89 protein-coding genes, 1 tRNA gene and 4 pseudogenes (1 of these 94 cut by a window edge) are annotated in these 113,821 nt (G+C 60.5%); 34 read left to right on the forward strand and 60 right to left on the reverse strand.

All coding sequences use genetic code 11. The features are described 5' to 3' along the window. The 4 genes from AACY50_RS03415 to AACY50_RS03430 all read right to left on the reverse strand — a co-directional run. Nucleotides 1-1,243, reverse strand: the 5' portion of a protein-coding gene (locus AACY50_RS03415; RefSeq protein ID WP_339495480.1) for a glycoside hydrolase. The gene continues 1,010 nt to the left of window position 1, outside the view; the window shows 1,243 of its 2,253 coding nt (coding positions 1-1,243); the start codon lies at nucleotides 1,241-1,243; its stop codon lies beyond the left edge, outside the window. A gap of 89 nt (nucleotides 1,244-1,332) precedes the next feature. Then, nucleotides 1,333-4,398 (reverse strand): efflux RND transporter permease subunit, encoded by a 3,066-nt coding sequence (locus AACY50_RS03420; RefSeq protein ID WP_339538141.1) that lies wholly within the window; start codon nucleotides 4,396-4,398, stop codon nucleotides 1,333-1,335. Further along, a complete protein-coding gene (locus AACY50_RS03425; protein ID WP_339463951.1) occupies nucleotides 4,395-5,459 on the reverse strand; it encodes an efflux RND transporter periplasmic adaptor subunit in 1,065 nt (354 codons plus the stop codon). Before AACY50_RS03425 ends, AACY50_RS03420 begins: the two co-directional genes overlap by 4 nt. Next, nucleotides 5,456-6,559, reverse strand: coding sequence for an efflux RND transporter periplasmic adaptor subunit (locus tag AACY50_RS03430; protein WP_339431589.1), 1,104 nt, complete (start codon nucleotides 6,557-6,559; stop codon nucleotides 5,456-5,458). The genes AACY50_RS03425 and AACY50_RS03430 overlap by 4 nt, the downstream gene beginning before the upstream one ends. A gap of 153 nt (nucleotides 6,560-6,712) precedes the next feature. On the opposite strand from AACY50_RS03430, the gene AACY50_RS03435 reads away from it, so the two are divergent. Continuing rightward, a complete protein-coding gene (locus AACY50_RS03435) occupies nucleotides 6,713-7,873 on the forward strand; it encodes an AAA family ATPase (RefSeq protein ID WP_339538142.1) in 1,161 nt (386 codons plus the stop codon). A 395-nt stretch (nucleotides 7,874-8,268) separates the two neighbouring features. On the opposite strand, the gene AACY50_RS03440 is transcribed toward AACY50_RS03435, so the two are convergent. The 4 genes from AACY50_RS03440 to AACY50_RS03455 form a co-directional block, all read right to left on the reverse strand. Beyond that, nucleotides 8,269-9,066: a MetQ/NlpA family ABC transporter substrate-binding protein gene (locus AACY50_RS03440; RefSeq protein ID WP_339431591.1), complete on the reverse strand. Its 798-nt coding sequence runs from the start codon at nucleotides 9,064-9,066 to the stop codon at nucleotides 8,269-8,271. 168 nt (nucleotides 9,067-9,234) lie between these two features. After that, the gene (locus AACY50_RS03445) at nucleotides 9,235-10,167 is read right to left on the reverse strand and encodes a sigma 54-interacting transcriptional regulator (protein ID WP_339431592.1); all 933 of its coding nucleotides are present in this window, start codon (nucleotides 10,165-10,167) and stop codon (nucleotides 9,235-9,237) included. 56 nt (nucleotides 10,168-10,223) lie between these two features. Further along, complete coding sequence (locus tag AACY50_RS03450) at nucleotides 10,224-10,805, reverse strand: alpha/beta hydrolase (protein WP_339538143.1); 582 nt, start codon at nucleotides 10,803-10,805, stop codon at nucleotides 10,224-10,226. Nucleotides 10,806-11,544: 739 nt separating this feature from the next. Beyond that, the gene (locus AACY50_RS03455; protein WP_339431594.1) at nucleotides 11,545-12,615 is read right to left on the reverse strand and encodes a fatty acid desaturase; all 1,071 of its coding nucleotides are present in this window, start codon (nucleotides 12,613-12,615) and stop codon (nucleotides 11,545-11,547) included. A gap of 100 nt (nucleotides 12,616-12,715) precedes the next feature. On the opposite strand from AACY50_RS03455, the gene AACY50_RS03460 reads away from it, so the two are divergent. Then, nucleotides 12,716-13,720 carry an AraC family transcriptional regulator gene (locus tag AACY50_RS03460; protein WP_339431595.1) on the forward strand — a complete coding sequence of 335 codons (1,005 nt, stop codon included), beginning with the start codon at nucleotides 12,716-12,718 and terminating at the stop codon, nucleotides 13,718-13,720. A gap of 57 nt (nucleotides 13,721-13,777) precedes the next feature. Here AACY50_RS03460 and AACY50_RS03465 read toward each other — a convergent pair whose 3' ends face one another. Further along, a complete protein-coding gene (locus AACY50_RS03465) occupies nucleotides 13,778-15,163 on the reverse strand; it encodes a heavy metal sensor histidine kinase (RefSeq protein ID WP_339431596.1) in 1,386 nt (461 codons plus the stop codon). Next, complete coding sequence (locus AACY50_RS03470) at nucleotides 15,153-15,833, reverse strand: heavy metal response regulator transcription factor (RefSeq protein WP_339431597.1); 681 nt, start codon at nucleotides 15,831-15,833, stop codon at nucleotides 15,153-15,155. The genes AACY50_RS03465 and AACY50_RS03470 overlap by 11 nt, the downstream gene beginning before the upstream one ends. Nucleotides 15,834-15,969: 136 nt before the next feature. Between AACY50_RS03470 and AACY50_RS03475 the strand changes: the two genes are divergently transcribed. Then, a complete protein-coding gene (locus AACY50_RS03475) occupies nucleotides 15,970-16,455 on the forward strand; it encodes a GlcG/HbpS family heme-binding protein (RefSeq protein ID WP_339431598.1) in 486 nt (161 codons plus the stop codon). Nucleotides 16,456-16,466: 11 nt separating this feature from the next. Further along, on the forward strand, nucleotides 16,467-16,877 hold the full coding sequence (gene uraH / locus AACY50_RS03480) for a hydroxyisourate hydrolase (protein WP_339431599.1): 411 nt from the start codon (nucleotides 16,467-16,469) through the stop codon (nucleotides 16,875-16,877). Nucleotides 16,878-16,920: 43 nt separating this feature from the next. On the opposite strand, the gene AACY50_RS03485 is transcribed toward uraH, so the two are convergent. After that, on the reverse strand, nucleotides 16,921-17,598 hold the full coding sequence (locus AACY50_RS03485) for a Crp/Fnr family transcriptional regulator (RefSeq protein WP_339538144.1): 678 nt from the start codon (nucleotides 17,596-17,598) through the stop codon (nucleotides 16,921-16,923). Between the two features lie 82 nt (nucleotides 17,599-17,680). Here AACY50_RS03485 and AACY50_RS03490 point away from each other — a divergent pair, with 82 nt between their 5' ends. Beyond that, complete coding sequence (locus AACY50_RS03490) at nucleotides 17,681-18,205, forward strand: Mpo1 family 2-hydroxy fatty acid dioxygenase (protein WP_339431601.1); 525 nt, start codon at nucleotides 17,681-17,683, stop codon at nucleotides 18,203-18,205. A 95-nt stretch (nucleotides 18,206-18,300) separates the two neighbouring features. Here the strand turns inward: AACY50_RS03490 and AACY50_RS03495 are convergent, their stop codons facing one another. The 6 genes from AACY50_RS03495 to dibA form a co-directional block, all read right to left on the reverse strand. Beyond that, nucleotides 18,301-19,290 carry a sulfate/molybdate ABC transporter ATP-binding protein gene (locus tag AACY50_RS03495; protein WP_339431602.1) on the reverse strand — a complete coding sequence of 330 codons (990 nt, stop codon included), beginning with the start codon at nucleotides 19,288-19,290 and terminating at the stop codon, nucleotides 18,301-18,303. Between the two features lie 3 nt (nucleotides 19,291-19,293). Further along, the gene (gene cysW / locus AACY50_RS03500) at nucleotides 19,294-20,166 is read right to left on the reverse strand and encodes a sulfate ABC transporter permease subunit CysW (RefSeq protein WP_339431603.1); all 873 of its coding nucleotides are present in this window, start codon (nucleotides 20,164-20,166) and stop codon (nucleotides 19,294-19,296) included. A 12-nt stretch (nucleotides 20,167-20,178) separates the two neighbouring features. After that, nucleotides 20,179-20,997, reverse strand: coding sequence for a sulfate ABC transporter permease subunit CysT (gene cysT, locus AACY50_RS03505; protein WP_221730987.1), 819 nt, complete (start codon nucleotides 20,995-20,997; stop codon nucleotides 20,179-20,181). A gap of 64 nt (nucleotides 20,998-21,061) precedes the next feature. After that, nucleotides 21,062-22,075: a sulfate ABC transporter substrate-binding protein gene (locus AACY50_RS03510; RefSeq protein ID WP_339431604.1), complete on the reverse strand. Its 1,014-nt coding sequence runs from the start codon at nucleotides 22,073-22,075 to the stop codon at nucleotides 21,062-21,064. A gap of 75 nt (nucleotides 22,076-22,150) precedes the next feature. Continuing rightward, the gene (gene oscA / locus AACY50_RS03515; protein WP_041477433.1) at nucleotides 22,151-22,333 is read right to left on the reverse strand and encodes a sulfur starvation response protein OscA; all 183 of its coding nucleotides are present in this window, start codon (nucleotides 22,331-22,333) and stop codon (nucleotides 22,151-22,153) included. Between the two features lie 163 nt (nucleotides 22,334-22,496). Then, nucleotides 22,497-24,416: a phosphodiesterase DibA gene (gene dibA, locus AACY50_RS03520; RefSeq protein ID WP_339431605.1), complete on the reverse strand. Its 1,920-nt coding sequence runs from the start codon at nucleotides 24,414-24,416 to the stop codon at nucleotides 22,497-22,499. 146 nt (nucleotides 24,417-24,562) lie between these two features. Between dibA and desA the strand changes: the two genes are divergently transcribed. After that, nucleotides 24,563-25,747, forward strand: a complete 1,185-nt coding sequence (desA, locus tag AACY50_RS03525; RefSeq protein ID WP_339538145.1) for a delta-9 fatty acid desaturase DesA — start codon at nucleotides 24,563-24,565, stop codon at nucleotides 25,745-25,747. A gap of 144 nt (nucleotides 25,748-25,891) precedes the next feature. Beyond that, on the forward strand, nucleotides 25,892-26,881 hold the full coding sequence (locus AACY50_RS03530; protein ID WP_339463943.1) for a GGDEF domain-containing protein: 990 nt from the start codon (nucleotides 25,892-25,894) through the stop codon (nucleotides 26,879-26,881). 36 nt (nucleotides 26,882-26,917) lie between these two features. Here the strand turns inward: AACY50_RS03530 and AACY50_RS03535 are convergent, their stop codons facing one another. From AACY50_RS03535 to gabD, 3 genes are all read right to left on the reverse strand, one after another. Then, a complete protein-coding gene (locus AACY50_RS03535) occupies nucleotides 26,918-28,129 on the reverse strand; it encodes a response regulator (RefSeq protein WP_221730982.1) in 1,212 nt (403 codons plus the stop codon). 141 nt (nucleotides 28,130-28,270) lie between these two features. Further along, nucleotides 28,271-29,548, reverse strand: a complete 1,278-nt coding sequence (gene gabT, locus AACY50_RS03540; protein WP_339431609.1) for a 4-aminobutyrate--2-oxoglutarate transaminase — start codon at nucleotides 29,546-29,548, stop codon at nucleotides 28,271-28,273. Between the two features lie 185 nt (nucleotides 29,549-29,733). Next, on the reverse strand, nucleotides 29,734-31,176 hold the full coding sequence (gene gabD / locus AACY50_RS03545) for an NADP-dependent succinate-semialdehyde dehydrogenase (RefSeq protein WP_339431610.1): 1,443 nt from the start codon (nucleotides 31,174-31,176) through the stop codon (nucleotides 29,734-29,736). Nucleotides 31,177-31,618: 442 nt separating this feature from the next. Between gabD and AACY50_RS03550 the strand changes: the two genes are divergently transcribed. Next, a tRNA-Arg gene (locus AACY50_RS03550) sits at nucleotides 31,619-31,695 on the forward strand. Between the two features lie 205 nt (nucleotides 31,696-31,900). Here the strand turns inward: AACY50_RS03550 and AACY50_RS03555 are convergent. The 7 genes from AACY50_RS03555 to AACY50_RS03585 form a co-directional block, all read right to left on the reverse strand. Then, nucleotides 31,901-32,173, reverse strand: a complete 273-nt coding sequence (locus tag AACY50_RS03555; RefSeq protein ID WP_339431611.1) for a hypothetical protein — start codon at nucleotides 32,171-32,173, stop codon at nucleotides 31,901-31,903. 20 nt (nucleotides 32,174-32,193) lie between these two features. Beyond that, entirely contained in the window at nucleotides 32,194-32,769 is a 576-nt protein-coding gene (locus AACY50_RS03560; protein ID WP_339431612.1) for a hypothetical protein, read from the reverse strand. Continuing rightward, on the reverse strand, nucleotides 32,766-33,347 hold the full coding sequence (locus AACY50_RS03565; protein WP_401158969.1) for an RNA polymerase sigma factor: 582 nt from the start codon (nucleotides 33,345-33,347) through the stop codon (nucleotides 32,766-32,768). The genes AACY50_RS03560 and AACY50_RS03565 overlap by 4 nt, the downstream gene beginning before the upstream one ends. 29 nt (nucleotides 33,348-33,376) lie before the next feature. Then, complete coding sequence (locus AACY50_RS03570) at nucleotides 33,377-35,056, reverse strand: vWA domain-containing protein (RefSeq protein ID WP_339538146.1); 1,680 nt, start codon at nucleotides 35,054-35,056, stop codon at nucleotides 33,377-33,379. A gap of 129 nt (nucleotides 35,057-35,185) precedes the next feature. After that, a complete protein-coding gene (locus tag AACY50_RS03575; protein WP_445261465.1) occupies nucleotides 35,186-36,544 on the reverse strand; it encodes an OprD family outer membrane porin in 1,359 nt (452 codons plus the stop codon). 76 nt (nucleotides 36,545-36,620) lie between these two features. Continuing rightward, entirely contained in the window at nucleotides 36,621-38,015 is a 1,395-nt protein-coding gene (locus AACY50_RS03580; RefSeq protein WP_221730975.1) for an amidase, read from the reverse strand. Between the two features lie 51 nt (nucleotides 38,016-38,066). Beyond that, nucleotides 38,067-39,380, reverse strand: a complete 1,314-nt coding sequence (locus tag AACY50_RS03585) for an MFS transporter (protein ID WP_339538147.1) — start codon at nucleotides 39,378-39,380, stop codon at nucleotides 38,067-38,069. A 238-nt stretch (nucleotides 39,381-39,618) separates the two neighbouring features. Between AACY50_RS03585 and AACY50_RS03590 the strand changes: the two genes are divergently transcribed. The 9 genes from AACY50_RS03590 (at nucleotide 39,619) to panB (ending at nucleotide 49,505) form a co-directional block, all read left to right on the forward strand. After that, nucleotides 39,619-40,548, forward strand: coding sequence for an asparagine synthetase A (locus tag AACY50_RS03590; RefSeq protein WP_221730973.1), 930 nt, complete (start codon nucleotides 39,619-39,621; stop codon nucleotides 40,546-40,548). 65 nt (nucleotides 40,549-40,613) lie between these two features. Next, nucleotides 40,614-41,684 (forward strand): LLM class flavin-dependent oxidoreductase, encoded by a 1,071-nt coding sequence (locus AACY50_RS03595; protein WP_047299258.1) that lies wholly within the window; start codon nucleotides 40,614-40,616, stop codon nucleotides 41,682-41,684. Further along, complete coding sequence (locus AACY50_RS03600) at nucleotides 41,677-42,918, forward strand: MFS transporter (RefSeq protein WP_260455749.1); 1,242 nt, start codon at nucleotides 41,677-41,679, stop codon at nucleotides 42,916-42,918. Before AACY50_RS03595 ends, AACY50_RS03600 begins: the two co-directional genes overlap by 8 nt. Beyond that, nucleotides 42,915-43,370, forward strand: a complete 456-nt coding sequence (locus AACY50_RS03605) for a cobalamin B12-binding domain-containing protein (RefSeq protein ID WP_221730971.1) — start codon at nucleotides 42,915-42,917, stop codon at nucleotides 43,368-43,370. The genes AACY50_RS03600 and AACY50_RS03605 overlap by 4 nt, the downstream gene beginning before the upstream one ends. Nucleotides 43,371-43,414: 44 nt before the next feature. Continuing rightward, a complete protein-coding gene (locus AACY50_RS03610; protein ID WP_339431617.1) occupies nucleotides 43,415-44,653 on the forward strand; it encodes an ATP-grasp domain-containing protein in 1,239 nt (412 codons plus the stop codon). Next, nucleotides 44,650-46,146, forward strand: a complete 1,497-nt coding sequence (locus AACY50_RS03615; RefSeq protein WP_221730969.1) for a hypothetical protein — start codon at nucleotides 44,650-44,652, stop codon at nucleotides 46,144-46,146. The genes AACY50_RS03610 and AACY50_RS03615 overlap by 4 nt, the downstream gene beginning before the upstream one ends. 3 nt (nucleotides 46,147-46,149) lie before the next feature. Next, the gene (locus AACY50_RS03620) at nucleotides 46,150-47,409 is read left to right on the forward strand and encodes a methylaspartate mutase (protein ID WP_339507989.1); all 1,260 of its coding nucleotides are present in this window, start codon (nucleotides 46,150-46,152) and stop codon (nucleotides 47,407-47,409) included. Next, nucleotides 47,390-48,643: an ATP-grasp domain-containing protein gene (locus AACY50_RS03625; protein ID WP_339495761.1), complete on the forward strand. Its 1,254-nt coding sequence runs from the start codon at nucleotides 47,390-47,392 to the stop codon at nucleotides 48,641-48,643. Before AACY50_RS03620 ends, AACY50_RS03625 begins: the two co-directional genes overlap by 20 nt. A 43-nt stretch (nucleotides 48,644-48,686) precedes the next feature. Continuing rightward, nucleotides 48,687-49,505 (forward strand): 3-methyl-2-oxobutanoate hydroxymethyltransferase, encoded by an 819-nt coding sequence (gene panB / locus AACY50_RS03630; RefSeq protein ID WP_339431620.1) that lies wholly within the window; start codon nucleotides 48,687-48,689, stop codon nucleotides 49,503-49,505. On the opposite strand, the gene AACY50_RS03635 is transcribed toward panB, so the two are convergent. From AACY50_RS03635 to AACY50_RS03705, 15 genes and pseudogenes are all read right to left on the reverse strand, one after another. Further along, nucleotides 49,490-50,911, reverse strand: coding sequence for an aminotransferase-like domain-containing protein (locus AACY50_RS03635; protein ID WP_339538148.1), 1,422 nt, complete (start codon nucleotides 50,909-50,911; stop codon nucleotides 49,490-49,492). The two genes, panB and AACY50_RS03635, sit on opposite strands and share 16 nt — an antisense overlap. A gap of 319 nt (nucleotides 50,912-51,230) precedes the next feature. Next, nucleotides 51,231-51,791 carry a YbhB/YbcL family Raf kinase inhibitor-like protein gene (locus tag AACY50_RS03640; RefSeq protein ID WP_339431622.1) on the reverse strand — a complete coding sequence of 187 codons (561 nt, stop codon included), beginning with the start codon at nucleotides 51,789-51,791 and terminating at the stop codon, nucleotides 51,231-51,233. 161 nt (nucleotides 51,792-51,952) lie between these two features. Further along, on the reverse strand, nucleotides 51,953-52,480 hold the full coding sequence (gene pgaD, locus AACY50_RS03645) for a poly-beta-1,6-N-acetyl-D-glucosamine biosynthesis protein PgaD (RefSeq protein WP_339538149.1): 528 nt from the start codon (nucleotides 52,478-52,480) through the stop codon (nucleotides 51,953-51,955). Beyond that, complete coding sequence (gene pgaC, locus AACY50_RS03650; protein WP_339431624.1) at nucleotides 52,477-53,832, reverse strand: poly-beta-1,6-N-acetyl-D-glucosamine synthase; 1,356 nt, start codon at nucleotides 53,830-53,832, stop codon at nucleotides 52,477-52,479. The genes pgaD and pgaC overlap by 4 nt, the downstream gene beginning before the upstream one ends. A gap of 1 nt (nucleotide 53,833) precedes the next feature. After that, nucleotides 53,834-55,831, reverse strand: coding sequence for a poly-beta-1,6-N-acetyl-D-glucosamine N-deacetylase PgaB (gene pgaB, locus AACY50_RS03655; protein ID WP_339538150.1), 1,998 nt, complete (start codon nucleotides 55,829-55,831; stop codon nucleotides 53,834-53,836). Between the two features lie 12 nt (nucleotides 55,832-55,843). After that, complete coding sequence (gene pgaA / locus AACY50_RS03660) at nucleotides 55,844-58,324, reverse strand: poly-beta-1,6 N-acetyl-D-glucosamine export porin PgaA (RefSeq protein WP_339538151.1); 2,481 nt, start codon at nucleotides 58,322-58,324, stop codon at nucleotides 55,844-55,846. A gap of 257 nt (nucleotides 58,325-58,581) precedes the next feature. Continuing rightward, nucleotides 58,582-60,087 (reverse strand): YdgA family protein, encoded by a 1,506-nt coding sequence (locus tag AACY50_RS03665; RefSeq protein ID WP_339463933.1) that lies wholly within the window; start codon nucleotides 60,085-60,087, stop codon nucleotides 58,582-58,584. Nucleotides 60,088-60,389: 302 nt separating this feature from the next. Then, on the reverse strand, nucleotides 60,390-61,025 hold the full coding sequence (locus AACY50_RS03670) for an NADH:ubiquinone oxidoreductase subunit N (protein ID WP_221730958.1): 636 nt from the start codon (nucleotides 61,023-61,025) through the stop codon (nucleotides 60,390-60,392). A gap of 93 nt (nucleotides 61,026-61,118) precedes the next feature. Further along, on the reverse strand, nucleotides 61,119-62,561 hold the full coding sequence (locus tag AACY50_RS03675; protein ID WP_339538153.1) for an efflux transporter outer membrane subunit: 1,443 nt from the start codon (nucleotides 62,559-62,561) through the stop codon (nucleotides 61,119-61,121). Next, on the reverse strand, nucleotides 62,558-63,445 hold the full coding sequence (locus AACY50_RS03680; RefSeq protein WP_339431629.1) for an HlyD family secretion protein: 888 nt from the start codon (nucleotides 63,443-63,445) through the stop codon (nucleotides 62,558-62,560). The genes AACY50_RS03675 and AACY50_RS03680 overlap by 4 nt, the downstream gene beginning before the upstream one ends. Further along, complete coding sequence (locus tag AACY50_RS03685; protein ID WP_027611129.1) at nucleotides 63,442-63,651, reverse strand: DUF1656 domain-containing protein; 210 nt, start codon at nucleotides 63,649-63,651, stop codon at nucleotides 63,442-63,444. The genes AACY50_RS03680 and AACY50_RS03685 overlap by 4 nt, the downstream gene beginning before the upstream one ends. Further along, nucleotides 63,648-65,711 carry an FUSC family protein gene (locus AACY50_RS03690; RefSeq protein ID WP_339538156.1) on the reverse strand — a complete coding sequence of 688 codons (2,064 nt, stop codon included), beginning with the start codon at nucleotides 65,709-65,711 and terminating at the stop codon, nucleotides 63,648-63,650. The genes AACY50_RS03685 and AACY50_RS03690 overlap by 4 nt, the downstream gene beginning before the upstream one ends. Then, a complete protein-coding gene (locus AACY50_RS03695) occupies nucleotides 65,708-66,136 on the reverse strand; it encodes a MarR family winged helix-turn-helix transcriptional regulator (protein ID WP_339431666.1) in 429 nt (142 codons plus the stop codon). Before AACY50_RS03695 ends, AACY50_RS03690 begins: the two co-directional genes overlap by 4 nt. A 143-nt stretch (nucleotides 66,137-66,279) precedes the next feature. Next, nucleotides 66,280-66,496, reverse strand: a pseudogene (locus AACY50_RS03700) (type II toxin-antitoxin system RelE family toxin); the annotation flags it as partial. Between the two features lie 97 nt (nucleotides 66,497-66,593). Further along, nucleotides 66,594-66,833, reverse strand: a complete 240-nt coding sequence (locus AACY50_RS03705) for a DUF2789 domain-containing protein (RefSeq protein WP_339431631.1) — start codon at nucleotides 66,831-66,833, stop codon at nucleotides 66,594-66,596. 318 nt (nucleotides 66,834-67,151) lie between these two features. Between AACY50_RS03705 and AACY50_RS03710 the strand changes: the two genes are divergently transcribed. Together AACY50_RS03710 and AACY50_RS03715 are read left to right on the forward strand one after the other, a co-directional pair. Then, on the forward strand, nucleotides 67,152-67,682 hold the full coding sequence (locus tag AACY50_RS03710; RefSeq protein WP_339431632.1) for an NfeD family protein: 531 nt from the start codon (nucleotides 67,152-67,154) through the stop codon (nucleotides 67,680-67,682). A 2-nt stretch (nucleotides 67,683-67,684) separates the two neighbouring features. Then, nucleotides 67,685-68,443 carry a slipin family protein gene (locus AACY50_RS03715; protein WP_339431633.1) on the forward strand — a complete coding sequence of 253 codons (759 nt, stop codon included), beginning with the start codon at nucleotides 67,685-67,687 and terminating at the stop codon, nucleotides 68,441-68,443. On the opposite strand, the gene AACY50_RS03720 is transcribed toward AACY50_RS03715, so the two are convergent. From AACY50_RS03720 to AACY50_RS03750, 7 genes are all read right to left on the reverse strand, one after another. Next, complete coding sequence (locus tag AACY50_RS03720) at nucleotides 68,409-69,383, reverse strand: sulfotransferase family protein (protein ID WP_339495766.1); 975 nt, start codon at nucleotides 69,381-69,383, stop codon at nucleotides 68,409-68,411. The genes AACY50_RS03715 and AACY50_RS03720 overlap by 35 nt on opposite strands. Then, nucleotides 69,371-70,156 (reverse strand): aspartyl/asparaginyl beta-hydroxylase domain-containing protein, encoded by a 786-nt coding sequence (locus AACY50_RS03725; protein WP_339495755.1) that lies wholly within the window; start codon nucleotides 70,154-70,156, stop codon nucleotides 69,371-69,373. Before AACY50_RS03725 ends, AACY50_RS03720 begins: the two co-directional genes overlap by 13 nt. After that, nucleotides 70,153-70,758: an adenylyl-sulfate kinase gene (gene cysC / locus AACY50_RS03730; RefSeq protein WP_339431635.1), complete on the reverse strand. Its 606-nt coding sequence runs from the start codon at nucleotides 70,756-70,758 to the stop codon at nucleotides 70,153-70,155. Before cysC ends, AACY50_RS03725 begins: the two co-directional genes overlap by 4 nt. Further along, nucleotides 70,742-72,259, reverse strand: a complete 1,518-nt coding sequence (locus AACY50_RS03735; RefSeq protein ID WP_339431636.1) for a TolC family protein — start codon at nucleotides 72,257-72,259, stop codon at nucleotides 70,742-70,744. The genes cysC and AACY50_RS03735 overlap by 17 nt, the downstream gene beginning before the upstream one ends. A gap of 48 nt (nucleotides 72,260-72,307) precedes the next feature. After that, a complete protein-coding gene (locus AACY50_RS03740; protein ID WP_339538157.1) occupies nucleotides 72,308-78,664 on the reverse strand; it encodes an Ig-like domain-containing protein in 6,357 nt (2,118 codons plus the stop codon). 55 nt (nucleotides 78,665-78,719) lie between these two features. After that, nucleotides 78,720-79,565, reverse strand: a complete 846-nt coding sequence (locus tag AACY50_RS03745; RefSeq protein ID WP_339431638.1) for a sulfotransferase family protein — start codon at nucleotides 79,563-79,565, stop codon at nucleotides 78,720-78,722. 150 nt (nucleotides 79,566-79,715) lie between these two features. Further along, on the reverse strand, nucleotides 79,716-81,296 hold the full coding sequence (locus tag AACY50_RS03750) for a glycosyltransferase family 39 protein (RefSeq protein ID WP_339538158.1): 1,581 nt from the start codon (nucleotides 81,294-81,296) through the stop codon (nucleotides 79,716-79,718). A gap of 239 nt (nucleotides 81,297-81,535) precedes the next feature. Between AACY50_RS03750 and AACY50_RS03755 the strand changes: the two genes are divergently transcribed. The 3 genes from AACY50_RS03755 (at nucleotide 81,536) to AACY50_RS03765 (ending at nucleotide 83,557) form a co-directional block, all read left to right on the forward strand. Continuing rightward, the gene (locus AACY50_RS03755) at nucleotides 81,536-82,123 is read left to right on the forward strand and encodes a phage tail protein (protein WP_339538159.1); all 588 of its coding nucleotides are present in this window, start codon (nucleotides 81,536-81,538) and stop codon (nucleotides 82,121-82,123) included. Between the two features lie 56 nt (nucleotides 82,124-82,179). Next, nucleotides 82,180-82,491, forward strand: a complete 312-nt coding sequence (locus tag AACY50_RS03760; protein WP_339538160.1) for a DUF6916 family protein — start codon at nucleotides 82,180-82,182, stop codon at nucleotides 82,489-82,491. 286 nt (nucleotides 82,492-82,777) lie between these two features. Then, a complete protein-coding gene (locus AACY50_RS03765; RefSeq protein WP_339538161.1) occupies nucleotides 82,778-83,557 on the forward strand; it encodes a hypothetical protein in 780 nt (259 codons plus the stop codon). An 87-nt stretch (nucleotides 83,558-83,644) separates the two neighbouring features. Here AACY50_RS03765 and AACY50_RS03770 read toward each other — a convergent pair whose 3' ends face one another. Both AACY50_RS03770 and AACY50_RS03775 read right to left on the reverse strand, forming a co-directional pair. Then, complete coding sequence (locus tag AACY50_RS03770) at nucleotides 83,645-84,847, reverse strand: acyltransferase family protein (RefSeq protein WP_339538163.1); 1,203 nt, start codon at nucleotides 84,845-84,847, stop codon at nucleotides 83,645-83,647. Between the two features lie 938 nt (nucleotides 84,848-85,785). Beyond that, nucleotides 85,786-86,715, reverse strand: a complete 930-nt coding sequence (locus AACY50_RS03775) for a LysR family transcriptional regulator (protein WP_339538164.1) — start codon at nucleotides 86,713-86,715, stop codon at nucleotides 85,786-85,788. A gap of 179 nt (nucleotides 86,716-86,894) precedes the next feature. Here AACY50_RS03775 and AACY50_RS03780 point away from each other — a divergent pair, with 179 nt between their 5' ends. From AACY50_RS03780 to AACY50_RS03820, 9 genes are all read left to right on the forward strand, one after another. Then, nucleotides 86,895-87,923 carry an alpha/beta hydrolase gene (locus AACY50_RS03780; protein WP_339431645.1) on the forward strand — a complete coding sequence of 343 codons (1,029 nt, stop codon included), beginning with the start codon at nucleotides 86,895-86,897 and terminating at the stop codon, nucleotides 87,921-87,923. Next, nucleotides 87,920-89,131 (forward strand): MFS transporter, encoded by a 1,212-nt coding sequence (locus AACY50_RS03785; protein ID WP_339431646.1) that lies wholly within the window; start codon nucleotides 87,920-87,922, stop codon nucleotides 89,129-89,131. The genes AACY50_RS03780 and AACY50_RS03785 overlap by 4 nt, the downstream gene beginning before the upstream one ends. 25 nt (nucleotides 89,132-89,156) lie before the next feature. Then, nucleotides 89,157-89,630, forward strand: a complete 474-nt coding sequence (locus tag AACY50_RS03790; RefSeq protein WP_339431647.1) for a cyclophilin-like fold protein — start codon at nucleotides 89,157-89,159, stop codon at nucleotides 89,628-89,630. Nucleotides 89,631-89,706: 76 nt separating this feature from the next. Then, nucleotides 89,707-90,204, forward strand: a complete 498-nt coding sequence (locus AACY50_RS03795) for a (R)-mandelonitrile lyase (protein ID WP_339538166.1) — start codon at nucleotides 89,707-89,709, stop codon at nucleotides 90,202-90,204. Then, nucleotides 90,182-90,946, forward strand: a complete 765-nt coding sequence (locus AACY50_RS03800) for a carboxymuconolactone decarboxylase family protein (RefSeq protein WP_339431668.1) — start codon at nucleotides 90,182-90,184, stop codon at nucleotides 90,944-90,946. Before AACY50_RS03795 ends, AACY50_RS03800 begins: the two co-directional genes overlap by 23 nt. A gap of 163 nt (nucleotides 90,947-91,109) precedes the next feature. Continuing rightward, the gene (locus tag AACY50_RS03805; protein ID WP_339463926.1) at nucleotides 91,110-91,592 is read left to right on the forward strand and encodes a (2Fe-2S)-binding protein; all 483 of its coding nucleotides are present in this window, start codon (nucleotides 91,110-91,112) and stop codon (nucleotides 91,590-91,592) included. Continuing rightward, nucleotides 91,592-93,838, forward strand: a complete 2,247-nt coding sequence (locus AACY50_RS03810) for a xanthine dehydrogenase family protein molybdopterin-binding subunit (protein WP_339496069.1) — start codon at nucleotides 91,592-91,594, stop codon at nucleotides 93,836-93,838. The genes AACY50_RS03805 and AACY50_RS03810 overlap by 1 nt, the downstream gene beginning before the upstream one ends. Before the next feature lie 14 nt (nucleotides 93,839-93,852). Further along, on the forward strand, nucleotides 93,853-95,199 hold the full coding sequence (locus AACY50_RS03815; RefSeq protein WP_339431651.1) for a c-type cytochrome: 1,347 nt from the start codon (nucleotides 93,853-93,855) through the stop codon (nucleotides 95,197-95,199). Between the two features lie 15 nt (nucleotides 95,200-95,214). Further along, nucleotides 95,215-96,234 carry an XdhC family protein gene (locus tag AACY50_RS03820; protein WP_339431652.1) on the forward strand — a complete coding sequence of 340 codons (1,020 nt, stop codon included), beginning with the start codon at nucleotides 95,215-95,217 and terminating at the stop codon, nucleotides 96,232-96,234. Between the two features lie 664 nt (nucleotides 96,235-96,898). Here the strand turns inward: AACY50_RS03820 and AACY50_RS28660 are convergent. The 5 genes and pseudogenes from AACY50_RS28660 to AACY50_RS03840 form a co-directional block, all read right to left on the reverse strand. Then, nucleotides 96,899-97,030, reverse strand: a pseudogene (locus tag AACY50_RS28660) (DUF6124 family protein); the annotation flags it as partial. Nucleotides 97,031-97,109: 79 nt separating this feature from the next. Continuing rightward, on the reverse strand, nucleotides 97,110-97,604 hold the full coding sequence (locus tag AACY50_RS03825) for a GNAT family N-acetyltransferase (RefSeq protein ID WP_339538167.1): 495 nt from the start codon (nucleotides 97,602-97,604) through the stop codon (nucleotides 97,110-97,112). Nucleotides 97,605-97,616: 12 nt separating this feature from the next. Then, nucleotides 97,617-99,713, reverse strand: coding sequence for a biotin/lipoyl-binding protein (locus AACY50_RS03830; RefSeq protein WP_339431655.1), 2,097 nt, complete (start codon nucleotides 99,711-99,713; stop codon nucleotides 97,617-97,619). After that, nucleotides 99,714-101,033, reverse strand: coding sequence for an efflux RND transporter periplasmic adaptor subunit (locus AACY50_RS03835; protein WP_339463921.1), 1,320 nt, complete (start codon nucleotides 101,031-101,033; stop codon nucleotides 99,714-99,716). Beyond that, nucleotides 101,030-101,809: an efflux RND transporter periplasmic adaptor subunit gene (locus AACY50_RS03840; RefSeq protein WP_339431657.1), complete on the reverse strand. Its 780-nt coding sequence runs from the start codon at nucleotides 101,807-101,809 to the stop codon at nucleotides 101,030-101,032. The genes AACY50_RS03835 and AACY50_RS03840 overlap by 4 nt, the downstream gene beginning before the upstream one ends. A gap of 222 nt (nucleotides 101,810-102,031) precedes the next feature. On the opposite strand from AACY50_RS03840, the pseudogene AACY50_RS03845 reads away from it, so the two are divergent. After that, nucleotides 102,032-102,330 (forward strand): annotated as a pseudogene (locus AACY50_RS03845) (type II toxin-antitoxin system RelE/ParE family toxin); the annotation flags it as partial. Beyond that, nucleotides 102,313-102,417 (forward strand): annotated as a pseudogene (locus tag AACY50_RS03850) (transcriptional regulator); the annotation flags it as partial. The pseudogenes AACY50_RS03845 and AACY50_RS03850, both read left to right, overlap by 18 nt. A gap of 104 nt (nucleotides 102,418-102,521) precedes the next feature. Here AACY50_RS03850 and AACY50_RS03855 read toward each other — a convergent pair. The 4 genes from AACY50_RS03855 to AACY50_RS03870 are packed head-to-tail and all read right to left on the reverse strand — an operon-like array spanning nucleotide 102,522 to nucleotide 108,367. Beyond that, nucleotides 102,522-103,418 (reverse strand): TolC family protein, encoded by an 897-nt coding sequence (locus AACY50_RS03855; protein ID WP_445261466.1) that lies wholly within the window; start codon nucleotides 103,416-103,418, stop codon nucleotides 102,522-102,524. Between the two features lie 48 nt (nucleotides 103,419-103,466). Next, nucleotides 103,467-104,834, reverse strand: coding sequence for an HlyD family type I secretion periplasmic adaptor subunit (locus AACY50_RS03860; protein WP_339431659.1), 1,368 nt, complete (start codon nucleotides 104,832-104,834; stop codon nucleotides 103,467-103,469). After that, nucleotides 104,824-106,980 carry a type I secretion system permease/ATPase gene (locus AACY50_RS03865; protein ID WP_339463920.1) on the reverse strand — a complete coding sequence of 719 codons (2,157 nt, stop codon included), beginning with the start codon at nucleotides 106,978-106,980 and terminating at the stop codon, nucleotides 104,824-104,826. The genes AACY50_RS03860 and AACY50_RS03865 overlap by 11 nt, the downstream gene beginning before the upstream one ends. Nucleotides 106,981-107,014: 34 nt before the next feature. Then, the gene (locus tag AACY50_RS03870) at nucleotides 107,015-108,367 is read right to left on the reverse strand and encodes a TolC family outer membrane protein (protein WP_339431661.1); all 1,353 of its coding nucleotides are present in this window, start codon (nucleotides 108,365-108,367) and stop codon (nucleotides 107,015-107,017) included. 359 nt (nucleotides 108,368-108,726) lie between these two features. Here AACY50_RS03870 and AACY50_RS03875 point away from each other — a divergent pair. Beyond that, the coding region (locus tag AACY50_RS03875) for a retention module-containing protein (protein WP_339538170.1) at nucleotides 108,727-113,821 on the forward strand (5,095 nt) is incomplete at its 3' end.

Here is a 113,821-nt window from a genome sequence, read left to right on the forward strand (position 1 = left end):
ACCCCGCCGCCACGCCAGCGCGAACCGCCTCAGGATGCCAGAGTCCACCCTCCCAGCCTTCGCCGAGCCCCAGCCACAGGCGTGTCAGCCCGGCACTCTGCAAGCCTTTGATGGTATCGAGCGACAAGGTACTGCCCCAACGCTTAGGATCGTCCGTCAAGGCGTCAACAAACTCAGTGGCCAACTGCGCACGCAGCGCAGCGTACCCGTCGACCAGCGCTTGCATGTCGGGCTGCGCGCGGGCCTGCCAGGTTTTGCGCGCCTGCGTGGCCAGCGCACGGTTGAGACCGCGCAACAGGACGGTTTGCGGGTAGCGGTTGACCACCGTTTGGGTGGCGAGCAGTTGCAATGCCTCACGATCCATCCCGGCGCGCAGCGCGCTGGCGAGCTCGCCCTGGCCGCGTAACTGGCCGAGCAGTGCCGGCCAGTCGCGCACATCCTTTGACCCCAGCAGATCATTGCCCCACAGGTAGACATGACTGGCACCCAACAACTTGCTGGCCTGCGGGGTTTTCTCAAGTTTGCTGTTCAGGGTTTCGTAGCGCCCGTTATCGATCAGCCATTGCCGGTAGCGCTTGGCCCCCGCCAACGGCTCGGCCGCGCCCAGGTACAGGCTGAAGGTCAGCGGCGTTGAAGGGGCGAGTGCAGTGAATTGGTGCCGCGCCGCCAACGCCAGCGTGTCGCCGTCAGCGCTGAACAGCAGTTGATTGTTGTAGGGGTTGGTCAGCAACCAGTTGAGGCTGAACCCATCATGCTCAACGCCCCACAGCGGCAGGCTCAGGTCCTGGGTCGTGTTGAATTCGCCCTGCCCCAGCAAAAACTGTCGCCACACCGGATCAGCCCGGGGCACGTAATGTCCTTCGGCCAGTGGCCAGATCAGGCCTTTGCCCATGGCGCTGCCGGGTTGGCGCAGGAACTCCAGTTCGGCGGGGTCGCGCGCGGTGATCGAGAAGGACAGGTCACGCTGATCGAGTTCTACGCTGAGCGACCAGGCGCCATCGTCCCATTGCCAATCGAGGCGATTGCCGCGTCTGACCAGTTGGCTGACCTTGTGCGCTTGCCCCCCCGATGATGCCTGCACGGTCGCGCTGTTGGCCGGGGTGACCCGTAACGCGAGCGTCGCGGGGTCGATCTGCACCTGCCACAGCGAGTTTTCCAACAGCGTTTCGGCCAGCGATGAGGGCGACAGGCACAGGCCGGCCATCAACAGCAGTTGGCGCAGCCAGCAAGCGACAGTCGACATCGGGTGTCCTCCTCCAAATGGAGGAGGGACGGTAACGCAATAAATCATGGTTGTAAGTCAGACCGTTCCCAAAGGTGTAACAGGCGCCCTCAACGGGCCGATGTTGAAGCGTCTTTCTTCGGCTCGCGAATCTTGTACCAGGCCACATACAGCGCCGGCAGGAACAGCAGCGTCAGCAGCGTCGCCACCACGATCCCGCCGATCATCGCGTACGCCATCGGCCCCCAGAACACTTCCCGGGCGATCGGGATCATGCCCATGCTCGCCGCCGCCGCAGTCAGCAGAATGGGCCGGCGTCGATGCTCGGTCGCCTCCACCACCGCATCCCACGGCGCATAGCCTTTGCTCTCGTACTCATCGATTTGCGTCACGAGGATCACCGAGTTACGGATGATGATGCCGATCAGCGCGAGAATCCCGAGGATCGCCACGAAGCCCATCGGCGTGCCGGTCGGCACCAGCGCCAGCACCACGCCGATCAGCCCAAGCGGCGCGACACTGGCCACCAGAAACATCTTCTGCACGCTGTGCAACTGGATCATCAGGAAAGTCGCCATCAGGAACAGCATCAGCGGCAGAACCTTGGCTATCGGCCCCTGAGCTTTGCCGCTTTCTTCGACCGTACCGCCGGTGGCGACCTTGTAGCCCACCGGCAGTTTGTCGGCGAAGGCATCAATCGACGGTTTGAGCAGTTTCACCAGATCGGTCGGCTGGATTTCGTCGCGCACCGACGCCTTGATGGTGATGGTCGGCAAGCGGTCGCGACGCCACACCAGCGGTTGTTCCAGCTCATAACGCACCGTGGCGAATGCCAGCAATGGAATCGACGCGCCGTTGGGCGTGACGATCTGCAGGTTCTGCAGGGTTTCTGGCGTGCCCCGCTCGGAGTCCACCGCACGACCGACGACGTTGATCAGGTAGATATCATCATCGACCTGGGTCAATGGCGAGCCGCTGACGATGCTGTTCATCACGTTCGCCACGTCTTCGGACGACAGCCCGAGTTGGCGGGCCTTGTCCTGGGCGATGTCGATGCGCAGGACTTTGCCCGGCTCGTTCCAGTCATAGATGATCTCGCCGATGTGCGCGTTCTTGTCCAGTTCGGTGGCCAGGTCGATGGCGTGCTTGCGCACCTGATCGATGTCTTTGCCGCTGACCCGGTACTGGATCGGACGCCCGACCGGCGGGCCCATTTCCAGTGCCTGGACATAACTGCCGATGCCGACGAAATCTTTGCGCAAGCGCTCACGCAAGCGTTGACTCAAGGCCTCGCGTGATTCGAAATTTTTGCTGACGATCACCAGTTGTGCGTAGTACGGGTTTTGCAATTGCTGATCGAGCGGCAGATAGAAGCGGATCGCACCCTGACCGATATAAGTGCTCCAGCGCACGATGTCCGGATCACCCTTGAGGGTTTCTTCCAGTTTGTCGACGACCTTGCGGGTCTCGTTGATCGAGGCGTTCTGCGGCAGGTTCAAGTCGACCAGAATTTCCGGTCGATCCGAGGAGGGAAAGAACTGGTTCTGCACAAACCGCATGCAGAACACCGACAGCGCGAACAACAGCACGGTGATGCCGATCGCCCACCAGCGGTTGCGCATGCACCACAGCAGACCACCGTTGAAGGCCCGCCCGATACGCCCGGGCTCGGCCTCATGGGGTTTCACATTGGCGCTGAGAATGTGGACACCGATGACCGGCGCAAACAACACCGCCACCCCCCACGACACCAGCATCGCCACCGCAATCACCGCAAACAGGGTGAAGGTGTATTCACCGGCCGAACTGGCGTTGAGACCGATCGGCACGAACCCGGCCACGGTCACCAGCGTACCGGTGAGCATCGGGAAAGCCGTCGAGGTATAGGCGAACGTGGCGGCCTGCTCCTTGGTCTCGCCCATCTCCAGGCGCGTGACCATCATCTCCACGGTGATCATCGCATCGTCCACCAGCAGGCCGAGGGCAATGATCAGTGCGCCAAGGGAGATCCGCTGCATGGTGATGCCGCTGTATTCCATGAACACAAACACCATCGCCAGCACCAGCGGAATCGAGCACGCCACCACCAGACCGGCGCGCACGCCGAGGCTGACGAAGCTCACGACCAAAACGATGATCACCGCTTCGAACAAAGCGCTGGTGAAACCGCCGACCGCCTCTTCCACCACCACGGCCTGATCGGACACGGTGTGAACGCCGACACCGACCGGCAAGTCTGCCGTGAGCTGATCGATGCGCTCGTGCAGGGCCTTGCCGAAGGCCTGAACGTTGCCGCCCTTCTGCATGGCAATGGCCAGCCCGATGGCCGGCTTGCCGTTGAAGCGGAACTCGGGCGTGGCCGGGTCGACGTAACCGCGACTGATGTCGGCGATGTCGGCCAGACGGTAGAAGCGGTCATTGAGCTTGAGATTCACCTCGGCCAGGTCTTTCTCCGAGGCGAACTGCCCCGAGGTCCGCACGGAAATCCGCTCCGGCCCGGCTTCGATCACCCCTGCCGGGGTCACCGCGTTTTGCGATTGCAGGCTTTGCACAACCTGACGCTGATCGATGCCCAGCGCCGCCAGTTTGCGCGTGGAGAAGTTCAGGTAGATCACTTCATCCTGCTGACCGACCATCTCGATCTTGCCCAGCCCCGGCACATCACGGATCTCCGCCCGGGCCTGTTCCACGTAGTCGCGCAACTGGCGCATCGTCAGGCCGTCGGTGGTAAACGCATACACCGAGCCGTAGACATCACCGAACTCATCGTTGAAACCAGGCCCTTGAATCCCTTTGGGAAACTGGCCGCGAATATCGTCGACTTTCTTGCGCACCTGGTACCAGATTTGCGGAATGTCCTTGGCACTGGTGGTGTCGCGCAGGTACACGTAGACCGTTGATTCACCCGGCCGCGTGTAGCTTTTCACGTAGTCGAGGGAGTCGAGTTCTTCGAGTTTTTTCTCGATGCGGTCGGTGACCTGCTTGAGGGTTTCCTCTTGGGTCGCGCCCGGCCATTTGGTCTGGATCACCATGGTCTTGATGGTGAACGAAGGGTCTTCTTCACGCCCCAGATTGAAGTACGAGAACACCCCCATGAGTAATCCGACGAACATCAGATACCAGACGAAAGACTGATGCTTGATGGCCCATTCGGAGAGGTTGAAAGAGCCTTTCATTGACTGTCCTCGTCAAGATTCACGGATTGTCCGGGTTTGAGGCTGTTGACGCCGGCGCTGACCACCTGCTCACCATTCTTCACACCGCCAGCCAGCACCACGGTGCCGTCGGTGCGACTGATCACGCGAACGTCGCGAGGGCTGACGGTTTTGCTTTGGGTGTCGATCACCCAGACGCGCGATTGGCCATCGACGTCCTGTATCGCCGTGGCGGGCAATTCGATGCGTGGTTTGATCGCCGAGCTGAGGGTCACGCTGATCGCCGTGCCGAGACGCAAACCGCTCGGGGTATCGGCCAGGGTCAAGCGTGCGCGGCGGGTGCGCGTAGCGCTTTGTGCCTGAGGCTCGATTTCGCGCAGGGTCGCTGTGGCGTTGATGCTCGGGTCGAGTTGCGCAGCGACCAGAAACACCACGTCGCGGGGGATCTGATCGACCAGGGTGTCGGGCAGGTCGATCACCGCTTCCTTGATATCGGGCTGCGCCAGGGTCACCACTTGCTGGCCGGCCGTCACCACTTGCCCGGCCTCGGCGTTCCACGCGGTGACCACGGCTTTGTGATCGGCGCGTAACTGGGTGTAGCCAAGTTGATCCTTGCTCTGATTGACCGCCGCCTGCGCCTGCTCCAGCGAAGCCTGGGTGGTTTTCAGATCCGTATTGGCGATGTCCAGTTGCGCTTGCGCACCGACCCCGCGATCAAACAGTGCTTGCTGACGCCTGGCGTTGGCCTGAGCGTTGATCAATTGCGCCCGGACCTGCGCCAGATCGCCCTGGGCTGAACGCAATTGGTTCTGCTGGTCGGAGGGGTCGAGGGTGGCGAGCAGCGTGCCCTTTTCAACCTCGGCGCCGACATCGACGTTACGGCTGGCGATGCGCCCGCCCACGCGAAAACCGGTGTTGCTCTCGTAACGCGCCTGAATGCTGCCGGCAAAACGCCCAAGGGTCTCCTCGTTCAGCGCTTGAACCCTGACCGACAGCACCGGACGCACCGGCTCCGGCGGCGGCTCGCTTTTCGAGCACGCGGCCAACAACACCGCCATGAACAACAGCCCCAGACGTTTCATGGCTGTGCTCCCGGTTGCAGATCCTTGTAAGTGTTTTCGGCAATCTCGACTTTGATGCCCGGATGCAACAACTGCCCACCGGCCACAATGACCTTCTCGCCGCCCTTGAGGCCGTCGCTGATGATGACTTTGCCGGTCAGGTATCGGCCGACCGTGACCGTGTGCAATTGCGCTTCACCTTGGTCGTCGACCATCCACACCGCCGGTTCACTGACTTTTTTCGTCAGCGCCGACCACGGCAGTTCCACCGCCGACGTGCCACTGCCCTTGGCAGTAGCGCTGACCACCGAACCGAGTTGCATGCCCGGCGGCAGGCTGTCGAGGGTCACTTTGACCTGCACCGTGCCGGACTGCGCCGACACCGCCGGCGTAATTTCGCGCACGGTGCCGGTGGTTTTGATCGCCGGGTTATCCAGCAGGCTGACCACGATCGAACGATCCGAAGGACGCTCGGCCAGTAGCGACTCGTACACGTTGAACACCGCATCACGAGCACCGTCGCGGGCCAGCGTGAAGATCGGCGCAGTCGCCTGAACCACCTGGCCGACTTCGGCCTGACGCTCGGTGATGATGCCCGGTGCATCGGCAATCAATGAGGTGTAGCTGAGTTGATCTTTGGCATTGGCCAATTGCGCCTGCGCGGCGCTCAACGCACTTTGGCTACTGCGCAATGCTGCCTGCGCGGAATCGTATTCGCTCTGGCTGGTGTAACCCTTGGGCAACAGTTTCTGCTGACGCACGAACGCGGCCGCGGTCTGCTTGACCCGCGCCTGTTCGGCGGTCACTTGCGCCTGGGCGGAGTCGACATTGGTCTGCAAATCCTTGGGATCGAGTTTGGCCAACACTTGTCTGGCGCTGACGCGGTCACCGACATCGACCATGCGCTGGATGATCTTGCCACCGACCCGGAACGACAACTCGGTCTGCACCCGCGCCTGCACGTCACCGGTCAGGGTCACGGCGGCGGCGTATTCGGCGGGTTTCACCACTTGCACAAAGACCCGTGGCAAGTAGTCCTCAGGCGCTTCTTTCTTGCCGCAAGCGGTCAACAACGTGAACAGGCCCAGCATGACTGCTGTTTTCAATCCGGGACTCGCCATGCAGACTCCTTCCTGTGTACGAACGTGCAAGTGACGATACGACTGTGAGCTTAGAACAGGGTTCCGCGTCTGTATGCCCGATCCCTATACTTCCTGCGGTCGTTCAAGGGGGCATTCCCACGCCGAGCGCCGGAACGATCAATGAGGAGCCCCATGCTCAAGACCCTCGCGGTGGCCAATTACCGCTCAATCAATAAATTGGTGATCCCGCTGGGCCGTCTGAACCTGATCACTGGCCCCAACGGCAGCGGCAAATCCAATCTCTATCGGGCCTTGCGCCTGTTGGCGGAGACCGCTCAGGGTGGCGTGGTCAACGCACTGGCCCGCGAAGGCGGACTGGACTCAACCTTCTGGGCCGGACCGGAAACCATCAGCCGGCGCATGCGCAACGGCGAAGTGGCGATCGAGCCGACGGTGCGCCAGGGCGTGAAGCGTCTGCGCCTGGGCTTTGCCGGGGAGGATTTCAGTTATTCGATTGCCCTCGGCTTGCCTGCACCAACCCACTCCTGTTTCTCGCTTGATCCAGAAATCAAAAAGGAATGCATCTGGGCCGGGCCACTGTATCGCCCGTCCAGCCTGCTGGTGGATCGCGACGGCCCGATGATCCGCGCCCGCGACGGCCGCCGCTGGGACGTGCTGGCGCAACACACACCGAACTTCGACAGCCTGTTCGATCAGGTCGGCAACTTGCGCAGCTCACCGGAAGTGTTCCAGATGCGCGAATTCATTCGGCGCTGGCGCTTTTATGACCACTTTCGCAGCGATGCCGACGCCCCGGCGCGCCAGCCACAACTGGGCACGCGCACGCCGGTGTTGCATCACGATGGCAGGGATCTGGCGGCGGCGTTGCAGACCATCGTCGAAATCGGTGATCCCGAAGCGCTGCGCACCGCCATCAGCGATGCGTTTCCCGGCGCACGGCTCGACATCGCTCCGTTGGCGGGAGGACGTTTCGCCATCGAGTTTTATCAGGAAGGGTTGTTGCGACCGCTGTCGGCGGCGGAGTTGTCGGACGGAACGTTGCGCTATCTGCTGCTGGTCGCGGCATTGCTGACACCGCGACCGCCGTCACTGATGGTGCTCAACGAACCGGAAACCAGCCTGCACCCGGATCTGTTACCGGCGTTGGCACGCTTGATTATCCGCGCCTCTGAGCAGTCTCAGGTATGGGTGGTGTCCCATGCGCGGCGGTTGATATCAGCGTTGCAGCAAGACCCGGAGTGCAACTGCATCGTGCTGGAAAAGACGCTGGGCCAGACCGGGATTGTCGGGCAGCGAGTGCTGGATGAGCCGGCGTGGAATTGGCCTGACTGATGCTGATCCCCACGCGAACGGTTTTACGTGTTGGCGGAGAACAAATAACAAGGCTATTTTTCCTTTTGCTGTAGGAAGGATCTTTTTTTCAAAAAAGGCCTCCAAGGACGAACAGCTTTTGGCCAGACTCCCCCGGCCCAACCATCACAAGGAAGAGAATATGGCTGACTTAAAAGTGCCGCAGCGCCTGGATCCGCAGGACATCGTGAAATTGCTGGTGGCGTTGCGAAGGGCATTGAAGGCCCAGGCGGTCTGAGATCACGGTCAACAGCAACCTCACCCAGCCCTCTCTCGGTGGGCGAGGAAACTGAGCACACACAAAAACGCCGATGACTATTTCCAGCCATCGGCGTTTTCATATCCAAACCCTGGAAAGGGTTTGCCGAATCGTCAAATCAGAACGCCGGCAGTACCGCGCCGTTGTACTTCTTCTCGATGAACGCTTTGACTTGCGGGCTGGTCAGGGCAGCGGCCAGTTTCTTGATGGCGTCGCTGTTCTTGTTGTCCTCACGGGCCACCAGGAAGTTCACGTAAGGCGAGTCGGCGCCTTCGATCACCAGGGCGTCCTTGGTCGGGTTCAACTTGGCTTCCAACGCGTAGTTGGTATTGATCATGTCCAGATCAACTTCGTTCAGAACGCGCGGCAGCATGGCCGACTCCAGTTCCTTGAACTTGAAGTTATGCGGGTTCTTGGCGATGTCTTTTGGGGTCGCCAGGGCGTTTTTCGGGTCTTTCAGTTCGATCAGGCCAGCCTTCTGCAGCAGGATCAGCGCACGGCCGCTGTTGCTGCCTTCGTTCGGGATGGCGATGGTCGCGCCGTCAGGCAGTTCAGCCAGGGTTTTGTATTTGCTCGAGTAGCCACCGAACGGTTCAACGTGAACACCTTGCACGGTTACCAGGTACTTGGACTTGTCGTCCTTGTATTTGCCGGCGTTGAAGCTGTCCAGATAAGGCTTGGTCTGGAAGTAGTTGGCGTCCAGGCGCTTCTCGCCCACTTGCACGTTCGGCTGCACGTAGTCGGTGAAGACTTTGATTTCCAGATCCACGCCTTCTTTGGCGAGGGTCGGTTTGATCAGCTCAAGAATTTCAGCGTGTGGGACCGGCGTCGCCGCCACCACCAGTTTCTCGCCGGCCTGGGCCAGGGAAGCCGTCAGCGCAGCCGCCAATGCGGTAAACAACAGAACCTTTTTCATGCAGTGTCCTTATCGAAAATCACGGTCGTCATCGACGACGGCATCTAATAGCGGTGCCAGTGAAGGGCTATCGCTGGCGTGAAGCGGACAATACCGGGATTTTTTATTCCCGGACAATAACGTTTATTCAGCTTCATATTCCATTTTGTTCATACAGAGTTACACGGCTCAAAGCCTCTCACTCAGGCTAATCAGCCACTCTTTCAATGCCTTGCGCTCGGCCACGCTGCCGCCAATGTCGATGTGCGTCACCAGCCGTTCGATCTGAAGCTGCGGCCCAGACGCCTCGGGCAGGTTCAGGTGCTGCGGCAAAATCTCGTCGCCGGTGCTCACCAGCAAGGCAAAGTGAATGACGTTTTCCAACTCGCGGGTGTTGCCCGGCCAATTGTGTTGCTCAAGTACATGCTGCGCCGCTGCGCTGATCAACGGCACCGGCAGACCCAGTCGCTGGCTATAAATGCCGAGAAAATATTCAGCCAGCGGCAGAATGTCGCCAATGCGTTCGCGCAGCGCCGGCAATGCCAACGGCCCCTCGCTGAGGTAGTGATAGAGCCGTTCGTGGAATTTCCCGGCGTCCACCGCTTGCGCCAGATCGATGCTGGTCGCGGCCACCAGACGCACATCCACCGAGCCTGACTGATGCGCACCGACGCGGGTGACTTCGTGGGTTTCCAGCGCGGCAAGCAATTTGATCTGGATCGGCAACGGCAAGTCGCCGATTTCATCGAGGTACAAGGTGCCGCCATTGGCCGAACCGAACCAGCCTGCGCGACTGCTGGCCGAACCGCTGTAACTGCCGGCAGCGTAGCCGAACAGTTCAGCATCGGCGTAGGTCGGGCTGATCGCGCCGCAATTGACCGATACGAACAAGCCGCTGCGATCACTGGCGCGGTGGATGTGCCGGGCAAGCAACTCCTTGCCCGTTCCGGTCTCACCGCGAATCAATACTGAAATCGAACGCGAAGCCAGTTGCTCCAACTCTTCTCGCAACTGCCGCGAGCGCGGATCGACGAACACCAACGCCTTGGCGCGAATGCTCAGGGGGCTTTTTTCCGCATCGGGAAAGGTCAGCAATGGCTGACCGAACGTTTCAACACTCATGGCTGACTCCCGCCCACAACCGCCAGGAGACGGGGGCGTTGCAAGAAACAGAAAAATCAGGCGCGACGTCGAGCGTTTTGTTCCATGCGGGTTTGCAGGCGATAGAGATAGGCAAAACCCTGTTCCCAACGCTGATGCCCGGATTTCACATTGATATGCCCGGCGCCAGCGAGAGTCCCCGCCTCGGCGCCCCAGTTACGCGCCAGTTCCAGCGCTCGTGGCGCACTGACGGCGGCGTCGTTGTCGGAGCTGACGACCTGGCTTGGGAACGGCAGCAGATCACTCGGAATCGGCGCGAAGTTACGCAGCGCCGGCGCGCAGGTCGCACGCTCGACATCGGCCGGGGCGACCAGCAACGCACCGCGCACCTGAAGCAGGTATTGCAGCGGCGCAGTGGCGGCCCAGTGGGCAACGGTGATGCAGCCCAGGCTGTGCGCGATGAGGATGACGGGCGTGCTGTCGGCAGCAATCGCCTCGGCCAGTGCGCCAACCCAGTCCTCGCGGCGCGGGGTCAGCCAGTCGGTCTGCTCCACCCGTGCGCTGTTGGGCAGGCTGTTCTGCCAGTGGGTCTGCCAATGATCTTCTGGCGATCCTTGCCAGCCCGGCACAATCAGGTAGCGAATTGATTCGTTGTGCATGGGGGCGTTCTCCTGCGTGTCTGTTGCTGACCGAGTATAGGGAGGGGATTTATATCCGCTAAGGAATAAGAAGCTATTTATTAATACCAATATCGAATATCAAATAAAAAACCGGTCGGCGCGAGCAAATAAAAAAGGGCCGCACCCTGCCAAGGAGACGGCCCCGGAAAATCAAAAATTCTTTTACCGCGCAGTGATCACCGATAAGTGAGTGATCCCCGTCCCGGGCGACTTCGCTGTCGCCCAAGTGCAGATGCCAGCCACATCATCATCTCCCCACCGTATAAACGTTTCGCGCGAATTTGGTTTCGGTTTTATGAATCTTGAATTTGATTGGTCCCTTGACCGAGCCGTTTTGGACGACATCTACATTATTGATTGACGCACTCTCCCCGCCAGCACGGATCTGCGGGCCACACTCAGAGTCGGTCTACACTCCAGTCAGCGTCATCGCCTTCATCGTTGAGCACCGTGATAAACCATGATGTTTGCACCTGCTCCGCAAAAAACCCGTACCGCAAACATACCACGACTTGTACAGTACGAAATCGATTCTAAAACCAACGTCGGTGCGCGCCTTCGAAGCCAGCAAAGGCAAGTAAACACTGATCTCTACCCACTTCAGGAGAGTCTCAACCTGTCGCGCCGCAGTACGATTGGGTGTAATCCGCACTCAAATCAGACCGATTTACAAGATCAGTCCCCTCTCCCTCTGGGAGAGGGTGGGTAACAGCAACTGTCAGGCCTCCACCGCCTCACCCGACACCACGACCTCATCCTTGCGAACAAACCGATTGGCCCGCCCGAACGTTCCGAAATCATTGAACCGCACGCCCATCTCACGCATCACTTTGTGCGCCACTGGCACGGTCATCTGGCGAATGTAGAACGGCTCCTTCACCACAAAATGGTGAATCCCGTGACTGCTGCCAAAGTTGAAGCAGAACGCCTGCAACGGCCACAACCACCATGGGTTCAACACCTGACATTGCTGCAGCACATTGCCCGGTTCGATATCCCCGTAGTAATGCATGTTCGAACTGATGAAGTGCAGGCAAAACGTGCGCAATACATTCGGGCCGATGATTACCACGGCGGCGATATCAATCACCTGCATCACGGACAACGTGGTCGCCGACCATTCAATCGGCGACCCCATCAGGTAGGCGATGCCATTGGCCGCATGAAAGCCGAGAAACACATACCAGGCGCCCCAATGCACCAGCGCCAGCGGCGCGTAGACCTTCAGCGTGCGTTTGAGGATGCTGAATTTATGCGCCCAGGTTTTCGCCCGCAGCAGGCGGATGATCGCCGACATCACGTTGTCGCCCACCATCAGCAACCGCGCAAAACCCCACGGCTCGCCATTGGTGATCGCCCGCTCTTCCATGTCGGTCTCAGTGCCGGAGACTTTGTGGTGATTGAGGTGCAGATGTCGGCGAATCCATGGGTTGATGGTGCTCGGCCGCGCCATCCACACCAGACCCATCATCACGTTGTGCGGTACGCGCTGTTTGCGGAAATACATGCTGTGGATCAGGTCGTGCTCAAGCTCATGGGTGAGCGAGGCAAAAAACGCATTGAGTAGCAGGCACACCCACCAGGCCATGTAGCCACTGATGTACAGCGCCGCCGAACCGATCATCCCGACCAGGGCAAAGGCCAGAATCCCCGCCCCAAGTGCATCCTGATGCTTGAGAATCGGGTAGCGCTCGCGCAGTTCCACGCCTTTGGCCAGCACCACTTGGCGAATATGCGCTGATCGCTGGGCTGCATTGTGTCGCTGGGGACTTGCAGAAGTACCGTCCATGCTTCCATCCTCTGGTCATTGATACTCGCATCCTGCCCTGTGCCGATTGCGAACGTGGTAGCCGTGCACGCCAACCTGTTGACCGGAAGCGCCAATCAGCATGAAGGAACCGACCTCCCTCGCCAGTTGGACCCGTGCCTTGCGCAAGCAACTCGATGCGCTGGGGCTGGACAGCGCTGACCTGTGCCAACAGGCCGGGCTTGATCCACAGTTGATGGACGACCCCAACGCGCGCTACCCACTGTCCGGCACCACAAGCCTGTGGGAGATCGCGGTGCAGGTCAGCGGTGATCCGGCGATTGGTTTGCGGGTGTCGCGGTTCGTCAGCCCGACCACCTTCCACGCGCTCGGTTATGCGCTGGTCGCCAGTGGCAGTTTGCGCGAGGTATTCGAACGCATCGTGCGCTATCACCCGGTGGTCAGCGATGCGCTGGAACTGGATCTGCGCCGCAGCGACGACCGCTATCTGTTCCGCCTGAAAGTCCCGCCAGGCAATCCCGCGCCGGCCTTCGAAGCCATCGACGCGTTTGCCGCCATCTATGTGCGCACCTGCCGCAATCGCCTGGGGCGTGACTATGCACCGCTGGCGGTGTACTTGCGCCGCCCGGAGCCGGCGGACGCACATCAATGGCACAAAGTCTTCCGCGCCCCCGTGCATTTCTCATCCGCCGAAGATCGCCTGGAGTTTGCCCTCGCCGACTTCGACAGCCACCTGGACGACGCCAACCCGGAACTGGCCGAACACAACGAAGCGGTACTCAAACGCACCATGGCCCAGCTTCAGCCGCTGACCTGGGAGCGCAAGGTGCGCGACGCCATCGAAGAACAACTGCCCGAAGGCGAGCCCGGCGCCGAACGCATCGCCCAGGCCTTGCACCTGAGCTTGCGCAGCCTGCAACGGCATCTGGCGGATGAGGGTTGCCGCTTCGATACGCTGCTCAACGAGAGCCGCGAGAATCTTGCACTGCAGCATTTGCGTGATCCGCAGTGTTCATTGAGCGAGATCAGCTACCTGCTCGGCTTCGCCGACACCAGCAGCTTCAGCCGCGCGTTCAAGCGCTGGACGGGGCTGACGCCGGGGCAGTTTCGGGATGGGTTGCGCTGAGCGATATTTTTATTGGATTCACTGGCCTCTTCGCGGGCAAGCCCGCGAAGGCGTCAGTCAGATCACCACAAAGCCCAGCTCAAACACCGTGCCCGTCGCATCACTACTGACCCGCACCTGGCCGCCATGCAATTGCATGATCGATTGCACAATCGCCAGCCCTAATCCGCCCGAATCACCCGGCTCGGCGCGGGCCGGGTCAACGCGGTAGAAGCGGTCGAACAGTTTGCCCAGATGCTCAGAGGCGATGGCCGGCCCCAGGTTGTGAACCTGTAACCAGCACCAGCCCGGCTCATCGCGACGGCGCAGGCTGATGACGGTGCCGGGATCGGCGTGGCGCACCGCATTGGCCAGCAGGTTGCCGAGGGCACGTTGCAGCAGTTGTTGATCGGCGTGCAGTTCGCCGTGCAATTGGTTTTCCAGCAGCAGGCGGCGGTCATCGGCCAAGGCTTCGAAGTATTCACACAGTTCGCTGCCGACGCCGTGCAGCTCCAGCGTACGCCGCTCGAGCGCTCGTTCGGCCTGTTCGGCCCGGGCGAGGAACATCAGGTTTTCGGCCATGCGTTTGAGCCGTTCGAACTCTTCCATGTTCGAGGCCAGCACGTCCTGATACTCCGATGCGCTGCGCGAGTGATTCAGCGCCTGACCGTTGCTCGCCAGCAATGTGTGCAGCGGTGTGCGGATCTCGTGGGCAAGATCGGCAGAAAACTGCGACAAGCGCTGCACGCTGTCCTCCAGACGCGCCAGCATGCCGTTGAGCGCCTGTACCGGCTCAAGCAGTTCGGCGGGCGTGCGGGCGACGGGCAAACGTTGATCGAGGCTGCGCAGATCAATGCCGCGTAACGCTTCGCTCAATTGCCGTAACGGTTGCAGGCCCCGGCGCAGCAACAGCAATCCCAAACCGAAGGCCAGCACGGCACCGAGGCCGACCGCCAGATACAAACACAAGCGATAGCTGGCGAGCATCTGTTCGCGCTCACTCAGCACTTTACCGGCGATCACCGTCAGCGACTCGCCGTTGGGCCCTTGCGCTTCGCCGGACAGCAGGGCCAGTTCGGCGCCGTCCGGTGCTTGCCAGGTCAGCACGTCGTGGCGTTGCGGGGTTTGCCCACGGGCGATGGCGTTGATCGGCGGCAAATCGCGGTGACGCGGGTTGATGGCGATCACGTTCGCACCATCGGCGCGGCGCACCAGCAAGAGGCTATCGAGATTGCCGAGCATGTTCTGGTACAGGCGCGGCCGTGCCTGCAAAGCGTCGAGGCTGTCACTGTCGGCAAGCAAGGCGCGCACTTGCTCCAGACGCCCGAGCAAGGCCAAGTCATCGCGGTAGGCGATTTGCGCGGCGAGCGAGCGGTAAAGGAACACGCCAATCGCGCTCAGCACCAACGCGCAGACCACGGCGAACGCCAGCGCCAGACGCCAGGCGATCGACCTAGAGCGCATCGTCAGGGGCTTCCAGTTGATAGCCAACCCCGCGCACGGTGTGGATCAGTTTCGGCATATACGGATCATCGACTTTCGCCCGCAGACGACGCACCGCGACTTCTACCATGTTGGTGTCGCTGTCGAAATTCAGGTTCCACACCTGCGAGGCGATCAGCGTGCGCGACAGCACTTCGCCCTGGCGACTGGCGAGCAGTTGCAGCAGGGCGAATTCTTTGTTGGTCAGGGCGATACGCTGGCCGCCCCGACTGACCCGTCGGCGCAGGACGTCGATCTCCAGATCGGCAATGCTGTAAGACTCGGCTTCGCGCATCGGCCCGCGTCGCAGCAGCGTGCGCACCCGCGCCAGCAGTTCGGCGAAAGCGAAGGGTTTGAGCAAGTAGTCGTCGGCGCCCAGTTCGAGGCCACGCACGCGGTCTTCAATGGCGTCCTTGGCGGTGAGGAACAACACCGGCGTGGCACCGCGCTGACGGATCAGTTGCAGCAATTGCCAGCCATTGAGGCCGGGCAGCATCACGTCCAGGATAATCAGGTCATATTCCTGCTGCTCAATGTAATAGCGCCCGTCGAGGCCATTGAGCGCCACGTCCACGGCAAATCCCGACTCGCCCAGGCCCTTGGCGAGGAAGTTCGCGGTTTTGGCTTCATCTTCTACGACCAGCAAACGCATGGCACACCTCGATTGATCAGGCACACAGGCTAGGCGCCTTCGGCGGTGTTGCCCATTACAAACTTGTAATCAGACTGACGAGGTTCTGACGAAGACGGGCGGATAAGGTGGCGACCTTCGCTTTCGGAGCCTGTCCATGACCCTCAAATACCTTGTAGCCAGCCTGGCCCTCGGCCTCAGCGGCAGCGTTTTCGCTGCCCCCGAACTGCCGCGTCACGCCGACCTCGACCTGAAAACCGCACGCCTGCTGGCCGATACGGCGCAGCGCAATTGCACCGGCACGGTGTCGGTCCTCGACCGTGGCGGCAACTTGTTGGTGACGATGCGCGGCGACGGCGTCGGCCCACACAACACTGCTGCCAGCCAGCGCAAGGCCTACACGGCGCTGTCGACCAAAACCCCAACCCGGCTGTTCGCTGAACGCGCTCGCAGCAACCCGCAAACCGCCAATCTCAATACCCTCGACGAACTGCTGCTACTGGGCGGCGGCATTGCGCTGTTCGCCGGTGATGAACTGGTCGGCGCCATGGGCGTGGCCGGTTCCGGCGGTGGCGAGCAAGACGAAACCTGTGCAATCCGCGCCGCCGACAAGGCCGGCCTGTCCATTACCCGCCCCCAATAAGGAGCTTCATCATGACCACTTTGCGCATGACGTTCGCCGCCCTCGGCCTCAGCGCGTTTTCCAGCCTGGCGTTGGCCGCTGGCAACCCACTGAGCGTCCACGTACTCAATCTGGAAAACGGCCTGCCCTCAGCGGGTGTCAACGTGACGCTGGAAAAACACGTCGGCCAGAACTGGCAACCATTGGCCGAAGGCACCACCAACGAACAGGGACGCATCGGCGAACTGTTCCCGGCCAAACAGCCTTTTGAGGCCGGTGAATACCGCGTGGTGTTCAAGACCGGCGATTATTTCAAGCAAACCAGACGCGAGACGTTTTTCCCGGAGATTCCGGTGATTTTCGAAGTGAAGCAGACGGACCAGCATTACCACATCCCACTGCTGCTGAGCCCTTACGGCTTCTCGACCTATCGCGGATCCTGAAATCAACACAGATCAAAAATGTGGGAGCGGGCTCGGTTGCCCGCTAGATCGCGGCGAGGGCGCGCAATCGCTTGGCGTCGAGGATCTCGATTTCGCCATACCCAAGGCCGATAATCCCCTGCCCCTGCAAGTCCTTGAGAATCTGGTTGGTGGTCTGCCGTGACAGCGACAGCATCGACGCCAACTGCTCCTGCGGCAGTTGCAGCACCCGGCGCGGCGCACCGAGTTCGCCGTAGCCCTCGGCGATCATCAGCAATCGATGCGCCAGTCGTGCCGGGGCCGGCAGCAGACTCAGCTGTTCGAGATTGATGAAAGCAAGACGCAGTTTATGGCTCATCAGCAGCGCCAGATGCCGCCAGTACACCGGCTGTTCGTCGAGGATTTTCAGCAGCGTGGCAGGCGGGATATTCAGCAGGGTGCACGGCCCGACCGCATAAGCATCGTGAGTGCGTGGCTGGCCATCGAACAGGCAGATTTCGCCGAACCAGTGCGGCGCTTCCACCAGACTCAGCAACGCCTCCTTGCCCTGCTCGCTGACCGCACCGATGCGCACGGCACCGTCGAGCACCGCGTACAAACCGCACGGTGGATCACCTCGCTGGAACAGCCGTTGCCCCGCCGCCAGCCGCCGCTCCCGGGCCACTGCCAGCAGACTATCCTGAAAGGACGCAGGCAGATGGCTGAACCACTGGCCGGTCAGCAGCCGTGAACGCATATCCATGAACACTCCTGATTGTCGCCTGCCTGACAGTACCAACGCTGAACCCTGGGCATGATGCGATCACCCTACAGGAGGAACAACAATGAAAAGCCTCGTCGATCACCTGAGTCAATACGCCGCCTACCACCGTGATCCGCGCAACATCGCCAGCCACTTTATCGGCATTCCGCTGATTGTGGTGGCCGTGGCTGTTTTGCTGTCGCGCCCCGAGTGGTCGGTGGGCGTGTTGTGGCTATCGCCAGCCGTGCTCGTGGCGCTGGCTTCGGCGTGGTTTTACCTGCGCCTGGAAGTGAAGCTCGGTTTTTTGATGACGGTGCTGATGGGCCTTTCGGTCTGGGCCGGGCACGTGCTGGCGCAGCAGAGCACCCTGGTCTGGCTGAGCAGCGGTTTGGCGATGTTTGTGATCGGCTGGGCGATCCAGTTTGTCGGCCATCACTACGAAGGCCGCAAACCGGCGTTTGTCGATGACATTTCGGGGCTGATTGTCGGGCCGCTGTTTGTGGTGGCCGAACTGGCGTTCATGCTCGGGATGCGCCATGAACTGAAAGAGCAGATCGAGGCGCGAGCGGGGGTGGTGCGGGTCAATCCGAATCGGGCGGCGGTGTAGACCGCTTTCGCGAGCAAGCCCGTTCCCACAATGGAATGCGTTCCCACTGCGGGAGCGGGCTTGCTCCGGGCGGCGATGCGACGAAGCTTTTGACGTTAGAGGCTGGCGATTTTCTGCCAGACCTTCGGCTTGAAGAACAGGGTTTCCCCTTTGGCCAGCCCCGTCAGGCTGTCGTGATCCTTCACCACTTCGGCTTCGATCAGATCCGTCTGCCCCTCAACCTTCAGCGTCACCCGCGTGGTCGCACCCAACGGCCGGATATCGCGGACTTCGGCGGCGTGATGATCCTCCAGCTCATGCCGTGACAGCGACACTTCATGGGGACGGAACAGCACATGATTGTCATCGCCCAAGTGCAGACGGTTCGAATCACCCAAGAAGTGATAAACGAAATCGCTGGCCGGGTTTTCGTAGACGTCGCCCGGTGAGCCGATCTGCTCGATCACGCCTTTGTTCATCACCACGATGCGGTCGGCGACTTCCATCGCTTCTTCCTGGTCGTGAGTCACGAACACCGAGGTCAGGTTGATGTCTTCGTGGAGCCGCGCGAGCCAGCGGCGCAGTTCTTTACGCACCTTGGCGTCAAGGGCGCCGAAGGGCTCATCCAGCAACAGCACTTTGGGCTCCACCGCCAACGCACGGGCCAGAGCAATGCGCTGACGCTGACCACCGGACAGTTGCTCGGGGTAACGATCCGCCAACCAATCCAGTTGCACCATGTTCAGCAGTTCATGAACTTTGGTCGCGATCTGGCTTTCGCTCGGGCGCTGGTTTTTCGGTTTCATGCGCAGGCCGAACGCGACGTTGTCGAACACCGTCATGTGGCGGAACAAGGCGTAATGCTGAAACACGAAACCGACGTTGCGATCCCGCACGTCGTGGCCGGAAACGTCTTCACCGTGAAAGACGATGTTGCCCTGATCCGGGGTTTCCAGACCGGCAATAATGCGCAGCAAGGTGGTTTTGCCACAGCCGGATGGGCCGAGCAGCGCCACCAGTTCACCGCTTTGAATGTCCAGGCTGATGTTGTCCAGCGCCTTGAACGCATTGAAATTCTTGCTGACGTTACGCACTTCGATCGACATGAATTATTCCTCCGCGGCGCTGGCGCGCAGGCGGTTGATACGGTTTTCGCTCCACTGCTTGGCCAGCAGGATGAAGAGCGCCAGGATCAGCAACAGGCTCGCCACAGCGAACGCAGCCACATGGTTGTATTCGTTGTAGAGAATCTCGACGTGCAGCGGCAAGGTGTTGGTCACCCCGCGAATGTGCCCGGAAACCACCGACACCGCACCGAACTCACCCATGGCCCGCGCCGTACACAACACCACGCCATAGATCAGGCCCCACTTGATGTTGGGCACCGTGACGTGCCAGAACATCTGCCAGCCATTGGCGCCGAGCAGACGCGCGGCTTCCTCTTCCTGCGTGCCTTGTTCCTGCATCAACGGAATCAGCTCACGGGCCACGAACGGCACGGTGACGAAAATCGTCGCCAGCACGATGCCCGGCAATGCAAAGACGATCTGAATGTCGTGATCCTGCAGCCACGGCCCGAACAGGCCTTGAGCGCCGAACATCAGCACGTAGACCAGACCGGCAATGACCGGCGACACCGAGAACGGCAGATCGATGAGCGTCACCAGTAGGCTTTTTCCACGGAACGCGTACTTGCTCACGCACCACGCCGCGCTGACGCCGAACACCAGGTTCAGCGGCACCGAAATCAGTACGGCGAACACGGTGAGCTTCAGTGCCGACAGTGCATCCGGTTCAAAGATCGCGGTGAAGAATGCGCCAAGGCCATTCTTCAAGCCTTGGGACACCACGATGAACAGCGGCAACAATAGAAACAGCGTGAAAACCAGCCAGCCGAGGCCGATCAGGATTCTGCGCGAAGTGGCACTGCCACGGCGCGCTGCGTTGGCCGAAGAGGCGGCGGCAATAGACGATTGGGACATGTTCGCGCCTCCTTATGGGGTTTCGATGCGCCGCTGCAGCAAGTTGATCAGCAGCAACAGGACAAAGGACACCACCAGCATCAAAACGCCGATGGCGGTGGCGCCGGTGTAATCGTACTGGTCGAGTTTGACCATGATCAGCAGCGGCAAAATCTCGGTTTTCATCGGCATGTTGCCGGCGATGAAAATCACCGAACCGTACTCGCCGACGCCACGGGCAAAAGCCAGGGCAAAACCGGTGAGCCAGGCGGGCAGCAGCGCCGGCACCAGAATGTAACGGAACACCTGCAACGGCTTCGCTCCCAGACACGCAGCAGCTTCTTCGACTTCACGGGGAATGTCGGCCAGCACCGGTTGCACCGTGCGCACCACGAACGGCAGGGTCACGAAGGTCAGCGCCAGGGTGATGCCCAGCGGGGTGTAGGCGATCTTGAAACCCAGGTCTGTGGCGAACTGCCCGACCAGACCGGTCGGCGCGTACAGCGCAGTCAAGGCGATACCCGCCACCGCCGTCGGCAGGGCGAATGGCAGATCGATCATCGCGTCGATGACCTTGCGCCCCGGGAAGGTGTAGCGCACCAGCACCCAGGCCAGCAGCGTGCCGATGATGCCGTTGATGATCGCGGCACACAGCGCGGTACCGAAGCTCAGCTTCAGGGCGGCCAGCACACGCGGCGCGGAGATGATCGTCCAGAACTGATCCCAGGTGAGTTGCGCGGCGTGGACGAACATCGCCGCCAGCGGGATGAGCACAATCAGGCTGAGGTACACCAAGGTGTAACCCAGCGTCAGCCCGAAGCCGGGTATGACGGGGGAGATACGACGCGACATAAGAGTCCTTGGTTAAAAAGCCTTCCGCTGAACGCATCAGGCTCGTGGTGTGGCTGAAGTCAGATTACTGCGCCTGATAAATCTGGTCGAACACGCCACCGTCGTTGAAGAATTTCGGCTGTGCGGCTTTCCAGCCGCCGAAGTCCTTGTCGATGGTCACCAGTTCCAGTGTCGGGAACTGCTGGGCATATCTGGCGGCGACAGCCTTGTCACGCGGACGGTAGAAGTTCTTCGCGGCGATTTCCTGGCCGGCCGGGCTGTACAGGTGTTTGAGATAGGCTTCGGCGATCTGCGCATTGCCCTTCTTCTCGGCGTTCTTGTCGACTACGGCCACGGGCGGTTCAGCGAGGATCGAGAGTGAAGGCACGACGATGTCGAACTTGTCCGTGCCGCCGTCTTCTTTCAGCGCCAGGAACGCTTCGTTTTCCCAGGCCAGCAACACATCACCCTGACCGTTGTTGACAAACGTAATGGTCGAGCCGCGAGCGCCGGTATCGAGAATCGGCACATGCTTGAACAGGGTCTGTACGTACTCCTTGGCTTTGGCTTCATCACCGCCATTGGCTTTCAGGCCGTAGGCCCAGGCGGCGAGGAAGTTCCAGCGCGCACCGCCGGAAGTTTTCGGGTTCGGAGTGATCACCGAGACGTCGTTCTTGACCAGATCACCCCAGTCCTTGATGCCTTTGGGATTGCCCTTGCGCACCAGGAACACGATGGTCGAGGTGTACGGCGTGCTCGCCTGCGGCAGGCGCTTGTGCCAGTCGGCCGGCAGGGTTTTGCCGAGTTTGGCGATTTCGTCGATGTCACCGGCCAGGGCCAGGGTCACGACGTCGGCACGCAGACCGTCGATCACCCCACGGGCCTGCTTGCCCGAGCCGCCGTGGGATTGCTGGATTCTCACCGTGTCGCCGGCATGTCCTTGCTGCCAGAACTGGATGAATTCGGCGTTGTAGTCCTGATACAGCTCACGCGTCGGGTCATACGACACGTTGAGCAGTTCGTAATCCTTGGCAACCGCGCAACCGGCAAACGCAGCACTGGCCACGGCGGCCAACGCGTAACGGCGAATCGACGACATGGTGAAAGCTCCTGGAATTCTGGGTGATGGCTTTTTCTTATGAATATCTGCAATCGAGTTGCCGGTCGGGATCTTTTAGCCCGGTTGCTTGCCCGGCTGCTGCAAGCGGAATTTCTCTTTGCGCTCGATCTGGACCACTTGCGCGTTGTGCACAGTGATCTCCACTGCGCCAAAGCGCAGGTCGCGCAGGGCACTCTGGATCTCACGCAAAATGGTGGCTTCGTCCTGACCGTCAACGCTACGCAGGGATGCGCTCATGGTGCTGCTCCTTTGAAGGGGATTGGCCTGGCAGCGGAGGGCACTGCGTTGGCGTGGGAGCAATATAAGAGAGGCACTGTTATTCTTAAAAATACTATTTAAGAATTTTTATATAACCGAAAAGAATTATCTATACGGACAAGGGGTTGCGATCTGTTGATCTTCAATCGATCAATGGCGCTCGCGACCAATCGATCTCCGGCGCCGGTACCGGCCGTCCAAACCAGTACCCCTGCCCCAGATTGCACTCCTGCTCCAACAGAAACGCCGCCTGCTCAACCTGTTCGATGCCCTCGGCATGCACCTGCATGCCCATGCTGCGGGCCAGCGCGATGATCACCCGGACAATCGCCACATCATGTTCGTCCCCGGGCAATCCGGCGACGAACCCCTGATCGATCTTGAGTTTCTGCACCGGCAAGCGCTTGAGCCGCAGCAGCGATGAATAGCCAGTGCCGAAATCATCAATGGCCAAACGAATGCCCAATTCGCGCAAGCGATGCATCTGCTCCAGCGCCACTTCCGGGTCGTCCATCACCGCACTTTCGGTGACCTCCAGTTCCAGATAGGCCGGATCCAGCCCAGTGTCGTGCAGCACCTGCGCCACCTGTTGATACAACTCGCGTCGAGCAAACAGCCGCGACGAGACATTCACCGCCACAAACGCCAGCAACACCCCGGCTTTCAGCCATTGGCACATTTGCCGGCAAGCCTGCTGCATGACCCACGCGTCGATCTCGGCGATCAACCCGGTGCGCTCGGCAATCGGGATGAATTCGGCCGGCGACACCAGGCCGCGCTGCGGATGCTGCCAACGCACCAAGGCTTCAACGCCGATCAGGCGCCCGGTTTTCAGGTCATGCACCGGTTGGTAGTAGACCCGCAGCTCCTGCTGCTCCAGCGCTCGGCGCAATTCGAAAGCGATTTCGACCCGTCGCTGGGCATGGGCCGTCAGCTCTTCGGTGTACAAGGCGTAACCGTTGCGCCCGTTGCTCTTGGCCTTGAACAGCGCAGCATCGGCATTGCGCAGCAGTTGTTCGGCGCTCAGCGCATCGCTGGGAAACAGGCTGATGCCGACACTGGCATTGATGAACAACTCATGACCTTCGATACAAAACGGCTCTTTGAGCGCGTCGAGAATGCGCCGGGCCAACGCCGCTGCCTGCACCAGTTGTGGACAACACTCGGCCAGCACCGCGAATTCATCGCCTCCGAGTCGCGCCAGAGTGATGCCGGGACCGAACAAGTCCTGCAACCGCGCAGCCACGGCCTTGAGCAGTCGATCACCGACGTTGTGACCGAGGCTGTCGTTGATCATCTTGAAGTGATCCAGATCGAGCATCAGCAGGGCGCAGCCGCGTTTTTGGAGCTGCGCCGAGGCCAGCGCCTGCTCGGCGCGGTCGCTGAACAGCAGGCGATTGGGCAGATCGGTCAGCGGATCGTGGTGAGCGAGGTGCTTGAGTTCATGCTCGGAGTGCTTGATCGCACTGATGTCGGAGAACACCGCCACATAGTGACTAAGGCGCCCCTGATCATCGTGTATGACGCGGATGGTTTGCCACTGAGGATAAATTTCGCCGCTTTTACGGCGGTTCCAGATCTCACCGCTCCACTCGCCCTGCGACGCCAGCGTGGCGAACATCGCCTGATAGAAACCCGGCGGATGATGGCCAGACTTGAACAGGCTTGGCTGCTGACCCAGAACTTCCTCGCCTTGGTAACCAGTGATCTCGATGAACGCACGATTGACGTGCACGATCAGCCCACGATGGTTGGTGACCAGTACGCCTTCACGCGTGCAATCGAACACAGCCGCCGCCTGCCGCAGGCGTTCGCGATCAGCATGCCGCTCGCGCAAACGCGCGCCAATCCCCAGAAACGCACACAAACGCGCCCGCGCCAGAAAGATCAGCCCGGCACTGAACGCCGCCAATACATAACCGTTGATCAGTTGCCAACGGGCAAGATCGACGGCGTTATCGAAGAAACTGTTTAATAAATAACCAGCCCCCTGCAGCCAGACGACTGCAACTACAAGATAGAGCAGCGCTGCACGCAAGGCATCGCGATAAGTGGCTGACATTCGGCCGTCCATGTCCCTACAAAAAGGTTGGGATTATAGGTCAAGAAACATCCAGCGACTCTTATCTGAAAGGGTGACTGGTTTTATCTGTGTGCTTGGTGATAATGCAACGGCTGTTTTTATCTTTATCGAGGGCCCTATAGCCTATGTGGTACGAAGGTTTTCTTGGTTTGTCGGCCTGGTCACTGGTCGCCGTCACCCTGCTCATGACCCATGTGACAATTGTCGCCGTCACGGTCTATCTGCACCGTTACTCCGCCCATCGCTCGCTGGAGCTGAATGCCGGGCTCAAACACTTTTTCCGCTTCTGGCTGTGGCTGACCACAGCGCAGAACACCCGCGAATGGACCGCCATCCACCGCAAACACCACGCCAAATGCGAAACCGAAGATGACCCGCACAGCCCGGTCATCAAAGGTCTGTCCACTGTGCTGCGCACCGGCGCCGAACTGTACCGCGCCGAAGCGCAAAACCCCGAGACCCTGCGCATCTACGGCAAAAACTGCCCCGAAGACTGGATCGAACGCAACGTCTACAGCCGCTATCCGCTGCTGGGCGTGGCCATCATGGGCGTCATCGACCTGCTGCTGTTCGGCACCATCGGCATCACCATCTGGGCGATCCAGATGATGTGGATCCCGGTGTGGGCTGCCGGCGTGATCAACGGCCTGGGCCATGCCGTCGGCTACCGCAACTTCGAATGCCGCGACGCGGCGACCAATCTGGTGCCGTGGGGGATCCTGATCGGCGGCGAAGAACTGCATAACAACCATCACACCTACCCCAACTCGGCCAAGCTGTCGGTGAAGAAGTGGGAGTTCGACCTCGGTTGGGCCTGGATCAAAGTCTTCAGCTTCCTGCGTCTGGCCAAGGTGCAACGTGTCGCGCCGATTGCTCACCGTGTCGAAGGCAAGGGCAACCTGGACATGGACACCGCCATGGCGATCCTCAACAACCGCTTCCAGATCATGGCCCAGTACCGCAAGCTGGTCATCGGCCCGCTGGTCAAGCAAGAGCTGGCCAAGGTCGATCATTCGGTGCGTCACCAGTTCCACCGCGCCAAGCGTCTGCTCTCGCGGGAAACCAGCCTGCTGGAAGATCGTCATCACCTGCGTATCCAGACCATGCTCGAGCACAGCCAGGCACTGAAGGTAATTTACGAAAAACGTCTGGCCCTGCAACAGATCTGGGTCAAGACCAGTGCAAATGGCCACGACATGCTCGCCGCCATCAAGGAATGGATTCACGAGGCCGAGGCCAGTGGCATACATTCCCTGCGCGAATTCGCCGACCAGTTGAAAACCTACTCGCTGCGCCCTGCAGCGGTCTGAGACCGTTGATCGGTGCGTCCGGACTCCCGGGCGCACCCATCGGAACTTAGCCCGCAATCCCCTATCTCAAAGACACTTCGCCACCCCGGCGGGCCGTACTGTGGTCGTTGTCGAATTCCGGCACGCCCTTTGAGATCTGTGCCGATGGTCAACAACAACCAAAAAGACTCATCCCTCCCGCAATGGCCCGAGGCCGCGCAAACCCTCATGGCGTTGATGCACGCCCAAGGCGAAGTCGCCCGGCTGAGCGAGCGCGAGCAACTGTTCAGCGCCCTGCTGGTCAGCGTCAATGCCGTGCTGTGGGCCTTCGACTGGGAAACCCGGCAGGTGCTGTACGTCAGCCCCGCCTATGAACGGATTTTCGGCCGCTGCGCCGGCCTCTTGCTCGCCGACTACAACCAGTGGCGCGACAGCATCTACCCCGACGATCTGGACTACGCCGAACGCAGCCTCGCCGACGTCCTGCACAAAGGCGCCGTGGAAGATCGCGAATACCGGATCATTGCCGCCGACGGCCAGGTACGCTGGATCAGCGATAAATGCTTCATCAATCGTCAGGACGAACCCGGACAACCGGTGGTGATTGTCGGTATCGCCGAGGACATCACCGATAAAAAGCAGATGGAAACCGAGTTGCAACGCCTGGCCACTACCGACGTGCTGACCCAAAGCAGCAATCGGCGCCACTTCTTCGAATGCGCCAATCGCGAATTCGAAGAGGCGCGCCTGCAAGGTTCACCACTGGCATTCCTGCTGCTGGATATCGATGACTTCAAAGTGATCAACGACAGCTACGGCCATCCCGAGGGTGACAATGTGCTGCAACGGATCGCCGAGTGCGGTCGCGGTTCGCTGCGACGCGCAGATCTGTTCGGGCGTATTGGTGGGGAAGAGTTTGCCGCCGTGTTCCCCGGCTGCGCGCCAGACATGGCGATGCAAGTGGCCGAACGGCTGCAACGAGAGATCCAACGCTTGAGTTTCAACCACAACGGCCAGACGTTCGGCATTACGGTGAGCCAGGGTCTGACCAGCCTCAAGGAGGGCGATGGCAGCCTCGACAGCCTGTTCGCCCGTGCGGATGCAGCGATGTACGAAGCCAAACGCCAGGGCAAAAACCGGATTATCTCTGCCTGACAACACAAAACAACTGTGGGTTTGTGAAAACTCCAGTTATTTGCGCATCCGCATCAATTCCGGCAGCCCGATCTTGAGCAACCGCGCCGTGCGGCTCTTCGCCAGTTCCTCAACACCTTCATGCTCCGTCAGGCGAGCCATCTGCGCTGCCATGTTCATCACCAGCGCCTCGCGGGAATACACCCCGCCGCCGAGCTGGTAGACCGAAGCAATCAGCTCACGCAACTCCAACGGCAAACGCCAGCGTGTACGCAACGCCGAACCATACGCCGCGCCAAACTCGGCCAGCGCGTCGCCGACTTCCTCACACTCATCCAGCTCCCCGCCGGCCTGCTTCCACTCCTGCAGACAGCGCAGCAACGCCAGATCGCCCAAACGATGCAACATGCCGGCGCAATAGCAGCGCTCCTGATCCAGATCGAGCAAGCGCGCCAGGGTGCGAGCGTACTCCGCGGTGTGCAGCGACAGGCCCCAGTAACGCTCGGCATAGTCCGCCAGACACGGATCGCTGAGCCTGGCGCTGCGCTTGAGCGCCAACCCCAGAATCAGGTTCATGCTTTGCCCAGTCCCCAGCCGATGCAGCGCCTGCGCCAACGTCTGCACCGGTGCACCGTGGTGCTGCGCCGCGCTGTTGGCTGCGGCGATCAATACGGCGGTGATCTGCGGGTCTATGCGGATTTCCTCTTCCAGCAGCTTCAGGTCCAGCCCATTGGGATTGAGGCTGCGTTTGACCGCCACCTGCACATCGGTCATCAGCGGGGCGCCGTCAGTCTGCTCGCGGCGCCGCTCAAGGAACACCGACAAGGTCATGCCCGGCGCGAGTGCCGGCACTTCGCAGAACACTTCCTCACCGGCATTGAGCAACAAACCTTGCAGACGCTCCGTCAGGCTTTCCATGTTCAGGGGTTTGGTCAGGTACGCCGTCGGCGCCAGCGGAAGGGCTTCGCGCACGCTCGCGCTGTCGTTGCGGCTGCTCATCAGAATGAACGGCAGCGGCGGATTGCGTTTGCGCTGGCGCACGCTGCGCAACACGCTCAAGCCATCGACACCGGGCAGCTCCCAATCGACGATGGCCAGGTCATAGGGCACTTCGCTGAGCAGCGAGAGGGCTTGCTGGCCGTCGGCACACAGATCCAGCCGCGCATCGCAGCGCACGTTGAGCAGCACTTGTTTGAGCAGATCACGAGACCATGGGTCGGCCTCGGCAATCAGCACTCGGGGTACGGCGGGTAAATCAACGGCAGTCATGCGCGCTCTCCCTTGCAATGCCTGAACCTTAGCCAATGCGAGCTATTCGATACAGCGCTAAACCTGATGATGTGATTCCACAGACGAAAAAAAACCCGCCGAAGCGGGTTTTTTGTCTATCCAGTCACACAGCGCCCGACCTTACAGCTCGGAGAAGCACTCTTCGATGATCGCCAGACCTTTGTCCAGTTGCTCATCCGGCGAGGTCAGCGGTACGAGTACGCGCAGAACGTTGCCGTAGGTGCCGCAGGACAACAGGATCAGGCCCTTGTCGCGAGCCTTGGCCACAACGGACGCCACAGCGGCAGCGTTCGGCTTGTGGCTGTCGCCGTTCTCGAACAGCTCGACGGCGATCATTGCGCCCAGGGCACGGACTTCGCCGATGACCGGGTACTTGGCCTGGATGGCTTTGAGGCCAGTGACCAGTCGCTCGCCGACAGCCTTGCAGCGATCCAACAGTTTTTCTTCTTCGAAAACTTCCATCACCGCCAGAGCCGCCGCGCAAGCGATCGGGCTACCGGCGTAAGTGCCGCCCAGGCCGCCTGGAGCGATGGCGTCCATGTATTCGGCCTTGCCGCACACACCGGCCAGCGGGAAGCCGCCAGCGATGGATTTGGCGAAAGTGGTCAGGTCGGCAGCAACGCCCATCTGCTCCATGGCGAAGAAGGTGCCGGTACGGCCAGCGCCGGTCTGCACTTCGTCAGCGATCAACAGAATGCCGTGCTGGTCGCACAGGGCGCGCAGACGCTTCATGAACTCCTTAGGCGCGACGTAGAAACCGCCTTCGCCCTGAACCGGCTCGATGATGATGGCAGCGATGTCACGCGGCTCAGCGTCGTTCTTGAAGATGCGCTCGATGGAAGCGATCGAATCGTCGATGCTCACGCCGTGCAGTTCGTTAGGGTACAGCGCGCGGAAGATGCCGCCAGGCATCAGGCCCATGCCGGCCGAGTAAGGCACGACTTTACCGGTCAGACCCAGGGTCATCATGGTGCGACCGTGGTAAGCGCCGGTGAAGGCGATCACGCCAGCGCGCCCAGTGGCGGCACGGGCGATTTTCACGGCGTTTTCCACCGCTTCGGAACCGGTGGTGACCAGCAGGGTTTTCTTGGCGAAATCACCTGGCACCTTGGCGTTGATTTTTTCGCACAGCTCAACGTACGGCTCGTAGGCCAGCACCTGGAAGCAGGTGTGGGTCAGCTTGTTCAGCTGTTCGGTCACGGCGGCGATGATTTTCGGGTGCACGTGGCCGGTGTTCAGTACAGCGATACCGCCGGCGAAGTCGATGAATTCACGACCTTCAACGTCAGTCACGGTAGCGTTCTTCGCGGATTCGGCGAAGATCGGGTGAATCTGGCCAACACCACGAGGTACGGCAGCGGTACGGCGGGCCATCAGTTCAGCGTTAGTCTTGCTCATTACAGTCCTCATTCGCCGCTCATCGGGCGGCGTGGTTCAAGGATTAAGCGGGAGGAAGCGACGGTGGCAGCATGCGATGATCGACTGCCACGGCGTTCCCGGCCGCAGAGAAAATTCCGGTTTGAAACGACGCAAAGGGACAGCGCTCTCGTGCCCTTTGCGTTTGCAGCAATCCCTTTCCCGGCTTAGATGCCCAGGCAGAGGTATTTGATTTCCAGGTAATCTTCGATGCCGTACTTGGAGCCTTCACGGCCCAGGCCCGACGCCTTGATGCCGCCGAATGGCGCGACTTCGTTGGAGATCAGCCCGGTGTTGACGCCGACCATGCCGTATTCCAGGGCTTCCGCCACACGGAACACACGGCCCAGGTCACGAGCGTAGAAGTAAGAGGCCAGACCGAACTCGGTGTCGTTGGACATCGCGATCACTTCGGCTTCGTCTTTGAAGCGGAACAGCGGCGCCAGCGGACCGAACGTTTCTTCCTTGGCGACCGCTGCGTCTTTCGGCACGTTGGTCAGGATGGTCGGCTCGAAGAAGTTGCCTTCCATCGGCTTGCCACCGGCCAGCACGGTGGCGCCTTTGGCCACGGCGTCAGCGATGTGTTCTTGCACCTTGGCCACGGCTTTTTCGTCGATCAGCGGGCCAGTGGTGGTCCCGTCTTCCAGACCGTTGCCGATCTTCAGTTTGGCCACGGCCACTTTCAGCTTCTCGGCGAAGGCGTCGTAGACCGAATCCTGAATGTACAGACGGTTGGCGCAGACGCAGGTCTGACCGTTGTTGCGGTACTTGGAAATGATCGCGCCTTCAACGGCCTTATCCAGGTCTGCGTCGTCGAACACGATGAACGGCGCGTTGCCGCCCAGTTCCAGCGAGACTTTCTTGATGTCCTTGGCACATTCGGCCATCAGTTGACGGCCGATTTCGGTCGAACCGGTGAAGGACAGCTTGCGCACGATCGGGTTGCTGGTCAGCTCGCTGCCGATGTCGCCGGCGCTGCCGGATACCACGCTGAACACGCCCGCAGGAATGCCGGCACGCTGGGCCAGTTCAGCCAGTGCGAATGCGGAGAAAGGGGTTTGCGAAGCAGGCTTGAGCACCATGGTGCAACCGGCAGCCAGCGCCGGGCCGGCCTTACGGGTGATCATCGCGGCCGGGAAGTTCCACGGGGTAATGGCTGCGGTCACGCCGATTGGCTGCTTGATCACGATCAGGCGTTTGTCCGGCTGGTGGCCCGGAATCACGTCGCCGTAGATGCGCTTGGCTTCTTCGGCGAACCACTCGATGAACGAAGCGGCGTAAACGATTTCGCCCTTGGCTTCAGCCAGCGGCTTGCCCTGCTCGAGGGTCATCAGGCGAGCGAGGTCGTCCTGGTTTTCGATCATCAGCTCGAACCAGCGACGCAGTTTGCCGGCACGCTCTTTGGCGGTCAGTGCACGCCAGGCCGGCAGCGCTTTATCAGCGGCTTCAATGGCACGGCGGGTTTCGGCAGCGCCCATCTTCGGCACGGTACCGAGAATTTCGCCGGTGGCCGGGTTGTTGACCTTGATTGTCTGACCGTTGTCCGCATCGACCCAAGCGCCATCAATGAAGGCTTGCTGGCGGAACAACTGGGTGTCTTTAAGCTGCATGTCGGCTTTCCTTAACAGCACCGCGGCCTGCGCGGAGCAAATTATGATTGTAGAAAGGCGCCTCGCAAGGCTGCCGTCAGGGAAATCAGTGACCGGGTGAGGCGCATCAATCGTGCACGACTCGAAACACCTGCGCTTCAACGCCCAGTCAACGAGCGTTTGAAATCTCAAACGGATCGTAGGAGCAAAGGGTTTAAAGGACAATAGGGCGTTCGAAAAAAAGAACAAAAACGGCGTGTTTGTGAAGTTTTTCAGATCAACGAGCAAAACGCCCCCGCCGCAGGAAAACCATAGAACACCCCCGTCAAAGCGCCAAGCGAGGGTTTTGCAGGACGTTACCGCTTTATGGAATACAGCGACTCCAGCCGACACGCGCACTGACAATACGCCCCAAAACCCAGCATGGACGCCCTGACCCGACCTAGGTATGATGTCGCCCGCTGCACCAGTAGCTCAGCTGGATAGAGTACTGCCCTCCGAAGGCAGGGGTCGTGGGTTCGAATCCCGCCTGGTGCACCATTGATTTAAACGAGAAAGCCCCGGACTGTAATGGTCCGGGGCTTTTTTATGGGCGTCGGCTTTTCGGGTGAATAATTCCAGCTTTTTGATCAATGAAGCCTCGGCCGGGCGGGCAGTTGTCAACTTAGAGTTGACAACTGCCTTCCAACGCAACGACCAAAAGCCATGAGTTGCTGGGTTTCACCGAGCATCCAAACTTCAACCATCACTCCGTCGTCCAATCAAACTCATCGTAATCCTCATCCTCTTCGTCTTCCTCCCCAACCTCCTCTTCAAAGACGTCCTCTTCCTCAAGCACATCCTCTTCCTGCTGGCTCAGCAGAAACTCCTTACGCGCTTCAGTAATCGCGCGGCGCATCTCTTCGCCCTTTTGCGGGCAGTTGAGGAGTTGGGCGATGCGGTCGATTTTTGGTGCCACGGTGTTCTCCAGCGATTCAGCTATGGCCCGATATTGCGCGTTTTTGCGGGGCAATGCCAAATGGCTGGGCGAACAGGCGATCAGTTCTGCTGGATTTGCTGGAGCCGGGCGTCGAGGTCGGCGTTCGGGTAGCGTTTGTGCAGTTGGTTGAACAGGGTGTCGGCGACTTTTGATTGGCCGGATTCGCGCAGGCGCAGGACTTCGCGCAGTTGTTCGTCGAGGCCGTTGGCGGGGGCGGCGGCGCGTTTGCTGAGTTTGGCTTCGTCGGCGCGGTTGGATTGGCTTTGCATAGGCGCGGCCATTTCCGCCATCGGTGCGGGGGCGGCCAGTGATTGCGCTTCGGGCGCTTGTTTACGGGCCATTGAGGCAGCAGGTTTGGCCGCCGGGGCGAAGTCGAATTGGGGTTGCGGTTCGGGGGCGCGTTGCACCAGTGACAGCATCAGGGCCACGCCGACGAGGCTGGCGAATGCGACTTGCCAGCGTGGTTTGCGGCAGGCGTCGAGCCAGCGTTGCCACAGGCCTGGCTTCGGTGCCGAGACTTCGCGGTGGGCAGCCTTGAGGATGAACGCGTCGAGGTGCGCGGGCGGCTCGGCATTGTGCTGTTCGCGAACATGTTTGATCACAGGATCTTCGGGTGTCTGGCGGGCGTCAGTCATGTCAGTACCTCCTCGGCCAGCAGCCGACGCAGTTTTTGCTGGGCGTAGCGCAAGCGGCTCTTGACGGTTTCCAGCGGTGTTTCGGTGAGGCTGGCGATTTGTGCCAGGTCGAGGTCGCCGTGGGCGCGCAGCAGGAACACTTCGCGCTGGTCGGCGGGCAGGTTTTGCAGAGCGGTTTCGAGGCGTTGGCTGTCGCGGCTGAGGCTCAACAGTTGCTCGGGATCGGTCGCCTCGTCACTGACAGCGTGGGTTTGCTCATCGTAACTGTCGTGCAGCGGTTGCTGGGCGCCGTGCTTGCGCCAGTGATCGATCAGGCGATTGCGGGCGATCTGGAACAGCCATGTACGAAAGGTCGCCCGTCCTTGTGGCTGACTGGCGCTGCGGATCAGGCTCAACCAGGTTTCCTGAAACACTTCGTCGGCCAGTTCGGGTTTGCCGCTCAAGCCGAGCAGGAACCGATACAAAGCTTGGCGATGGCGGGCGTACAAGATCTCGAACGCCGCGCCGTCGCCCTCGCGGTAGCGCGCCAGCAACGCTTCATCGCTGCTGGCGGTTGAGCTGTCTGGCGAAGCAAACAGCTGACCGATGAAGCCTTTGAGGCGACTCACTATTCAATCCGTCGCTCAGTGGGCTGCGCATTCGATGCGGTTGAAGTGCGCAGGCTCTGCGCCAGTTCGACCAATTGCACGAACTCGTTGCGCAGGCCGAAACGGTCATCGCCTCGCGCGCCACGGGCCAGCGCTTCGGTGTCCTTGAGGCTGAAATCGCCGGTGTAGCGACCGTCCTTGAGTTGCTGGGAAAACGCAGCAACCGCCGCCGCAAAGCGCAGGTCTTCGCTGGCCGGTGCAACCTGATTGGCAATCGGCCGCTCGATCAGCAGACTTTTCCCACCTTCGGGCTGTTGATATCGCACACGCAGCATCGCCAATTCTCCGTTCTTCTGCGCAACAACCGCACGCGATTGACCATAGCGCAGTGGCTCCAGCCAGCCCTTCTCGCCTGCCGGAACAATTTCATACAGCGCGGTCACCGTGTGTCCTGCGCCGATTTCGCCTGCATCGACTTTGTCATTGCTGAAATCCTCACGCTTGAGTGCACGGTTTTCGTAGCCGAGCAGGCGATATTCACTGACCTGCGCCGGGTTGAACTCCACCTGCAATTTGACGTTTTTCGCCACCACGGCAAGGGTCGAGGCGAGTTGATCGACCAATACTTTGCGTGCTTCGCGCAGGTTGTCGATGTAGGCGTAATTGCCATCGCCAGCGTCCGCCAGTTGTTCCATCAGGTGTTCATTGTAGTTATCCACACCGAAACCCAGGGTGGTCAGGGAAATTCCGGTTTTACGTTTATCCACAGCCATTTGTTTAAGGCTGTCGAAGTCGCTGACGCCGACGTTGAAATCACCGTCGGTGGCCAGCAGGATGCGGTTGATGCCTTTGGGGATGAACGCCTGTTGGGCCATTTGATAGGCCAGTTCGATGCCCGACGCGCCAGCGGTCGAGCCGCCGGGGGTCAATTGCTCGATGGCGTTACGAATCCTGGCTTTTTCCCGCCCGGAAGTGGGTTCAAGCACCACGCGGGCGTCGCCGGCATACACGACCAGCGACACCCTGTCCTGCTCGCGCAATTGATCGACCAGCAGTTTCAGTGTGCTTTTGACCATCGGCAGACCTTCGCGGCGATCCATCGAGCCGGACACGTCCACCAGAAACACCAGATTGGCCGGGGCCAGTTCTGCCACGGCGCGGTCGGAAGCCTTGATGCCGATGCGCAGCAAGCGAGTGTGCGGGTTCCATGGCGACGCCGCCAGTTCGGTGGTCACGCCAAACGGTGAGCCGTCACTGGGCAAGGCGTAGTCATAAGGGAAGTAATTGACCATTTCCTCCAGCCGCACCGCGCCTTCCGGCGGCAGGCGTCCCTGATTGAGCAAGCGACGGACATTGGCATAGGCGCCCGTGTCGACGTCGGCGCTGAAGGTCGAGACCGGGGTTTGGGCCACGCTGTGGATGGGGTTGTCGGCCAGCGTTTGATATTGCTCACGCGGCTCGTCGCGATAGCCTTGTGGATAACTTTCCCGCGCAGGCATCGCTGCGAAACTGGCAATCGGTGCAGGGCGAACACTGCGCTTGGCCTGCGCACTGTCGGCCAGCATCGCCTCCTGTTGAACCGATGTCTGGGCTGGCGCGGGGACAGCAACGGATTGCGGGTTGGAGGAAACACCGCAACCGGCGATGGACAACAGCACGCTGACCGCAGCAGGTCGCAGAAAAGGCAGGGAACGGGACATGGGGGCTGACCTCGGGATGAAATTGATCATTCATCCACTGAGACGGGCAGTCCGTTGCGTTCGGGTTAACGCCGTTGAAATATTTCTGCTGTGGATAACGCCGCAGACTACGCAGCGTTCTCGGCGCATTCAAAACAGGCTGAGCGGTACATTCGCCACCAGACGGAACTCGTCGTAACTGCCGTCGATCTGCCCGCCACTCGCGCGGTGGTTATAGACGATACTGCGCAGCGCCGTATTTTTCAGGGTGCCGGACTGCACCACGTAGGCGAGCATCAAGCCATTTTCGTTGTGCTTGGCACCGTCCAGCCCGCGCACGTTGTAGCCGGTGTTGCGTCCGTCGCGGTCGCCGCTGTAGTGGGTGCCATCGATGCCCCAGCCCTTGGCGTGCCACAGGCTGGCGGTCAGGCCCGGCACGCCGTAGCTGGCGAGGTCGAAGTCATAGCGCAGTTGCCAGGATTTTTCGTTCGGACCGTTGTAGTCCGAGTACAGCGAGTTAGCCATGTAGTTGCCCGTGGACTCCCACACGTAGTCGAAATATTCGTTGCCGAACACCTGCTGCCACGCCGTAGTCAGAGCGTGCGCGCCATGGGCGGCGGTGATTGCCAGGCTGTAGGCGTGGTTGTCGATGAAGCCCAGGTTTTGTTCACCCTGATCGCGTGTGCGGTAGTAGTTGAGGCTGGTTTTCAGCGCGAGGTTGGCGCGATCCCCCGTTACGTGAGTCGCGCCCAGATAGTATTGCTGCCACATGTCCTCGAACCGCGAGCCGTAAGCGCTCAATGTCAGACCGTAGGGCGCTTTGGCTGTCGCGCCGAGATAGCTGATACGTGAACCGCTGTAGGCGCGATTGCCGAAGGTGGTGGTCAGGCGTTCGCTGCCAGTGCCGGTACGCGGGATGGCGCGCTCGAAGCTGCCCGCTTGCAGCGCCAGCCAGTCGAGTTCGTTGCTGTTCAGGCCAATGCCCTGAAAGGTTGACGGCAAGGCACGGTTGTCCTTGTAGCGCAGGATCGGGTTTTCCGTGAGCATCCGCCCGGCCTTGAGTTCGGTGCTCGACACTCGCAGTTTCACGTCGCCGACACCCAGACGACTCCAGCTCGGGACCGCGTCGCCATCGCTGTCGACCAGCACCCGGTCACCGCCATTGGCCACCGCACCGTGCCCACGCTCAAGGGTCACTGCGCTGAACAGCGAGGCATCGACACCGAAGCCCACCCAACCTTCGGTGTAGCCCGAGATGTAATTGAGCATCGCGGTCTGCACCCAGGTGTCGCGCTGGCGTGTGGGCTGTGCGACGCCGGCCTTTTTGATCACCAGGTGGGTACTGCGCCGGGTGTGCTGGTTGGAATAGTAGTGGCGCAAATTCAGGTTGAGGTGGCTGCCATCAATCAGACCTATCGCCTGATCCTGCGCTGTGACGGGGTCACCGGCACAAGCGGGCTGGGCGATGAGCAGCATTGGCAGCAACGCCCGACGTACATGTGATTGCATGGAAAAAGGCCTTTAAAAAAGAGTGCACGCAGCCTAAGCGTCTGGCGCTTGAGCGGCCTACGGGCACGGCCAGGGATCAGTGGGGCGGCGCAGACGGCCAGTGTTTGATCGGGCCGCGCCAGCCTTCGTAAGCCTTGGCGCACTGCAACAACCATTGATCGGCAAACCGCGGTGCAACCATTTGCAGGCCGATCGGCATACCCGCTGATGTGAACCCGCAGTTGATCGACAAGGCCGGTTGCTCGCCCATATTCCATGGCAGCGTGAACACGATGTGTTCAAAAGGCTGGCGCGGGTCATTGCCGGGCGAGGGCCATTCAGCGGGAAAGCTGCTGACCTGATTGGTCGGCGACAACAGCAAGTCGACGTCGCCGAACAACTGCGCGCAGCGACGACGGATTTCAAAGGTCTGATTGAAACCTTCAACCGCATGCACCGCGCTCATCTCGGCCGCCGGTGCCGCCCAGTCCTGAATGTAGGGCAAGACGTTGTCGCGTTGCGCCGTGCTCAAGCTTTGCAGTTGCGACAGCTGGCGGGCGCGCCAGAAATCATCGAGGCCGTCGAGCAATTGTCGATCCATCAGCGACCCGATCAAGTGCACCTGCGCGCCATGCGCCTCGAACATTCGCGCGGCATCTCGCACCGCTTCACAGACTTCATGTTCAGGCTGGAAGCCGCAGCCGGGGTCGAGCATCAGCCCGATGCGTAGACCCTGCATCGACGGTGTTTGCAGGTTCCAGTCCAGCGCTTGCGCCGGCAGGCTGGTGGCGTCGCGCGCATCCGGTAACGCCAGATAACGCATCATCAGCGCGCAATCATCCACGGTGCGGGTCATCGGCCCCGCGCAACGGCCGGTGTAATACGGATCAATCGGGATCCGTCCAAGCGTTGGCTTGAACCCCACCAACCCACACCAGCCGGCCGGCAAGCGTACCGAGCCGCCGATGTCGGTGCCGACATGCAGCGGACCATAACCCGCCGCCGCCGCAGCCGCCGCGCCGGAACTCGAGCCGCCGGGGTTTTGCGTGGTGTCCCACGGGTTGCGCGTGATGCCATGGAAACTCGACAACCCCGACGACAGCATGCCGAAATCCGGCACCGTGGTTTTGCCCAGAATGATCGCCCCGGCTTCACGCAAACGCGCGGCCGGCGGCGCGTCGGCAGTCGCCGCGATCAACGTCGTGGCGCGCGAACCTTGGGGGATGCAATCGCCCTCAGTGGCGATCAATTCCTTGAGTGTCACCGGGATGCCGTCGAGCATGCCGCGTGGGGTTCCACGACTCCAGCGTTCAGTCGACGCGCGCGCCTGATCGAGTACGCGCTGCGGATCGAACGCGTACAGCGCATTGATGCTCGGTTCCCAGCGCTCGATGTGCGCCAGCAGGTGATCGTAGTAGTCCAGCGGCGACAACTTACCGCTGGCAAACAAGGCCAGCAGTTGTGCCGCCGACAAGTCATGTAAATCAGTCATCCAATAGCCGTCCGTGCAAAACCATAGTGCGCAGGCTGCAAAATGTCTGCCTTAGCGCTCGGCAACCAGCGTCTGACTGGTTTGAGCCGTATCGCGCCCACCGAAATATGCGGCGCAGGCAACGCCCACCGCGCCCATCACCAGGCTGTACGCCACGCACACCCACGGGCTCCACGGCATCAGCCCGATCAACAACAGCGGTGTGGTGCTCGCCCACAGTGCATAGGCAATGTTGTAGGTAAACGAAATGCCCGAGACGCGGATGTGTGCGGGAAACAGGCTAACCATCACCGACGGCACTGCGCCGACCACACCACACCCCAATCCCGCCAGCGCATACGCCAGCCCCAGCCACGCACCGCCACTGATCAGGCAGCCATAAAGCAGGGCCACGCCGACCGGCAGCAGCACGCTGTACAACATGACCGCGCGCCAGGCGCCGAGCCGGTCGACGATCAACCCGGCCAGCACACAACCGATATTCAGGAAGACAATACCGAGGCTGCTCAGGGCGAATGTATGGCTGGGGCTCATGCCGAAGCTTTTTTGCATGACCGTCGGGGTGATCACCACCAGCACCACCACTGCCGACGTCAGCACGCAGGTCAGAATCATCGCCGGCAACAACATGTGCCGATGCTCGCGCATCACGGTGCGCAACGGCAGTTCGGCGTCAGCCTCACGGCGCGCCTGCAAAGCCATGAACACCGGCGTCTCGCTCAGCCAGCGACGCAGCCAGACACCGATCACGCCGAACAGTCCGCCGAGCAGAAACGGAAAGCGCCACGCGTAATCGAGAATTTCGGCAGGGGTGAATATTTGCGCCAGCAGGGTCGCGGTCAGCGCTCCGAGCAAATAGCCAAAGGTCAGTCCGGCTTGCAGGAAACCCAGCGCATAACCGCGATGACCGGCCGGCGCGTGCTCGGCGACGAACACCCAGGCACTCGGCACTTCCCCACCGACTGCGGCGCCTTGCAACACACGCAGCAGCAACAGCAGCAACGGTGCGAAGTAACCAATCTGAGCGTAGGTCGGCATGATGCCAATCAGCAGGCAGGGCAACGCCATCATCAAGATGCTCAGGCTGAACACGCGCTTGCGCCCCAGCTGATCGGCGAAGTGCGCCATCAGAATTCCGCCGAGCGGTCGTGCCAGATAGCCAGTGACAAAAATGCCGAAGCTTTGCAGCAATCTCAGCCACTGCGGCATTTCTGGCGGAAAGAACAGCTGACTGAGGGTCAGCGCGAAAAACACGAAGATAATGAAGTCGTAGATTTCCAGTGCACCACCCAGGGCTGCGAGGCCCAGGGTCTTGTAGTCAGACCTGGAAAACCGATGGGATCGCGAACCGGTCAGGGCAGTCATGGGCAAACTCTGAATAGACAGATAGAGAAAACGACGCCTGCCAACAAGGGCCCGAACGAACGGCCCCCCAGGTGCGCCAACTGATCAATTTCAACAGCGCGACATCGTCCACGCAAAAGGTCATGTAAACAACCAAACCGAGGCTCTGTGTTGCTTTTTAGCCGAAATCTGTACATTGAGTTTTCTTCCGATTAAACAATAATCAGGCCTCCCTAACTCCCTGAATATCTGGCCAATCATGGAAGAAATTACAAGTAACTTCGCCGATTTCGCTAATCCTGACATAGAATCCATTGCCATCGTCCGAGGACGTGTCCTACAGGCGCTACAACAGTATTTGCTTGAGCGTGACTTCAAACAGTTGATGCCGATTCTGATGTCGCCCATCACAGATCCGCTGAATCACGCGGTGTATCCCGCTGAACTTCAATATGAAGAACGGCGCCTGAAACTGACCGCCAGCATGATCTTCCACAAGCAGTTGGCATTGACCGCCAAAGGCCACGACAAGATCTTTATCGTGGCGCCGAACATCCGCCTGGAAAAGGCCGAGATCAAGGATTCGGAAAACCATTTGCTGGAGTTCTCGCAGTTCGATTTCGAGATCCGCGACGGTGACATGCATCAGGTCATGGCCCTTATTGAAGGCCTGATAAAGCATGTGTTCGCCGAGGTCACTCAGCACTGCGCCGCCGAACTGTCCCAACTCGGCCGCCAACTGCCGCATTTCGCCACAGCGTTCCCGATCTACAGCTCCGACGCGTTGCGCGCCGAACATGGCGACGACTTCGAGAAGATCATGTCGGCCAAAGCGCACACGCCGTTTTTCGTCACCAACTACCGTCGCGAGTTCTACGATCGCGAAACACCGGGCAAGCGCGGCACGTACAACAACTATGACCTGATCTATCCCGATGGCTATGGCGAAGCCCTGTCCGGCGCGGAGCGTGAGTTCGAATACGAGCAGATCGTCTACCGCATGAACGAGCTGTCGATGGACCTGCAGCCGTTCGCCAACTACCTGGAAGTCGCCCGGCGCGGCTTGCTGCACCCGAGCGCCGGTGGCGGTCTGGGCATCGAGCGTCTGCTCAAGTTCATCTGTGGCAAGCGACGCATCCGCGATGTAGCGCTGTTCGACCGCACGGTCGGTACCCGCTTCCTGTTCTGATCCGGACCTGACTCTCACAGCCTGCTCCGCTGCCGCGGCGGCAGGCTTGGCCATGGAGAAACATAATGTCTGCACTGCGTATTCACTGGTGCTCACCGCTCGATAGCGGTCAGCAAAAGGCCTCGGAAAAATACGACACCGGCGCCCTCGACTTCGCCGGGATCGTCGATTTCGCCAAGGAAGCCGATGAGCTGGGCATCGACTCGCTGTTGATGGGCATCAGCTACCACATGCCCGATCCGCTGCCGATGATTGGCGCGCTGGTGCGTGAGACCGATCGCGTCAAATTCATTCTGGCTTACCGTCCGGGGCTGGTGCCGCCGACCCTGTTCACGCAGATCGTCAACACCGTGTCGTGGATGTCGGACAAGCGTATCTCGCTGAATCTGGTCGCCGGCATTTCCCCGGACGAACAAGCCTATTACGGCGACTTCGTGGCGCACGACGGACGCTATGAGCGCACCGGCGAATTCCTCGACATCCTCAATCGGTTCTGGAGCGGCGAATCACCGCTGACCTACCACGGCAAGCACTACCGCATCGAAAAAGCCCAGCTCGGGTTGCCGTTCAAGGATGCCGAGCGTCCGCGTATTTATCTCAGCGGCGCCTCGGACGTTGCCCAGCAGATCGCCATCCAGCACAGCGATTGCTGGCTGCGTTACGGCGATACACCGCAAGGAATTGCCGAGGCCGCCCGCACGGTTTTGCAGTCCGGTTGCTCGGTGGGAATTCGCATGCACGTACTCGCCCGCGAAACCCGCGCCGAAGCGCTGGCGGCGGTCGAGAGCATGATGGAAAACCCGGACGAACAGCATCGCGAATGGGTGCGTGAGTTCGTCGGACGCTGCGATTCGGAAGCGGTGAAAACCTCGTTCCGCCTTGCCGACAAAGCTGAACACGACTGGCTGTCGCCGATGCTCTGGTCGGGTGCCGTGGCCTATCGTGGCGGTCCGGCATTGTGCGTGGTCGGCAGCTATCAGGAAGTCGCCGAATACTTGTTCGAGTACAAAAAAGTCGGCGTCAGCGAGTTCATTTTCTCTGGCTGGCCAACCCGCGACGAAATGCGCCGTTTCTGCAAATACGTGCTGCCTTATCTGCGCGAGCTGGAAACCGTTTGGGACCGCGAGCATGCATGACATCAACGACGCTGCACGCAATAGCGCGATTCGTTGGTTCGGTGCCGGGTTGCTGTGTGCCTTGCTGGCGGAGCAGACCGTGCTGTTTGCCGTGCCGTTGATGATTTTCCAGCTCACTGGCAACGTGCGCTATTCCGGCGTGGCGTTTGCGCTGGAGTGGCTGCCGGCACTGATTGCCTATCCGTTCGCCGGGTTGCTGGCTGACCGGTTTGGTGGGCGCCTGCTGTTTCGCGGCGCCAATACTGCGCGGGGACTGAGCCTCGCCGTGACACTGGGGATCTGCTGGTATCAGCCGCAATGGATGATCTGGGCGTTGATCGGCAACGGCATCGTATTGTCGGTGCTAATGGCGCCGGTGCGCATGGCGGTTGAAAAAAGCGTGCCGCTGATCGCCGGCCCTGAACGCCTCGCTCACTGTCAGTCGCTGGTGCAGAACATGGAGCTGCTGGCCATGGCGCTGGGCCCGGCACTCGCCGCCGGGTTGGCGATGTATGCCGACAAGCGCTGGCTGCTGGGGCTGGCGGCAGTCGCACTGTGTGCTGCGGCGCTGTTCTGGACAGGTTTGCCGACGGCGCGCTCCGTCAGTCGCCCGACCAGCGTGTTCAAGGATCTCGCGCTCGGCTGGCGCCTGTTGCTTGGCAACCCGCCAGTGCTGTCGCTGGCCGGGCTGAATTTCAGCATCAATCTGGCATTCGCTGCCGTGCTCAGCGCCAACGCGTTCGTCATCAGCGGCGTGTTCAGCGCCGCCGACGGCGTGTTTGGTCTGATGAATGCAGGGGCCGGCGCGCTGGGTCTGTTGAACTTCATTCTGGTGCCGCGACTGTTGGCGCGCATGTCGATTTATCGACTCGGTGCACTGGGTTTTGCCTTGCTGTGCCTGGGCCTGATCTGCATGGGCGTGGCCAGCGGTGTGTTGCTGTATGCCCTGAGTTTCCTGCTGGCAATGGCCGGATGCGCACTGTTCAACGTGTTCAACCGTACGCAGCGGATCAAGGCGATCGAGAGCGCTCATCTGGGCAAAGTCATGGGGCCGTTTTATCTGGTCAACCTGCTCTCTTATCCCCTGGGTGGTTTGCTCACCGCCAGCGTCGGCCACGTCTACGGCGTGCAGGTGCTGATTCTGGTGCTGGCACTCGTGCTGACCGTGCCCGGCACGCTGCTGTTCATTTTAACCACCCGGCGCTTTCGCCTCGCCCTCGAAGGTCCATCGCTCGCCATGGAGGCATCCCAATGAAAACTCGGCCTCACTGCCTGCTCGCCACCGTCGAGTCTGACTCGCACATGTGGAATCTGGTGTACCTGCAACTGTGGCTGGGGGAGCACGGCTTGAACGTGAAGAACCTCGGCAGTTGCACGCCGATGGACACAGTGCTCAGTGCATTGCAACAGCGCCGCACGCAGTTGCTGGTGGTCAGCAGCGTGAATGGCCACGGTTACTCCCAGGGTCTGGAGCTGATCCGCAAGGTGCGCCAACTGCACCCGCAACTGGCCTGCGTGATCGGCGGCAAGCTGACCACTTCCGAAAATGAAACCCTGGCAGTCCGGCAAGCCTTGATCGATGCCGGTTACAACCAGGTGTTCGTCGGCCCCGACGCTATCGACACCTTCAGCCGCTATCTGGGCTCGCTGCACGCGCAGCCCGACGCTGACTCCGTACTCGCCGACAGTGTGACGTCCTGGGGCTGACCCTCCGGCCACGACTGACTTCACTCATTCATAGGATTACCACGATGCACATCGTAATCGTCAACCGCTGGCCGCGCTTTCGTGATGGGCGCCGCTGGGACAACGAACTGACTCGCTACGAAGATTTCTTCGACCATCAACAACACCGGATCAGCTACGTGGTCGATGCACTCGGCGCCGACGGCGTACTCGCTCCGGCGCAGCATATCGCTCATCAGGTGCAGGTCGCTGACGTCAACCAATACGAGCAACTGCTCGGCGCGGTGCAGGAAGTCATCGAACGCGTCGGCCCCGTCGATCAGTTGATTGCCCTGTCCGAGTTCACCCTGGAAATCGCCGCGCGCGTGCGCCAGACCCTGAACATTCCCGGACACGGCCCGGATGAAGTGGCGGTTTACCGCGACAAGGCACGCATGAAGGAAATCCTGCAAAACCATGGCCTGCCGGTGCCGCCGTTTGCGCGTTGCGAGTCGGTGCAACAGGCCGTGGATTTTGCCCGGGAAATCGGTTTCCCGCTGATCGTAAAACCAGTGGACGGCGCCGCGAGCATGGGCGTGGAGAAGGTCGAAAACGAGATTGAACTGCGCACGCTGCTCAATAGCATCGACCTGTCGCGCTATGAGATCGAAGGCTTCATGCACGGCCAGACCTACCACATCGACGGCTTCGTCGATGTCGACGGCAGCGTGCCGTTTCAGGTGGTGTCGCGTTACATCAACAGTTGCCTGGATTTCGCCAAGGCGCAGCCACTGGGCTCGGTGATCGTCCAGGCATCGGCCCTGCGTACGCGCATCGAGGCTTTCAGCCAACAGATCATGCGTGCCCTCGATCTGCGCTGCACGGCGTTCCACCTGGAAATTTTCGTCGAACCGGACGACTCGCTGGTGTTCCTCGAAATCGGTGCGCGGGTCGGCGGCAGCGAAGTCCCGCACCTGATCAACAAAGTGTTCGGAGTCAATCTCTACGAGCATTGGCTGCGCCGCCTCGCCGGCGATCAAGTGCCGGTGCCCGCCGTCAGCCACGACCCGAGCGGCGGCTGGCTGGTGATCCCGAAACCCGCTGCCCTGCCGTGCCGGGTAGTGCAAGCCGATTCGTTGCGCGAAACCGTGCCCAGTCTGTGGCGCGAGTTGCTGCCCGAGCCGGGGCAGATTCTCGAGTCCGGCGGCAGCTACGACGCCCTGCACAGCGGACGCTTCATTTTTGTCGGCGGTAGCGAAGTGGCCACTGAAAACGATATCCGCCACACCACTCAGGCATTCCAATTCCAGGCGGAACCACTATGAACGCCCCCACTTCCCAAGCCTTGAACGACGAACCGCTGCTGGGTCAGATCAACCACTATTTGCGCGCCGACGAACGTCGCGCAGTGGCTGTCCTCGGCGAGCGTCTGATTGACGCTGCGGGCGGTCTCGACGGGCTGACCGGCTACAAATTGATGGTCGCTTACGGCGGCGGTAAAGACAGTTCTTACACCGTGGCCATGCTGCGCGCCACCCAGTTACAGCTGTCAATCCTGCATGGCCGTACCTTTCAGTTGCGCATCGCCAACATGCGCCATGCCGGCGTGCCGGATGCGGTGATGGCCAACATTGATCGGGTCTACCGCGCGCTGCACCTGTTCGATGATCCGCGAGTAGAAATGCTGGTGGTCGATCACCGCCAGATTCGCCCGTTCGAACGGCATCTGCCGTTCCCCGACGATGTACAGGCGATGAACCGTTTCGACGTGCTGATGAACGGCCACCGCACCGCTGGCGACGGTCGCCCGACCTTCTGCAACAGCTGCAACCTCGCCGTGGCGGATTTCTATGGTCGCGCCGCGTGGTGGCAGGGCGGCGTCGATGCAGTGGTCACCGGTGATTCGCGCAAAGAGCAGAAGCACTATTTCACCTGGATCATGCGTCTGGCGCAGCGTCTCGGGCTGGATGTCGAAGAATGCCGCCGGCAGGGCTTTCGCGGGTTGCTGCAAGCACTGGATGGCGTGGCCCAGCGATATTTCATCGAACTGTTCGGCGAAGGCTTCGATCAGCATCGCGAGGAACGACGCGTTGCCTGCGGTGACGACAACGCCGATCCAGCGTTCATCAGCATTTATGATCTGGTCAGCTACAAGGTCGAGGATCATTGGGAGCTGATTACCGAATTCCTCGATTTTCGCTTCGAAGAGCTGGCATTCAGCTTCACCGAATCCGATTGCGCCAACCCGATGTTGATGGCGCACTTTCGCGGGCTGAAGGCCGAGTACGTGCAGGGTCGCAGCTACAACCAGGGGATTGCCGAATACCTGGAGCTGGCGCAGGCGCTCATGCGCAAGAAAGAAATGCCCCAGCGCCTGATCGATCTGGCCATGTCGGCCTATGTCGATGCGCCGGGCATGCAGGCGCGCCGCACGCTCGCCGAGCGCTTCGCCGAGCAGGCGTTCGGTCTCAATGAAATGCAATTGGTGTGTATGCAGTTTGCGCCGTTCGTTGATCGTGGCCGCGAGTTCTCCAGCTTCGTCGGGCTATGCCATCCGCAGCGTCTGGCCGATCTCGACAACCTGCACCGAGTGCTCGCAGGCGAGCACGACGAGCCGGCCCTCTGTCAGTGGCTGAGCGAGGTCAGTGGCCTGCCGCTGCCGGCGTTGCGCAGTCTGTACGCCCATCAACGCATCGATTTCGACAGCGACGTCACGCTGATCGCACGGGTGCGCGCTGGTGATCCGCACAAGGGACGCATTAGTCGCTACGACCCGGCGACCGGTGAAACCGTGGTTGAACTGGTCTCGGGACGCTAAAGCATGACGGCGTTCAACGGCGGCCATTTTCAACAGTTCATCGAGCGCGCCCGCGTCCGAAATGAGCTGGTGGTGCAACCGCGCATGGGTTTTGGCGCACTCAGCCAGATGCGTGCGGGGCTGGCGAGCGTCGCCGCCCTGCCCTGCGCGGCCATCGGCACCATCACGCTCGACAGCTACACCCGGGTCGGCGATTACCAGAGTGCGTTGCAATGTCTGAACAGTTCGGCGCCGATGAACGGGTTCCCGATCATCAGCCATCCGATCGAAGCGGTACGCGGCATGCTCGCCGGACTGTACAGCGCAGAGTTTCCGATCCAGATCCGCCACGGCACGGCCAAACCGCAGAATGTGTTCCAGCGTCTGGCGGCATTGGGTCTGGACGCAACAGAGGGCGGCCCGGTGTCGTACTGCATGCCCTACAGCCGCCTGCCGTTGGCCGAGGCGGTCAGTGCTTGGGCGCAAAGCTGTCAGGTGCTGGCCGGCGCAACCGAACATGCGCATATCGAGAGTTTCGGCGGCTGCCTGTTGGGGCAGTTGTGCCCGCCCTCGCTGCTGATCGCCATGACCTTGCTGGAGGCCCTGTTTTTCCGTCAGCACGGGGTGCGCGGCGTCTCGTTGAGCTACGCCCAAGGCACTTCGATGGAACAGGATTTCGGCGCGTTGCAGGCATTGCGCGAATTGGCCGCCCAGTATCTCGACGGCGATCACTGGCATGTGGTGGTGTATTCGTACATGGGCGTGTTCCCGACCTCCCGCCACGGCGCACGGCGTTTGATTTGCGACAGTGCGCGGCTGACCAAGGCTGCCGGTTGCGAGCGGTTGATCGTCAAGACCGTCGCAGAATCGCGGCAAATTCCCTCGGTCGAGGACAACCTTGATGCCTTGTGCATGGCCGCCGAAGTCGCTGCTGGCGAACTCCCGACGGTAGACGCGGGCAGCGCCGCCTATTACCAGCAAACGCTGTTCGAAGCGCGGCGACTGGTGGAGACCGTGCTCAATCTGCACGCTGACATCGGCGTGGCGCTGGTGCAGGCCTTCGCGCGCGGCTTGCTCGACATTCCCTACTGCCTGCACCCGGACAACCCGGGCCGCGCCACCACCCGTATCGACGACCAGGGCGCGTTGCGCTGGGGCAACACCGGCCGTTTGCCGTTGCCTCGCAGCAGTGGCTGGTCGGTCGACGGCCCCGGTATCAGCTCGTCCGAGCTGTTTCAGATGTTGCATTACACGGTGAACCGTTATGACCAACCCTTGCATTGATTCCAGCGCGGCGCCGTTGATTCTGGTCGACGCTTACTCGACCGGAGCCCTGCTGGCCCGCTCACTGGCCGGACAGCGGCCTCTGCTCCATGTGCGTTCACGCGCACACATGCCGGCCGCATTTGCCGCGAGCTGCCCGACAGAATTGTTCGCCAAGGACTACAGCGTCGCCGAGGAAGGCCTTGAACCATTGTTGCTCAAGCTCGCCGCCTATCGCCCGGGCGCCGTGCTGACGGGCAGCGAATTCGGCGTAGAACTGGCGGACTTGCTGGCCGCACGTCTGGGCCTGCCCGGCAATAATCCGGCGACCTCCGCCGCGCGTCGCGACAAGTCATTGATGGCTGAACGCGTGGCCGAGGCCGGGTTGCCAGTGGCGGCACAGCTGCGCACCCGCTCGCTGGAGCGAGCGCTGGTCTGGTTCAAGGCCCGCGGCGGCGAAACCGTGGTGGCGAAACCGCTGGACAGTGCCGGTTCGGATAACGTGTTCATCTGCCACGATGCGCTGCAACTGGAAGCCGCCATCGAGTCGATCCTCGGCGCCACCAATCTGATGATGCTCAACAATGAACAGGTGCTGCTGCAGGAATACCTGACGGGCGCCGAGTACGTGATCAACAGCGTCAGCCACGCGGGCGAGCACTGGATCACCGACGTGTGGAAATGCTCGAAGACCTTCGCCGCCGACGGCCGCAAGATCTACGACCGCGAGGACCTGCTGCCGGCGGACGCCCACGAGCTGCCGCAACTGATTGAGTATGTGCAAGGCGTGCTCGATGCGCTGGGGATCGTGCATGGCCCGGCGCACACCGAGTTGATCCTGACCGGCAATGGCCCGCGCCTGCTGGAAACCGGTGCACGCCTGTCCGGACTGGCCTGCCCGCCCGCCCTGCAAGCGGCCACCGGCAACGATCAGGTAGCCCTGACCTGCCAAAGCTATCTGGACCCGGCGCGTCTGGCGCAGTGGCCCAAACGCTATCAGCTGTTGCAACACGCGCGGGGCATGAACCTGATCGCCCACCGCCACGGGCTGTTCGCGCAAGCGCATGTGCGCCAACGCCTGGAAGCCTTGCCAAGTTTTCACAACGCCAGGTTCCGCTTCGCCGAAGGGGCAAGGATTGCCCCCACCGTAGACCTGAACAGCTCACCGGCTGCGGTGTTTCTACTGCACCCACAGAGCGAACGCATCGACGCTGATTACGACGCATGGCGTGGATGGGAAAGGGATTGGTTGTAACCACTGACGCCCCCGACCACGGGGCTTAACAAGGAAGAGAGCCATGAGCCTGCATACCCGAACCAAACGACTTACCGTTCCTCAATTGGTCGCGATGAAGGGGCAACAGAAAATTGTCTCCCTGACTGCCTATACGAGCTGGATGGCCAGATTGATGGACCCTGTTGTCGACTTCATCCTGGTGGGTGACTCGACCAACATGGTCGGACTTGGCCGCCACTCAACGCTGGACATGAGCCTGGAGGAAACCATCGTTTTCACCCGCGCCGTGGTCAGCAGTACCCGGCTGGCCTGCGTAATCGCCGATATGCCGTTTGGCAGCTATCAGGAATCGCCGCAGCAGGCCTACCGCAACTGCGCGCAGGTGATGGCGCGCACCGGTTGCGATGCGGTCAAGCTCGAAGGCGGCGCGGTGTTCGCCGAAACCGTGGAGTTTCTGGTCAAACGCGGCATCCCGGTGATGGCGCATCTCGGCCTGATGCCGCAATACGTCAACACCATGGGTGGCTTCAAGGCCCAGGGCATGAATGAGGCTGGCGCCATGAACCTCGAAGCCGATGCACGCGCACATAGTGAGGCCGGTGCGTTCAGTCTGTTGCTCGAAGGCGTGGCCGAAGGCGTGGCGCGCCGGATCAGCGACTTTTCCCCCGTGCCGACCATCGGCATCGGTGCTTCACCGGCGTGCGATGGTCAGGTGCTGGTGACCGAGGACATGCTAGGGCTGGGCGGTGATCACGTACCGCGCTTCGTCAAGCAATACACCGATGTTGGCGCGCAGATTCGCCAGGCGTGTGAGGCGTTCGCCGACGAAGTGCGCGCCGGCACATTCCCCGAACCCCGGCATTGCTATGGCATCAACTGAGCGCCGGCCATCGAACCTTCATCCTGAATGGCCTGAGTCAGCAATTTCAGCGCGTGGGTGATGTCCTTGCTCCAGTCGATGGTGTAGCTCAGGCGCAAATGATGCTGCCACGCCCCCTGCTGGCTGAAGATTTCGCCGGGTGCAATCACGATGCGTTTGGCCAACAAGCGCTCAAATACCCCGCGCATGTTCACCGGGCGCGTGGCCTCGATCCAGAACGCCGCGCCGCCCTGCGGGGCGACAATGCGTAACTGACCCTCCGTGTGTTCGTGCAGCATGGCTTTCATGCGCTGCATGCGGTCGATCAGCATGCTGCGCAACATCTGCGTGTGTTGGTCGATGCGCCGTGTGGTGTAGAGCTTGGCAATCGCTTTTTGCCGAATCGGCGACAAACGAAAGGCTCGCTCCAGAAACAGCCGATGCAGCTCGGGCCCTTGAAAGCGGCTGAGCACAAAGCCATACGGCGCCTCCGAACCGATGATCTTGTCGAACGTGGAAAACACCAGCAGCCGTTCCGGGTCGGCAAAGTCACGGTAGCGCGCGGCTTCAGGGACGAAGCTGAATTCGCCATAGCAGTCATTTTCGAACAGCCAGACCCGCCGTTCCGCCAGCCAGCGGCAGATCACTTGCTTGTCTTCGGCGGGCATCAGGCTGCCGTGGGGAATGTTCACGGTGGAGGACAATACCGCCAGAGTGATGGGTTCTCGCTGCAACAACGCCTGGACTTTGAGCAAGTCAAAGCGGCCATCGTCACCCAGCGGCACTTCGATGACGCGGATGTTCGCCGCGTGCAGTTGCCGCAGAATCGCCCACGAGCACGGCGATTCCACCAGCGCCACAGTGCCGGTCAGCTTCAACGCCTCAAGGGACAAATCAAGCACGCTGCGCAGATCGGAACCGATGTAAACGTGCTCGGCACGCCAGTAGCAGCGCGTCGAACGGGTGTAACGATCGGCCAGAACACTGCGCAATTCGGTTTCGCCAAACGGTTGATACAGCGGCGCATGCGAGCGCGGGTATTGGCGCGTCAGTTCGCGTTCGGTCATCAATAACGGGTTTTCCAGCGACAGCAGCATGGCCGGGGCATCACTGCTCAGCGCCAGCATTCCCGGTTGCCGGGCGTTGGAGAACACGTTGTCGAGCAGGTTCGGCGAGCCTTCGTTGATCAGCGCGGATGGCATGGCGCGGGTGTAGTAGCCAAGCTTGGGCCTGGCGTAGATACGCCCTTGGTCTTCCAGCAAGGAATAGGCGTATTTGGTCGTGGACACTGACACATTCAAGCGCTGCGCCAATTGTCGCAGCGACGGCAGCTTCTGTTCTCCCTCAGGGCTCGCAGCTTCGATCAGTTCGACGAGATAGCGGTATACGGCCTGATAGGCAAATGTCGAATCTTTATTTGGGTTCATGCTCAATCGCTTTAAATCCTGGTGCGTTAGGTACTGCGCTTACCACGCGCGGTCGGGACCACGGGGAAAACGCTTGCACTCGGCCATCCATGCCAACGCTCGGGCATCGAACGGATGCCCGCAGGTTTGAAAACATCATCAGCAATGGACGTTGCGAAGGGGTGAAGTCGCTATCTGGAACCAGCGGGGTGTTGCGCAAGTTTTCCGCTGGATGAATCACGCACATCATCCATAGGGTAGGCCTCCTGCCCGGCGTCGATCGTCAGGAACAGCGCCGATAGTGCTCGCTTTTATCAGTCGATACCAAGCGCGACCGCATTCAGCGATGATAACGCCGCACCACGCTGCTGTTACGCAGCACATGGCCTTTGATTTTTTCCATCAGTTCGGCGCGGGTCAAACCGGCCGGCAGTGCGTCCGGGGCCAGATCCAGGGCGTAGAGCTGAATGATGTAATGGTGCGCGCTGTCACCGACCGGCGGGCATGGGCCCATGTAGTGGGTGTTGCCCTTGCTGTTGGTACCGCCGACGCCTTGATGGTTCGATTTGGCGCCCACACCGGCCGGAATCTGCCGGGTGCTGGCTTTGATGCCGTAATGAATCCAGTGATCGACGCCCAAACCTTTCTGGCCGTCCGGGTCGTGCATGACAATCGCGTAGCTCAGGGTGCCAGCGGGACCTGCGCTCCAGCTCAGGGCCGGCGACTGGTTCTTGCCGTTACAGCCCGGCGCATCGCTGGCCGCTGCCGAGGTGAACAGTCGATTATCGGAAACACCGGGGATGCTGAGCGTAAAACGCTCCTGGGCCTGCGCCGGAAACTGCACGCAAAGGGCAACGGCAATGGCCGCCAGCCAAGGGTTGAGAGAGGTCAATCGGGTCATTCCGGGAGCACCTTGTACAGTGAGGCCGTCGTCGGCCTGCAAACTATAGCTGTACCTGCCGTGCCATGGCAGCAGCAAATGCCCGAACCTAGCACCGCGCCGCACACTCACGAGAGCAATACCCGCGAGCAAACCCTGCGCGGTGCCGCCCGTTCAGCGGCTCATGGGCTCAGCGGCTGACGATTGTCGTCGTCCTCGGCATGCAGAAAGATCACGCGCGGGTGCTCCAGCGGCGCCAGGGGTGGCGGCAGCTCCGCCAGTTCCACCGGCCGGAAATTCAGCACCACGTTGCTCACGTCACCCTCTTGATCGTTGTGAATGGTCATCACCCCGGGCGTACGCAGCTTCTGCAAACGCTCGTCGCACAGCTTGAAGCTCTTGCTCAACCCCTCGTCATCGGCCACCGGCGCTGGCAAACGGCGTTGAGCGAAACCGCGGCTTTTGCGCTGTTGGTAACGCGCCCAAGCGATCAGGATCACCGCGTTGACCACCGCCACCCACAGATAAATCTGCAAGGTGGCCAGCGCATCAAACGCCGAGCTATCGATCCGCGGCGCACCTTCGTGGCTTTCGATCAGCGGCCACAACCCTCGCACCATCAGATACAACAGACCAATCCAGGCAATAACGGTAAAGAATGCATCGACCACGACCAGAAACGGCCGCTGGCGAGTCCGGATGATTTTCATTTGATAACCTCCTCTTCATCGTCCCCGATCGGTTTGATACCCCGATCAGGACTGACCCAGCGCGCACGCTTCTGATGTTGACCAAACAGCACCTTGGGGAAACTCACAAGCGTGGTCAGCAAGCTGACTAGCCAGAACGCAATCGGGTACCACACCACCCAGAACATGGTTTTGCCCAGCCCCGGTTCGTAGCGCCGATCAATGATGATGCTGACGGCGAACTGCACGAGGCAGACGAAGGCCAGCAACAACCCGGTAAACGCCGGCGGCATCAGGTGATCCACGGCGATGGCTTCGGGCATGACCACGAACTTGCCGACACCCCAGAAGATCACCGACAGCAGGAAGGTGAACGCCCAACCGGTCGACAAGCAGTATTCGAACAACAGCGGCCACAGATAACGATGGCGGTATTGCCAGATCCCGCGGATGTTCTTGAACAGCACCTCGGCGCCGCCCTGGGCCCAACGCAGACGCTGCTTCCACAAACCAGCGAGGGTTTCCGGCATCAGGATCCAGCACAGTGCGCGCGGCTCGTAGAAGATGCTCCAGTGGTCCAGTTGCAGCTTCCAGCTGATGTCGATGTCTTCGGTGATCATGTCCGGGCTCCAGTAACCGACCCGGTGCAGCGCGGTGCGGCGGAACGCGACGATCACACCCGACACGGTGAAGATCCGCCCGAATACCCGCTGCGTGCGTTTGATCAAACCGATGATCGAGGAGAACTCACCCACCTGCACCCGCCCGACCAGCGTCGAGCGTGTACGAATCCGTGGGTTGCCGGTGACCGCGCCGAGGCGGTTGTTATCCAGCATGGGCGCCACCAGATAGGCCGCCGTGTTCGGCGCCAGCAGCGCGTCACCGTCGATGCACACCAGATATTCGCTGCGCGCGGCGATAGCGCCCATGCGCAGGGCGACTGCCTTGCCCTGGTTTTCTGCCAGATGCAGAACCCGCAATCGCGGGTCTTCCTTGGCCAGCCGGTCGAGCACTTGGGCGGTGTTGTCCTTGGAGCCGTCATTGATCGCGATGACTTCGATGTTCGGGTAATGCTGGGCCAGCGCCGCATGGATGGTGTCGGCGGCGTTGTCGCCTTCGTTGTAGCAAGGGATCAGGATCGAGATCAGCGGCTCGCCGGCCAGTGGTGGCGGCAGCGTGTCGTCCTTCCAGGGCCAGTGGCGTTCCCAGTGCAGCCAGAAATACAGGCCACCGGCAATCCACAGCCCCGACATGAACAACGGGTAGAAGAACACGAAGTCCATCAGGAACTGCCCGGTGACGAGGAAAATCAGTCCCAGCGGCACGCCGAGAACAAGTGCCAGAACAAGCAGGGCTAACAGTCTATCCAGCATGTCATGGGTTCCATTTGTTGGAGAACGCGGGCCGGACGGTTTTCAGCTCCGGCAGGTTGTCGAGGAAGTTGTCCGGGTAGTAACCGAAACTGGTCGCGCCCTGACGTTTGAGACGGCTCATCCAGTCAGCCAATTGCTGGCTGTCGATGTCGGCCTGGTCCTTTTTCGTCCAGTCCCGTGCCTGCAATTCGAACACCGTGCGATCCAGTGCGCCGGGACGGGCCTTGACCGTGTCGACCAACGCTTCGAGCCACGGCCCGGATTGCGCCTGAGTCTGTTTTTCCATGAGTGGCATGGCCATCGGGGCCGTCCAGTCGTAGGTGGCGAGGAAGTCGTCGAGGTTCTGCGCGTACCACGCTTCGCTCTCGGGATTGAGCATCGGTTCGGCAAAGATGTTGCGCGCGGTCTTCACCTGCGGGCCGCGAATGGCGCGAACCTTGGCCGTCAGCTCGTTGGTGAAATCGATCAGGTAGCGGCTCTTGAAACGCGTCCAGCGCTGCATGGCCGCCGGATCATCACGCAGCGCTGCAATCGAGCCCGGCAAGCCGTTGGCCGCGTAGACTTTGAGCGCCGCCGGGCTGGCGTCTTCGAAGTCCGAGAGCACCGCGTCATCGTGATAGAGAATGCCGTCGACCGACGTCAAGCGCGCCACGTCCTCGTAGATTTCACCGATGATCCGTCGTACTTCAGGGTCGAACGGTGACAAGCGTTGATACTGATCCGGGTCCACCGAAGTGGTGCCGGTTTTTGGGTCCCAACGGGTCACGCGCGGCAGTTTTGAGTCCAGACCAAAACTCAGCACCGGCATCCACGCGAAGACCTTCACATTCGCGCGGGTGCGCAGTTGCCAGGCAACGCGGTCGAAAATGTCCGCACGCATGGGCAGATGGCGGTTGGGGAAGTACAGCGAGTGCACCAGACCATCGCCCTTCGGGTCGCCGAACGCCTGCAGGAACACGGTATTGGCGCCCATATCGGCCATGCGCTGGATCAGCTTGCCGAGGTTGATTTCCTGCTGCGCCGGGTCCGGGTCGTAGACGTTGTCCAGATCCACATGCACCACCCGCATCACCGCATCGGACTGCACCCCGACGACGCTGTTGGCGAAATGTTCGCCATCCGGGTCAGAGGCGACCAAAAAGCGCGGGCTGCTCATCAGGTTATCTAGGCTGTTTAGGCCGTCGTCCAGGGTCAGGGCCATCTGATAGCCCTGTTCATCGACCACCGTCAGCGACGTGCCGTCTGCCGCACCGTAAGGCCAGACCCAGACACGCGGCTTATGACCGGTGACCTTGCGGATTTTTTCCGTGATGGCCGCTACGTCGGTGCGAATTCGCGCCTGAAATTCGGCCTCGGTTTCGTAGCGTTTGGTCTGAGGGTTATAGCCCCGGGTAGCCGCCGCAGGCTGCAAATTGCCTTGCGGGTTGGCCAGGATGCCTTTGTGGCTGGCATCGGTGTGGGCGGCGATTTCCACCAGCCCGGAGCGCGAGATTTCGCGCACCTGATCCCAGGTCAGAAAGTCGGAGCGAGCACGCGGCGTGCCGGCGAAATCCACCGGTTGATCGAGCGGTGTATCGAGCCAGGTGCCGACTGGCGCCAGCAGCGCATGCCAGTTGTAGGCGCGCAGCACTGGCAACACACGGGTGTAGAAACTGGCATAACCGTCGTCGAAGCTGAGCAGGATGGCCTTGGCTGGCAACTGCGGCCCACCCTTGCGTGCGGCCATGATCTGATCGACCGTAACCGGCTGGTAATTGTTTTCCCGCAGCCACGCGAGTTGCTCGATCAGGCGCTCGGTACGCACCGCCACCACGGCCTGATCGGGGTCGACATCCTCGACGTCGTGATAGGCGATACCGAGTACGTGATTTTTCGGCCACGGCTTTTCGCTGGCCGCCACCGGGCGCTCGGACGGCGGGGCGAACGCCGGGGCTTGCTGGGCACAGGCGCTGACCAGCAGCACCCCCAGCAGAAGGATGAAACGCGAAGTCAAAGGCATCTTCAAACTCTTCTAGAAGCGGAAAGTGAGGTCGACGAGCAGACGCAAATCGGATTCCCGGTCACCGTCGTAAGGCCGGTTGATCACACTCAACATGCCTCCCACCTCGAATACGTCGTTCCAGGCATAGCGCTGGCCATAACCGAGCAACGCCATGCCTCCAGTGCCCTGGTCGCGCTGGCTGTAAGTGCCTGCCCCGACCTGGAACTGCTGACTCCACGAGGTTTCGTAGCGGTGGTAGAGCACATGATTGACGTTCAGCAGCGGCATGACGCTGAAGTCCGCCTTCGGGTTGAAGTACGGCACGTCTGCGGAGTTGGAGTTGTGGCTGGTGCCGACCTCAAGACCGGCGTCGACCTGCACGTTCGGTGCGCTGTAGAGACCTTCACGCCCGGTCAGCAAGGCTTCGACCCGGTTGTTGCCATCGCTGAAGTGCGAAGGGCTGACGGACAGGCGCCACTCGCGACTTTCATTGGCACGCCAGCGAATGAAGCCGCTGCCGCCATTGGCGGTGATGTCGCTGTTCAAGGCCCGCAGCGGGGTTTGCGCCGACAGGTATTCGAGGCTGGCGCCATACTGCCAGTGGTCGTTGATATCGCGGGCAATCGCCAGTCGTGCGCCGAGTTTGTCGCCGAAACCATAAGCGTGATTGGAGACTTCAGCCTCCAGGCTCATGTCGCGGCTGCGCCGCTCCAGACCCACACGCTGGAAACGGTGATGACCGGTGCCTTCGGCGAAGTCGCCGGTGGCATAGCCGACCCCGGCAAACACGCGCCAGTCTTCATCGATCGGCGGGCTGTACAAGGTGCTTTCGATACCGAAATCCTTGCTGCCGGCAACCGCCCCGGTATCGCCGCTGTTGCCGCCGAAAGCCTTGCCACCATAGCTTTCGACACGCAACTGGGCCATGTCATGCACGTCGCGCTGGCGGGCCAGGCGCTGTGCTTGCCGGTTATCCGGGAAGCGCTCAATCACGTCGTCGGTCAGCGCATCCATTTGCCGCCATTGCTGCAACTCCATCGCGGTTTGGGCTTGAGCGATTTCCAGGCCCATATTGCGCGGCGCCATGGCCTCGGTTTCCTTGAGCAGGTTCTCGGCGCGGCGCGGCCAGTTACGGGCCAGGTACAAATCAGCCTGGGCCAGACGCAAACCGATGTTGCCCGGCGCCTGCCCGACCAGCACCTGCAAACGCTCTTCGCCATGGGGCAAATCGGATGCGTAAGTGCCGGCCTGCGCCGCGAGTTGCTGGGCATCCATCCATTCGTCATTGGGGTTGCCGATGGGCAGACCTTTGAGCTCGATACGCGGGCGCTGAGACTTGGCTGCATCCTCGGCCACGTTTCGGGCCTCATCGGCGCGATCACTTTCGAGCAGCGAGTAATACAGCGCGGTCGTGTCTTCCAGGCGATCACCGACATCGGCGTCCGGTGCCGAAAGCACTTGGCGGTAGAGGTCAGTGGCGATTTCCGGTTCGCGTTGATCCAGATAGGACGACGCCACCCAGCGTTGGGCATAGGTCGGCACCTTCACGCCTTCGGCTTGCAGCTTTTCGTATTCAGCAATGACGTCTGCGGTACGCGCCCGCGCCTTGAGCGCGCCCATGCGGTCGATGCGCCAGCGGATCACGTCGTCGTGAGCCGTCGCGTCCGGTGTCCAGGTGGCGAGCAGTTTGTCGTAATCGGCCAACGCCCGGTCAGCGATCACATAGCGTTCTTTTTCGCTGCGGGTGGCCAACTCCGCCAGACGCACGCGCTCGGCGGCCAGATCGCCTTCGAGGCGGCGCAGGGTCACCGGATCGATCAGACCCGGACGCTGATGGGCCAGCCGCAGCGCCGGCTCCGGCAGACGTGCCTTTTGCAGCGCAACCACGTATTCGCGGGCGACTTCAGGTTTGTTGCCGGCGCGAATGAACGCCTGATCGTATTCGAACAGGGCGTCGTAAGGTTTGTTGGCGCGGGTCAGGGCATAGCCCAGGGCGAGGCGGCGTGACGGGTCGTCGGGTTTGGCGGCCACCAGCGCTTTGGCGCGCGAGACCGACTCATCGGGCTTGCCGGCGTCAGCCTGGGTCAAGGCCAGGCCCAGTTGCAGGTCGGCATTGTCCGGCTCCAGCGCCAGTGCCTTGTTATAGACCTGAGTGGCCTGATCCCAACGTTTGAGGTTGCGATAAGCACGGGCGGTGGCGGTCAGCGCCTGAATCGGCAGTACCCGGTCGCGGCCCTGGGTTTCATAAACCTTGACCACTTCGGCGTCGAGCCCGGCCCAACCGGCAATTTGCAGGTGATCGCTGATCTGCCCAGTGGTTGCCAGACCCGGCGGCACCTGACGCAGCACGGTCAGCGCAGGCGTGTAATGCCCCGCACGGGCATCGAGCACCCGTTGATCGTATTCAGTGTCGGCAAGCGCCAGCGCCGGCCACAGCAACTGGCTACAGAGCGCGATTCGAATCCAGGGGCGTAGACCACGATGTAATACAGGACCATCAATACGCGGCATTCGTCAGCATCCTTACATGGCCAGCCGGGTCGTCATGCCCTTTTTGCCCAATTCGTAACGGAGACTGGGTGAAAAACACTCAGCCAAGCTCAGTCGGGCAGTTTTGCACGCAAGCATGGACCAGGATTCAGAACACAATAATTGTTCAGATTCACGGTAACGGCTTAGCCGGGATGCCGAAAAGCCAAACGCCAGACAGCAAAACGCCCGGCGTCTGCGCAATGCAGAGGCCGGGCGTTGCTATTTAGAGCGCAGTATTACTGCACTTGCGTGACGCCTGCGAACTTGCTCATCAGGAAGCCAACGAACTGCTCAACGGTCATCTTCTGGCCGTTGAATTCCACCTGATTGGCGGCGTAATGCAGCTTGGTCACGACGTTGGTGCCATCGACGGTCGCCAATTGCGAACCAACGGCCATGGCGGAGAACATGTCGGCGGTGCCGCTGGCCCCATCGACGATGGCTTTGGCGTCGGTCTGACCATCAAGCTGCGCCTGTACGCTGAGCAGATCGACCAGCATCGGCTTGGACACCGTGACATTGAGGTCGAGCAGCGCGATCAACTGTCTGGCCAGCTGATCCGGCGGCAGATCCATCGACTGCGGCTTGGTCAGGTCGATCACCAGATTGGCGCGGCTCTCACCGTTGGCGGTCTTGAGCGACAGGTTTTCCAGTGCCACTTGCGGGCCAGCGGCCAGCAATTTCTGCAAGTCGGCTTTGACCTGGGCCGATTCGGCTTCGGTCAGATTCAGCTCCGGTGCCGGCAGGCCAGCAGCGGCCGCTTCGGCCGCGGCTTTTTCGTACGGCTGCAATTTGGTCTGGTAGACCTGCATCAGCGACATCGTCGACGGGATGTCGAGGTTCTTCAGGCTCATGGCCATGCTGGCCGAACCGATTTTCTTGTCGTTGAGGGTGACTTCGCCGATCTGGTAGTCCGCACGGCCGGACGCATTGCTGCCGTTCTCCTCGGTGAGGTTCTTCATTTCGAAGTTCTTCACGCCGAGCACCGATTGCTTGGCGCCGAAGGTGGTTTTGCTGTTGGACAGTTCCAGGGTGTTGCTGCCGGTGTAGTAGCCGTAGCTGCTCTTGGTGAGGTTGCTGGCCAGGGTCAAACCGTTGAGTTCGATCTGCACCGGCGCCTGATCTTCGGCCACAGTGACCAGTTTCAGGCTGTCCATGTAACCGTCAGCCTTGACCTTCTGCGCTTGGGCGCTGGCGGAGATGTCCATGGTCAGGCCAGAAAATTTCAGGCTCGACTGCTCATCCAGAGCGATTTCCAGTGGCAACAGGTCGACGGTGCTGGTGGTGGATTCGTCGTAGCCGATGTTGGTCACGCCTTTGAGCGGTGCGGCGCCCTTGGTGGCGGCGAACCATTTTTCGGTGGCCGGACTCTTTTCGAGTTCGTAATTGCTGGTGGCCATGACCGGCAACCACTTCAGCGACACCAGACGCGAGAACGGCAGCGGGCCATGCTCGAGGTGATCGACAAACAGCAATTCAACCGGCGCATCGCCGAACATTTCACCTTCGGCTTTGAGGCGATAGTGCGCGGTGCTGGTGAAGGTGTGACGTTCCAGCGACACCAGTTCCAGCGACATCGTGCCGTTGGAGCCGGCCATGGCGGTTTGCAGCTCTTTGTTGGTATTGGTGACGGCGTTGTTCAACACGCCTTCGATCTTGGTCCCGGTGTACCAGGCCCCGCCTGCACTGATCGCGCCGATGGCAACAACAATTCCGAGTAGCACGCCTGCTGATTTATTCATGAATGACCTGATCGATTTCCGTGGCTGAAAGTGGGGTCGTCTTCCCTGAACCCGTGACCGGGTTGCGGCTCGACTCCGCTGAAATGAGGGGTGGAGATTAGCACTGGGGCGCATGATGGCCCAATGTTTAAAGGTTAAAGAGTGTCTATGGGGAGTGTGGATAGCTGGCAAGCCGGGAGAGTTTCAGTGCTGCTCGGTCCGCCTTCGCGAGCACGCCCGCGCCCACAGGAGCGTGGTGCTGAGCACACATCTCCTGTGGGCGCGGGCTTGCTCGCGAAGAGGCCAGATCATTCAACGAAAGATCAGGAATACTGAACCTCGATCTCATCGAGTTGATGATCAAAGCTTTTGAGGCGTGCCGTCCAGGTATACACAAGCACTTCAAAGTCCCGATCGATCACCGCCCCGCCCGGCCCATCGGCGCGCGGGTCGCAGTAGTCGAGTTGATAGCGCTCGCGGGCCATGGCGGTGGCGACGTCGGACAGTTCACGGGCATTGTTCAGCCAGTGCCAGCCCTCGCTGTCGATCTGCTTGTCGAGTTCCAGACACTGCTTCTTCAGCGCTTCGAGGCTTTTTTCCAGCGGCGTGCCGGTGAGTTCGCCCATGACTTCGGCGAAGGTGCGGCCGGGCTGCCAGTAGCTGCCCCAGAAATACCGGTCGAACACGGTTTCGACCCGGCGCAGGGCGACTTTGGTGTCCCAGATCAGCACCAGCGTCTTGCCCTGTTCAAGCTGTCTTTTTTTGACCCGCTGAACCTGGACCGACGCCCACGCCACCACGACGATTGCCATGACCGCAATCAGCGCCACGGCGCTGTCGAGGAAAACCATGGCCTTGTCGATCTGGTGGGCCAGCATGATGCCGTAGAAATAGGTGGCCGAGAGCAGCACCAACGCTGCGAGGGCGCACCAGAAGCCGAGAGCGTAAGGGTTTTTCATTATTGGTTTCCCCTAGACCAGCGCTAGCGATGTGCGCTGAAGGGGCGCTTTGCTCGGGGCGCCCTTTCAACACTTCAAAGCATAGCTATGGCCTCAGGGTTTGCTCGGGCTTGAAGCTTGCGTTCGTCCGCTTTCCCAACCGCCGCCGAGGGCGAGGAACAAATCGATCTGGCTCATGGCGACTTGCGTGTTGGCAGCGGCCAGTTGCGCGGTGACATCGGTGTAGGTGCGGGTCGCTTGCAAGTCGGCGAGAAACGACTCGCGGCCGGCCTGGAAGAAGCGGTGTGTCTGGTCGGCGGCCTGTTTCGCCGACTGCGCGGCATCGGCCAGCGCGTCACGGCGTTGCAGCACAGCGCTGTACTGCGCAAGGCCCGTCTGGGTTTCGCGGATGGCGTTGAGCACCACGCCATCGAAATGCGCCAGTGCGCCTTGCGCCGCCGCTTCGGCTTCGCGGATGCGCGCGCGGGCGCCGTTGGTCGGCACCTTCCAGCTCAACGACGGGCCGAAGCCCCAGCGGTTGGTCGAGGGATCACCCAAGTCGTCGATGATGCCGACAGTGCCGAGGGTCGCGCCGATGCTGATGTCCGGGTACAACTCGCCCGTGGCGACGCCGATCCCGGCCGTCGAGGCCGCCAGACGCCGTTCCGCCTGACGAATATCCGGGCGGCGCTTGAGCAGCGCGGCGCCATCGCCGACCGGCACCCGTTGGGCGATTTTCGGCAACTCGGCGCAGGTCGCGGTGCCGGCCGGCAACTGATCGACCGGTCTGGCCAGCAGCATCGACAGGCGAAACAGCCCGGCCTGACGCGCTGCTTCATAACGCGGCATTTCAGCGCGCAAGGATTTGAATTGGGTTTGCGAACGGGTGACCTGGGTTTCATCACCACGCCCGGCATCGCGCAAGCGCTGGGTCAGCGTGGTGCTTTGCGATTGCAAGTCGAGGGAATGCTGGGCGATTTCTCGCTCTTCATTGGCCGCGCAAACCTGGGTATAGGCGCGAACCACGTCGGCCACCAATGTGATCCGTGCGGTGTCAGCAGCGGCTTGAGTCGCATCGGCATTGGCCTTCGCGCCTTCGATCCCGCGTTGCAGGGTGCCCCACAGGTCAAACTGATACGAAGCGCTGAGGCCTATGTCGGCGACGTTGGCCACTGGCACTTTCTCTGGCAGCAAAAATGCCTGACCGGATTCCTGCAAACGCTGTGCGCCCATCTTCACCCCGGCGCTCCAGCCACCCGCGGCCTCGGCCTCGTCGACTTGAGCGCGAGACCGCGCAAGGTTCGCTGCCGCCACGCGCAGATCCGTGTTGGAGGCCATGGCTTGCTGCACCAGTTGATCCAGGCGCGGATCCTTGTACAACCGCCACCAGTGCGCTGGCACCGGCGCCGACACCACGGGTTTGCCGGCCACCGCCAATTCACCCTGAAAATCCTTGCGCTGGACCGCCGCGTCCTCGGGCACCTGATAGTCCGGCCCGACCATCTGACAGGCCGAGAGCATCACGCCCAAGCCTGCGATCATCAGGGCCCTGTTCATGGCGCGGACTCCTGTTTTTGATCGTCGATGATCGAAACAGTGGCGGTACGCCCGGCGATCATGCGGAAGTCCGCCGGCACCTCATCAAAGGCAATACGTACGGGAATCCGCTGCGCCAGGCGCACCCAACTGAACGCCGGGTTGACGTTGGGCAGCAGGTTACTGCCGCTGGTGCGGTCACGGTCTTCGATGCCGGCGACGATGCTTTCGACATGCCCGCGCAGCCTGGCGCGGTCGCCGACCACGCGGATATCCACCGACTGGCCGACATGGATGCCGTCGAGTTTGGTCTCTTCGAAATAGCCGTCGATATGAAACGAGTTGCTGTCGACCACCGACAGCACCGGACGCCCGGCGGTAACGAATTCCTGAGCACGCGGCGCCCGGTCGTTGACGTAACCGTCCACCGGGCTGCGGATTACCGAGCGGTCGAGGTTGAGCTGGGCGCTGTCCACCGTCACCCGCGCTTCGGCCAGTGCCGACTGCGCACGGGCCACGCGAGACTGGCTTGCTTCCAGTTGCTCGGCCGGCACCAGGTTGCCCAGGCCACGATTACGCTTGGCTTCGCGTTGTGCTTGCGCGAGCGTTTCCTCGCGATCGGCGGCGGCCGCTTTGGCTTGGCGCAGGGCCAGTTTGAATCGATCCTGGTCGATGCTGAACAGCACCTGACCCCGTTTGATCAACTGGTTGTCTTTCACCTCGACCTGCTGGATCAGCCCGGAGACGTCCGGGGCAATCTGCACGATGTCGGCACGGATGTGGCCGTCACGGGTCCACGGCGCGAACATGTAATACATCACCATGCGCCAGACGAGGACAACGGCAAAAGTCACGATCAGCAGGGTCAGTACCACGCGACCGATGGTCAAAAACGGTTTTTTCATGTCATCAGGTATCGACTGAGTGAGTCCACGCCGTACAGCAGCACGGCGTAGAGGGCCACGTTGAACAATGCCCGGTGCCAGACCAGACGGTAAAAGTGCAGACGTGTCAGCACGCCATGCACCAGCAAAAACAGCACATACGTGATGCCCATCAACACCAGCAAGGTCGGCAGAAAGATGCCGCTGATGTCCAGATCACCAATCATAGGGGCGCTCCATCGGGCAACGGTTCTTCGGGCTCGGCGCTGGAAACGAATTCGACGCCGGGCAACAGCGCCAGACGCAGACCGCTCAAGGCGTGCAACAGGTGGAAACGGGTTTCTTCGTCGCCGTGGCCATTGAGTGCACGGCGCGTGCGGTCCATGGTCATCAGCAACGGACTCGGCGCCGGCAGGCGTTCGCCAGCCTTGAGGCAGGCGCGGAAGTACTCGCCGACCTCGACCACCACTTGCTGCAACAGCGCCTTCGGCACGCCGGTGACCCGTGGGGTGTAGGCGAGCAAATCGAGCAGGTTCAGACCCACGCGCACTTCACGCATGGCGATGCCGGTGTCCTGGCCGGTGAGGGCAAGACGCGGCAGGTGCTGCATCAGGCGATCGAGCAACTGCACGCCCAACTTGCGGTGTTCGGCAAGGTTGGCCGGCTCGGTCATGTCGACGATGTCTTTCCAACTGAAACGGGTCAGGCGCTTGGCCGCCAGCTCGGCGCCGAACGGGCGCGCCACCAGCGTCCAGATGAACGCGAACAACAGGCCCATCGGCCCCGCCAGGTTGGAATTCACGAAGGCGAAAAAGTCCGCATCGTAAGCGCCCTGAATGCTGATGAACGATGAGGTGTTGACCAGCGTCAGGAGCATGCCGAGGTAGAAACGCGGCTGCACCGTCAGGGTACCGATGCAGATGAACGGGATGGCAAACGCCAGGACCAGCATCGGGAAGTCATGCAGGTTGGGCAGAATCAGAAACAGATACAGACTGGCGAACAGCACCGACATGCCCGTCCAGAAAAAGAACCGGTAGATCTGCGGCGCCGGGTCGTCCATCGAGGCGAAGAAGCTGCACGCCACCGCCGCCAGAATCACTGCGCTGCCGCCGTCCGGCCAGCCCAGCAGAATCCACAGCAGCGAAGCGACGATGATCGCCAGAATGGTCGAGGCCACCGAATAGAGCATCAGCCCGCGATCAAGAAACGGCGTCAGGCGACCGAGGCGCCAGTGGCGATACACCGCGCGCCAGCTGTCCTGACGCTCACACACAATCGCCGCCTGCAGACTGCGGCAGTCTTGCCACAGATCGATGAATTCACCGAGGCGATAGATCGCGTTGGAGAAGAGCAATTGTCTGCGATCCTCCAGCGCCTGCGTGCTCGGTTGCAGGGCCTGGAGCTGGTCTTTCAGGGCTTGCCAGCGTTGCAGATCGGCGTCCTGGTGAGCGAGCCAGTCACGGGTCGCCGCCAACAGCGGCGCGAACCGTTCTGCCAGTTCCGGGGTGCGCCGCTCGAGGGCGTAGAGCGAATCTTCGAGGGCGTCGATGACCGGCAACAGATGGATCATGCGCCCGCGCAGTTCCTTGGTGTTTCGCACGGTTTGCGGCAGCGAACCTTCATGGGGTAACTGGCCGATCATCAATTCCAGGCTGTTGAAATTGGCCACCATGGCCATGCGCAGGGCCGTGACTGCTTCAGGCTGCACGTCGCGGCTGAGAAACTTCAGGCTGTAGCTGGTCGCATCGATGAACCATTTACCGACGGCATCGTTGAACACCGGCGCCAAGCGGCGTGGCCAGAACATCGCGCCGACCACAGCGGCGACGGCAATGCCGAGGAAAATCTCTTCGGTACGTGCTTGTGCGACATCCCACACCGCCAGCGGGTTATCCACCACCGGCAAGGCAATCAGCGGCAAGGTGTAGCCGGCAAGCATCAGCGCGTAACTGTTGGCGGTGCGCAAATGCAGGGATAGAAACAGCAAAATACCCGTCCACAGCGCGATGACGACTACCAGCACATAAGGGCTCTGCACGAACATCGGCACGAAAAAAACCGCCGCCGCTGCGCCGAGAAAGGTACCGATTGCACGGTACAACGCCTTGGAGCTGGTCGGCCCGAGGAACGGGCTGGAGACGATGTACACCGTGGCCATCGCCCAATACGGACGCGGCATTTGCATGAGCAAGGCGATGTACAACGCGATCATCGACGCGGCAAAAGTACGAACCCCGTAGAACCAGTCGCGGGTCGGCGGAATGCCTGAGAAAAAACCGTTCAAGAATTGACCACCAGCGGCGGATTCGCCGCCTCAAAAGCCCTGAGTACCCGAAGCGTAGCTTCCAGATCGCTCTGATCAATCCCGTCGAGCACTTCGTGACGCAGGCGCACCAGTTCGACTTCCACCGCGTGCACCAGCTCACGACCGGTGTCGGTCAGGCTCAGGCATTTGGCGCGGCGATCCTGCACATCCTCGGTGCGGCGCACGTACCCCGATTGGCACAACTGATCGAGCAGACGCACCAGCGACGGGCTCTCCATCCCGGCCGCCTGCGCCACCTGCACCTGACGCACACCCTCACCCAAACGCCCGATCATCAATAAAGGGACGGCGCAGGCTTCGGAGATTCCATAGTTGACCAGCGTGGTCTGGCAGATCTTGCGCCAATGCCTGGCGGCCACCACCATGGCACTGCTGATGTTCATCTGGAGAGCGTCGAGGGTATCGGGCACGGGACAAGGCACACTGTTAGTTTGCTAACTATCAATATCGCATTGCGAGGGAAATTCAGTCAAGTTTTGAAACAAAGTGATTGTCAGCCGAAGAGAAACGACGAGGTGGGGACCTGTTAGCGTTTTTGGGCCTTCTCGTAAACTCTGCTGCGCTCACGATGACCTGAAGCGACGACAACTCGCTCATCGATTACTTGATAAACCAAACGGTAACCCGACGTTTTGAGTTTGATTTTGTAACAGTCGGGCATCCCGTGGAGTGCATCAGCCGGGACTCTCGGCAGCGCCAATCTTTCGGCGAGCTTCTTTTTTCAATTGATCTCGGAGCGAATGATTTCTGCCAGTTCCAAATCATCAAGCCGTTCCATCATTGCTTCGTAAACATCGCCTGGCATCCATCCGGCAGGAAACGATCACCCTTCGGTCAGGCCTACCGCCCCGTACGCAACAACACATTCAATTGATCAACCACCTCCGCCCAATCGGCATCGTCCAGAATTTCGTCGCGCAAAAAATCAGCCTGACTCTTGGTCCAGAAAAACGCGTCTGCCAGGTGCAATTCGGGTTTGAGCGGAGAATGGCTCGTGATGAATTGGTCGATGCGGACGGGGTCGTTGTCCAGGCCGAGTTGTTTGAACAGGGATGGCAGGCTATGGGTGGGGCTTTCCATGGGGGAACTCCTTGGGAACATGGTGTCTGGGCGATTATTCGCGAGCGGCATCCAAGGGGTCGCGGTCACCTGTGGGAGCGGGCTTGCGCGCGAAAGCGCCAACGCGAACGCCACAAAACCTGATGACTCAACTCCCGGCCTGATGCACCTCGGCGCTGCATTGGAACGGTTGTAGCGGTGTGTTTGAGTCTAGTTCGGCGAGTTGCAGGCGCAGGAAAATCCGCTCACTGGACACATCCGCACACTGATCAACATTCAACCAGTTCAAGGCTCAACTAGACTCAAAGAAGCACACCCATGACGCGCCCGGAGGGTCACGTGAACAGTCGATGTTGTGCGTTTCTCTGGTTACTGCTGTTGAGCGGCTCGGCGATCGCCGCCGATGTTCCACTGTCGTCGGTCAACCCGATCGGTCTCTGGCTGGTCACCCTCGGTATCGTTTTTCTGATCGCCGAAGCCGCACTGCCCAATTACGGCGTGATTGGTCTGGGCGGGATCATCATGTTCGTGATCGGCGCGCTGATGCTGGGCAACGCGGACTTGCCGGTGCCGATGATGATCGGTCTGGGTCTGGTCAGCGCTTTGCTGTTGCTTGCGCTGATCATCCGCGCCCTGAAAACCCGACCGCGCCACGCCGTCAGTGGCGATGCGGGCCTGGTCGGCAGTGTGACGGCAATAACCACGGTGCAGACTGAAGATGCCCATCACGGCTGGATACACCTGCAAGGTGAGCAATGGCAGGTGCACAGCGCGACACCGCTGCACAGCGGACAATCGGTACGCGTAGTGGGACGCAAGGGCTTACTGCTGAAAGTCGCCGCGGCTGACGCGGCTCGACACGGAGAGTGATCATGGGTCTGCAAATCGGTTTTTTCGCGCTGCTGTTATTGGTGATCGCCCTCGCCGCGTCGACGTTTCGCATCCTGCGCGAATACGAACGCGGCGTGGTGTTCCAGCTCGGGCGCTTCTGGCAAGTCAAAGGTCCGGGGCTGATCCTGCTGATTCCGGTGGTTCAGCAAATGGTTCGGGTCGACTTGCGCACCATCGTTCTCGATGTACCGCCGCAGGATGTGATTACCCGCGACAACGTTTCGGTGAAGGTCAATGCAGTGCTGTACTTTCGCGTGCTCGACCCACAAAAGGCGATCATTCAGGTCGAGAACTTCCTCTCCGCCACCAGCCAGTTGGCTCAGACCACCCTGCGTGCGGTACTGGGCAAGCATGAGCTGGATGAATTGCTGGCCGAGCGCGAGCAGTTGAACATCGACATCCAGCAAGTGCTCGACGCCCAGACTGACGTGTGGGGCATCAAGGTCGCCAACGTTGAGATCAAGCACGTCGACCTCAATGAGTCGATGGTGCGCGCCATCGCCAAACAGGCCGAAGCCGAACGGGAACGACGGGCCAAGGTGATTCACGCCGAAGGCGAGTTGCAGGCCTCGGAAAAACTCATGCAGGCCGCCGAAATGCTCGGCCGTCAGCCAGGGGCCATGCAGTTGCGTTATATGCAGACCTTGAGTTCGATTGCCGGCGACAAGAGTTCGACCATCGTCTTTCCGCTGCCGATCGAGTTACTCAAGGGGATGGCGGATTTGTCGGCCAAGTCCTGAGATGACGCAAGCGTTCCAGCGCTTCATAGGGCGCGTGCGCGAAATGTTGCACATGCCTGTGCAACAACGCCGAAGCCGCGCCGCGCTTTTCGTCGCTGTCGGCGACGAACGTCCGTGAGGGCTGCTTGGCATGTTGCGCCGTCGCCGCGAACGCCTGCTGAAGCTGCTCAGCGCTCAACTGAAAAAAACTTGCCAATCGCCCTGCCATCGCCCCGGGCAACTCGCTGTAATTGACGGGCAGCCCACCTGACACTTCGCATTGCGTCCTACCCGCCTCCAGCAATCGACCCAAGCGCCGGGCAATGAAATCCTCACGCCCCTCAAACGGCAAACCGTCCTCCAGCACGCAGTCGCCGAGCATGCCCGGCACCATGTGCATGCCCGGGCGGCGCAGGTGGGAAACGGCGATTTCCAACGGGTCGCGATACAGAAACAACCATGGCGTATCAGGAAAACAGTCTTGCAGGAGCGGCCACTCACCGATGTTCCACGCATCAAGCTTGATCACCAACCGCTGCTCCACGCCTCGACGACGCTGCCCGTAAGCCGAGAGCAATCCGCTGATAGCGGCTCGACGTTCAGACGCCGGCAGATCGCTGCGCAACAAGGCGTCCAGCGGCGGTGGTTCCGAGACGACGATGTGGTCATCGAGCCGGGCGAGCATCTGGCTGATCAGCGTCGAGCCGCAGCGCGAGGCGTGCAAAATGAATGCGCTCGGCGCCACCCCCGGACTTTGCGCCTGCCAATCGGTCAGCGCCGACAGCGGCGTCTGTCGACGAAATGCCTGATTGAACGGCAGGCGCAATGCCTCCTCGACCGCGTCGCGAAAAAAGGGCTGATGCAGTGGCGTATCGCCGAACCAGCACCAATCCACCTGCCAACGCCCTGCGACCGGCCAGACACGCACCGGTAACCAGCCGTCCAGGTTCAGCCGCTCCATTGTTCGTTCCATTGCCGCCGTCCCTGGCGCATCGCCGCGCGCAGTTCTTCGCGAGAGAACGGCAAGCCCTGTTCGGCGGCCAGTTCGAGGGTTCGCGTGATGAACTGTTCAGGGTCGTTGAGTGCCCGCAAGGTTGAGGACAGCGAGGCATCCTCAGCGACCAGTCGCTGAAAACGCTGCAGCGCCGTGTCGGCCCATTGCGCTGGAGGCGTACTCGGCAGCCCTTCATCAATCATCCGTGCAAGCCAGGCGCCAGGCCGGCAATCGAGCACCAGATGAACCCGCGTCGAGGTATCGCGGTTAACCACCCGATGCGGTCGTGCCAGATCGAGAAACCAGCATTGCCCCGCCATCATCGGCACACGTTGACCGTCGAGCCAGAAATCCACATCGGGTGGACTGAGCAACGGAATGTGCAGGCGCACATCGGCGTCTGGCTCGGCGAGATCGTAGTCGCGGTGCTCATGAATTCGCCCACCGGGGCCCAACCGCAACAATCGCGCACTGACGATGTCCAGTTGCAAATCCCGCAGACCGTGGCGCCAGCGCTCATCCAGCAGCCAAGGCGCGCGCAGTAACGGTTGACCGCGTCCGGGCGACAATTCGGTCAGCGCATCGGCCGCCGAAATCAGCGCCACGCCGCTCCAGTCTCCCGAGAAATATTGCGTGTTGAAGTGACTGCGCCAGGCGTCTTCGGCAATCGCCGCCAGCGCTTGTAACAACAGTGGCAAATCCACCGGCACCGGCAGTCGCGCATACGCCGGACGGCTCATGTCTTGGGCAGCACCGAGCAATCGCCGAGCCAGGTCAACAGACGATCAAGGCAGGCCTCAACGGTCTGCGTACCCGTATCGAGCACCAACGAGGCCTGCAACGGTGGCTCATACGGTGCCGAGACCCCGGTAAACCCGGCCAACTCACCCCGTCGCGCCCGAGCGTAATGCCCTTTCGGATCACGCTGCTCGCACACTGCCAATGAGGCGCTGCACCAGACCTCGCGATAGTCCTCGCCCAAACGCTGGGCAAAGACTTCTCGCAGTTCGGCCAATGGCGCAATCATTGCCAGAATCACGATCTGACCATTTTCCACCAGCAAAGCGGCGAGCTCGCTGGCGCGGCGAATGTTTTCCTGGCGATCCGCGTCACTGAATCCCAAATCCCGATTGAGCCCGATACGCAAGCTATCGCCATCAAGCACCACCGTTTGCCAGCCACACCCGAACATCGTGGCGTGCAGCGCTTGAGCCAGCGTCGATTTGCCCGCCGCCGGCAAACCGGTCAGCAGAATGGCCGCACCGCGATGGCCATTGCGGACCTCGCGCTGCATACGGCTGATGCTGGCGCTTGGCGCCAGCACGTCATTGCGCGGAGGCATTCGCCACCACTGGCAACGAGATATCCCCCGCCGCCCACGCCGACTCACGATTGGCCAGTGCGTTGGCGATCGCCTGCACGTCCGTGGACTGCACTTGATCCGGTAACGGATCGAGCCCGGCACTGGCGAAGATCTGGCCGTAGGCATTGCGCAGGTCGGCGTAAGAAAGATCACGACGCAGGTCGGCTTGCAGGTTGTTCAGCTCACCCTGAATCAACTCCAGCTCACCAATGCCGGCGGCCTGATGACGATTGCGCAACTGGCCAACGATCTGCCCGTCAATGTCGGACAACTGCTGGCTGGTCTTGAACTGGCGCAACGCCTCTTGATAGTTGGCATTGGCCACATAGAGCTGCGCCAGCACTGCAATCGACATTGCCTGACGCCGTGCAGTGGCGACTTCTTCGCCGGCCTTGGCGACGTTGATCGCCGCCGGAGCAGAGATCACGTTGAACAGGTTCCAGGTGATTTTCACGCCGTAGTCGGCCCAGCCTTGCTCGACGAGGAACGAGTTGCTGTCGTAATGCCCGCCGGCCGAAAACTCCAGACCCGGCAGCAAGCGCAGCATGGCTTTGCGGGTCTCGGCGGCGCTGATGCGCGTCTGGTAATCCTGCTCGCGCAGTTCCGGACGGCTGGTCAAAGCCTCCTGTTCGAGTTTCGCCAGATCGACCTTGAGTTCGGGAACCTGATAACCATCATCAGTGGCCAACGTGAGATTTGTGCCCAGCGGCAGATTGATCAGGGTGGCCAGTTCGGTTTTCGCCAGCGACAGCGCACGGCGCTGCTCCTCCAATTGCCGCGTGGCTTCGATGAGTGAGCGCTGATAACCCAAGGCCTGAACCGGGTCGCCAATGCGCTGCTCGCTCATGCTCTGGCTGTTTTTCCGGGCCGTGTCGACCCGCGCCATCAGGCTGTCGATCTGCTTGAGCAGACGTTCGGCGGCCATCGCTCGCCAGTACGCCGAGCGCACATCCTGGACGATGGTGTTGATCACTTTGCGCCGACGCTCCTGCACGATCAGGCGCTGGTCACCCTGCTGTTTGGCGCTGATATAGCTGACACCGAAGTCGAGGACGTTCCAGACCATGGTCAGATCCGCCACTTCGCGGTCACGATCCTGCGAGGTCGACGGTTCCAGCGACTGGGTGCCGGTGCGCACGCTCTGGCTACTGGAAGCACTGACGTTGTTACGCCCCACATACCCGGCATCCAGCGCCATGCGCGGCAACATGTCGAAACTGGCGAGGTCGAGCTGCCGCTTGGCCAGCGCTTCCTCCATGATCTTCAAGCGGCCTTCAAGGTTGTACTTCACTGCGCGGGCCATGGCCTGATGCAGCGTCAGGGGGCCGCGCAGCGGTTCCTGATCCTTGTACATGTTTTGCAGGTCGGTTCTGGCCCGCTGCTCACTGACACTGCGCTCAATCGGTTCGCTGGTGACTGCACACCCGCTGATCGCCAGCGCCAGCAGGCTGGCGCCGAACAACTTCTGACTTCTTTTCATCCGTGGATCGCCCCTAGGTCCCGCTCAGTGTTAAGTAGTGGTGTGTTGTCAAGCCGATATTTCGCTGATGCCGGCCTGTTGCAGAGCGGACGCCAGGTTGTCGACCCGGTGCTGCTCGCTGTCTTTGAGTTGCTGCAGTTGCTCAACCAGAGACGGGGCGCCAAACACGCCACGCAGCCCTTGGGAAACATCGCCAGCCTTGATCGAATGGCTGCCGAAGGCATTCAGCGAATCACGCGCGGCCTCGCTGTTCTGATTGAACAGACTGGAGAGCGTGCTGGTGCCGAACACCCCGCCATCACCGCCGCCAAAGCCAAGGAAACCATGGCCGGCGCCGTCACCAACGTTGTCACTGCTGCTGAACACCTGAGCAAGGAAACTCGGGCTCAGGGCACCGTGGTTCATGAATATGTCGCCCAGGGGGCGGATGCCGTTGCCGATCACCCGTTGTTCGAACAACGGCGTAAAAGTCAGCGGTGAGCCAAGGTCGCCCGTCGGGGCGCTGAACACGATCGGTTGCAGCGCGGTGTAAGGCACATCGGGGAACGTCACCGGATCACTGCTGCGGAACTGTGGATTCGGCGAGACCACGAAGGTCGGCGTCGTAGCCGTGTTCACCACGTAGTTGCCGGACTGGCTCACACCGCTGCCGCTATTGCCCGCCAGGTCACTGACGCCGCCCCGGTTGACGGTAATCGCATTGCTGGCGCTGCTGACATTGGCGCTTGGCGTCAGGGTCGCAGTCCAGGTCTTGCCGCCGTCGTTGCTGCTCAGGTTGGACAAGGTGCCATTGGCGACACTGATATCAGAGAGATCAAAACCGCTGACCGCCTCATTGAAGGTGATCGTCACCTGCGAGGTCTGGCCAACACCCAGGTTCGGATTGGCGACCACCACCGTGGCGGTCGGCCGTTCGCTGTCCAGGGCATAGTTGTTCGACACCGCCACGGTGCTGCCGACGTTGCCCGCCAGATCCGTGACGTTGCTCGTGTCGAGCGCGATGAAATTGCTCGGGTCGGTCACATTGGCGGTTGGCGTGAACATGGCGGTCCAGGTTTTGCCGCCGTCATTGCTGCTCAGGTTGCTCAATTCGCCGTTGGTCACGCTCAGGTCGGACAGGTCGAAGTTGCTCACCGCCTCGCTGAAGGTGAACGTCACGGTGGTGGTCTGGCCGATACCCAGAGTCGGGTTGGCGACCACGATGCTCACCGTTGGCCGGGTCGCGTCGAGCACGTAATTATTGGAGATGGCGATGCTCGCACCGAGGTTGCCGGCCAGGTCCTGCACGCCGGCAGTGTCGATCACGATCAGGTTGGTCGCATCATTGACGTTGGCAGTCGGCGTCAGCGTGGCGATCCAGGTGATGCCGCCATCGCTGCTGCTCAGGTTCGACAGCGTGCCGTTGGCGACGCTGATGTCCGACAGGTCAAAGCCGCTCACCGCTTCACTGAAGGTGATCGTCACGGTGGTGGTTTCGCCGATGCCCAGGCGATTGTCGGCCACCACGATCGTGGCGGTGGGCAGTGCGGTGTCGATCGCGAAATTATTCGAGTCCGTGGTGCCCACGCCGCTGTTGCCCGATATATTGACCACACCGCTGTTGTCGAGGGTGATGACGTTGGTCGTGTCAGTGATATTGCCGGTGGGTGTGAACGTCGCCGTCCAGGTAATGCCGCCGTCAATGCTCACGACGTTGCTCAGGGCGCCATTGACGATGGTCAGATCAGCGTTACTGAAGTCTGCGACGGCCTCGCTGAAGGTAATGGTCACCGTCGAGGTTTCCCCGGCCTTGAGCGCGGTGTCTGCGACAACAATGGTTGCGGTCGGCACTTCGGTCTGCACTGCGTAATTGCCCGAGTTGGTGGAGCCGGTGCCGGCATTACCGGCCAGATCGCTGATGCCGGTATTGTTCAGGGTGATCAGGTTGGTGAAGTCGCTGACGCCAATGGTCGGGGTAAACGTAGCCGTCCAGGTGATACCGCCGTCGCTCGACGACACGTTGCTCAGCGTGCCATTGGCGACGCTCAGGTCGGAATTGTCGAAACCGGTCACCGCTTCGCTGAAGGTGATGGTCACGGTCGCTGTTTCACCGGGGCGCAGATCGTTGTCGCTCATGACGATCGTGGCGGTCGGACGCTGACTGTCGACGGCGTAGTTGTTCGAATCGGTGGTGCCGCTCCCGGCATTGCCTGCCCCGTCAACGACACCGGTGTTGTCCAGGGTGATCAGGTTGCTGGTGTCGGTGATGCCGGCCGCTGGGGTAAACGTCGCGGTATAAGTGATGTTGTCCGAGGTGCTCAGCCCGGAAAGTGTGCCGTTTTCGGCGGTCAGGTCAGCCAGGGTGAAACCGGTCACCGCCTCGCTGAAGGTGATGGTCACCGTGGTGGTCTGGCCAACGCCCAACGCCGTGTCCGCCACCACAATGGTCGCGGTCGGACGCTGGGTGTCGATGGCGTAATTATTCGAATCAGTGGTGCCGACCCCCACGTTGCCAGACCCGCTCTGCACCCCGGTATTGTCCAGGGTAATCAGGTTGGTCGCGTCGGTGATATTGGCGCTCGGGGTAAAGGTCGCCGTCCAGGTAATGCCGCCGTCGCTGCTGCTCACGGCGCTCAGCGTGCCGTTGGCGATGGTCAGGTCGGCATTACTGAAGCCCATCACGGCCTCGGAGAAGGTGATCGTCACCGTGGTGGTCTCGCCGATGCTCAGGCTGTTGTCGGCGACCACGATCGTGGCCGTCGGCACCATCGTATCGATCACGAAATTGCCGGAGTTGGTGACGCCGGTGCCGGCGTTACCGGCCAGGTCAGCGATGCCGGTGTTGTTCAGGCCTATAACGTTGCTCGTATCGTTGACCCCGAGTGTGGGCGTGTACGTCGCCGTCCAGGTGATGCCGCCATCGCTGCTGCTCACGGCGGTCAACGTGCCATTGGGAATGTTCAGATCGGCGTTGGTGAAGCCTGTCACGGCCTCGGAAAAGGTGATGGTCACCAGCGAGGTTTCACCGGCACTGAGGCTGGTATCGGCCAGCACGATGGTCGCGGTCGGGCGTAGCGTGTCGATGGCGTAGTTGTTCGAATCGGTGGTGCCGCTGCCGGCGTTACCGGCCAGGTCAGCGATGCCGGTGTTGTCCAGGGTCACCAGGTTGGTGGCGTCGGTGATATTGCTGGTCGGGGTGAACGTTGCCGTCCAGGTGACACCGCCATCGCTGCTGCTCACGGCCGTCAGCGTGCCATTGGCGATGGTCAGATCGGCATTGCTGAACCCGGTCACCGCTTCGGAGAAGGTGAAGGTCACCAACGATGTGTCGCCGATTTTCAAGGCAGTGTCGGCGAACACGACGGTGGCCGTCGGGCGCTGGTTGTCGATGGCGTAGTTGTTGGAGTCGGTGGTGCCGCTGCCGGCATTGCCGTTCGAGTCACTGACCCCGCTGTTGTCCAGGGTGATCAGGTTGGTGGCATCGGTAATGTTGGCGGTCGGCGTGAAGGTTGCCGTCCAGGTGATCCCCCCATCGCTGCTGCTCACGGCGCTCAGCGTGCCATTGGCGATGGTCAGGTCGGCATTACTGAAACCCGTCACGGCTTCAGAGAAGGTGATGGTCACCAACGAGGTTTCGCCGATTCTCAAGGCGTTGTCGGCGACGACGATGGTCGCGGTCGGACGCTGCGTGTCGATGGCGTAGTTGTTCGAATCGGTGGTGCCGCTGCCGGCATTGCCGGACAGATCGGAGATACCGGTGTTGTCCAGGGTGATCAGGTTGGTGGTATCGCTGACGTTATTGGTTGGCGTGAAGGTCGCCGTCCAGGTGATCCCGCCGTCGCTGCTGCTCAAACCGCTCACGCTGCCGTTGGCCACGGACAGATCGGCGGTGGTGAAACCGGTCACGGCCTCGCTGAACGTGATGGTGACCTGCGAGGTTTCCCCAGCCTTGAGCGCGGTGTCCGCGACGACAAGGGTGGCCGTCGGGCGCACAGTGTCGATGGCGTAGTTGTTGGAATCGGTCGTACCGCTGCCGGCGTTACCGGCCAGATCAGCGATCCCGGTGTTATCCAGCGTGACCACGTTAGTGGTGTCGGTGACACCGGCGCTCGGCGTAAACGTCGCCGTCCAGGTAATACCTCCGTCGCTGCTGCTCACGGCGGACAACGTACCGTTGGCGATGGTCAGGTCGGCGTTGGTGAAACCGCTGACCGCTTCAGTGAAGGTGATGGTCACCAGCGACGTTTCACCGATTTTCAGGGCCGTGTCAGCGACAACGACAGTGGCTGTCGGGCGCTGGGTATCGATCACATAGTTGCTGGAATTGGTGGTTCCGATACCCACGGTACCGTCAGAGACGGTCGCCACACCGGTGTTGTCCAGAGTGATGACGTTGGTGGTGTCGGTAATCCCGTTGGTCGGCGTGAAAGTCGCGGTCCAGGTGATTCCGCCATCGCTGCTGCTCACGGCCGTCAACGTGCCGTTGGCGATGGTCAGGTCGGCATTGGTGAAACCGGTGACTGCCGTGTTGAAGGTGATGGTCACCAGCGAGGTTTCGCCAATTTTCAGAGCGCTGTCCGCCAGTACGATGGTCGCGGTCGGTGGCTCGACGTAGTTGGGGTTGTACGTGCCGCCGGTACTGTAAACCGCAGCCGTGGAACTGGGCGAAGCGCCTGCCGAGCCGCTGTTTGAAGGACCGCCAACACCACTGGCCGCCGCGTTGCCGGTCATGGCGGCGACGTTGGCAGCGGTGATCAATACCGTACCGCCGTTGTTCCAGATGGCCCCGACGCCGCGGCCACCATCACCGCCGTTGGCAAGGTTGCCGCCGCTGCCACCCCCACCGCCGCCGCCACCCGCCGCGAGGTTGTTGCTGATGACTGACGTGCCGATGACTTTCAAGGTGCCGGTCGAGGCGTTGTAAATACCGCCGGCCGCGCTGCCACCAACGCCGCCGACCGCGTTCCAGCCCGAACCACCACCGCCGCCACCAATGGACAGCGTGCCATTGGTCGCGGAGCCGCCGTTGCCGCCGTGACTGTAGCCGGAGGCGCCATTGCCGCCGACGCCGCCAATGTTGGTACCGCCGCGCCCGCCCATGTCGTTCTGGGTGTAGCCGCCGCCATAACCACCGGTATTGGCAGTGCCGGCCCCACCGGCATAGCTCAAGTTGCCTGGGCCTGTCGAACCGCCATGGCCACCGTTACCGCCACCGATCCCACCGCCGCCACCGCCGCCGCCGCCGGAGTATCCACCGGACACGCCACCACCACCGCCGCCACCGGAAGCGGCGTTGGCAGTCACCGTCACGTTATTGAGCGTAAGAATGCCGGCGTTGAAAATCCCGCCACCCATGGCGCCCGCCGCTGCCGCGCCACCGTTACCGCCGTTGCCGGCCACCAGTCCCTTGGTAATCACCAGCCCGTCCAGTGTCACGGTGCTGCCGGAAGTGACTTCCACCACACGGGTCTTGTATTGCCCATCGAGGGTCACGTCAGCCACGCCGTCGTTATTCAGATCGCCATCGACGGTGATGTTCTTGTTGATCAACAACTCGGAGTTGAGCTGCACGGTCATGCCGGCGTTGAACGTGACAATGTCGCCGTTTTGCGCAGACGCCAGTGCGGTACGCAACGAGCCGACACCCGAGTCGAGGTTGTTAGTCGCGGTCCAGGTGGCCAGGCCCCACTGATATTCGCTCATCGCCTTGGTCGACAGGACGTTGGCGCTTTCGATGGTGCCGGTGGCAATTTCCAGATCCCAGTCGCCGCCGACACCGGTGCGGTTGTTCGAAGCGGCCACATCCCGGCCGGTCAGTTGCGCCAGCGAGTCGACGAAACTCAAGCCGCGATCCCCCTCGGCGGTGTAGCAGCCGTAGATCAGGATGTCGCCGCCAACGTTCATGTCCTTGCCGATTTCGCCGAGGATCGCACTGCGTTGCGCGACGTTGTCGGCAGACAGATAACTGTTGCCCAGCCACAGATCGCCGGCGTTGCCGTGGGCAATGATCTGCACCGAGCTGACGCCTTGATGCTGATCGAGATAATCGGCGATCTGTTGCAAGCCGTCCTTGGTCGCGTCGAGTTTCACCACCTGAGTGCCGGGAGCAATGCCCTGGAGCAGGCTGTCGGCGTCCTTGACCCGGGAATCGACGAACACCACGCTCTGACCCGGCACGGCGACGGGGCTGGCGGCTGGTGTCGCATCGGCCTGACCGTGGGTGTCCTTGCTGGCCACCGGCTGATCGGCCGTCGGCGTTTTCGCTGCCTCCGCCGTGGCGTGGCTGTCAGCCTGGGCAGCGGTATCGGCCACCGTTGCCGCAACGGCACCGTCGAACAGCATGCGCGGCTCCAGCGACATGATCATCGGCGCGGCAAGCGTCTGCTGACATTCGGTTACTCGCGACTTCTGCTTGCTCCACCACATGCTGCTCACCCGGATTCGAACACAGTTATTGACGCATCAATGAAAAACGCCGCGATCAACTGATCGCGGCGTCGGACTTCATACGAATGACATTGGCAGCGCTGGCTGAGCCATCGAGCCAAAAAGACAAATCAGCGTATTGCTTGAACAGGTCCGGCGGCAGAATCGTGCGCCTAGACTCCAGAGCGACCTTGGGTTTGACCTTGTGCAGGCCGGCAACGCCCAGGGCTTGATCGAATTGCGGCGCGTCGTACGCCAGATGGTCAAAATCGTGTTCGAACCATGGCTCGCCGATAAAATCGTAGACCAGCCGCAGTACCCGCTCCGGGGCCTGGGTCAGCAAGTCGTAATCGATGATCAGCAGCGAGTCGGCGTGCTCGCCGTAATAGGCTTCCTTGAGCGCCGCCCAGGCAAAACCCACCAGCCGGTTACGCTGAGCCAGGGTTTCGCAGCGGCTGTAGACCGTGTTGCGCTCGACGGCGTCGCCGAACAGCTTGGTGTTTTCGTAAGGATTGGCGCGGTAGAGGCGTTCAAGGCTGTCCATCACCCACGCGACGTTGCGCACGCAAGCGATGATTTTGGCGTTGGGGAACAGGTCGTTGAGCGCGGGCAGCCGCGAGCTCCATTGACGGTTGGTGTCGAACACCACCGGTTTGTCGGTCTTGTCGGCGTAGTAGGAATCGAAAAGACCCCGCAGCAAACGGCGGCGCGTCTCGGTGTCGATCACCGCGCCGAACTCACTGCCGGCGCTGCATTGCTCCAGCACACTGGCAAACAGCGAGCCCACCGGGCTGGTCATACCGGCGTGAAACCGCGGATTCTGCAACAGGATCGCAGAAAGCAGGGTCGAGCCTGAGCGCGGCAAACCGGCGACAAAGTGGAACTGCTGCAATCCATTCACCGTAATCGGAAGTCCTTTTGTTCGACGAAGCGTAGTTCAAGAACAACCCTACGACTAGTAGTGTTTTGACATCATTCAAGAGCAAAAAGGACTAACCGGTTAAATTTTTATCGCGAATAAAAAGGTGAATCGATTAAGTCCGCGCAGGACTTATTCCACTGCCGGCTTCACGACGAATAATCGCGCTTGCGCCCCACCGGCGCGCACCTCGGCGCCGACTTGCCAAGTCGCCGGCAATGGCAGGAATTCTCCAGGTTCATCGAGCGTTCCCACCAGCCAGACCCGGCAATAGCCCGTCAGTTCGGCCAAGCTGTCGAGGTAGACGCCAGGGGTGACCAGCGTGCCAAAACCGTATTCGTTCGGCCGCGTCGAATGGCCGTCCGCGCGGGGTGGCGTGTAGAGACGCACTTGAGCGCCGGTTTGATCGTAATAGACGTAGCTCAGGTACCAGAGCATGTCGCTGATGACGATGCCGTCACCGGGCTGGAAGTGCTGATTGACGTAACTCACCATATGGTCGAGTTGATCATTGCTGTCGACCGTGGCGTTGTTGTTCACGCCAATCAGTTCGACCCCGACCAGCGACACCAGCACCGCCAGCGCCAGGCTCCGTACACGGCTGTACAAACGGTCGATGGCCAACGCCGCAAGCATCGGCAGGCCCAACGCAAACGCCGTCAGGTAGCGTTCGATGAACACCGGGGTGATGAACGACACCGCAAACACCAGCAACAGCGGCAGGCCGGTGTAGAGCGCCAGCAGCACACTGCCGCGCGACACGCTGCGGTCGCGTGCCAATGCCACCCCGGCCAGCACCAGCAAGGCCATTGGCATCGCGATGAAGACCAGCAGCGGCAGGTTTGCGCCATCATCCTGAATCAGCCAGGACCAGATCATCGCCGGCAACGAGGTCAGGCTCACGGGGTCTTCCCAGCCCACATCGCTAGCGGCCTTAAGCTGTTCCATGTGCTGCATCAGATTCAGCAGTTTGGGTAACCACGGCAGATAAAGTCCGGCAATGGCCAGGTTCGCCAGCCACCATGGCAGTTGTTGAATATGCCGGAATCGATAACCGCGTTGGGTACGAATCACGCCCAGATAAATCCAGTGACTCAACGCCGCCAACACCGCGAAGTAATGGGTGTAGAGCGCCGCGCTCATCAACAGCACGTAAAACACCCGATAACGCCTGCGTTGCGCATGTCTGATCCAGTAGACCAACGCCAGGCTCGCCGCAATGAGCAACAGCCCGAGCAGCGAATACATGCGCACTTCCTGGCTATAGCGCACCGCCGTGGGCAGCAACGCCAGCAGCACTCCGGCGATGATCGCGGCGCGGCGGGTGGCCAACCGATCCACCAGCCACACCCCTGCGCCCACCACAGCAATACCCAATAGCGCGCTGAGGCAACGGATCGCGAAAATCCCGTCACCGAACAGTTCGATCCAGCCATGCAGCAGCATGAAGTACAGCGGCGGATGCACATCGAACGCCGCATGGTTCCAGATCCCGCCCAGCGAATAACGCGCCAGCAGCAGGCTGGAACCTTCGTCGCCCCAGATCGCGGCGGCCGTCAAATCGTAAAAACGCACAATCGCGGCCAGCGCCATGATGGGCAGCAGCCATTGTTTTTTCGCCCAAAGGATCACTCGCCAGTTGCCGAACCAGGAGCCGGGTGTTGCCTGGGGGTCTTGCGTGTCGCCAACCGGCGTGACTCTGTTTAGCGTCATTGTTTCCTCTGGCCCGTGGCAAAACACTGCGAATGCAGATCCCCCGAAACCTGCCGGTCACTTTAGGTCAGCCACGCGACAGCCGTCGATGCCGGCGTACTGTTTCACGACATTCGGCAACCTCGCCGATCCGGGTCTACGCTGAGCCGTGGCGTAATCTGGCAAAGGAGGGGGAGGCATCACCGCAGCCTGAATCCTCGCGCGGCCCGCCGACCATCAATCAGAAGGGAGAGGACTTTATGGACGTTTACATGGGCACTGTTTTGACGTTTGCCTTCAACTATGCGCCCAGCGGCTGGGCCTTGTGCAACGGTCAGATGATGAGTGTTTCGCAATACAGCGCGCTGTTTGCGTTGCTGGGCACCAACTATGGCGGCAACGGTGTCCAGACGTTCGGACTGCCCAATCTGCAGAGCCGAATGCCGGTCTGCCAGGGCACCGGTCCCGGCCTGTCGACTCGCGTAATGGGTGAAATTTCCGGCACTGAAGCCGTCATACCGACCCTCAATAATCTGCCGAACCACACTCACTCACTGGCTGGCCTCGCGGCCACCACCACCGTGCAACTGGCCAACCCGGCGAGCAACCCGTTGGGCGCCCCGACGGCCACCAACGCCTATATCGGTGCTTCGGGCACCGGGCCCGGTCTGGCGAATATCTTCTCGGACGCACAAGGCGCTTCGCCCGTCGCCCTCAAAGGTGCGCAGACCGCGATCAGCGGGACCATCACCCCCACGGGCAACGGCCAGTCGATGGCGATCATGAACCCGTATCTGGTGCTCAACTTCAGCATCGCGCTGCAAGGCATTTTCCCGTCCCGCAACTGACCGACTGCCGGGGGTGGCTACCCTCCCCCGGTTTCCTGACTGGCTGGAGCGAAACCATGTTGCAAACGGTTCAAAGCCAACATTTCCAGGCGCTGCTGGGCCGGATTGGCACCCTGCACCTGCCCGATGGCAGTGCACTGCAGATCCATATCGAACACCTCGAAGAGCAGCCCGCCGCAAAAATGCGCTACAGCGAGCGAATGCCATTCAATGTCGAACTGAGAAGTCTGGAGCCGACTGAATTTGTCGACGGATTGTGTGCGCTGGAACTGCCGGAAATCGGGCGAGTGCAGGACATCTTCGTGTCCCGGGTGCCGCCGATGGGGCGGGATCCGCAGTTGGGCTATTTCCACATCACCTTCAACTGACTCAACAACAATCCCCCGGTGGGAGCGGGTTTGCTCGCGAAGAGCCCTATCAGTCAATAGAGAGGGTGACTGACACCGCGCAATCGCGAGCAAGCTTGCTCCCACAGGGGGGTTGTGGTTTCAGGCCCGTGAGTCGAGGCCGCCAAGGGTCCGGTTGACCGTCCATTTGCCGAGCACCAACCGCCACAAAAAATCGGAATAACCCTACACATAAAAGAGAATCACCCGGCATACAAGCTTGAGGTCGCTCGCCAAAGTCCCGCGTTTTGCAGAACGGGACACGGACGTGACCAGACTCATTAACCAACACGATACCCACGCCCAACAGGTACTCGACAGCCACCAAGCCATGGATACCTTTCGACAGGCTCTCAACCGCCCGGATGAACTGCCGGGTTTCGATGACATGCTCAATGCAATGGGCCTCAATCAATCCAACTACCTGCAGGGTGCCAACCAGCGAAAACTCGTCGAAGCCATTCGCAACGGCGACTGGGTCGTGGTGAAACCACGCGTTGTTGCCGATAGCGGCGGCGCCTCCTGGAACGCCTTCAAACCCAAACCCGAGCCACCACCGGCGCAGCATCTGGTGGAAGAGCACGCCTACATCCTGCCGCAACCGGCAGAGTCGGGTTTTCACATCGTCCAAAAACCCATGAGCCGCGAAGCGCTGGAGCGTGCGCTCTACGAAACCACGCCCAGCGATGCCCTGCGCCGCGAATTCCGCTCCCTAAACCGCCATCTCGGCGAACAGGTCAAACCGGGACAAATGGTCATCTTCAGCGACTCGCGCAACTACATGTGCCGACGCGAAGAAGCGCAGATGATGGCGGCGGCGGAAAAAGTGAATGAGGCGCTGAAAGATCTAACGGATGAAGAGGCGTCGTTCATGGTTGAACACCATGAGCGGGTAATTGCACAGACTTGCCCACCCATTTGCATTCGACCGAACCAGTCATTTGCATCGGATTTGACCAGCACGATTCGTGGGCATGACCGGCAGAAATCGGCCAAAAGCGGTCATTCAAAATACTGCGTTTTCCACAGTTTCAATAATAATGAATAATGCATAAATCCCGCCGAAGCAGGATTTATTATTGAGGGTTTTGACTATTCCTTTAGTCACCCACTAACAATCCGCTCACTTTAATGATTACGAAAACTCTTTCTGTTGCATCTTTACTTTTGTGTGGTGGTTACCGGCCGCGCCTTCGGTAAGAACGTTCTCCATCTTCTGACGTGCTATCTCGGCACCCCTTCGCCGCAATGGAACCTCGACAAACCTGTAGTTTAACTCGCTGAGCACAATCATGGTAATTACTGACGTGAGCAAAAGTTGAATAGTATAGCCCTGAGCAAGCATCAACCCTTCTTTTAAGGCTACTCGGCTCCAAATTTCCGTACTTAAATGGTAGGCAAACATATGGATCACGTATAAAGCATAGGAACGCGAACCCAGCCACTGAAGCAGGCTGCTCAGCATCGACGGGCAGTAAATGTAGCCTTTTTGGTAGCTCGCAAGCCAAACTAGGATCAAAGCATTTATCGCAATCAGACCTACGGCTATAGGGGTCGCTATTAGTTGGCCAGCAATAGCACCAAGCATGTAAAGAAGAAACACAGTCAAAGTGAAACGCTTGAGCAAACTAGCGCCGAGCACAGTCGGCTCAATATCCTTGTACAAAGTCGTGCGCGTAAAAAAACACAACAGAATCCCCCACATCATGGCATCTAGTCGAAATGAGAAAAGCATGCCTGCTGGAGGGGGAGCGAAGGCATTTCGATCTAGACAAAACTGGGCAGCTATGAGCCCGACCAAGGCGATTACCCGCCATCGAGTGGACGTTATCAATAGCAGAAAGAGCGGAAATACAAAGTAGAACTGTTCCTCAAGTGCCAGACTCCAATAAACCGAGTTAGGACCTAAAAGTAGTCCATATTGGTTCGCGAAGTTACCGCTAAATGTGGCCACGGCTGTGAAACTGCGTAGATTATAAAACCACGACTGGAACGCATTCGATTGATTGAAAAATATCGAAAAGACGAGGGGGATAAGCACCCATAGCCAAGCAGTCGGAAGAAGGCGGTAGGCACGTCTGATCCAGAAGGATGCCGCAGCGACACCAAATTTTCCTTCAGCTTTACTTTTATCAAAGTAGTCAAGATATGCCTTACTTACGACGTACCCTGAGATGCAAAAAAACAAATCTACTCCTGTCCAGGGAGAATAGACGTTAAACAGCTTTTCCATGAATACTGCATGGAACGGCAAGAGCAAATTTGAATGCGTTACCACCGTCATTACGATGGCGATCCCGCGCAAATATTCAATTTCAATGTTTTTTTTAAGGTTCATCTATCTCTCTTATTTTTGTTGCCAATACAAGACCACACGCAGACGTTGTTACCTGTATCAGTAATGTTTATTTTTTGGATCTGTCAGGCTAATTAGGCCAATCACCTGGTGGGATCATGGATGGGCCAGTCAAAGGCTTCAAGGCTAAATTCCAAACCTTACTACTCGCCTGCGTACCTAGACCGCACCGGTAGGCAGATTCGTTGGTCACCTCATCGTTCAACATGCGCAACCCTTGGGGGCGCTTATAGATGAACCTCAACGTACCGCACTGAGCGGTTATTACTACAACATGACCATTACTCATTTGCTCAATCTTGTACGTACCAAAAAACATGACTTGCTAGTCACTGACGTAGGACGATATGGTCGCTCGGTCATGCTGGTCGAGCACAACAAGCGCATTATCTTCTCCCGATTGGCAAGCACTTAGAAAGTTCTGCAAAGCGAATATGGCGAGGAGCTTGATGTAATTCATGAGTTCGGTCTGCTTGAGCCTCTCCTGCCCGCAAAGGCGAAAGGGATTGGATTACCTGATGCTCCGATTCTAGCTTGCGGTAGTCGCTGTTGCTATGGGAGTTCTTGCGTGTCTTGTCTATGCATTTTGACTCATCTTTTTTGACTGCTTCGGATTGGCCTCTGGATGACACCCACTTTGCGCACGTGTTCCAACGGCGGTGACTTAACAACCGATTACAGATCTTGACGGCAGGCAGATACTGGCTGATTTCTGCGTTTGAACAAAGGCAGCTGTGGGTCGGTTACTGCCTGTCACAAGGGGCTTTAATCGACCCATACCAGACACTCAGCTTGCCTCTAGTCTCGACTATCCCTAGGGTGTTGCTCGTCACAAGATCGCGTTGGGCAATCAGGTCGCTTTGATTACATGTGTCTTTGTACTAGAGCGTTTCCGCGCTTAATCGCACCAGTGAGAGCGGTTAGCCGTCCGTCTCGCTCGGGTCACAAGTCGGCGGCAAACGATCGACCCGCAAAGCATCAACGACCAGCGAAAACGCCTGGGAGGGTTGTCGGCGGCTGGGGTAGTACAGGTGAAAGCCGTCGAAGGGTTCACACCAGTCCTCCAGTACCCGAACTAGTCGCCCTTCGGTTAGATGCGGGGCAAACTCATCCTCGGGCAGATAGGCTATACCCAGCCCACTCACCGCAGCATCGGCGATATGGGTGGTGGAGTTGAATACCAACTGGCCGTCTACACGTACCTTAAGCTTCTTGCCCCGGCGTTCGAATTCCCATGCATCCACGCCGTCATAGGTGGGAAAACGGATATCGATACAGCGGTGTGCTACTAGATCGCGAGGGTGTTTCGGGGAGGGATTTTTCGCGAAATAGCTTGGCGCGGCCACTACGGCCATTCGTAACGACGGGCCAATGGGCACGGCAATCATGTCTTGGGCCACCGTGTCGCTGAAGCGCACGCCGGCATCGAAGCGGTCGGCGACGATATCGCAAAAGCCATAGTTGATATCGAATTCCAGCTTGATATCCGGGTACATCTGCAGCAACGGCGCCAACTTGGGAAGCAGGGTTGTCTTGATGACGTTGTCGCCGCAGGTAATGCGTACCGTCCCGGCCGGCTTATCGCGCAGCTCGGTCAAAGCTTCCACTTCGGCCTCGATTTCATCGAAGCGATGACCCACCGCTTCCAGCAATCGCTCGCCCGCCGCCGTTAACGATACGCTGCGCGTGGTGCGGGTAAGCAAGCGAATTTTCAGCCGCGCTTCCAGTGCCGAAACCACCTGACTCACTGCCGATTGCGTCACCCCAAGCTGTACCGCCGCGCGGGTAAAGCTGCCCTCCCGCGCCACGGTTACGAAAGCCAGCAGATCGTTGAAATTGGATTTGGCCATAGCGAGCATGCTCGATTGATTGATTAGGCATGGTTATATCCGCATTAAGCATTCATTAGCTAATCAAAGTCTCTTTACTGCGTAACACTAACCGGCATCCCACCCGATCGGCATGGAGAAGGTTGAGCCTTGCGCTAACTGCCTGCATCGCCTTTAGCCTTCCCTAATAAGGATGCCCCATGAAAAGACTTCTCGTAATGCTCGGGTTTCTACTCAGTTCATTCACCGCATTAGGAGCCGATATGTCCAACGGTGCAGATAATTTCTTTAAAAGTGACAAGGTGACCGTACAAAAGGTCAGCTTCAAAAATCAGTACCAGCTCAATGTCGTGGGCAATCTTTTCATCCCCAAAGGGCTGGACAGCGCCACCCGCAGCCCGGCAATTATCGTTGGCCACCCTATGGGCGCGGTGAAGGAGCAAAGCTCAAATCTATATGCGCAAAAATTGGCGGAACAGGGCTTCGTTACCCTGGCCCTGGATTTGTCGTTTTGGGGCGAAAGCGAAGGCCAACCCCGTAACGCGGTACTGCCAGACATGTACGCCGAGGACTTCAGTGCCGCCGTGGATTACCTTGGCACGCGGCCCTTTATCGACCGCCAGCGCATAGGCGTGCTGGGCATTTGTGGCAGCGGCAGCTTTGTAATCAGTGCAGCCAAGATAGATCCGCGCATGAAAGCCATCGCCACTGTCAGCATGTATGACATGGGCGCCGCCAATCGAAACGGGCTTAAGCATTCGCAAACCCTTGAGGTGCGTAAGCAAGTTATCGCGGCGGCGGCCGAGCAGCGTTATGTGGAATTTACGGGCGGCAAGATCGAATACACCGGCGGCACGGTGCAAGCGCTGAATGCTGACACCCACCCCATCCAGCGCGAGTTTTTTGACTTCTACCGCACCCCGCGTGGCGAATTCACCCCGGCCAGTTCCACGCCGCAACAGACCACTCGGCCGACGCTGAGTAGCAATACCAAATTCATGAATTTCTACCCATTCGTCGATATCGAGAGCATTTCGCCTCGCCCGATGTTGTTTATTGCAGGTGAAAACGCCCACTCCCGCGAGTTCAGCGAAGAGGCTTTTCGCCTGGCAGGCGAACCTAAAGAGCTGGTCATTGTGCCCAACGCAGGCCATGTCGATCTGTACGACCGCGTCGACTTGATTCCTTTCACCAAGCTGACCCATTTCTTTCAGGACCACCTGAAATGACCGCTGAAGTCCATCTGAACGCCACCGTCTTGAGCGAGACATTTACGCGTACCGGTCATTGGGGAGGTGTCTATGCAATGACGCTGTGCGTATTCGCGCTGATCGCTTCGGAGTTCATGCCCGTTAGCCTGCTGACACCATTGGCAAACGACCTGCAGGTCAGCCAGGGCTTGGCCGGGCAGGGCCTTGCCATCTCTGGCGCGTTTGCGGTGTTGGCCAGCCTGTCGATCAGTTGGATCGCCGGCACGCTGAACAGAAAAACCCTACTGCTGGCTCTGACCGGTTTGATGGCTGTATCGGGCGCCATTGTGGCGCTTGCCCCGAACTACCTGATCTACATGGTTGGGCGAGCCCTGATCGGCGTCGTGATTGGCGGATTTTGGTCGATGTCGGCAGCCACTGCGATGCGTCTGGTGCCGGCTGCACAGGTGCCCAAGGCGCTGGCTGTTTTCAACAGCGGCAACGCCTTGGCTACGGTAGTGGCAGCGCCACTGGGCAGTTATTTGGGCTCGGTTGTGGGTTGGCGTGGTGCGTTTTTGTGCCTGGTTCCGGTGGCGCTAATTGCGCTGGTTTGGCAGTGGATAAGCCTGCCAAGCATGGCAGCGCAGAAGCGCTCGCCGGGTGCAGGCAATGTTTTCAAACTGCTGAAAAATCGCAAGGTGGCGCTGGGCATGGCGGCCGCCGGCTTGTTTTTTATGGGCCAATTTACGCTGTTCACCTACCTGCGCCCGTTTCTGGAAACAGTCACCCAGGTCAACGTGCCGATTCTTTCTCTGCTGCTATTGGTGATAGGCGTCGCTGGCTTTTGCGGAACAGCGCTGATCGGATCAGTGCTCAAGCGCAGCCTGTACGGCACCTTAAGTACCATCTCGCTGCTGATGGCGGTTATTGCTGTAGCGCTGATTCCTGCGGGCACTTGGCTTATCGCGGTAGCGGTATTGCTCGGTCTATGGGGCTTTATTGCGACAGCAGCGCCCGTGGGCTGGTGGAGCTGGATTGCGCACGCCTTGCCTGATCACGCCGAGGCGGGCGGCGGCCTGATGGTGGCGATTGTCCAATTGGCTATTGCCGTGGGCTCCACAGTCGGCGGTGTACTTTTTGACGCTCTCGGCTACCAGAGCACCTTTATCGCCAGCGCCACGATGCTGATGCTTGCCGCCTTGTTGACCTTTCTAACCTCTCGTTCGCCGGTGCCGCACACCCGGTGAATCCTCTATTCCAAGGAGCAAGGCCATGTTTTTCGATTATGTCCCTGGATGGAAGGGCCTCTGGTTCGCGGCCTTGATGCCATTTGCCCTATCGGCATTGCCCCTCGCAGCCGCGACAGATATCGCCGGCCCATCAACAGGGATGGAGAACTACACGATGTGGATGACCATAGGCCAACAGCGCTTCGCCATTACCCTTGAGGACAACCGGAGCACTCGGGAGCTTGCCGCCCGTTTGCCGCTCACCCTGGACATGAGCGATCTGAACGACAACGAAAAGCACGTCACCTTGCAGCGCCCGTTACCCACTCAAACTTATCGGCCTGGAACAATCCACAACGGTGATTTCCTCCTGTACGGCCCTGACACGTTAGTGGTCTTTTATAAATCCTTCAGTTCGTCTTACAGCTATACCCGTCTCGGTCGCATCGACAACCCAGCGGGCCTCTCGCAGGCTCTGGGTCGGCATGATGTTCGGGTGACGTTTTCAGCGGATTAGTTTCAGTCATCTTCCGCCCGGCCAGCTATGTCACGTGGTGCGCCCCCCCTCTCGCACGTTGATCCAGGAGCTTCTTATGCCGTCCAAGCACACTAATTCAACCTTGGCCGCATTGGCGCTGCTCACCGCCAACTGCATCGAACCAACCTTCGCGGCCGAGCTGAGCCCTGCCAGCCAGAAAATCACACGTGCGGGTGAGCAGGCTTCGATGACAGGGCCTGCCGATTATTTCACTGGTCATGTGCGGATCGATCCATTGACGACTGCAACGGCCGAACTCAACACCTCAACGCTCTACGTCACCTTTGAACCTGGCGCTCGTTCGGCCTGGCACACGCATCCTGCAGGACAATATCTTGTCGTGACAGCGGGGGGCGGACGTACTCAGGAATGGGGAAAGGCAGTGCAGGAACTACGTCCCTGTGATGTGGTGTTTTGCCCGCCGGGGGTAAAGCACTGGCATGGCGCCGCGCCATCGACTGCCATGACGCACATAGCTATCACTGGCATGAAGAACGGCAACAACGTCCGTTGGATGGAGAAGGTCAGTGATGAACAGTACCCAACCAAGTAAATATCACTATGCCCGCTTAGGGCCATTAGCCGGCCTGGTAGTGCTGGCCAGTGTTTTAGGTGCTCACGTATCGAGTGCCAGTACCACACACATTTCGGAGACGCAGACGGTGACTGAGCAAACCCTGACTGCAAAACAACTGGCTGTCGCCCCTATCGGCGCCACCATGGCCACCGGCGATATGCCCCGTTTGCGTGATGCGCTCAATCGCGGTCTCGATGCCGGTCTGACGATTAGTGAGAGCAAGGAAATCCTGGTTCAGCTCTATGCGTACGCCGGGTTCCCGCGCAGCCTCAATTCACTGTCGCAGCTGATGAGCGTTTTGCAAGAGCGCGAAGCAGGCGGAGTTCAAGACGAGCCGGGACGCGAACCAGGCCCCGTGCCGTCGGGGCACGCTTTGCTCGACCTGGGCACCGACAATCAAACCCGTCTGGTGGGTGCACCGGTCTCAGGACCGTTGTTTGAGTTCGCCCCTGCGATTGACCAGTTTCTGAAGGTTCACCTGTTCGGCGATATCTTCGCTCGAGACAACCTCGATTGGGCTACTCGCGAACTGGCCACTGTTGGGGCACTTGCCGCGATGCCAGGGTTAGCGTCGCAGTTGGCGTCGCACCTGAAGATCAGCATGAATGTTGGCCTCACGGCGCAGCAGTTGAACCAAGTGGCTAGCGACCTCAAACGCCACGGTGACCAAGAGGCGGCTGAGCGCATTGTTGTGACCTTGGAAAAAATCAGGGGCTGACGACGCCACCGATGGCGACAAGATATTGATGAGCTCAGCTAATAACGGCTATCGGAATCCTCGGATTCTGAATTTGCGGGCGAATGCTAAGTTCCTGAGGCACTGAGAACACCCTCCGAATACCTTCATCCAAAAGACTAACCCTCGTGAAAGCAGGTGAGCCATGGAACTGCGAATAAACCAAAAAACCTACCAGGTCGATGCCGAGGCGGATACGCCGCTGCTATGGGTTATCCGCGATGACCTAGGGCTGACCGGTACCAAGTACGGCTGCGGTCTAGCGCAATGTGGCGCGTGCTCGGTACTGGTGGACGGCAACGTTGTACGCTCGTGCGTTACTCCGGTAGCCGGGGTGGTGGGCCGAGAGATCACCACGATCGAGGCGATAGAAACCGACGATATCGGAAAGCGTGTGGTCGCTGCGTGGGTTGAGCATCAGGTCGCCCAGTGCGGCTATTGCCAGTCTGGCCAGGTCATGGCCGCGACAGCCCTGCTCAAGCGCAACCCCAAGCCCAGTGATGTGCAGATCGCGGCGGCGATGGTCAATCTGTGTCGCTGCGGCACCTACAACGCCATCAATTCTGCCGTCCACGAGCTGGCAACCGACGTTGCAATCGTTGCGGCGCCAGCCGGGGAGACGATCTGATGAATAAGCATGGTGATACCGGCCTTGGTGAGCCGATCAATCTATCGCGACGTCGCTTTCTCGTGGCCTCTGCTGGCACGGCTGTTGGCGCGTTGGTGCTCGGTTTTGGCGTGCCGCTGGGTTCTGCACGTATGCAGGCGATGGCGGCCGAGCGCCAAGCGGCAGGCACCCAAGTTAGCGCTTTTCTTGAGATCCGCCCGGATAACACTATCCGACTGCTATGCCCCTTTATTGAGGGCGGTCAGGGCACCTATACCGCCATGGCACAAATAGTCGGCGAGGAACTGGATGCCGATCCATCGACCTTTGTAGTCGAAAGCGCGCCGCCCGGCGAAGCGTATGTGGTGATGGAAAATGGATTGCGCATTACCGGCGGTAGCATGTCGGTGCGCATGAGTTACCCGACCATGCGCCGGCTGGGAGCCCTTGCCCGCGCGATGTTGCTGCAGGCCGCAAGCGCACGTCTGAATGTGCCGGTGACTGAACTGACCACCGAGCCTGGCCACGTTTTGCATGTGGCTTCTGGACGTTTGCTGAGCTACGGCGAGCTGGCCAGCCTTGCGTTAGACCTGGCAGTGCCCGCTGTCGAGAGCGTCACGCTGCGCGACCCCAGCCAGTTTCGCTGGATCGGTAAGCCTGTACGCCGTCTGGACAGCTACGACAAGTCCACCGGCAAAGCGCTGTACACCATCGACATGCAGGTGGACGGCATGCTCCACGCCGCCGTGCAACATGCGCCACGCCTGGGCATGACGGTGGGCGAGTTGCGCAACGAAGCGCAGGTTAAGGCGATGAAGGGGGTGCACTCGGTGCATAGCTTGTCCGGCGCCGTGGCAGTCGTCGCCGAGCGCTGGTGGCACGCCAAACGTGCCGTCGAAGCCATACAGGTGCAATGGCAGGAGCCCGCTGCCGATTCGCCTTTGCGGGTGATGCCCGCCGACTTCTCCACGGTGGCGTTCCGTGAGCGTCTGGCCAATGAGCCCGGGCCGGGGCGTGATGCCGAGGTGGAAGGCGACTTCTCCGGCACGCTAGCAAAGGCGCCTACGCACGTTGAAGCCAGCTACCACAACCAATACGTCAATCACGCGCAACTCGAACCCCCTTCAGCATTGGCCCGCTTTCATTCCGATGGTTCGCTGGAAATCTGGTTGCCCAATCAGGCTCAGGACTTTTTCTTGGCGGACATTGCGAAACGTACCGGCTTGGACCCTTCTAATATCACGCTACATACGCCGTTGCTCGGCGGCTTTTTCGGGCGGCACTTCCTGTACGAAACCGCCAACCCATACCCGCAGGCCATCGAATTGGCGAAGGCAGTCGGGCGCCCGATCAAGCTGATTTGGAGCCGAGAGGAAGAGTTTCTGCGCGACGTGCTGCGCCCTATGGCCGTCGTTAAGTTTCGCGCAGCGCTGGATGAAAAGGGCTTCCCCATCGCACTCGAGGCGGTGAGCGCCACCGAGGGGCCGACCGAGGGTCTTGCCGGCAAGCAAGGTGCAAAGCTCGACCCGTCGGCCGTTGAAGGCTTGACCGACAAGGCGTACGCGATTCCCAATCGGCGCATTGCCCAAATCTACGTCAAGGGCCCTGTCATGCTTGGCTACTGGCGCTCGGTGGGCAATTCGCTCAATGACTTCTTTTACGAGGCGTTTCTGGACGAACTGGCCGACAAGGGTGGCCATGACCCCTTTGAGCTTCGTCTGCACTTGTTGCAAGGCAACGCGCGGTTGACCCATCTGCTGCAGTCCGTCGCTGAAATGTCCGGTGGCTGGAAACGTGGGCCGTTCACCGCTGAAGATGGTTCACGACGCGCGCGGGGTGTGGCCATGGCCTCGCCCTTTGGTACGGAAACAGCGGTGGTCGCCGAGGTGTCGATTGAAAATGGCCAGATCAAGGTTCACGACATTTGGCAGGCGATAGACCCCGGTAGCATCGTCAACCCCGCCATTGTCGAAGCGCAGGTCAATGGCGCAGTGGCCCTTGGCCTGTCCCAGGCGTTGGTAGAAGAAGCGGTGTACGTCGACGGCAAACCGCGCGCACGTAACTATGATCTCTACCCGATCTTGCCGCCCGCCCGCATGGCAAGGGTGCACGTTAAAGTAATCGAGAGCGGCGCCAAAATGGGCGGCATCGGTGAGCCACCGCTGCCAGCTGTGGCGCCGGCAGTGGCCAATGCCGTGGCCAGGCTTACCGGCCAGCGCCTTCGCAGCATGCCGTTCTCCAGCTACACCTTTAGCCAACCAGCCTGACGGGAGACGTGTCCATGAGCAGACGGCATTACAAAAAAGTTGCCGGCACACTGGCATTGGTCGGTCTCGTCGCGTTGGTCCTGCTGGTTTGGTATGGCACCCGGATGCCGGCGTCGGCGCTCGACGCCGCAGGCAGTGTTGCCACAGGCGACGCGGCACTGGTGCAGCGCGGCGAGTATGTGGCCCGGTCTAGCGACTGCGTGGCTTGCCACAGCTTGCCGGAGGGTCCCCCATTCGCCGGAGGCCTGGCGATGGCTACGCCACTGGGGACCATTTACGCGACCAACATTACCCCCGACCGCGCGGCAGGTATCGGTCACTACAGCCTGGCTGACTTCGACCGTGCCGTTCGCCAAGGTGTTGCCCCTGAAGGGCGCCGGCTTTACCCCGCGATGCCTTACCCCTCGTACGCCAAGCTGACAGACGAGGATGTGCGGGCCTTGTACGCCTTCTTCATGCACGGCGTCAGCCCGGCAGCAAAACCCAACAAACCGAGCGAAATTCCCTGGCCGCTGAACATGCGCTGGCCCATCTCGCTGTGGAATAGCTTGTTCACTGAGGCTGCAACCTTCGTTGAACAATCCGCCAGAGACGCTCAGTGGAATCGCGGCGCGTACTTGGTCCAGGGCGCAGGCCACTGCGGCAGTTGCCATACGCCACGCGGCCCGGCTTTCAATGAAAAAGCGTTGAGTGATGCCGGTGACCAGTTCCTGGCCGGCGCACTGCTGGATGGCTGGTACGCCCCCAGCTTGCGCAACGACCCCAACACGGGGCTGGGGCGCTGGAGCGAAGCGGATATCGCGCAGTTCCTGAAAACCGGGCGCAATGAGCATGCGGTGGTTTTTGGTTCGATGACCGAGGCGTTCAATAATTCCACGCAATTCTTGAACGACGACGACCTAGCGGCTATCGCTCACTACCTCAAGTCCTTGCCGGGTGATCCACAGCGCGATGGCGCGCCATGGCAATACGAGGCGGCAGCTGCTTCGGAATTCGTCAGCGCCGGGGGACACCTTTACGAGACGCGCTGTGCCTCCTGTCATGGGCAGGATGGGAAGGGACAGGCGCCATGGATGCCGCCTCTGGCCGGGGCCACTTCAGCACTGACGTTGGCACCTGACTCAGCCATCAATATCAGCCTCAACGGATCAATGCGTGTGGTCACGGCCGGGGTTCCAGATGCGTACCGGATGCCTGCCTTTCGCGGACAACTCTCGGACGTAGAGATCGCGCAGGTGTTGTCTTTTGTCCGCACGACCTGGGGCAATCGGGGGGGCGAGGTTGATGCGCAGGCGGTCTCCCGACTGCGCGCGCATACCGACCCGGCCAGCGCCACGCCAATTATCTTGCACATGCGCTGACCCTGCGGAGGCTTGATGGAAAGCATTGACCTGCTAGTACTGCGTACCGCCCGCGATTGGCTTGCTGCGGGCGACCGCGTGCTGCTGGTAAGCGTGGCACGAACCTGGGGCTCATCACCACGGCCGGTTGGCTCGATGATGGCGCTGCGCAACGATGGGCGTGTAGTGGGCAGCGTCTCCGGCGGCTGCATCGAAGACGACCTTATCCACCGATACACCACAGCTTACGGCGCAGCAGGCTTACCGGAGCGGTTGCCCGATGTGGTTCGCTATGGCGTGAGCGCCGACGAGGCGCACCGTTTCGGCTTGCCTTGCGGAGGCACGCTCGAATTGGTTCTGGAATTCATGCCAGCCGTCGAGGCCATTGAGCAACTGCTAGCACTTCTCGACGCGAGGCAACTGGTGCGGCGCCAACTTGATCTGCGAACTGGAAAAGTAGATCTGCACAGCACAGCGACGCCCGATCAATTCACCTTTGATGGCCTACACATGAGCAACACACTTGGTCCAGGCTATCGGATGCTGCTGATCGGCGCGGGGGCGTTAGCTGAGTACGTTGCCGTGATGGCCCAGTTCAATGGCTTTCAGGTGACCATCTGCGATCCCCGGCCCCAATACATAGAAATGTGGAATGTTCAGGGCATCACTCGAATCCAGGACATGCCAGACGACGTGGTCAGAGCCTTTGCCCCCGACTTACGCACCTGCATCATCGCCCTTAGTCATGATCCAAAGCTTGACGACCTGGCATTGCTGGAGGCCCTGCAAGGTCCAGCCTTCTACATCGGCGCCATCGGCTCGCGACGCAACAGCCAGAACCGACGGAGTCGTTTGATCGAGCATTTTGGTGAGACCGAGGGATCGCTGAAACGTTTGAATGGACCGATCGGCATATACATCGGAAGCAAGACGCCGCCGGAGATCGCCGTCAGTGTGATGGCCGAAGTGCTAGCCGCCAAAAACGCAGTAACACTCCCAAGCGAATTCTCTATTTCCAAGGCCAAGGAAATCAGAGAGGTGGAGAGATGTACATAAGCCCGTGACGTTGCATGCCACTTGTCGCTTGAGTGCAGTGCATCAAGTGTCCCCACACTAACCGCCGAGCGAAATCTGTTTTCAGTGCAAAAAGGGAGGCTCCAGTTTGGGCCGCCCATGCTCAGCCATGTACAAAGTTGAAGGGGCTCGGAAAACTCGTATGTGTGCTGGTGGTTGGAGCGACAGTATCCGTATTAACTGGAACAGTGCTGACTGAGGGCGGAGAGTATTTGGGGTAAGAAATTCACGAGTATTGCGAATCATGGAGATGACACGCACTTTATTTACCTGGGCATGGGGGGCAGTAATTTTAATCGGCGTGATAGATGCCGCCATGATTGTCTACGTGGCTAACAAAAGACTCGCCCCCCCCGGAAGAACACTTTAAACGGTGGCTCTCCATATCCATGGATCACCCGATTTTAGAGAAGAGGTTTCACGCAAAAGTTGTTGAGCTCGCCACCATCAGCGTTTTGATTTCATCCAAGAAAAATCAGAGCATCGACCCTTCTTTAAAAGAAGGAAAGCACTCGGAGTATTTGCCTGAAACCAGCAAGTTGTACCTACTGATTCCCTGCTCGCGATCACAATCTGTCGGCCAACATTCGCCTGACTGACACACCGCAGTCGCGAGCAAGCCCGCTCCCACCGGGGGATTTGGATTTCAGGCCGCAGGGTCGAGGTTGTCGAGGGCTTGGTTGACGGTCAGTTCGCCGAGCATCACGACCTGCTGGATGCCCAACAAGGTGTGGCGCTAGGGCGCGTCCAGCAAACCGGCGAAATCACTGAGCCTCACGCAAGGTTGTGTAGCCTGGGTCCGCGTCCGGGAATGTCGCTTGAACATTGCCGTTCAAGACCCGGCTCCTGCACGGGGTTTATTGGGGATACCAGACAAGTCTTTCGGCGGCCGGATTGCTTTCTTCCACGGCAAATCCCAGTGCCAGATAGTGCCGGCGTGCCTGGGGATTGCTGCGCCAGACCACCGTCGCCACCGGGCAGCGAATCTGCTGCGCGGCTTTCTGCACGCCTTGCAGCACGGCGCGGCCAAAACCCTGGCCACGCGCCGGCGGGATGAACGCCAGATACAACACGCGAATTTCGTTGGCGCCGAAATCGGTGCTCAAGGCACCGATGGCCGTGCCGAGTTTTTCCACCACGTAGTGCATGGCGTTGGGGTAGTTATCCCCCATGCCCTGCTCCTGCACCTGAAACTGCTGGGCGGCCAGTTGCTGCACCTGTTCCGGCTCGCCGTCGATCCACTGCAGATCCGGCCGCGCCGTTTGATACAGGCTTTGCAGAAATGGCCCGTCGGTTGCCCGCGAAGGCCGCACCACCAATCCCTCTGCTGCCACTGCTGCGTTATCCGTCATCGCCGCTCTCCGTTAAAAACCGCTTTCCCTGACCCCCAGCGCCGCCATCCGTCGCCATGCCACACCCAGCAACGACTCGCCGCGCCCCTGCAACACGACCACGCCGCGCAACGGTTGCGGCGGCGTCGGCGCGCTATCGAGCACACTCAAGCGCGCGCCATATTGCGCCTGCACCGGTTCAGCCCGTTGCTGTTGATCGCGGCGTACGGCAATCGGCCCGTGGTGATCGGACGTCAGCGCTTCCTGATCGACGTAGGCCACGCCGTTGGTGTCGATTTCATCCAGTTGCACCGCGAGCGCCGGGTGCATCGGGTCGTCGGCGATGAACCGGCCGCTGGCGCCGGGTTTGACCCGCCACAACTGCGCTTCGGCCAGATAACCGCGCAGGCGTGTGCCGTCCTCGACGACCCGGGCCAGTGCATCCTTGCTCGAAATCCAGCGCCCGACGCTCAGGTTCGGCAGCAAATCACGCACATATCCGGCGTGCGGGGCGCGCAGCAACAGGCGTTCACGTCGGGCGGTGAGCCCGCGGTATTCGGCCACTGCTTCGGCCAGTTTTTGTTCAACGACACCGGCGTCCGCCGCTGTTTCACTGCGGCCGGCCTGCCGGCGCATCAGCAACTGCTGGATCTGGATTTCCCGCCGCACGATGGCGCGCTTCGAATCGAGATCCGGGGATTCCAGCTCGATCAACACATCCCCTTGGGCCACCTTCTGACCGTCCTGCACTTTCACCGCTTTGACCCGCGCCGCGGTGGGTGCATACAGAGCGCTTGCACGTCCGGCCTGCAACATCGTCGGCAGTTCCACAGCGCTGCGCCAAGGCACCACCAGCACCAGCAACAACCCCAGCAATGCCAGACTGAAAAGCAACACGCGCGGGCCATGCGCCTGCTCGCGGCGGCTCCACCACTGGCGCCACTCACGCATGATCGGCAGAAAGATGAACCACACCAGTTCCACCAGCATCAGGAAGATCCCCAACACCTTGAAGAACAGGTGATAGACCGCCAACGCGATCCCGAAAAACAACGCCGCACGCCATAACCACGAGCCATACCCCCAGATCAGCAAACGCCGTTGCATTTTCGGCGACCAAGGCTCCGGCGCGGGTGCGCCATAACCGAACAAAAACTCGCGCAAGCGCCAGCGACACAAGGCAAACGCCCGGCCCTGAAGGTTGTCGACCTGCCACAAATCGCTGATCAGAAAGTAGCCGTCAAAACGCATGAAGGGATTGAGATTGACCACCAGCGTGGTGATCCAGGTGGCGCTGGCGAGCATGAACGCCGCCGTGCGTCCCGGGCCATCAGGCAAGAACGACCACGCCAGCAGCGCGATGCACGCCAACAGCAACTCAGCCATCACGCCACCGGCGCCAATCAACAACCGTGCGCGACGATCATTGACGCGCCAGGCATCGCTGACATCGGTGTAGAACATCGGCAGCAGCACCATGAACGCCACGCCCATGCTCTGCACCCGACACCCGGCGCGCTTGGCCATGAACGCGTGGCCGAACTCGTGACACAGCTTGGCAAAAAACAGCGCCACGCCGAACGCCAATGCGCCGCCGAGGCTGAACAGGTGCGGAAAGGTGCCGACAAACCGCTGCCAGTCCCGCGAGACCAGAAACACCCCAAGCGCCAACGTCGCCGGCAAACCGTAGCGCAACACACGTGGGCCGAAGCGTTCCAGCCACGGCCAGGCGCGATTGAGAAAGGCGTCAGGACGCCACAGCGGTATACGGAAAAACAGGTACTGATGCAGAAGGATTTGCCACAGGCTCTGTTTCTGCGCCAGGGCCTTGAGCCGGTAACTGGCGCGCTGTTGATCGTCGAGGGCACTGATCAAATCGTGCCCACGGAGAAACTCCAGCAATTGCTCAAGCTCGGTGCCGTCCAGCGGCAGGCCCGGCTCACGATTGGCCGCACGCAGGACCTGATCGGCATCGCCCAGCGACCAGTGGCGCAACAGGCGCATCGCCGCCGCGCCCAGTTTGAAATAACGCCCGCGCACCGGGTCGGCCAGGGTCCAGCGTGGCGAGCCGTCCAATGCTGGCGCTGCGGGCGACAGTTGCAGGTCGGCACGCAGGCTCGGCAGGTTCATTTACAGGCCCACGCTCTGGCGCAGACCGGCCAATGGGCGACGCAACAGGTACAGCGCCAGCGGCGCACGGTCACCGAATATTTTCGCCGTACCGCGCAGGCCGATGCGCGGCGGTGCATCGACGAAATTGGCGTCGAGCCGATACGCCAGTTGCCCGCCAGCGGTCGGTTGTGCCTCGTAGGCCGAGCGCTCCAGCGTCGCGTGGTGGCGCTTCAAGGGATCGCTGTCGAGAAACAACGCGATCTCGGCACCGGGCGCTAACGATATCGCGTCGCCCACCGCCAGTTCGATACGCAGTTCGGCCTGGTTCGGGTCGGCAATTTCCATCAGCCGTTCACCGGTCTGCACGGGTTTGCCGGTCAAGCGTTCGGCATCGGCAAACACCGCGATACCATCGCGTTCGGCACGCACTTCGCTGCGGTTGAGCAACTCGCGGGCGTAGTCGCGTTCGGCGCGTTTTTGCTCGACGCGCGCGGCCAGCAAGTCGATCCGCGAGTTGGACTCGGCATCGGTGAACGAGCGTTGGGAATTGGATTTGAGTTCGGCCTCGGCCACATCCAATGCCCGTTCGGCCACATCGGCCTGAGCCGTGAGGGTGGTGTTTTCGAAGCGCAGCAACAGTTCGCCGGTTTTCACCGTTTGATTGGGTTTGACCAGAAACTCGGCGATCACCCCGTCCAGCGGCGCCGCCACCACACGGCCGCCCAGCGGCACCACTTCGGCCGGTGCCAGCACCGATTGACGCACCGGAATCAACAACCCGAGCAACAGCGCCGCGACCAGTGCCACCTGACGTTTACGCGTCCAGCGCAACCGCCAGGGTTTGCGTGGCTGCAGCGCCAGCCAGGCGTGGCTGTAGGTGTCGCCCAGTTGCGAGAGCAAAACTTGTTCGGAAGGATTCCACGGCACATCGCGGGCCAGCCACAAACCGCCGAACACCTGTCCATCCCGATCAATCAACGGCAGCCAGAACACTTGTGCGGCGGACAAACTGCGCCAATCGGCCTGGATCGATTCGCCGAGCGACTGCGGCGCAATCACCAGCGCCTGCTGCAGCACATCCTGCTTGAACAACTGCGCCACGGCTTGCTCGACAAACGCCACGAACGGCGCATTGGGCTCCACCGCGCTGACGCCGGTCACCGCTTGCACCTTGCCTGCGATCAACAACGCGGCATGGCGAAAACCGAACAGCGACTGGCCGTCATTGACCAGGCTGTAGGCCAGTTGGGACGCGTCGCGGGCCGTGCGGGTCTGGCGTTCGAGGTCGAGAAACCGCGCAAAGACCTGCTCGGCACCGCCGCTGACCGGGGCGTTCAATTGAGCTCCGCAAAATGCGCCGTACCGCTCATGCCGGCCAGCAAGCCTTTGGCTTCGGGGAGAGAGGCGACCAGCAACAAGGTCTGACTGCCCTCATCGATTCGCGCGCCGAGGCGTTTGACCGTGGCCTCGAGCGGTTGACCGGTTTCATCGGGAACAAAGGAAAACGTCTGGCCAGGCTTGAGTTTGGCCATCCAGCGCGACGGGACCAACAGATGGATTTCCAGTGTGCGGTTATCGACCACATCCAGCAGCGGCGCGCCGGCCGACACGCTCTCATAGCGCTTGACCTTGCGCTCCACCACTTGCCCGTCAAATGGCGCAATCACGCTGCAGCGTTTGACCTGCACCTGATAAACCTGAGATTGCGCCTGGGTTTCGCTGACCTTGGCCTGCGCCCGCGCCACTTCGAAACGCCCGACGGAATTGAGCGCGGCCAATTGTTTGTTGTGCGCCAATTCTTCACCGGCGCCACGGCTGGCCGCTTGCGCAGCATTGAGTTGCGCCTGATAGGCCGAGCAATCGAACCGGGCCAGCACGTCGCCCTTCTTGAACGACTCGCCCTCACTGAACGGCAACTCGACAATCCGCCCGGACAGCTCACTGGCCAGAATCGCCTGATCCCGAGCGCGAAGCACACCCCGCGCCTCACTGCTCGCGGTACCCGCCCCGGCCGCTGGGCTATCGAGCAGCGGATCGTCTAGCCCGGGCGTTTGCGCCTGAACGGCACACGTTACAAAGGTCAATCCAAAAACCCAACCACGAAAACGCTGCATAACCGCTACTCCCTGACGGATGTGCGGAGTCTACGACAGCGAGGGTTAGCGTCAAGCGAAAGGCCAGCATTGCGCCTTTGTCTTTGGTTTAAGCAGACCGCAAGTGCTCAGGTCAGCCCATCGAAAATATAACCCTGATGGAATATTCCATAGCGCCCATATTCGCCTCCCATGAAGTGGGATATCGAATACACCGACGCGTTAGGCAACTGATGGGAAGACCTGACTGAAAACGAGCAGAGTTGTGTGGCTGCAAGCGTCAAACTGCTGGGTCAATTCGGACCGGGTTTACGCTTTCCGCACAGTAATGCGATCAACGGAGCGCGGCACGGCCATTTACGAGAACTGCGAGTTCAACATGCCGGACGGCCGTATCGCATTCTTGATGCGTTTGATCCAAGACGTTGCGCAGTACTATTGATCGGTGGAGACAAAACCGGTCAGGACCGCTGGCATGAAGTCAATGTCCCGCTCGCCGATCAACCGATCGGCTGTACGCTGAGCATCTAGAAACATTGCGCAACTATATCCATGCGATGGGCGGCGAACTTGAAATCATCGCAACGTTTCCCGAAGGGCAAATCAACATCGAAAATTTCGCAGGTTGAGCACCCGAAGTCCGCTTCAACCTGTGACACCTTCTGCTGACGATCTACTCGGCAGCCTGCACATCACATCGAATTCGTCGATTTGATCCTTTTTTGCGACATCCTCAGCGTTGCGCCATCTTGTCGACCGGATACACCGACTCCCATCCCCCACCCAACGCCCGGTACAACCCGACCATCGCCAGCGACACCGCGGTCGAACTCTCCACCCACTGCTCCTGAGTCGCGAGCAACGCGCTCTGCACGGTAAGGACGTTGACGAAGTCGACCACGCCTTCGACGTATTGCCGTTGTGCGGTGCGCAGGGCGATCTGGTTCTGGCGCACGGCTTCGGCGAGGCGGCCTGCGCGGCGCTGGCTGGCGTTATAGGCGGTCAGTTCCAGCAACAGGCTGATCGCGTTGATCAGTTGCGATTGGCGCTGCTCCAGTGCCGGTAGCCGCGATTCGATGGCCGCGACTTGTGCGGCGGCTTCGGCGACATCCAGATTGGCGTCGGCGGCTTCGGTTTCCCGGCGCACGCGGCCCCAGACATCCAGTTCCCATGACGCGGAGAAACCGGCGTCCCACAGGTTGAAGGCCGAATCGCCGTTGTGTCCGGATGGGTCGCTCAGCCCCTTGGCACTGTTGCGTTCGCGCCCATAGCCAGCGGTAGCGGCGGTATTGGGGTAGCGGTCGGCGCCGATCACCCGGCGTGCGGCGCGACTTTGATGCAGCCGGCTGCTGGCCAGTTGCAGGTCGAGGTTACTGTGCACGGCGCGCTGGGTCAGGGCCAAGAGTTGCGGGTCGTGGAAGACTTCCCACCAGCGTTCGTTCAGGGGTTCGCTGACCGCTTGGCCGGGGGCTGATTTGGCGGGTTTGGCCCAATCGGCGATCTGCGTGGCTACCGGCTTTTGGAAGTCAGGGCCCACGGTGCAGGCGGTAAGGCCAGCGGCAATTACGACGGTGGATATCAGGCGCTGCAACTGGCCTCTTCGCGAGCAAGCCCGCTCCCACACTGGAATGCATTTCAATGTGGGAGCGGGCTTGCCCGCGATGAGGCCACTGAAGATCTAGCGCTCGTGCAACGCCTCAGCACGCGCCCGAATGATCGGTTTGAGCAGATAGCTCAACACCGACTTCTTGCCGGTGATGATATCCACCGACGCCACCATTCCGGGGATGATCAGCAACGGCTTCTCATCGGTGCCCAAGTGGCTGCGATCGGTGCGCAACTTGATCACGTAATACGTGGTTTTCTTGTCTTCGTCGGTAATGGTGTCTGCGCCAATCTGCTCAAGCTTGGCTTTGAGCCCACCATAAATGGTGTAGTCATACGCGGTGAATTTCACCGTCGCTTCCTGCCCTGGATGCAGGAACGCGATGTCTTGCGGGCGGATCTTGGCTTCGACCAGCAACGTGTCGTCCAACGGTACGATTTCCACCATGTCGCTGCCCGGCTGGATCACGCCGCCGATGGTGTTGACCAGTAACTTGTTGACGATGCCGCGCACCGGCGACGTGACCAGTGTCCGGCTGACGCGGTCTTCCAGCGCCTTGCCGGTGGCCTTGGCCTTGTTCAGGTCAGTGCGCGCTTCGTTGAGTTGAGTGAGCGCTTCGCTGCGGAACTTGCCACGCGTCTCGTCGATCTTGCGCTGCACTTCCTTGATCGCCGATTCGGCGCGCGGGATGGCCAGCGTAGTGGCATCGAGCTGACCACGGGTTTCGACTTCGGCACGCTTGAGCCGCAGCACTTCAACCGGGGAAACCGCGCCCTGCGCCACCAGCGGCTCGGACATGTTGATTTCCTGACGCTGCAAACCGAGTTGCTGGCGGTACTGCGCCTGCTTGGAGGTGAACTCGCGCAGCTCTTGCTGACGCTGGATCAACTGCTCCTGCAAACCGCCGATCTCGTCGTGCAGCTGCTGGCGACGGCTGATGTACAGCGATTCTTCGCTTTTGGCCTGGCCCGGAACAGCTTTGAGCACGTCCTCGGGGAAGTTCAGCGGTCGGTCATCGACCTCGGCACTCAGACGCTCGACCCGCAGCACCATCGACAGCCTGTCGGCCTCGGTTTCGCCGACGTTGGAGGCAAATCGCGTGTCGTCCAGGCGAATCAGCGGCGCACCTGCCTCGACGATCTGGCCTTCCTTGACGTAGAGCTCAGTAACGATGCCGCCCTCAAGGTTCTGGATTTTCTGGATCTTCGAAGACGGAATAGCCTTGCCCTCGCCTTTGGTCACTTCGTCGATCACGGCGAAATTGGCCCAGAGCATGAGGAACACGAAAAAGCCGATGATCGCCCATATCGTCAGACGAACGACGCGCGGGGCGTCTTCGATCAGCGCTTTGTTGACCTCTGGCAGTGGCTGGCCCTGCAGCGAGGCAGAACCCTTGAAGTAGCGACGGATCGACTCCTTGATACCCGACTTAAGCAACACTGATCTGCCCCTTCTTCAACGCTTCCATCACGGCGGCTTTCGGGCCATCGGCGAGAATCTGTCCGCGGTCGACCACCAGCAGGCGATCCACCAGCGACAGCAGCGACGCCCGGTGCGTCACCAGCACCACGGTCTTGTTTTCGATCACCGCCGCGAGGCGTTGCTTGAGGCGTTCTTCGCCGGTGTTGTCCATGGCGCTGGTCGGTTCGTCCATCAGCAGAATCGGCGGATTGAGCAACAATGCCCGGGCCAGGGCGACATTCTGGCGCTGGCCGCCGGACAGGTTCTGCCCGCGCTCGCCCACTTGCAGCTCATAACCTTGCGGGTGCAAACGGGCGAATTCGTGGACGCCGGCCAGTTCGGCGGCCTGCAGGACGAGTTCGTCCTCTACATAACGCGCGCCGGACACCAGGTTGTCACGCAGGGTGCCGGCCAGCAGTTGAATGTCTTGCGGCACATAGCCGATGTTGTAGCGCAACTCGCTGACGTCGATCTGACGGATGTCCACACCGTCGACCAGCAACGCGCCGTCGTCCGGTTGATACAGGCCCACCAGCAGCTTGGCGAGGGAGCTTTTGCCAGAGCCGCTGCGACCGATGATGCCGATCTTCTCGCCGGGACGGATCACCAGGTTGATGTTCTTCAGCGCCGGGTTCTGTTGTTCCGGGTAGGTGAAGTTGAGCTGGCGGCATTCGATGGCACCTTGCAGAACCTTGCGGCTCAGCGGGCGCTCTTCGAAATTGCGTTCCTGCGGCAGCTCCATCATCTGGTCGACCGAGGTCATGGTCACTCGCGCTTGCTGGTAGCGCGTCAGCAGGCCGGACAGCGACGCCAGCGGGCTCAGTGCGCGACCGCTGAGCATGTAGCACGCAATCAGACCGCCCATGCTGAGGTTGCCGGCGATGATCTGGTACACGCCGAAGACGATCATGATCACCCCGGCCAGTTGCTGGATCAGCAGGGTGATGTTCATCGCCAGGCCGGAAAGCATTTTCACCCGCAGTTCGAGGCGGCTGAGGGTGCCAATGGTCTGTTCCCACTGGTATTGGCGTTCGCTTTCGGCGTTGTTGACCTTGACCGCGTCTAGGCCGGCGAGGGTTTCGATCAGGCTCGACTGACGCTCGGCGCCGAGGGCCATGGTGCGTTCCATGGTGGCCACCAGCGGCTTCTGCAACGCGTAGCCGATGGCCAGGGCAATCGGGAACGCCAGCACCGGAATCCACACCAGATGCCCGCCAAGAATGGCGATGACAATGAAGATCAGGATGGTGAACGGCAGATCGATCAGGCTGGTCAGGGTCAGCGAGGCCAGGAAGTCACGCAGGCTCTGAAACTCATGGATGTTCTGCGCGAAGCTGCCGACCCGCGCCGGCCGATGCTTCATGGCCATGCCGACGATGCGCTCGAACAGCGTCGCAGAGATGATCAGGTCGGTTTTCTTGCCGGCCAGATCCAGACACAGGCTGCGCAGGCTCTTGAGAATCAGGTCGAACATGTAGGCGCCGGTGATACCCAGTGCGAGCACCCACAGGGTGGCCTCAGCCTGGTTCGGCACCACGCGGTCGTAGACGTTCATCACGAACAGCGGCGCGGCCATGGCGATGATATTGATCAGGAAACTGGCGGCAATGGCGTCGGCATACAGCCAGCGCGAACGCTTGAGGGTGTCACGGAACCACGAGCGTGCACGCGGGATCAGCGTGCCGTGGTTGACGTCGAATTTATGTTGGGGTTGGGCGAAGAAGACTTTGCCGGTGTAATCGTCGGCGAGCAGTTCACGACTGACCACGGACTCGCCACCATCGCTTTCGCTGAGCAGCACCCGCGCTTCATTTTCACCTTGCCAGCCGAGCATGACGGCACTGCGGCCATCCTTGAGCAACAACAACGCCGGCATGGCGATCGCCGGAATCTCTTCCAGTTTGCGCTGCAGCACTCGACCCTGCAGGCCGGCGCGAGCCGCCGCGCGAGGCAGCAACTCGACACTCAAACGTTGTTTGGGCAGCGGCAGGCCGGTGGTCAGCATCGCCGCGCTGGCAGGTTTCTGGTGCAGTATGCAAAGGGCGAGCAGACCATCCAGCAACGGATCGTCGTGCAACGCGCGTGGATCATGACTGAGATGAACTCGACTGACTTCTGATTCCACGCTCGACACTCTTTGACTGTTTAAAAGGGATAACTCAATTCATCCCAGGTAACTGCACCTTGGGCTTCACGTCGTTTTGCACAACGGATGCCAACGGTGCGACCACTCCCTGGCTTCTGAGCAACTCGCCCATGGTCGCCTTGATTCGGTATTGAGTAAATAACTGAATGTTTTTGATTTCAGCCAGACGCCGCGAAGCGGTGAACAACTCGTTTTCGCTGTCGAGCAAGTCAAGCAGAGTGCGCTCGCCGAGGCTGAACTGACGCTGGTAAGCGGTACGCACCGCCATGCTGTGATCGACATACTGCTGAGCGATCGGCACCTGAGCATTGGCGTTGTTGAGGGCGTTCCAGGCCAGGCCCAGTTCTTCATTCAATTGACGCAAGGCGTTGTTGCGGATGTCCAGCGCCTGGTTCGACAGGTACGACTTGGATTCCAGGTCAGCCTTGTTGCTGCCACCCGAATACAGGTTGAAGCGCATGCGCAGCATGGCCTGCCATTCGTTGTTGTGACCGTTCTGGCCGTCGAGGTCGTTGTCGGCGGTGCGGCCCAACTCGGCGTCGAAGCGTGGGTAGAAGGTCGACTTGGCGGCTTCGTACTGTTTCTCGGCAGCCGCAATATCGGACTCGGCCGAGCGCAGGATCGGGCTGTTTTCCAGCATCTGCGTGCGGGCTTCATTGAGGTTGGCCGGCATCATCGCCATGAACGGCGCCGGACGCTCCAACTGATCGGGCATCTGGCCGACAGCGCTGAGGAAGTTGGTTTCAGAGTCGGCGAGGTTGGTTTGCTCGGTGATCAGGTTGTTGCGGGCCTGAGCCATCCGCGCTTCGGCTTGATCAAGATCGGCACCGCTGCCGACACCGCGCTGGGTGCGCAGTTGAATCTGGTCATAGATGCGCTGATGGCTCTTGAGGTTTTCCTCGGCCAGACGCACGAATTCGCGGCGGGTCAGCACGTCCAGATACACCTGGGCCACCGTCAGCGCGGTGCGCTCGGACGTGCCAAGCAACGAGTAGGCGCGCGAGTTGACGGTGGCTTGTTGACGCCCGACTTCGCTGGACGTCGCGAAACCGTCGAAGACCATTTGCGAGAGACGTAAACTTGACTCGCTGCGGTTCAGGGTTTCCCAGTGATTGCCACCACCGTTGGCTCGCGTGGTCACGCTGTCGGTGCCTTCACGACCATAACCGCCGAGCAGATCGACCTTCGGCAGGTATCCACCTTTGGCTGCCTTTAATTGATAATCCGCGGCCAAACGACTGTTGACCCCTGCCTGGATTTCCGGATGGACATCCAGCGCCTGTTGCATGGCTTGCGGTAGGGATTGTGCTTGTACGAACGATGCGGCGAGGGCGAACGGTAGGGCCTTGAGCAGATGCAAACGCATGATAAAGATTTCCCAGAACTTCTTGTCTTGAATCACAGCAAAACGTGGTGCTGCGTCGGATGATTGGCAACCGGAATGACCGTATGTCGGAAAGTTCAAAATAGGAACTGGATCACACGCTGAAGGACAGGTCGCCGCGGAAATATCAATGTGACATTAGTGGGGCGATTGTTTAGGATGGCACCCAGAAGGTCAATAGTTTGGCATAAAGTTAATCGCGAAAGAATATAGCCAAATTATTGACAAAATCATGCGTCAAACTTGTTTCGCAAATTTTTAAAGTACGTCCAGACTGAAATGGCGCAGACGCCATCAGGTCTATGGAAGTCAACTGAACGTGACACCCCGGAGAGTCTTCAATGAGCAGTGTTGTTGCCATCGTCAAAAGCATTGTCGGTCAGGTTTTCGTGGTGTCGCCGGAAGGCGTACGCCGCGTACTCGTTGAAGGCGACCGCCTGTTTGTCGGCGACCAGATCGACACCGGCCTCTCCGGCGCCGTGTCGCTTGAACTGGCTGATGGCCGCACCCTCGATCTGGGTCGCGACACTCAATGGAGCGCCAGCGCGCCCGACTCCAGCACTGACCTGGCCGAAGCCACCGCACAGGCCGCGCCGTCGGTAGAAGAACTGCAACAAGCCATCGCCGCCGGTGTCGACCCGACCACCGCGCTGGAAGCCACCGCAGCCGGCGCCACTGCCGCGGGTACGGGCGGTGCCGCCGGTGGTGGTCACAGCTTCGTGCTGCTTGATGCCACGGCCGGCAGCGTTGACCCGACCATTGGTTTCCCGACAGCGGGCATCGATTCGGCTGCGCAAGCGGCTCAGAACATCACCGGCGGCCAGACCACCGACACCACCAACAACGCTCTGCGTGAATCGACCCTGAGCCTCAGCGCCACGCCGACCATCACCGAAGCCGGCGGCGTGCTGGTGTACACCGCGACCCTGACTCAGGCGCCGCTGACGGACCTGACCATCACCCTGTCCAACGGCGCAGTGATCGTGATCCCGGCCGGCTCGACCACTGGCACCGTCAACGTGCCGCTGGCGCCGAACGACACCGTTTATAACGACCCGACCCAGATCGACGTGACCGTCACCGGCACCACTGGCGGTAACGGCATCACCGTGACCCCGCCGACCACCCCGGCCACCACCCAGGTCACCGACACCATCGACACCACCACCGTCACCCTGACGGCGGGATCGAGCGTCACCGAGGGCGGTCAGATCACCTACACCGCGACCCTGACCAATCCGGCGCAAACCCCGGTGACCGTCACCCTGTCGAACGGGTCGACCATCACCATTGGCGCGGGCCAGACGACCGGCACCGTCAACGTGCCGACCCCGGCCAACGACGTGTACAACAACGGCAGCACCGTCACCACGACCATCACCGGTGCCACGGGCGGCAACTTCGAAAACCTGGTGCCGAACCCGACACCGGCGGTGACCACCATCACCGATTCGATCGACACCACCGGCCTGACCCTGACCGCGACCGGTACCGTGGTCGAGGGTGGCCAGATCACCTACACCGCGACCCTGACCAATCCGGCGCAAACCCCGGTGACCGTCACCCTGTCGAACGGCTCGACCATCACCATTGGCGCGGGCCAGACGACCGGCACCGTCAACGTGCCGACCGCGCCAAACGACGTCTACAACAATGGCACCACCGTCAGCACCACAATTACCGGCGCTACCGGTGGCAACTTTGAAAACCTGGTGCCGAACACCACGCCAGCGACCACCACCGTCACCGATTCGATCGACACCACCAGCGTGAGCCTCACCGCGACCGGCACCGTCGTCGAGGGTGGCCAGATCACCTACACCGCGACCCTGACCAACCCGGCGCAAACCCCGGTGACCATCACCCTGTCGAACGGGTCGACCATCACCATTGAGGCCGGCAAAACGACCGGCACCGTAGACGTGCCGACCCCGCCAAACGACGTCTACAACAATGGCAGCACCGTCAGCACCACAATTACCGGCGCTACCGGTGGCAACTTTGAAAACCTGGTGCCGAACACCACGCCAGCGACTACCACCGTCACCGATTCGATCGACACCACCAGCGTGAGCCTCACCGCGACCGGCACCGTCGTCGAGGGTGGCCAGATCACCTACACCGCGACCCTGACCAACCCGGCGCAAACCCCGGTGACCGTCACCCTGTCGAACGGCTCGACCATCACCATTGAGGCCGGCAAAACGACCGGCACCGTAGACGTGCCGACCGCAGCCAACGACGTTTACAACAATGGCAGCACCGTCAGCACCACAATTACCGGCGCTACCGGTGGCAACTTTGAAAACCTGGTGCCGAACACCACGCCAGCGACTACCACCATTACCGACTCGATCGATACCACCAATCTGTCGCTGAGTGCCACTGGCTCGGTGGCCGAGGGTGGTTCGATCGTTTACACCGCGACCCTGACCAACGCTGCTGGCTCGCCAGTGACTGTGACTCTGTCGAACGGCGCAGTCATTACCATCGATGCCGGTAAAACCACGGGCACTGTGACTGTTCCAGCACCGGCTGATGACGTTTACAAAGATGCCGGCAAGGTCGAGGCAACCATTTCGACTGCCACCGGTGGCAACTTCGAGAACCTGGTGCCAAGCACTGTTCCAGCGGTTACCAACGTCACCGATACCATCGACACCACCACCGTCAAACTCACCGCCTCCGAGTCGGCTGCTGAAGGTGGCACCGTCACTTACACCGCGACCGTGGGCGCCCCGGTCACGGGTTCGCCAGTCGTCGTGACCCTGGCCAACGGTCAAAACATCACTATCGAAGTCGGCAAAACCACCGGTACTGTCACCACCACCGCGCCTAACGACGCATTGGTTGGTCAGGCTCCGCTGACCAACTCGATCACTGACGTAACCGGCGGCAACTACGAAAATCTCGTAGCCGACAAAACACCAGTCAGCACCACCGTGACTGACACCGTCGACACCACCAACCTGTCGCTCAGCGCGACCGACTCGGTCGCCGAGGGCGGTTCGATTGTCTATACCGCCACCCTGACCAACGCCGCGGGCTCGCCAGTGACTGTGACTCTGTCGAACGGCGCAGTGATCACCATCGACGCTGGCAAAACCACCGGTACAGTCACCGTTCCAGCGCCGGCCGATGACGTCTACAAAGATGCCGGTACCATCCAGGCAACGATCAGCACAGCCACCGGTGGCAACTTCGAGAACCTGGTGCCGAGCACTGTTCCGGCCGTGACTGAAGTGACCGACACCATCGACACTTCGACCGTCAAACTGACGGCTGATACTTCCGTGGCTGAGGGGGGCACCGTTACTTACACCGCCACTGTTGGTGCGCCGGTGACTGGTTCGCCAGTCGTCGTGACCCTGGCCAACGGCCAAAACATCACCATCGAAGTCGGCAAAACCACCGGCACCGTGACCACCACCGCGCCAAACGATGCGCTGGCCGGTAACGCCCCGCTGACCAACTCGATCACTGACGTGAGCGGCGGCAACTACGAAAATCTCGTGGCCGACAAAACACCGGTTTCGACCACCGTCACCGACGTCGTCGACACCACCAACCTGACGCTGAGCGCCACCGACTCGGTCGCCGAGGGCGGCTCAATCGTCTACACCGCCACCCTGACCAACGCCGCTGGCTCGCCAGTCACCGTGACCCTGTCGAACGGCGCAGTGATCACCATCGAAGCTGGCAAAACCACCGGCACTGTGACTGTTCCAGCGCCTGCCGATGACGTCTACAAAGATGCCGGCAAAGTCGAAGCAACCATTTCGACTGCCACGGGCGGCAACTTCGAGAACCTGGTGCCGAGCACTGTTCCAGCGGTTACCAACGTCACCGATACCATCGACACCACCACCGTCAAACTCACCGCCTCCGAGTCGGCTGCTGAAGGTGGCACCGTCACCTACACCGCGACCGTGGGCGCCCCGGTCACGGGTTCGCCAGTCGTGGTAACTCTGGCCAACGGCCAGAACATCACCATCGAAGTCGGCAAAACCACCGGCACCGTGACCACCACTGCGCCAAACGATGCGCTGACCGGTCATGCGCCACTGACCAATGCAATCACTGACGTAACCGGCGGCAACTACGAAAATCTCGTGGCCGATAAAACGCCAGTCAGCACCACCGTGACTGACACCGTCGACACCACAAACCTGTCGCTGAGCGCCACCGATTCTGTGGCCGAGGGCGGTTCGATCGTTTACACCGCCACCCTGACCAACGCCGCTGGCTCGCCAGTGACCGTGACCCTGTCGAACGGCGCCGTCATCACTATCGAAGCCGGTAAATCCACGGGCACAGTGACTGTTCCAGCGCCGGCTGACGACGTCTACAAAGATGCCGGTACCGTCCAGGCAACGATCAGCACAGCCACAGGCGGCAACTTCGAAAACCTGGTGCCGAGCACTGTTCCAGCGGTTACCGAAGTCACTGACACCATCGACACCTCGACTGTATCGCTTACCGCTACCGCGAACGTCGCTGAAGGCGAAACCGTGGTTTACACCGCAACTGTGACCGCGCCAGTGACCGGCTCGCCGGTTGTGGTAACCCTGTCCAACGGTCAGACCATCACCATCGCCGTCGGTGAAACCACCGGCAGCGTTAACTTCGTAGCGCCGAACAGCCCTCTGGCGGGCGGCAGCTCCCTGAGCGTAACCATCGACGGTGCCACTGGCGGCAACTTCGAAAAACTGGCCGTCGACGGCAAATCCGCCGATACCTCGGTTTCGGACACCACCGATACCACCAACCTGAACCTGACGGCGACCGACTCGGTCGCCGAGGGCGGCTCAATCGTCTACACCGCCACCCTGACCAACGCTGCTGGCTCGCCAGTCACCGTGACTCTGTCGAACGGCGCCGTCATCACTATCGATGCCGGCAAAACCACGGGCACCGTCACTGTTCCGGCTCCAGCCGATGACGTCTATAAAGACGCTGGCAAAGTCGAAGCAACCATTGCCACCGCGACCGGTGGCAACTTCGAGAACCTGGTCCCGAGCACCGTTCCGGCGGTTACCGACGTCACCGATACAATCGACACCACCACCGTCAAACTCACCGCGACCGAGTCGGCTGCTGAAGGTGGCACCGTCACTTACACCGCGACCGTGGGCGCCCCGGTCACGGGTTCGCCGGTCGTGGTAACTCTGGCCAACGGCCAGAACATCACCATCGAAGTCGGCAAAACCACCGGTACTGTCACCACCACCGCGCCTAACGACGCATTGGTTGGTCAGGCTCCGCTGACCAACTCGATCACTGACGTAACCGGCGGCAACTACGAAAATCTCGTAGCCGACAAAACACCAGTCAGCACCACGGTGACTGACACCGTCGACACCACCAACCTGTCGCTGTCAGCGACCGGTACCGTGGCTGAGGGCGGCTCAATCGTCTACACCGCCACCCTGACCA

Origin of the sequence: Pseudomonas sp. RA_15y_Pfl2_54 (assembly GCF_963971015.1) — a bacterium.
GTDB classification, from domain to species: Bacteria; Pseudomonadota; Gammaproteobacteria; order Pseudomonadales; family Pseudomonadaceae; genus Aquipseudomonas; species Aquipseudomonas baetica_A.

What these genes read in the sequence shown, in the direction of transcription:
- AACY50_RS03420 (WP_339538141.1), bottom strand. Translation starts at nt 4,398, where the DNA reads ATGAAAGGCTCTTTCAACCTCTCCGAATGGGCCATCAAGCATCAGTCT.
- AACY50_RS03425 (WP_339463951.1), bottom strand. Translation starts at nt 5,459, where the DNA reads ATGAAACGTCTGGGGCTGTTGTTCATGGCGGTGTTGTTGGCCGCGTGC.
- AACY50_RS03430 (WP_339431589.1), bottom strand. Translation starts at nt 6,559, where the DNA reads ATGGCGAGTCCCGGATTGAAAACAGCAGTCATGCTGGGCCTGTTCACG.
- AACY50_RS03435 (WP_339538142.1), top strand. Translation starts at nt 6,713, where the DNA reads ATGCTCAAGACCCTCGCGGTGGCCAATTACCGCTCAATCAATAAATTG.
- AACY50_RS03440 (WP_339431591.1), bottom strand. Translation starts at nt 9,066, where the DNA reads ATGAAAAAGGTTCTGTTGTTTACCGCATTGGCGGCTGCGCTGACGGCT.
- AACY50_RS03445 (WP_339431592.1), bottom strand. Translation starts at nt 10,167, where the DNA reads ATGAGTGTTGAAACGTTCGGTCAGCCATTGCTGACCTTTCCCGATGCG.
- AACY50_RS03450 (WP_339538143.1), bottom strand. Translation starts at nt 10,805, where the DNA reads ATGCACAACGAATCAATTCGCTACCTGATTGTGCCGGGCTGGCAAGGA.
- AACY50_RS03455 (WP_339431594.1), bottom strand. Translation starts at nt 12,615, where the DNA reads ATGGACGGTACTTCTGCAAGTCCCCAGCGACACAATGCAGCCCAGCGA.
- AACY50_RS03460 (WP_339431595.1), top strand. Translation starts at nt 12,716, where the DNA reads ATGAAGGAACCGACCTCCCTCGCCAGTTGGACCCGTGCCTTGCGCAAG.
- AACY50_RS03465 (WP_339431596.1), bottom strand. Translation starts at nt 15,163, where the DNA reads ATGCGCTCTAGGTCGATCGCCTGGCGTCTGGCGCTGGCGTTCGCCGTG.
- AACY50_RS03470 (WP_339431597.1), bottom strand. Translation starts at nt 15,833, where the DNA reads ATGCGTTTGCTGGTCGTAGAAGATGAAGCCAAAACCGCGAACTTCCTC.
- AACY50_RS03475 (WP_339431598.1), top strand. Translation starts at nt 15,970, where the DNA reads ATGACCCTCAAATACCTTGTAGCCAGCCTGGCCCTCGGCCTCAGCGGC.
- uraH (WP_339431599.1), top strand. Translation starts at nt 16,467, where the DNA reads ATGACCACTTTGCGCATGACGTTCGCCGCCCTCGGCCTCAGCGCGTTT.
- AACY50_RS03485 (WP_339538144.1), bottom strand. Translation starts at nt 17,598, where the DNA reads ATGGATATGCGTTCACGGCTGCTGACCGGCCAGTGGTTCAGCCATCTG.
- AACY50_RS03490 (WP_339431601.1), top strand. Translation starts at nt 17,681, where the DNA reads ATGAAAAGCCTCGTCGATCACCTGAGTCAATACGCCGCCTACCACCGT.
- AACY50_RS03495 (WP_339431602.1), bottom strand. Translation starts at nt 19,290, where the DNA reads ATGTCGATCGAAGTGCGTAACGTCAGCAAGAATTTCAATGCGTTCAAG.
- cysW (WP_339431603.1), bottom strand. Translation starts at nt 20,166, where the DNA reads ATGTCCCAATCGTCTATTGCCGCCGCCTCTTCGGCCAACGCAGCGCGC.
- cysT (WP_221730987.1), bottom strand. Translation starts at nt 20,997, where the DNA reads ATGTCGCGTCGTATCTCCCCCGTCATACCCGGCTTCGGGCTGACGCTG.
- AACY50_RS03510 (WP_339431604.1), bottom strand. Translation starts at nt 22,075, where the DNA reads ATGTCGTCGATTCGCCGTTACGCGTTGGCCGCCGTGGCCAGTGCTGCG.
- oscA (WP_041477433.1), bottom strand. Translation starts at nt 22,333, where the DNA reads ATGAGCGCATCCCTGCGTAGCGTTGACGGTCAGGACGAAGCCACCATT.
- dibA (WP_339431605.1), bottom strand. Translation starts at nt 24,416, where the DNA reads ATGTCAGCCACTTATCGCGATGCCTTGCGTGCAGCGCTGCTCTATCTT.
- desA (WP_339538145.1), top strand. Translation starts at nt 24,563, where the DNA reads ATGTGGTACGAAGGTTTTCTTGGTTTGTCGGCCTGGTCACTGGTCGCC.
- AACY50_RS03530 (WP_339463943.1), top strand. Translation starts at nt 25,892, where the DNA reads ATGGTCAACAACAACCAAAAAGACTCATCCCTCCCGCAATGGCCCGAG.
- AACY50_RS03535 (WP_221730982.1), bottom strand. Translation starts at nt 28,129, where the DNA reads ATGACTGCCGTTGATTTACCCGCCGTACCCCGAGTGCTGATTGCCGAG.
- gabT (WP_339431609.1), bottom strand. Translation starts at nt 29,548, where the DNA reads ATGAGCAAGACTAACGCTGAACTGATGGCCCGCCGTACCGCTGCCGTA.
- gabD (WP_339431610.1), bottom strand. Translation starts at nt 31,176, where the DNA reads ATGCAGCTTAAAGACACCCAGTTGTTCCGCCAGCAAGCCTTCATTGAT.
- AACY50_RS03560 (WP_339431612.1), bottom strand. Translation starts at nt 32,769, where the DNA reads ATGACTGACGCCCGCCAGACACCCGAAGATCCTGTGATCAAACATGTT.
- AACY50_RS03570 (WP_339538146.1), bottom strand. Translation starts at nt 35,056, where the DNA reads ATGTCCCGTTCCCTGCCTTTTCTGCGACCTGCTGCGGTCAGCGTGCTG.
- AACY50_RS03575 (WP_445261465.1), bottom strand. Translation starts at nt 36,544, where the DNA reads ATGCAATCACATGTACGTCGGGCGTTGCTGCCAATGCTGCTCATCGCC.
- AACY50_RS03580 (WP_221730975.1), bottom strand. Translation starts at nt 38,015, where the DNA reads ATGACTGATTTACATGACTTGTCGGCGGCACAACTGCTGGCCTTGTTT.
- AACY50_RS03585 (WP_339538147.1), bottom strand. Translation starts at nt 39,380, where the DNA reads ATGACTGCCCTGACCGGTTCGCGATCCCATCGGTTTTCCAGGTCTGAC.
- AACY50_RS03590 (WP_221730973.1), top strand. Translation starts at nt 39,619, where the DNA reads ATGGAAGAAATTACAAGTAACTTCGCCGATTTCGCTAATCCTGACATA.
- AACY50_RS03595 (WP_047299258.1), top strand. Translation starts at nt 40,614, where the DNA reads ATGTCTGCACTGCGTATTCACTGGTGCTCACCGCTCGATAGCGGTCAG.
- AACY50_RS03600 (WP_260455749.1), top strand. Translation starts at nt 41,677, where the DNA reads ATGCATGACATCAACGACGCTGCACGCAATAGCGCGATTCGTTGGTTC.
- AACY50_RS03605 (WP_221730971.1), top strand. Translation starts at nt 42,915, where the DNA reads ATGAAAACTCGGCCTCACTGCCTGCTCGCCACCGTCGAGTCTGACTCG.
- AACY50_RS03610 (WP_339431617.1), top strand. Translation starts at nt 43,415, where the DNA reads ATGCACATCGTAATCGTCAACCGCTGGCCGCGCTTTCGTGATGGGCGC.
- AACY50_RS03615 (WP_221730969.1), top strand. Translation starts at nt 44,650, where the DNA reads ATGAACGCCCCCACTTCCCAAGCCTTGAACGACGAACCGCTGCTGGGT.
- AACY50_RS03620 (WP_339507989.1), top strand. Translation starts at nt 46,150, where the DNA reads ATGACGGCGTTCAACGGCGGCCATTTTCAACAGTTCATCGAGCGCGCC.
- AACY50_RS03625 (WP_339495761.1), top strand. Translation starts at nt 47,390, where the DNA reads ATGACCAACCCTTGCATTGATTCCAGCGCGGCGCCGTTGATTCTGGTC.
- panB (WP_339431620.1), top strand. Translation starts at nt 48,687, where the DNA reads ATGAGCCTGCATACCCGAACCAAACGACTTACCGTTCCTCAATTGGTC.
- AACY50_RS03635 (WP_339538148.1), bottom strand. Translation starts at nt 50,911, where the DNA reads ATGAACCCAAATAAAGATTCGACATTTGCCTATCAGGCCGTATACCGC.
- AACY50_RS03640 (WP_339431622.1), bottom strand. Translation starts at nt 51,791, where the DNA reads ATGACCCGATTGACCTCTCTCAACCCTTGGCTGGCGGCCATTGCCGTT.
- pgaD (WP_339538149.1), bottom strand. Translation starts at nt 52,480, where the DNA reads ATGAAAATCATCCGGACTCGCCAGCGGCCGTTTCTGGTCGTGGTCGAT.
- pgaC (WP_339431624.1), bottom strand. Translation starts at nt 53,832, where the DNA reads ATGCTGGATAGACTGTTAGCCCTGCTTGTTCTGGCACTTGTTCTCGGC.
- pgaB (WP_339538150.1), bottom strand. Translation starts at nt 55,831, where the DNA reads ATGCCTTTGACTTCGCGTTTCATCCTTCTGCTGGGGGTGCTGCTGGTC.
- pgaA (WP_339538151.1), bottom strand. Translation starts at nt 58,324, where the DNA reads ATGCCGCGTATTGATGGTCCTGTATTACATCGTGGTCTACGCCCCTGG.
- AACY50_RS03665 (WP_339463933.1), bottom strand. Translation starts at nt 60,087, where the DNA reads ATGAATAAATCAGCAGGCGTGCTACTCGGAATTGTTGTTGCCATCGGC.
- AACY50_RS03670 (WP_221730958.1), bottom strand. Translation starts at nt 61,025, where the DNA reads ATGAAAAACCCTTACGCTCTCGGCTTCTGGTGCGCCCTCGCAGCGTTG.
- AACY50_RS03675 (WP_339538153.1), bottom strand. Translation starts at nt 62,561, where the DNA reads ATGAACAGGGCCCTGATGATCGCAGGCTTGGGCGTGATGCTCTCGGCC.
- AACY50_RS03680 (WP_339431629.1), bottom strand. Translation starts at nt 63,445, where the DNA reads ATGAAAAAACCGTTTTTGACCATCGGTCGCGTGGTACTGACCCTGCTG.
- AACY50_RS03685 (WP_027611129.1), bottom strand. Translation starts at nt 63,651, where the DNA reads ATGATTGGTGATCTGGACATCAGCGGCATCTTTCTGCCGACCTTGCTG.
- AACY50_RS03695 (WP_339431666.1), bottom strand. Translation starts at nt 66,136, where the DNA reads ATGAACATCAGCAGTGCCATGGTGGTGGCCGCCAGGCATTGGCGCAAG.
- AACY50_RS03705 (WP_339431631.1), bottom strand. Translation starts at nt 66,833, where the DNA reads ATGGAAAGCCCCACCCATAGCCTGCCATCCCTGTTCAAACAACTCGGC.
- AACY50_RS03715 (WP_339431633.1), top strand. Translation starts at nt 67,685, where the DNA reads ATGGGTCTGCAAATCGGTTTTTTCGCGCTGCTGTTATTGGTGATCGCC.
- AACY50_RS03720 (WP_339495766.1), bottom strand. Translation starts at nt 69,383, where the DNA reads ATGGAGCGGCTGAACCTGGACGGCTGGTTACCGGTGCGTGTCTGGCCG.
- AACY50_RS03725 (WP_339495755.1), bottom strand. Translation starts at nt 70,156, where the DNA reads ATGAGCCGTCCGGCGTATGCGCGACTGCCGGTGCCGGTGGATTTGCCA.
- cysC (WP_339431635.1), bottom strand. Translation starts at nt 70,758, where the DNA reads ATGCCTCCGCGCAATGACGTGCTGGCGCCAAGCGCCAGCATCAGCCGT.
- AACY50_RS03735 (WP_339431636.1), bottom strand. Translation starts at nt 72,259, where the DNA reads ATGAAAAGAAGTCAGAAGTTGTTCGGCGCCAGCCTGCTGGCGCTGGCG.
- AACY50_RS03740 (WP_339538157.1), bottom strand. Translation starts at nt 78,664, where the DNA reads ATGTGGTGGAGCAAGCAGAAGTCGCGAGTAACCGAATGTCAGCAGACG.
- AACY50_RS03750 (WP_339538158.1), bottom strand. Translation starts at nt 81,296, where the DNA reads ATGACGCTAAACAGAGTCACGCCGGTTGGCGACACGCAAGACCCCCAG.
- AACY50_RS03755 (WP_339538159.1), top strand. Translation starts at nt 81,536, where the DNA reads ATGGACGTTTACATGGGCACTGTTTTGACGTTTGCCTTCAACTATGCG.
- AACY50_RS03760 (WP_339538160.1), top strand. Translation starts at nt 82,180, where the DNA reads ATGTTGCAAACGGTTCAAAGCCAACATTTCCAGGCGCTGCTGGGCCGG.
- AACY50_RS03770 (WP_339538163.1), bottom strand. Translation starts at nt 84,847, where the DNA reads ATGAACCTTAAAAAAAACATTGAAATTGAATATTTGCGCGGGATCGCC.
- AACY50_RS03775 (WP_339538164.1), bottom strand. Translation starts at nt 86,715, where the DNA reads ATGGCCAAATCCAATTTCAACGATCTGCTGGCTTTCGTAACCGTGGCG.
- AACY50_RS03780 (WP_339431645.1), top strand. Translation starts at nt 86,895, where the DNA reads ATGAAAAGACTTCTCGTAATGCTCGGGTTTCTACTCAGTTCATTCACC.
- AACY50_RS03785 (WP_339431646.1), top strand. Translation starts at nt 87,920, where the DNA reads ATGACCGCTGAAGTCCATCTGAACGCCACCGTCTTGAGCGAGACATTT.
- AACY50_RS03790 (WP_339431647.1), top strand. Translation starts at nt 89,157, where the DNA reads ATGTTTTTCGATTATGTCCCTGGATGGAAGGGCCTCTGGTTCGCGGCC.
- AACY50_RS03795 (WP_339538166.1), top strand. Translation starts at nt 89,707, where the DNA reads ATGCCGTCCAAGCACACTAATTCAACCTTGGCCGCATTGGCGCTGCTC.
- AACY50_RS03800 (WP_339431668.1), top strand. Translation starts at nt 90,182, where the DNA reads ATGAACAGTACCCAACCAAGTAAATATCACTATGCCCGCTTAGGGCCA.
- AACY50_RS03805 (WP_339463926.1), top strand. Translation starts at nt 91,110, where the DNA reads ATGGAACTGCGAATAAACCAAAAAACCTACCAGGTCGATGCCGAGGCG.
- AACY50_RS03810 (WP_339496069.1), top strand. Translation starts at nt 91,592, where the DNA reads ATGAATAAGCATGGTGATACCGGCCTTGGTGAGCCGATCAATCTATCG.
- AACY50_RS03815 (WP_339431651.1), top strand. Translation starts at nt 93,853, where the DNA reads ATGAGCAGACGGCATTACAAAAAAGTTGCCGGCACACTGGCATTGGTC.
- AACY50_RS03820 (WP_339431652.1), top strand. Translation starts at nt 95,215, where the DNA reads ATGGAAAGCATTGACCTGCTAGTACTGCGTACCGCCCGCGATTGGCTT.
- AACY50_RS03825 (WP_339538167.1), bottom strand. Translation starts at nt 97,604, where the DNA reads ATGACGGATAACGCAGCAGTGGCAGCAGAGGGATTGGTGGTGCGGCCT.
- AACY50_RS03830 (WP_339431655.1), bottom strand. Translation starts at nt 99,713, where the DNA reads ATGAACCTGCCGAGCCTGCGTGCCGACCTGCAACTGTCGCCCGCAGCG.
- AACY50_RS03840 (WP_339431657.1), bottom strand. Translation starts at nt 101,809, where the DNA reads ATGCAGCGTTTTCGTGGTTGGGTTTTTGGATTGACCTTTGTAACGTGT.
- AACY50_RS03870 (WP_339431661.1), bottom strand. Translation starts at nt 108,367, where the DNA reads ATGCGTTTGCATCTGCTCAAGGCCCTACCGTTCGCCCTCGCCGCATCG.